Annotated in this window: 112 protein-coding genes (2 of these 112 cut by a window edge); 73 read left to right on the top strand and 39 right to left on the bottom strand. The window is 68.4% G+C overall.

Going from position 1 to position 113,022, the window contains the following annotated elements; translation table 11 throughout:
• A protein-coding gene (locus ACJJV7_RS05690; RefSeq protein ID WP_405372642.1) for a peptide deformylase crosses the window boundary here: on the top strand, window positions 1-311 show its 3' portion. Its footprint begins 178 nt before the window's first position; the window shows 311 of its 489 coding nt (coding positions 179-489); its start codon lies off the left edge, out of view; its stop codon occupies window positions 309-311.
• A gap of 55 nt (window positions 312-366) precedes the next feature.
• Here the strand turns inward: ACJJV7_RS05690 and ACJJV7_RS05685 are convergent, their stop codons facing one another.
• Window positions 367-2,202: an AMP-dependent synthetase/ligase gene (locus ACJJV7_RS05685; protein WP_405372643.1), complete on the bottom strand. Its 1,836-nt coding sequence runs from the start codon at window positions 2,200-2,202 to the stop codon at window positions 367-369.
• A 144-nt stretch (window positions 2,203-2,346) separates the two neighbouring features.
• On the opposite strand from ACJJV7_RS05685, the gene ACJJV7_RS05680 reads away from it, so the two are divergent.
• From ACJJV7_RS05680 to ACJJV7_RS05670, 3 genes are read left to right on the top strand one after another with little or no spacing between them, the layout of a single operon-like run.
• Window positions 2,347-3,282, top strand: coding sequence for an ROK family glucokinase (locus ACJJV7_RS05680; protein WP_405372644.1), 936 nt, complete (start codon window positions 2,347-2,349; stop codon window positions 3,280-3,282).
• Window position 3,283: 1 nt separating this feature from the next.
• Entirely contained in the window at window positions 3,284-3,973 is a 690-nt protein-coding gene (locus ACJJV7_RS05675; RefSeq protein ID WP_405372645.1) for a lysophospholipid acyltransferase family protein, read from the top strand.
• Between the two features lie 47 nt (window positions 3,974-4,020).
• Entirely contained in the window at window positions 4,021-5,349 is a 1,329-nt protein-coding gene (locus ACJJV7_RS05670) for a class II 3-deoxy-7-phosphoheptulonate synthase (RefSeq protein ID WP_405372646.1), read from the top strand.
• A 147-nt stretch (window positions 5,350-5,496) separates the two neighbouring features.
• Here ACJJV7_RS05670 and pknB read toward each other — a convergent pair whose 3' ends face one another.
• Together pknB and ACJJV7_RS05660 are read right to left on the bottom strand one after the other, a co-directional pair.
• A complete protein-coding gene (gene pknB, locus ACJJV7_RS05665; RefSeq protein ID WP_405372647.1) occupies window positions 5,497-7,437 on the bottom strand; it encodes a Stk1 family PASTA domain-containing Ser/Thr kinase in 1,941 nt (646 codons plus the stop codon).
• Window positions 7,438-7,507: 70 nt separating this feature from the next.
• Window positions 7,508-8,722 carry a LysM peptidoglycan-binding domain-containing protein gene (locus tag ACJJV7_RS05660; RefSeq protein WP_405372648.1) on the bottom strand — a complete coding sequence of 405 codons (1,215 nt, stop codon included), beginning with the start codon at window positions 8,720-8,722 and terminating at the stop codon, window positions 7,508-7,510.
• Between the two features lie 194 nt (window positions 8,723-8,916).
• Between ACJJV7_RS05660 and ACJJV7_RS05655 the strand changes: the two genes are divergently transcribed.
• On the top strand, window positions 8,917-9,261 hold the full coding sequence (locus ACJJV7_RS05655) for an Rv2175c family DNA-binding protein (RefSeq protein WP_405372649.1): 345 nt from the start codon (window positions 8,917-8,919) through the stop codon (window positions 9,259-9,261).
• A 28-nt stretch (window positions 9,262-9,289) separates the two neighbouring features.
• Here the strand turns inward: ACJJV7_RS05655 and ACJJV7_RS05650 are convergent, their stop codons facing one another.
• Complete coding sequence (locus ACJJV7_RS05650) at window positions 9,290-10,390, bottom strand: polyprenyl synthetase family protein (protein ID WP_405372650.1); 1,101 nt, start codon at window positions 10,388-10,390, stop codon at window positions 9,290-9,292.
• 60 nt (window positions 10,391-10,450) lie between these two features.
• Here ACJJV7_RS05650 and ACJJV7_RS05645 point away from each other — a divergent pair, with 60 nt between their 5' ends.
• The 19 genes from ACJJV7_RS05645 (at window position 10,451) to ACJJV7_RS05555 (ending at window position 28,874) form a co-directional block, all read left to right on the top strand.
• Window positions 10,451-10,828, top strand: coding sequence for a DUF3040 domain-containing protein (locus ACJJV7_RS05645; RefSeq protein ID WP_405372651.1), 378 nt, complete (start codon window positions 10,451-10,453; stop codon window positions 10,826-10,828).
• Between the two features lie 237 nt (window positions 10,829-11,065).
• Window positions 11,066-11,497, top strand: coding sequence for a division/cell wall cluster transcriptional repressor MraZ (mraZ, locus tag ACJJV7_RS05640; RefSeq protein WP_405372652.1), 432 nt, complete (start codon window positions 11,066-11,068; stop codon window positions 11,495-11,497).
• Window positions 11,498-11,597: 100 nt separating this feature from the next.
• On the top strand, window positions 11,598-12,557 hold the full coding sequence (gene rsmH, locus ACJJV7_RS05635) for a 16S rRNA (cytosine(1402)-N(4))-methyltransferase RsmH (RefSeq protein WP_405372653.1): 960 nt from the start codon (window positions 11,598-11,600) through the stop codon (window positions 12,555-12,557).
• The gene (locus ACJJV7_RS05630; RefSeq protein ID WP_405372654.1) at window positions 12,554-13,141 is read left to right on the top strand and encodes a hypothetical protein; all 588 of its coding nucleotides are present in this window, start codon (window positions 12,554-12,556) and stop codon (window positions 13,139-13,141) included. Before rsmH ends, ACJJV7_RS05630 begins: the two co-directional genes overlap by 4 nt.
• 5 nt (window positions 13,142-13,146) lie before the next feature.
• A complete protein-coding gene (locus ACJJV7_RS05625) occupies window positions 13,147-14,958 on the top strand; it encodes a peptidoglycan D,D-transpeptidase FtsI family protein (protein ID WP_405372655.1) in 1,812 nt (603 codons plus the stop codon).
• Window positions 14,959-14,988: 30 nt separating this feature from the next.
• Window positions 14,989-16,401, top strand: a complete 1,413-nt coding sequence (gene murF, locus ACJJV7_RS05620; RefSeq protein ID WP_405372656.1) for a UDP-N-acetylmuramoyl-tripeptide--D-alanyl-D-alanine ligase — start codon at window positions 14,989-14,991, stop codon at window positions 16,399-16,401.
• Window positions 16,398-17,507 (top strand): phospho-N-acetylmuramoyl-pentapeptide-transferase, encoded by a 1,110-nt coding sequence (gene mraY / locus ACJJV7_RS05615; protein ID WP_405372657.1) that lies wholly within the window; start codon window positions 16,398-16,400, stop codon window positions 17,505-17,507. Before murF ends, mraY begins: the two co-directional genes overlap by 4 nt.
• Window positions 17,504-19,045 carry a UDP-N-acetylmuramoyl-L-alanine--D-glutamate ligase gene (gene murD / locus ACJJV7_RS05610; RefSeq protein ID WP_405372658.1) on the top strand — a complete coding sequence of 514 codons (1,542 nt, stop codon included), beginning with the start codon at window positions 17,504-17,506 and terminating at the stop codon, window positions 19,043-19,045. Before mraY ends, murD begins: the two co-directional genes overlap by 4 nt.
• On the top strand, window positions 18,996-20,213 hold the full coding sequence (gene ftsW, locus ACJJV7_RS05605; RefSeq protein WP_405372659.1) for a putative lipid II flippase FtsW: 1,218 nt from the start codon (window positions 18,996-18,998) through the stop codon (window positions 20,211-20,213). The genes murD and ftsW overlap by 50 nt, the downstream gene beginning before the upstream one ends.
• A gap of 9 nt (window positions 20,214-20,222) precedes the next feature.
• Window positions 20,223-21,296 (top strand): UDP-N-acetylglucosamine--N-acetylmuramyl-(pentapeptide) pyrophosphoryl-undecaprenol N-acetylglucosamine transferase, encoded by a 1,074-nt coding sequence (locus tag ACJJV7_RS05600; RefSeq protein WP_405372660.1) that lies wholly within the window; start codon window positions 20,223-20,225, stop codon window positions 21,294-21,296.
• A gap of 62 nt (window positions 21,297-21,358) precedes the next feature.
• The gene (murC, locus tag ACJJV7_RS05595; protein ID WP_405372661.1) at window positions 21,359-22,756 is read left to right on the top strand and encodes a UDP-N-acetylmuramate--L-alanine ligase; all 1,398 of its coding nucleotides are present in this window, start codon (window positions 21,359-21,361) and stop codon (window positions 22,754-22,756) included.
• A 2-nt stretch (window positions 22,757-22,758) separates the two neighbouring features.
• Window positions 22,759-23,802, top strand: coding sequence for an FtsQ-type POTRA domain-containing protein (locus ACJJV7_RS05590; RefSeq protein WP_405372662.1), 1,044 nt, complete (start codon window positions 22,759-22,761; stop codon window positions 23,800-23,802).
• Window positions 23,803-23,958: 156 nt separating this feature from the next.
• Window positions 23,959-25,119, top strand: a complete 1,161-nt coding sequence (ftsZ, locus tag ACJJV7_RS05585; protein ID WP_405372663.1) for a cell division protein FtsZ — start codon at window positions 23,959-23,961, stop codon at window positions 25,117-25,119.
• A gap of 13 nt (window positions 25,120-25,132) precedes the next feature.
• Window positions 25,133-25,819: a YggS family pyridoxal phosphate-dependent enzyme gene (locus ACJJV7_RS05580; RefSeq protein WP_405372664.1), complete on the top strand. Its 687-nt coding sequence runs from the start codon at window positions 25,133-25,135 to the stop codon at window positions 25,817-25,819.
• A 33-nt stretch (window positions 25,820-25,852) separates the two neighbouring features.
• Window positions 25,853-26,299: a cell division protein SepF gene (locus tag ACJJV7_RS05575; protein WP_405372665.1), complete on the top strand. Its 447-nt coding sequence runs from the start codon at window positions 25,853-25,855 to the stop codon at window positions 26,297-26,299.
• A 4-nt stretch (window positions 26,300-26,303) separates the two neighbouring features.
• Window positions 26,304-26,606 carry a YggT family protein gene (locus ACJJV7_RS05570; protein ID WP_405372666.1) on the top strand — a complete coding sequence of 101 codons (303 nt, stop codon included), beginning with the start codon at window positions 26,304-26,306 and terminating at the stop codon, window positions 26,604-26,606.
• Between the two features lie 132 nt (window positions 26,607-26,738).
• Window positions 26,739-27,359, top strand: coding sequence for a DivIVA domain-containing protein (locus ACJJV7_RS05565; RefSeq protein ID WP_405372667.1), 621 nt, complete (start codon window positions 26,739-26,741; stop codon window positions 27,357-27,359).
• Between the two features lie 44 nt (window positions 27,360-27,403).
• The gene (gene lspA / locus ACJJV7_RS05560; RefSeq protein ID WP_405372668.1) at window positions 27,404-27,949 is read left to right on the top strand and encodes a signal peptidase II; all 546 of its coding nucleotides are present in this window, start codon (window positions 27,404-27,406) and stop codon (window positions 27,947-27,949) included.
• Window position 27,950: 1 nt separating this feature from the next.
• A complete protein-coding gene (locus ACJJV7_RS05555) occupies window positions 27,951-28,874 on the top strand; it encodes an RluA family pseudouridine synthase (RefSeq protein ID WP_405372669.1) in 924 nt (307 codons plus the stop codon).
• Window positions 28,875-28,880: 6 nt separating this feature from the next.
• On the opposite strand, the gene ACJJV7_RS05550 is transcribed toward ACJJV7_RS05555, so the two are convergent.
• Window positions 28,881-29,354, bottom strand: coding sequence for an NUDIX hydrolase (locus ACJJV7_RS05550; RefSeq protein WP_405372670.1), 474 nt, complete (start codon window positions 29,352-29,354; stop codon window positions 28,881-28,883).
• Between the two features lie 66 nt (window positions 29,355-29,420).
• Between ACJJV7_RS05550 and dnaE the strand changes: the two genes are divergently transcribed.
• From dnaE to ACJJV7_RS05525, 5 genes are all read left to right on the top strand, one after another.
• On the top strand, window positions 29,421-32,939 hold the full coding sequence (dnaE, locus tag ACJJV7_RS05545) for a DNA polymerase III subunit alpha (RefSeq protein ID WP_405372671.1): 3,519 nt from the start codon (window positions 29,421-29,423) through the stop codon (window positions 32,937-32,939).
• A gap of 61 nt (window positions 32,940-33,000) precedes the next feature.
• Window positions 33,001-34,161: a hypothetical protein gene (locus ACJJV7_RS05540; RefSeq protein WP_405372672.1), complete on the top strand. Its 1,161-nt coding sequence runs from the start codon at window positions 33,001-33,003 to the stop codon at window positions 34,159-34,161.
• Between the two features lie 19 nt (window positions 34,162-34,180).
• A complete protein-coding gene (gene hisD / locus ACJJV7_RS05535) occupies window positions 34,181-35,482 on the top strand; it encodes a histidinol dehydrogenase (RefSeq protein WP_405372673.1) in 1,302 nt (433 codons plus the stop codon).
• Between the two features lie 12 nt (window positions 35,483-35,494).
• On the top strand, window positions 35,495-35,968 hold the full coding sequence (gene nrdR / locus ACJJV7_RS05530; RefSeq protein ID WP_405372674.1) for a transcriptional regulator NrdR: 474 nt from the start codon (window positions 35,495-35,497) through the stop codon (window positions 35,966-35,968).
• Between the two features lie 58 nt (window positions 35,969-36,026).
• Window positions 36,027-37,061 carry a quinone-dependent dihydroorotate dehydrogenase gene (locus ACJJV7_RS05525; RefSeq protein WP_405372675.1) on the top strand — a complete coding sequence of 345 codons (1,035 nt, stop codon included), beginning with the start codon at window positions 36,027-36,029 and terminating at the stop codon, window positions 37,059-37,061.
• A 15-nt stretch (window positions 37,062-37,076) separates the two neighbouring features.
• Here the strand turns inward: ACJJV7_RS05525 and ACJJV7_RS05520 are convergent, their stop codons facing one another.
• Complete coding sequence (locus tag ACJJV7_RS05520; protein ID WP_405372676.1) at window positions 37,077-37,631, bottom strand: DUF3043 domain-containing protein; 555 nt, start codon at window positions 37,629-37,631, stop codon at window positions 37,077-37,079.
• 50 nt (window positions 37,632-37,681) lie between these two features.
• Here ACJJV7_RS05520 and ACJJV7_RS05515 point away from each other — a divergent pair, with 50 nt between their 5' ends.
• The 6 genes from ACJJV7_RS05515 (at window position 37,682) to ACJJV7_RS05490 (ending at window position 43,518) form a co-directional block, all read left to right on the top strand.
• Window positions 37,682-39,076, top strand: coding sequence for a dipeptidase (locus tag ACJJV7_RS05515; RefSeq protein WP_405372677.1), 1,395 nt, complete (start codon window positions 37,682-37,684; stop codon window positions 39,074-39,076).
• 82 nt (window positions 39,077-39,158) lie between these two features.
• Window positions 39,159-39,518 (top strand): iron-sulfur cluster insertion protein ErpA, encoded by a 360-nt coding sequence (gene erpA, locus ACJJV7_RS05510; RefSeq protein WP_405372678.1) that lies wholly within the window; start codon window positions 39,159-39,161, stop codon window positions 39,516-39,518.
• A 116-nt stretch (window positions 39,519-39,634) separates the two neighbouring features.
• Window positions 39,635-40,537 carry a cytochrome c oxidase subunit II gene (gene coxB / locus ACJJV7_RS05505; protein WP_405372679.1) on the top strand — a complete coding sequence of 301 codons (903 nt, stop codon included), beginning with the start codon at window positions 39,635-39,637 and terminating at the stop codon, window positions 40,535-40,537.
• Window positions 40,537-42,279, top strand: coding sequence for a cytochrome c oxidase subunit I (ctaD, locus tag ACJJV7_RS05500; protein ID WP_405467825.1), 1,743 nt, complete (start codon window positions 40,537-40,539; stop codon window positions 42,277-42,279). Before coxB ends, ctaD begins: the two co-directional genes overlap by 1 nt.
• Window positions 42,279-42,713, top strand: coding sequence for a cytochrome c oxidase subunit 4 (locus ACJJV7_RS05495; protein ID WP_405372681.1), 435 nt, complete (start codon window positions 42,279-42,281; stop codon window positions 42,711-42,713). The genes ctaD and ACJJV7_RS05495 overlap by 1 nt, the downstream gene beginning before the upstream one ends.
• A gap of 7 nt (window positions 42,714-42,720) precedes the next feature.
• A complete protein-coding gene (locus ACJJV7_RS05490) occupies window positions 42,721-43,518 on the top strand; it encodes a PP2C family protein-serine/threonine phosphatase (protein ID WP_405372682.1) in 798 nt (265 codons plus the stop codon).
• A gap of 62 nt (window positions 43,519-43,580) precedes the next feature.
• On the opposite strand, the gene ACJJV7_RS05485 is transcribed toward ACJJV7_RS05490, so the two are convergent.
• The 5 genes from ACJJV7_RS05485 to ACJJV7_RS05465 all read right to left on the bottom strand — a co-directional run bounded on the left by ACJJV7_RS05485 (window position 43,581) and on the right by ACJJV7_RS05465 (window position 48,493).
• Entirely contained in the window at window positions 43,581-44,006 is a 426-nt protein-coding gene (locus ACJJV7_RS05485) for a rhodanese-like domain-containing protein (protein ID WP_405372683.1), read from the bottom strand.
• 77 nt (window positions 44,007-44,083) lie between these two features.
• The gene (locus tag ACJJV7_RS05480; protein WP_405372684.1) at window positions 44,084-45,916 is read right to left on the bottom strand and encodes a cytochrome bc complex cytochrome b subunit; all 1,833 of its coding nucleotides are present in this window, start codon (window positions 45,914-45,916) and stop codon (window positions 44,084-44,086) included.
• Window positions 45,913-46,986 carry a Rieske 2Fe-2S domain-containing protein gene (locus ACJJV7_RS05475; protein ID WP_405372685.1) on the bottom strand — a complete coding sequence of 358 codons (1,074 nt, stop codon included), beginning with the start codon at window positions 46,984-46,986 and terminating at the stop codon, window positions 45,913-45,915. The genes ACJJV7_RS05480 and ACJJV7_RS05475 overlap by 4 nt, the downstream gene beginning before the upstream one ends.
• Window positions 46,987-47,025: 39 nt before the next feature.
• Window positions 47,026-47,826, bottom strand: a complete 801-nt coding sequence (locus ACJJV7_RS05470; RefSeq protein WP_405372686.1) for a c-type cytochrome — start codon at window positions 47,824-47,826, stop codon at window positions 47,026-47,028.
• A gap of 22 nt (window positions 47,827-47,848) precedes the next feature.
• Complete coding sequence (locus ACJJV7_RS05465) at window positions 47,849-48,493, bottom strand: heme-copper oxidase subunit III (RefSeq protein WP_405372687.1); 645 nt, start codon at window positions 48,491-48,493, stop codon at window positions 47,849-47,851.
• Window positions 48,494-48,616: 123 nt separating this feature from the next.
• On the opposite strand from ACJJV7_RS05465, the gene trpD reads away from it, so the two are divergent.
• On the top strand, window positions 48,617-49,669 hold the full coding sequence (gene trpD, locus ACJJV7_RS05460; protein ID WP_405372688.1) for an anthranilate phosphoribosyltransferase: 1,053 nt from the start codon (window positions 48,617-48,619) through the stop codon (window positions 49,667-49,669).
• A gap of 69 nt (window positions 49,670-49,738) precedes the next feature.
• Window positions 49,739-50,731, top strand: a complete 993-nt coding sequence (locus ACJJV7_RS05455) for a PHP domain-containing protein (RefSeq protein WP_405372689.1) — start codon at window positions 49,739-49,741, stop codon at window positions 50,729-50,731.
• Window positions 50,732-50,734: 3 nt separating this feature from the next.
• On the opposite strand, the gene ACJJV7_RS05450 is transcribed toward ACJJV7_RS05455, so the two are convergent.
• The 3 genes from ACJJV7_RS05450 to ACJJV7_RS05440 all read right to left on the bottom strand — a co-directional run bounded on the left by ACJJV7_RS05450 (window position 50,735) and on the right by ACJJV7_RS05440 (window position 53,101).
• On the bottom strand, window positions 50,735-51,652 hold the full coding sequence (locus tag ACJJV7_RS05450) for a 5'-3' exonuclease H3TH domain-containing protein (protein ID WP_405372690.1): 918 nt from the start codon (window positions 51,650-51,652) through the stop codon (window positions 50,735-50,737).
• A 16-nt stretch (window positions 51,653-51,668) separates the two neighbouring features.
• Window positions 51,669-52,154, bottom strand: a complete 486-nt coding sequence (locus ACJJV7_RS05445; RefSeq protein WP_405372691.1) for a hypothetical protein — start codon at window positions 52,152-52,154, stop codon at window positions 51,669-51,671.
• 416 nt (window positions 52,155-52,570) lie between these two features.
• Complete coding sequence (locus ACJJV7_RS05440; RefSeq protein WP_405372692.1) at window positions 52,571-53,101, bottom strand: hypothetical protein; 531 nt, start codon at window positions 53,099-53,101, stop codon at window positions 52,571-52,573.
• A 192-nt stretch (window positions 53,102-53,293) separates the two neighbouring features.
• On the opposite strand from ACJJV7_RS05440, the gene ACJJV7_RS05435 reads away from it, so the two are divergent.
• From ACJJV7_RS05435 to uvrB, 6 genes are all read left to right on the top strand, one after another.
• Entirely contained in the window at window positions 53,294-53,605 is a 312-nt protein-coding gene (locus ACJJV7_RS05435) for a YchJ family protein (protein WP_405372693.1), read from the top strand.
• A 143-nt stretch (window positions 53,606-53,748) separates the two neighbouring features.
• On the top strand, window positions 53,749-55,200 hold the full coding sequence (gene rpsA / locus ACJJV7_RS05430; protein WP_405372694.1) for a 30S ribosomal protein S1: 1,452 nt from the start codon (window positions 53,749-53,751) through the stop codon (window positions 55,198-55,200).
• 104 nt (window positions 55,201-55,304) lie between these two features.
• On the top strand, window positions 55,305-57,041 hold the full coding sequence (locus ACJJV7_RS05425; protein WP_405372695.1) for a sensor histidine kinase: 1,737 nt from the start codon (window positions 55,305-55,307) through the stop codon (window positions 57,039-57,041).
• Window positions 57,038-58,225, top strand: coding sequence for a diguanylate cyclase (locus ACJJV7_RS05420; protein ID WP_405372696.1), 1,188 nt, complete (start codon window positions 57,038-57,040; stop codon window positions 58,223-58,225). Before ACJJV7_RS05425 ends, ACJJV7_RS05420 begins: the two co-directional genes overlap by 4 nt.
• A 24-nt stretch (window positions 58,226-58,249) precedes the next feature.
• On the top strand, window positions 58,250-58,861 hold the full coding sequence (gene coaE, locus ACJJV7_RS05415; protein WP_405372697.1) for a dephospho-CoA kinase: 612 nt from the start codon (window positions 58,250-58,252) through the stop codon (window positions 58,859-58,861).
• A 57-nt stretch (window positions 58,862-58,918) separates the two neighbouring features.
• The gene (gene uvrB / locus ACJJV7_RS05410; protein ID WP_405372698.1) at window positions 58,919-61,000 is read left to right on the top strand and encodes an excinuclease ABC subunit UvrB; all 2,082 of its coding nucleotides are present in this window, start codon (window positions 58,919-58,921) and stop codon (window positions 60,998-61,000) included.
• Window positions 61,001-61,060: 60 nt separating this feature from the next.
• On the opposite strand, the gene ACJJV7_RS05405 is transcribed toward uvrB, so the two are convergent.
• Window positions 61,061-61,303: a hypothetical protein gene (locus tag ACJJV7_RS05405; RefSeq protein ID WP_405372699.1), complete on the bottom strand. Its 243-nt coding sequence runs from the start codon at window positions 61,301-61,303 to the stop codon at window positions 61,061-61,063.
• Window positions 61,304-61,337: 34 nt separating this feature from the next.
• Here ACJJV7_RS05405 and ACJJV7_RS05400 point away from each other — a divergent pair, with 34 nt between their 5' ends.
• The 11 genes from ACJJV7_RS05400 (at window position 61,338) to ACJJV7_RS05350 (ending at window position 73,151) form a co-directional block, all read left to right on the top strand.
• Entirely contained in the window at window positions 61,338-61,787 is a 450-nt protein-coding gene (locus tag ACJJV7_RS05400) for a MarR family winged helix-turn-helix transcriptional regulator (RefSeq protein WP_405372700.1), read from the top strand.
• A 53-nt stretch (window positions 61,788-61,840) separates the two neighbouring features.
• Window positions 61,841-64,726, top strand: coding sequence for an excinuclease ABC subunit UvrA (gene uvrA, locus ACJJV7_RS05395; RefSeq protein ID WP_405372701.1), 2,886 nt, complete (start codon window positions 61,841-61,843; stop codon window positions 64,724-64,726).
• Between the two features lies 1 nt (window position 64,727).
• Window positions 64,728-66,647 carry an excinuclease ABC subunit UvrC gene (gene uvrC / locus ACJJV7_RS05390; protein ID WP_405372702.1) on the top strand — a complete coding sequence of 640 codons (1,920 nt, stop codon included), beginning with the start codon at window positions 64,728-64,730 and terminating at the stop codon, window positions 66,645-66,647.
• A 33-nt stretch (window positions 66,648-66,680) separates the two neighbouring features.
• A complete protein-coding gene (gene rapZ, locus ACJJV7_RS05385; RefSeq protein ID WP_405372703.1) occupies window positions 66,681-67,556 on the top strand; it encodes an RNase adapter RapZ in 876 nt (291 codons plus the stop codon).
• Window positions 67,557-67,597: 41 nt separating this feature from the next.
• Complete coding sequence (gene whiA / locus ACJJV7_RS05380) at window positions 67,598-68,575, top strand: DNA-binding protein WhiA (RefSeq protein ID WP_405372704.1); 978 nt, start codon at window positions 67,598-67,600, stop codon at window positions 68,573-68,575.
• 111 nt (window positions 68,576-68,686) lie between these two features.
• A complete protein-coding gene (locus ACJJV7_RS05375) occupies window positions 68,687-69,304 on the top strand; it encodes a superoxide dismutase (protein ID WP_405372705.1) in 618 nt (205 codons plus the stop codon).
• A 138-nt stretch (window positions 69,305-69,442) separates the two neighbouring features.
• A complete protein-coding gene (gene gap, locus ACJJV7_RS05370) occupies window positions 69,443-70,447 on the top strand; it encodes a type I glyceraldehyde-3-phosphate dehydrogenase (RefSeq protein ID WP_405372706.1) in 1,005 nt (334 codons plus the stop codon).
• A 2-nt stretch (window positions 70,448-70,449) separates the two neighbouring features.
• The gene (locus ACJJV7_RS05365) at window positions 70,450-71,667 is read left to right on the top strand and encodes a phosphoglycerate kinase (protein WP_405372707.1); all 1,218 of its coding nucleotides are present in this window, start codon (window positions 70,450-70,452) and stop codon (window positions 71,665-71,667) included.
• The gene (gene tpiA / locus ACJJV7_RS05360; RefSeq protein ID WP_405372708.1) at window positions 71,655-72,446 is read left to right on the top strand and encodes a triose-phosphate isomerase; all 792 of its coding nucleotides are present in this window, start codon (window positions 71,655-71,657) and stop codon (window positions 72,444-72,446) included. Before ACJJV7_RS05365 ends, tpiA begins: the two co-directional genes overlap by 13 nt.
• Before the next feature lie 100 nt (window positions 72,447-72,546).
• A complete protein-coding gene (gene secG / locus ACJJV7_RS05355) occupies window positions 72,547-72,795 on the top strand; it encodes a preprotein translocase subunit SecG (protein WP_405372709.1) in 249 nt (82 codons plus the stop codon).
• Window positions 72,795-73,151, top strand: a complete 357-nt coding sequence (locus ACJJV7_RS05350; protein WP_405372710.1) for an RNA polymerase-binding protein RbpA — start codon at window positions 72,795-72,797, stop codon at window positions 73,149-73,151. The genes secG and ACJJV7_RS05350 overlap by 1 nt, the downstream gene beginning before the upstream one ends.
• A gap of 80 nt (window positions 73,152-73,231) precedes the next feature.
• Here ACJJV7_RS05350 and pgl read toward each other — a convergent pair whose 3' ends face one another.
• From pgl to tkt, 5 genes are read right to left on the bottom strand one after another with little or no spacing between them, the layout of a single operon-like run.
• Window positions 73,232-74,011: a 6-phosphogluconolactonase gene (pgl, locus tag ACJJV7_RS05345; protein WP_405372711.1), complete on the bottom strand. Its 780-nt coding sequence runs from the start codon at window positions 74,009-74,011 to the stop codon at window positions 73,232-73,234.
• Window positions 74,012-74,018: 7 nt separating this feature from the next.
• A complete protein-coding gene (locus ACJJV7_RS05340) occupies window positions 74,019-74,951 on the bottom strand; it encodes a glucose-6-phosphate dehydrogenase assembly protein OpcA (protein ID WP_405372712.1) in 933 nt (310 codons plus the stop codon).
• Complete coding sequence (gene zwf, locus ACJJV7_RS05335) at window positions 74,948-76,495, bottom strand: glucose-6-phosphate dehydrogenase (protein WP_405372713.1); 1,548 nt, start codon at window positions 76,493-76,495, stop codon at window positions 74,948-74,950. The genes ACJJV7_RS05340 and zwf overlap by 4 nt, the downstream gene beginning before the upstream one ends.
• A gap of 4 nt (window positions 76,496-76,499) precedes the next feature.
• A complete protein-coding gene (gene tal / locus ACJJV7_RS05330) occupies window positions 76,500-77,612 on the bottom strand; it encodes a transaldolase (protein ID WP_405372714.1) in 1,113 nt (370 codons plus the stop codon).
• Window positions 77,609-79,690: a transketolase gene (gene tkt / locus ACJJV7_RS05325; RefSeq protein ID WP_405372715.1), complete on the bottom strand. Its 2,082-nt coding sequence runs from the start codon at window positions 79,688-79,690 to the stop codon at window positions 77,609-77,611. The genes tal and tkt overlap by 4 nt, the downstream gene beginning before the upstream one ends.
• A 201-nt stretch (window positions 79,691-79,891) precedes the next feature.
• On the opposite strand from tkt, the gene ACJJV7_RS05320 reads away from it, so the two are divergent.
• Window positions 79,892-80,860, top strand: coding sequence for a heme o synthase (locus tag ACJJV7_RS05320; protein WP_405372716.1), 969 nt, complete (start codon window positions 79,892-79,894; stop codon window positions 80,858-80,860).
• Window positions 80,861-80,933: 73 nt separating this feature from the next.
• Here the strand turns inward: ACJJV7_RS05320 and ACJJV7_RS05315 are convergent, their stop codons facing one another.
• Window positions 80,934-81,299 carry a dinucleotide-utilizing enzyme gene (locus ACJJV7_RS05315; RefSeq protein ID WP_405372717.1) on the bottom strand — a complete coding sequence of 122 codons (366 nt, stop codon included), beginning with the start codon at window positions 81,297-81,299 and terminating at the stop codon, window positions 80,934-80,936.
• Between the two features lie 85 nt (window positions 81,300-81,384).
• A complete protein-coding gene (locus tag ACJJV7_RS05310) occupies window positions 81,385-82,302 on the bottom strand; it encodes a COX15/CtaA family protein (protein ID WP_405372718.1) in 918 nt (305 codons plus the stop codon).
• A 221-nt stretch (window positions 82,303-82,523) separates the two neighbouring features.
• On the opposite strand from ACJJV7_RS05310, the gene sufB reads away from it, so the two are divergent.
• From sufB to ACJJV7_RS05280, 6 genes are all read left to right on the top strand, one after another.
• A complete protein-coding gene (gene sufB, locus ACJJV7_RS05305; protein ID WP_405372719.1) occupies window positions 82,524-83,942 on the top strand; it encodes a Fe-S cluster assembly protein SufB in 1,419 nt (472 codons plus the stop codon).
• Complete coding sequence (gene sufD, locus ACJJV7_RS05300) at window positions 83,942-85,141, top strand: Fe-S cluster assembly protein SufD (protein WP_405372720.1); 1,200 nt, start codon at window positions 83,942-83,944, stop codon at window positions 85,139-85,141. Before sufB ends, sufD begins: the two co-directional genes overlap by 1 nt.
• On the top strand, window positions 85,138-85,467 hold the full coding sequence (locus ACJJV7_RS05295) for a non-heme iron oxygenase ferredoxin subunit (RefSeq protein WP_405372721.1): 330 nt from the start codon (window positions 85,138-85,140) through the stop codon (window positions 85,465-85,467). The genes sufD and ACJJV7_RS05295 overlap by 4 nt, the downstream gene beginning before the upstream one ends.
• Before the next feature lie 15 nt (window positions 85,468-85,482).
• Window positions 85,483-86,253 carry a Fe-S cluster assembly ATPase SufC gene (sufC, locus tag ACJJV7_RS05290; protein ID WP_405372722.1) on the top strand — a complete coding sequence of 257 codons (771 nt, stop codon included), beginning with the start codon at window positions 85,483-85,485 and terminating at the stop codon, window positions 86,251-86,253.
• Window positions 86,254-86,262: 9 nt separating this feature from the next.
• Window positions 86,263-86,592 (top strand): metal-sulfur cluster assembly factor, encoded by a 330-nt coding sequence (locus ACJJV7_RS05285; protein ID WP_405372723.1) that lies wholly within the window; start codon window positions 86,263-86,265, stop codon window positions 86,590-86,592.
• Window positions 86,593-86,655: 63 nt separating this feature from the next.
• Window positions 86,656-87,867, top strand: coding sequence for a MalY/PatB family protein (locus ACJJV7_RS05280; protein WP_405372724.1), 1,212 nt, complete (start codon window positions 86,656-86,658; stop codon window positions 87,865-87,867).
• Here the strand turns inward: ACJJV7_RS05280 and ACJJV7_RS05275 are convergent.
• The 5 genes from ACJJV7_RS05275 to ACJJV7_RS05255 are packed head-to-tail and all read right to left on the bottom strand — an operon-like array spanning window position 87,837 to window position 92,729.
• The gene (locus tag ACJJV7_RS05275; RefSeq protein WP_405372725.1) at window positions 87,837-88,742 is read right to left on the bottom strand and encodes a siderophore-interacting protein; all 906 of its coding nucleotides are present in this window, start codon (window positions 88,740-88,742) and stop codon (window positions 87,837-87,839) included. The two genes, ACJJV7_RS05280 and ACJJV7_RS05275, sit on opposite strands and share 31 nt — an antisense overlap.
• 16 nt (window positions 88,743-88,758) lie before the next feature.
• The gene (locus ACJJV7_RS05270) at window positions 88,759-89,574 is read right to left on the bottom strand and encodes an ABC transporter ATP-binding protein (RefSeq protein WP_405372726.1); all 816 of its coding nucleotides are present in this window, start codon (window positions 89,572-89,574) and stop codon (window positions 88,759-88,761) included.
• On the bottom strand, window positions 89,571-90,620 hold the full coding sequence (locus ACJJV7_RS05265) for a FecCD family ABC transporter permease (RefSeq protein WP_405372727.1): 1,050 nt from the start codon (window positions 90,618-90,620) through the stop codon (window positions 89,571-89,573). The genes ACJJV7_RS05270 and ACJJV7_RS05265 overlap by 4 nt, the downstream gene beginning before the upstream one ends.
• Window positions 90,617-91,663 carry a FecCD family ABC transporter permease gene (locus ACJJV7_RS05260; RefSeq protein ID WP_405372728.1) on the bottom strand — a complete coding sequence of 349 codons (1,047 nt, stop codon included), beginning with the start codon at window positions 91,661-91,663 and terminating at the stop codon, window positions 90,617-90,619. The genes ACJJV7_RS05265 and ACJJV7_RS05260 overlap by 4 nt, the downstream gene beginning before the upstream one ends.
• A gap of 25 nt (window positions 91,664-91,688) precedes the next feature.
• The gene (locus ACJJV7_RS05255) at window positions 91,689-92,729 is read right to left on the bottom strand and encodes an iron-siderophore ABC transporter substrate-binding protein (RefSeq protein ID WP_405372729.1); all 1,041 of its coding nucleotides are present in this window, start codon (window positions 92,727-92,729) and stop codon (window positions 91,689-91,691) included.
• A gap of 177 nt (window positions 92,730-92,906) precedes the next feature.
• On the opposite strand from ACJJV7_RS05255, the gene ACJJV7_RS05250 reads away from it, so the two are divergent.
• Window positions 92,907-94,505 carry an ABC-F family ATP-binding cassette domain-containing protein gene (locus ACJJV7_RS05250; RefSeq protein WP_405372730.1) on the top strand — a complete coding sequence of 533 codons (1,599 nt, stop codon included), beginning with the start codon at window positions 92,907-92,909 and terminating at the stop codon, window positions 94,503-94,505.
• Window positions 94,506-94,538: 33 nt separating this feature from the next.
• Here ACJJV7_RS05250 and ACJJV7_RS05245 read toward each other — a convergent pair whose 3' ends face one another.
• Genes ACJJV7_RS05245 through ACJJV7_RS05230 form a run of 4 tightly spaced genes read right to left on the bottom strand, consistent with a single transcriptional unit; the run spans window position 94,539 to window position 96,369 of the window.
• Complete coding sequence (locus ACJJV7_RS05245) at window positions 94,539-95,372, bottom strand: SURF1 family protein (RefSeq protein ID WP_405372731.1); 834 nt, start codon at window positions 95,370-95,372, stop codon at window positions 94,539-94,541.
• Window positions 95,369-95,572, bottom strand: coding sequence for a hypothetical protein (locus ACJJV7_RS05240; protein ID WP_405372732.1), 204 nt, complete (start codon window positions 95,570-95,572; stop codon window positions 95,369-95,371). The genes ACJJV7_RS05245 and ACJJV7_RS05240 overlap by 4 nt, the downstream gene beginning before the upstream one ends.
• Window positions 95,569-95,919: a DUF3099 domain-containing protein gene (locus ACJJV7_RS05235; protein ID WP_405372733.1), complete on the bottom strand. Its 351-nt coding sequence runs from the start codon at window positions 95,917-95,919 to the stop codon at window positions 95,569-95,571. The genes ACJJV7_RS05240 and ACJJV7_RS05235 overlap by 4 nt, the downstream gene beginning before the upstream one ends.
• 18 nt (window positions 95,920-95,937) lie before the next feature.
• Window positions 95,938-96,369 (bottom strand): DUF4190 domain-containing protein, encoded by a 432-nt coding sequence (locus ACJJV7_RS05230; RefSeq protein WP_405372734.1) that lies wholly within the window; start codon window positions 96,367-96,369, stop codon window positions 95,938-95,940.
• A 109-nt stretch (window positions 96,370-96,478) separates the two neighbouring features.
• Between ACJJV7_RS05230 and fabG the strand changes: the two genes are divergently transcribed.
• Window positions 96,479-97,189 carry a 3-oxoacyl-ACP reductase FabG gene (gene fabG, locus ACJJV7_RS05225; RefSeq protein WP_405372735.1) on the top strand — a complete coding sequence of 237 codons (711 nt, stop codon included), beginning with the start codon at window positions 96,479-96,481 and terminating at the stop codon, window positions 97,187-97,189.
• Window positions 97,190-97,232: 43 nt separating this feature from the next.
• Here fabG and ACJJV7_RS05220 read toward each other — a convergent pair whose 3' ends face one another.
• Complete coding sequence (locus ACJJV7_RS05220) at window positions 97,233-97,925, bottom strand: alpha/beta fold hydrolase (RefSeq protein ID WP_405372736.1); 693 nt, start codon at window positions 97,923-97,925, stop codon at window positions 97,233-97,235.
• A 43-nt stretch (window positions 97,926-97,968) separates the two neighbouring features.
• Window positions 97,969-98,604: a phosphoserine phosphatase SerB gene (gene serB / locus ACJJV7_RS05215; RefSeq protein WP_405372737.1), complete on the bottom strand. Its 636-nt coding sequence runs from the start codon at window positions 98,602-98,604 to the stop codon at window positions 97,969-97,971.
• 154 nt (window positions 98,605-98,758) lie between these two features.
• Here serB and ACJJV7_RS05210 point away from each other — a divergent pair, with 154 nt between their 5' ends.
• Entirely contained in the window at window positions 98,759-99,352 is a 594-nt protein-coding gene (locus ACJJV7_RS05210; RefSeq protein WP_405372738.1) for a fasciclin domain-containing protein, read from the top strand.
• A 54-nt stretch (window positions 99,353-99,406) separates the two neighbouring features.
• Here the strand turns inward: ACJJV7_RS05210 and ACJJV7_RS05205 are convergent, their stop codons facing one another.
• Window positions 99,407-100,651 carry a glucose-1-phosphate adenylyltransferase gene (locus tag ACJJV7_RS05205; protein ID WP_405372739.1) on the bottom strand — a complete coding sequence of 415 codons (1,245 nt, stop codon included), beginning with the start codon at window positions 100,649-100,651 and terminating at the stop codon, window positions 99,407-99,409.
• 77 nt (window positions 100,652-100,728) lie between these two features.
• On the opposite strand from ACJJV7_RS05205, the gene glgA reads away from it, so the two are divergent.
• From glgA to ACJJV7_RS05190, 3 genes are all read left to right on the top strand, one after another.
• A complete protein-coding gene (glgA, locus tag ACJJV7_RS05200; RefSeq protein ID WP_405372740.1) occupies window positions 100,729-101,922 on the top strand; it encodes a glycogen synthase in 1,194 nt (397 codons plus the stop codon).
• 10 nt (window positions 101,923-101,932) lie between these two features.
• Window positions 101,933-102,718 carry an ABC transporter ATP-binding protein gene (locus ACJJV7_RS05195; RefSeq protein WP_405372741.1) on the top strand — a complete coding sequence of 262 codons (786 nt, stop codon included), beginning with the start codon at window positions 101,933-101,935 and terminating at the stop codon, window positions 102,716-102,718.
• 80 nt (window positions 102,719-102,798) lie between these two features.
• Complete coding sequence (locus ACJJV7_RS05190; RefSeq protein WP_405372742.1) at window positions 102,799-103,050, top strand: type B 50S ribosomal protein L31; 252 nt, start codon at window positions 102,799-102,801, stop codon at window positions 103,048-103,050.
• A gap of 88 nt (window positions 103,051-103,138) precedes the next feature.
• Here the strand turns inward: ACJJV7_RS05190 and ACJJV7_RS05185 are convergent, their stop codons facing one another.
• A complete protein-coding gene (locus tag ACJJV7_RS05185) occupies window positions 103,139-103,948 on the bottom strand; it encodes an exonuclease domain-containing protein (protein ID WP_405372743.1) in 810 nt (269 codons plus the stop codon).
• 65 nt (window positions 103,949-104,013) lie between these two features.
• On the opposite strand from ACJJV7_RS05185, the gene ACJJV7_RS05180 reads away from it, so the two are divergent.
• Complete coding sequence (locus ACJJV7_RS05180) at window positions 104,014-104,913, top strand: alpha/beta fold hydrolase (protein WP_405372744.1); 900 nt, start codon at window positions 104,014-104,016, stop codon at window positions 104,911-104,913.
• Here ACJJV7_RS05180 and ACJJV7_RS05175 read toward each other — a convergent pair.
• Window positions 104,873-105,430 carry a CGNR zinc finger domain-containing protein gene (locus tag ACJJV7_RS05175; protein ID WP_405372745.1) on the bottom strand — a complete coding sequence of 186 codons (558 nt, stop codon included), beginning with the start codon at window positions 105,428-105,430 and terminating at the stop codon, window positions 104,873-104,875. The genes ACJJV7_RS05180 and ACJJV7_RS05175 overlap by 41 nt on opposite strands.
• Before the next feature lie 86 nt (window positions 105,431-105,516).
• Here ACJJV7_RS05175 and ACJJV7_RS05170 point away from each other — a divergent pair, with 86 nt between their 5' ends.
• A complete protein-coding gene (locus ACJJV7_RS05170; protein ID WP_405372746.1) occupies window positions 105,517-106,524 on the top strand; it encodes an EamA family transporter in 1,008 nt (335 codons plus the stop codon).
• Here the strand turns inward: ACJJV7_RS05170 and ACJJV7_RS05165 are convergent.
• Window positions 106,472-106,945: an Lrp/AsnC family transcriptional regulator gene (locus ACJJV7_RS05165; RefSeq protein ID WP_405372747.1), complete on the bottom strand. Its 474-nt coding sequence runs from the start codon at window positions 106,943-106,945 to the stop codon at window positions 106,472-106,474. The genes ACJJV7_RS05170 and ACJJV7_RS05165 overlap by 53 nt on opposite strands.
• Before the next feature lie 177 nt (window positions 106,946-107,122).
• Here ACJJV7_RS05165 and pdhA point away from each other — a divergent pair, with 177 nt between their 5' ends.
• The 4 genes from pdhA to ACJJV7_RS05145 are packed head-to-tail and all read left to right on the top strand — an operon-like array spanning window position 107,123 to window position 111,739.
• Window positions 107,123-108,247: a pyruvate dehydrogenase (acetyl-transferring) E1 component subunit alpha gene (gene pdhA, locus ACJJV7_RS05160; RefSeq protein ID WP_405372748.1), complete on the top strand. Its 1,125-nt coding sequence runs from the start codon at window positions 107,123-107,125 to the stop codon at window positions 108,245-108,247.
• Entirely contained in the window at window positions 108,244-109,254 is a 1,011-nt protein-coding gene (locus tag ACJJV7_RS05155) for an alpha-ketoacid dehydrogenase subunit beta (protein ID WP_405372749.1), read from the top strand. Before pdhA ends, ACJJV7_RS05155 begins: the two co-directional genes overlap by 4 nt.
• The gene (locus ACJJV7_RS05150; RefSeq protein WP_405372750.1) at window positions 109,251-110,579 is read left to right on the top strand and encodes a dihydrolipoamide acetyltransferase family protein; all 1,329 of its coding nucleotides are present in this window, start codon (window positions 109,251-109,253) and stop codon (window positions 110,577-110,579) included. Before ACJJV7_RS05155 ends, ACJJV7_RS05150 begins: the two co-directional genes overlap by 4 nt.
• A complete protein-coding gene (locus ACJJV7_RS05145; protein WP_405372751.1) occupies window positions 110,576-111,739 on the top strand; it encodes an acyl-CoA dehydrogenase family protein in 1,164 nt (387 codons plus the stop codon). Before ACJJV7_RS05150 ends, ACJJV7_RS05145 begins: the two co-directional genes overlap by 4 nt.
• Before the next feature lie 9 nt (window positions 111,740-111,748).
• Here ACJJV7_RS05145 and ACJJV7_RS05140 read toward each other — a convergent pair whose 3' ends face one another.
• On the bottom strand, window positions 111,749-112,357 hold the full coding sequence (locus ACJJV7_RS05140; RefSeq protein WP_405372752.1) for a histidine phosphatase family protein: 609 nt from the start codon (window positions 112,355-112,357) through the stop codon (window positions 111,749-111,751).
• Window positions 112,358-112,401: 44 nt separating this feature from the next.
• Window positions 112,402-113,022 carry the 3' portion of a Sir2 family NAD-dependent protein deacetylase gene (locus ACJJV7_RS05135; protein ID WP_405372753.1) on the bottom strand. The gene runs 231 nt beyond the window's last position, so only the last 621 of its 852 coding nucleotides appear in the window; its start codon lies beyond the right edge, outside the window; its stop codon occupies window positions 112,402-112,404.

The following is a 113,022-nucleotide window of genomic DNA, read 5'->3' as shown; positions in this document are numbered from 1 at the left end:
GCTACAACGTCGACGGTGAGATCGGCTACGTCCTCAACCCTGTGCTCGAGGTGGCGGGCGACCCCGTTCCCATGGGGGAGGGATGCCTGTCGGTGCCGGGTCTCTGGCACGACGCGATACGGCATCCGTGGGCGCGTGTCACCGGCATCGATCTGGACGGCGAAGAGGTGGTCCTGGAGGGGGAGGGTCTCATGGCCCAGGCACTCCAGCACGAGTGCGACCACCTCGACGGGATGCTTTATCTGCAGCGGCTGCCCGCGGACGTGCGTCGCGTGGCGATGCGCGAAGTGCGCGAGTCCGACTGGTTCTGACGGTCGCATGAAGAAAGGCCCGGTTCGCACCGGGCCTTTCTTCATGCGGAGGGTGTCACTGGCCGAGCGAGATGTTCGTCGTCGTCACGGGAGCCGTGTAGAGCTCGTCGATGTCTGCGGCGAAGTCCTCGAGGATGACGTTTCGCTTGATGCTCATCTTCGGGGTGAGGTGGCCCGACGCTTCGGTCCATTCGGTGTCGAGCAGCACGAACTTCCGGACGGATTCCGCCCGCGAGACGTTCTTGTTCGCGCGGTCGACTGCGCTCTGCACCTCGGCGAGGACCTTGGGATTCGCGATGGCGTCGGACATGGGGAGGTCTGCCGGCAGACCGTTGTTCCCGAGCCAGGTCGGGAGCATCTCTTTGTCGAGCGTGATCAGCGCCGCGATGAAGGGCTTCTGGTCGCCCACGACGAGCACCTGGCCGACGATCGGGTTCGCGCGGATCGGGTCCTCGAGTGCGGCGGGGGCGACGTTCTTCCCGCCCGCGGTCACGATGATCTCCTTCTTGCGCCCGGTGATGGTGAGGTATCCCTCGGCGTCGAACGAACCGATGTCTCCGGTGCGGAACCAGCCGTCGTCGAATGCGGCTGCGGTCGCTTCGGGGTTGCGCCAGTACTCCTTGAAGACGTTGACCCCGCGGACCTCGATCTCGCCGTCGTCGGCGAGCCGGACGCCGACGCCCGGGAGCGCCGGGCCGACCGTGCCGATCTTGGACTTCGTCGCGAGGTTCACCGTCGCGGGGGCGGTGGTCTCGGTGAGCCCGTAGCCCTCGAGGATGTGCACGCCGAGGCTGTGGAAGAAGTGGCCCAGGCGCGGCCCGAGCGGCGCGGATCCGGAGACCGCGAACGTCACCCGGCCGCCCATGGCCGTCCGGAGCTTGCTGTAGACGAGTCGGTCGAAGAGCGCGAACTTCACCTTCATGGCGAGCGGGATCTTCTCGCCGTCCTGCAGACGCCGGGAGTGCTCGATCGCGACGGCTGCCGCCGCGCGGAAGATCTTGCCTTTGCCTCCTGCCTCGGCTTTCTGCTCCGCGGAGTTGTAGACCTTCTCGAACACGCGGGGGACCGCCAGCAGGTAGGTGGGCCCGAAGGAGCCGAGACTCGCAAGGAGCTTCGTGGTGTCGGGCTCGTGGCCCGTCTTGACTCCTGCGTGCACGTTCAGCAGCGAGATGAACCGCGCGAAGACGTGCGCGGCAGGAAGGAACAGGAGCGTGGACGCCCCTTCCACCTCGACGACCTCGTGCAGCGCCTTCGCGGAGTTGCGGGAGAGTTCGACGAAATTGCTGTGCGTGAGCACGCAGCCCTTGGGCCGCCCGGTCGAGCCGGAGGTATAGATGAGCGTGGCGATGTCGTCGGCGTTCGCGAGTGTGCGCCGACGCTCGACCTCGGCGTCGGTGACCGCGACGCCGAGGGTGCGCAACGAGTCCAGGTCGCCGGACTCCATCGTCCAGACCTCGCGGAGAAGAGGGACGTCGTCCCTGATCTCGGCGATCCGCTCGGCGTGGCGCTGTGCCTCCGCGATGATCGCGATCGCGCCCGAGTCGGAGAGGATCCAGCTGATCTGCGACGCCGAACTCGTCTCGTAGACGGGGACCATGACGGCTCCCGCGAAGAACAGTGCGAAGTCGACCAGCGTCCAGTCGTAGGTGGTGCGCGCGATGAACGCGACTTTGTCACCGGGCTCGATGCCCGAGGCGATGAGGCCCTTGGCGAGGGCGACGACCTCCCGGTGGAATTCGGCCGCGGTGACGTCACGCCACGCGCCGTTGTCGGGGACCGAGAACAGGGCGCGCGACGGGCTCGCCTTCACCCGCTCGATCAGCAGGTCTGACGTGTTCGCAGTCGGGTCTGCGGGAACGATCGCGGGGACGTCGAAGAGGACGGCGCTCATGGCAACTCCTTTGGTACCGGGTGGCGTCGGGTCGGTGCGATCGAGTCTATGGCACGGGCCCTCCGATCCCATGGCCTGCAAGGGCACGCGCGGCCGCACTAGACTCTCGGATGCCGTGCGAACGCGCGGCCGGAGGGGAGTGGCGTGCTCAACGTCGGCATCGACATCGGTGGAACCAAGATCGCCGGTGGCGTCGTGGATGAGGACGGCACGATCCTCGAGCGGCGTCGTGTCCCCACCCCGACCGAGCCGCCCGCTCTGGCCGACGCCGTCGCCGAGATGGTGCGTGACCTGGTCGCATCGCACGAGGTCCACGCCGTCGGCGTGGCGGCCGCGGGGTTCATCGACGTCACGCGCTCGGTCATCCTCCACGCTCCGAACATCGACTGGGTCGACGAGCCGCTGCGCACCGAACTCGAAGGCCGCATCGGCCGGCCGGTGACGCTCGAGAACGATGCGAACGCCGCTGGATGGGGCGAGTTCCGATTCGGCGCCGGTCGCGACGTGCGCGACATGGTGATGCTGACCCTCGGCACCGGAGTGGGCGGCGCGGCGATCATCGGTGGCGAACTGCTGGTCGGCGGAAACGGCATCGCCGGTGAACTCGGACACATCCGGTTCGAGCGCGGCGGGCGGCCCTGCGGCTGCGGCCAGCGCGGATGCCTCGAGCAGTACGCCTCCGGTCGGGCGCTTCAGCGCGAGGCCGGCGACATCGCGGCATCCGGCGAGCTCGGCGCCGCTCTTGCGGCCGCGCGCTCCGAGGACGGCATCGTTCCCGCGGCGGCCATGGCAGAACTCATCGCCGCGGGCGATCCGGGTGCGCTCGAAGCCGTCCATCGTGTCGCCACCGCCCTGGGCGAAGCGTGCGGGGGATTCCAGGCGGTGCTCGATCCCGAGCTGTTCGTCATCGGCGGCGGGGTCGCAGATCTCGGCGAGCGACTCCTCCACCCGGTCCGGGAGGCCTACGCGACCGCCCTCCCCGGATACGGAGAGCGCCCCATCGCGTCGTTCGCCATCGCCACGCTCGGCAACGACGCGGGACTCATCGGCGTCGCCGACCTCGCGGGCGGGCGCGTGTGAGATGGTCTACTGGATCCTGAAGTACCTCATCATCGGGCCCGTCGCGAAGGCGATCTTCCGGCCCTGGATCGTGGGGCGCAACAACATTCCGTCCTCCGGTGCGGCGATCCTCGCCAGCAACCACCTCTCGGTCAGCGACTCCGTCTTCTTGCCGCTGATGATCGATCGGCAGATGTCGTTCCTCGCGAAGAGCGACTACTTCACCGGCAAAGGCCTGCGCGGCTGGGCCACCCGCATCTTCATGAAGGGCACCGGCCAGATCGCCATCGACCGAACGGGCGGCAAGGCGTCGGAGGCATCGCTCAACACCGGGCTGCAAGTCCTCGGCCGGGGTGATCTGCTCGGCATCTACCCCGAGGGCACCCGGAGCCCCGACGGCAAGCTCTACCGCGGCCGCACCGGTCTTGCCCGCATGGCACTCGAGGCCAAGGTTCCGGTGATCCCCGTGGTCATGATCGGCACCGACGAGGTCATGCCCATCGGGCGTTCGATCCCTCGCGTCGGACGCGTGGGCATGGTCATCGGGGAGCCGCTCGACTTCAGCCGCTTCCACGGCATGGAGTCCGACCGTTTCGTGCTGCGCTCGGTGACCGACGAGATCATGGTCGCCCTTCAGCGCATGGGGGAGCAGCAGTACGACGACGTCTACGCGACCACCGTCAAGCACCGGCAGGCCGCCGCGCAGTCCTGAGGCGTCACACGCGCGGGCCCGACCCCGAGCGCCACTAGAATCGAGGGATGCCCACCTCTCTCGACCACTGGCGCACGCTCCCGATCAAGCAGCAGCCACTGTGGACGGATCGGGATGCCGTCGCCGCGGTGTCCGCCGAGATCGCCACGCTTCCGCCCCTCGTCTTCGCCGGCGAGGTCGACAACCTCCGGGCGCGGCTCGCACACGCGGCATCCGGCAAGGCGTTCCTCCTCCAGGGAGGTGACTGCGCCGAGACGTTCGCCGGTGCCACCGCCGAGCAGATCCGCAACCGGATCAAGACGGTGCTGCAGATGGCGGTCGTCCTCACGTACGGGGCATCCATGCCGGTCGTGAAGATGGGACGCATGGCCGGGCAGTTCGCCAAGCCCCGCTCAAGCGACACCGAGACCCGTGGCGATGTCACCCTGCCCGCGTACCGCGGCGACATCGTCAACGGCTACGACTTCACGGAGGCGTCGCGGACGCCCGATCCCGCCCGTCTGCTGAAGGGCTACCACACGGCGGCATCGACGCTCAATCTGATCCGCGCCTTCACGCAGGGGGGCTTCGCCGACCTGCGCGAGGTCCACAGCTGGAACCAGGGCTTCGCGAAGAACCCCGCGAACCAGCGCTACGAGCGCCTCGCCGGCGAGATCGACCGCGCCATCAAGTTCATGGAGGCGGCGGGAGCCAACTTCGACGAGCTTCGCGGCGTCGAGTTCTACACGGGCCACGAAGGCCTCCTCATGGATTACGAGCACCCCATGACGCGCATCGACTCGCGGACGCACACGCCGTACAACACGTCGGCGCATTTCCTGTGGATCGGGGAGCGCACACGCGAGCTCGATGGTGCCCATGTGGACTACTTCTCGAAGATCCGCAACCCGATCGGCGTGAAGCTGGGCCCGACCACGTCTCCCGACACCGCGCTCGCGCTCATCGACAAACTCGATCCCGAGCGCGAGCCCGGTCGGCTGACCTTCATCACCCGCATGGGTGCGGGGAAGATCCGTGACGCCCTGCCGCCCCTGCTCGAGGCGGTGAAGGATTCGGGTGCCACGCCGCTCTGGGTGACCGACCCGATGCACGGAAACGGCATCACGACTCCGACCGGCTACAAGACCCGTCGTTTCGACGACGTGGTCGACGAGGTGCGCGGATTCTTCGAGGCACACCGCGCGGTCGGGACCTTCCCCGGCGGCATCCATGTCGAGCTCACCGGCGACGACGTCACCGAGTGCCTCGGCGGTTCCGAGATGATCGATGAGGCCTCGCTCGCGACCCGCTACGAGTCGCTGTGCGACCCGCGCCTGAACCACATGCAGAGCCTCGAGCTCGCCTTCCTCGTGGCCGAGGAGCTCGAGAAGCGCTGAATCCGGATCGTCGGGGGCGGTCGGCGGCGCCGGTCGACCCCGACGCTCCCCTGTGTCGCCGCGCGGCACAGGGGAGGCCGCGCCGGCAGAATCGGGTCAGCCGGTCACGCAGTGACTCGGGTCAGCCGGTCATCGCAGTGACTCGGGTCAGCCGGTCAGGCGGAGGGTCAGGGACACCTCGGTGCCGCGCGCACGGTTCTCTCCCGCGCCCGGGTCGGACGACTGCACCTCGGTGAGCGCGTTCGGCACGGCGTTCCAGAAGCCCTGATACGCAGGCGTGAAACCGGCGTCACGGAGCCGCTGTGCGGCATCCGACAGCGTCAGCCCGGCGATGTCGGGGATCGGGAAGAGCTGCGGTCCCTTGGAGACGACGAGCCCGACTTCGTCTCCCGGACGCCACGAGCCGCCACCGGGACGGTCGCCGATGGCGATGACCACGCCCGCGTCGACGGAGTCGGAGAACTCCTCGGTCGAGGCGACGGTGAGGTCTGCATCCTCGAGGGTGCGCGTGGCGTCCTCGAGCGTCCGATCGGTGACGTCGGGGAGGGGACCGAGCGAGACGCGAAGCTCCGCCTCGGTGCCCTCGAGAACAGTGCACCCTTCGGTGCACTCGGTGGGCTCCGCCTCCGACCCCGGCGCCGAGACGAAGACGCGCACGACATGGTCGGCGTCATAGCTCGTGAAGAACGTGTTCCGCTGCGCGACGTCGATGTTGGCTTCGCCCAGAATCCGTTCGACCTCGGCGACGGGGCGGTCCTGCAGTGTCGGCAGGTCGGTGCTCGCGGGCCCGGCGGAGATCTCGACCGTGACGCGCGAGTCCCGGTCGAGCCGTTCGCCTTCACCAGGCGTCGTGCCGAGCGCCTCGCCCTCGGGGACGTCGAGACTGTTGACCTTCGCCTCGACGGCGATGAGCGCGTTCTCTGCGAGCCGGCTCTCGGCCTCGTCGAAGGTCATTCCCGACACATCCGGCACCGGCGTGAGCGATCCGGGTCCGCTGCCGAACCACCAGCCCGCGCCCGCGGCTCCTGCGGTCAGGAGGAGGACCAGTGTCAGAAGCCAGACGCCCTTCGTCGCGTTGCGGCGCGATCTGGCGCGCAGGCGGGTCGTGTTGTCGACCTCGGTGGTGACGCTCGGAGCGGTAAACGTCCCCGGCATGACCCGCGTCATCTCGTCGGAGTCGAGGACATCGTCGACGACGACCGACGGGCCCGCAGGGGTCGATCGCACGACCTGCGGGAAGACGCCGAGTTCTTTCTCGATCTCGCGGAACCGATCCAGCATCTCGCGTGCATCGGTGGGACGGTCGTCGGGGTCGCGCTCAGTGGCCCAGAGGACCAGTTCATCGAGCTGCTCGGGGACGCCAGGGTTCTTCACACTCGGACGGGGCACGGAGTGCGTGGCGTGCTGATAGGCGATCTGCATGGGCTGCTCGCCCTTGTAGGGCTGTTCGCCGGTCAGCATCTCGTAGAGCATGATGCCGAGTGCGTAGATGTCGCTGCGCGCATCCGCCGTTCCGCGGGTGACGAGCTCGGGCGCGAGGTAGGCGATCGTCCCGAGGAGCATCTGACCGGTGGCGGTGTTGGCGCTGGTCGCCCGCGCGAGTCCGAAGTCGCCGATCTTGATTCGGCCGTCCTCGGCGAGCAGGACGTTCTCGGGCTTCACATCGCGGTGGACGATCCCGGCCCGGTGCGCGGCGGCCAGGCCGGACAGGACGGCGTCCATGACCGTGACCGTCTGCGGCAGGGTGAGCCGACGCTGCTCGCGGACGAGTTCGCGAAGGGTGATACCCGGCAGGTACTCCATGACCAGGTAGGCCATGTCGCCGTCCTGACCCTGATCGAAGACGTTGACCACGTGCGGGTCCGCGAGCCGAGCGGCCGAGCGGGCCTCCTGGATGAAACGGTTCTGGAAGACGGTGTCGTCGGAGAGGTGGCCGTGCATCACCTTGAGCGCCACACGGCGCTCCAGGCGGAGGTCGGTGGCCACGTACACCGTGGCCATGCCGCCCCGAGCGATGCGGGCGCGCACCCGGTACCGGCTGTCGACCAGACGGCCGATCAGCGGGTCGGTCTGCTGGCTCGTGCTCACGATCAGAGTCTACGGAGCCGACGCCGTGAGACTCCGGAGCGGCTCACCGCTCGAGGGGGGCAATCGCGCCTCACCCGTACTGTTCTAGCCACCGGTAGGCGTGCGTCTCCCACAGGCCGTAGCGATCGGGGTGGGCGGAGATCTGCACGGCCTGCGCGGCATCAGCGAAGGCCATCGACTCCCATCCGGAGATGTCGAGGAGTCCTCGGGTGTCGGTGCCGTTAGGGTCGCTCGCGCCGCCGAAGAACGCCGCGGCCGCGCGCCGCGGATCGCGGACCTGGTCCGGCGTTCCCCAGCCGGTGCTCGGGCGCTGCTGGAACAGTCCGAGCGAGTCGCGATCGCCCCAGTCGAGGTTGCGGATCCACGATTCGACCATCGCCGTCGACAGTGCGACCGCGATCCCCTTGTCGGAGACCCCGCGGCTGCGCCCCACGTCGATGATCGTCCGGGCATTGGCGATCTGCTCGGCGTCGAGCACGACGTCCGCGGGTGCCACCTCGCGGCCGGCGGCCGCCGCAGCGGGAGCCGCCGCAGCACCGGGGACCCGCAGGATCTGACCGGGATAGATGATGGACGACGCGTCGAGGCCGTTCGCGGCCAGCAGCCGGGTCACGCCGACGTCGTGGCGGGCGGCGATGGCCCACAGCGTGTCTCCGGCGCTCACGGTGTGCGTCGTCGCGCCCGCGGCGGGCGACGGCGCAGGGGAGGGTGTCTGCACTGCCGACCGCTCGGCGCGAAGAGCGCCGGTGACCGACAGCTTCTGCCCCGGGTGGATGACCGTGGAAGCGCCGAGGTCGTTCGCCGCCGCGAGGTCCGCAACGGTGATGTCGTGGCGAGCGGCGATCGACCAGAGGGTGTCGCCCGCGCGGACGGTGTACGCCGCCGCACGAGGCCGTTCGGCCTTCTTCGCCGCGGCGGGCTGTGACGGGGTGCTGCCGAGGCGGAGCACATCGCCCGGGTGGATCACGGAGCGCCACGAGAGGTCGTTCCAGACGAGCACGTCGGCTGTCCGAAGTCCATGGCGCGCGGCGATCGCGCTGATCGTGTCGCCGTAGGCAACCGTGTAGGTGCGGATGTGCGACGAGGCGGCGGGGATGCCGACGACGACCTCTTCGGGAGGAGTCTCCGTCCGCTCGGGAGCGTCTGCCCTGACAGGGGAGGAGTCGGAGCGTTCCGAGGCGACGGCAGGGGTGACGGGGGAGGCCAGGGAGAGGGCGATGGACCCGATGATCACGGGCGCGGTCAGGGCGCCCGTCAGGGCAGGGGTCGCGTCGTTTCGTCGCACAGGTGTTCCTTCGTGTGATCCCCAGAAGCATCCGACCCCAGTCGGCATTCCCGCCACACGCTGTCACGGATGAATACCGGTGTCAACTGATGTCGACTCCTGTGAAGGGTGTGACAGGAGAGGCCCGTGAGGTGTCGGGATATTCGGAACGAGCGGCTGACGCAGACCGAAACGCGGGGTGGAATAGTAGGTACGTGACCACAGACACGCCCTTCCCCACCGACTGGCTGAGCCTTCCCGAGATCGTCGAGCTGACAGGCGAGCCGCTCGGACGAGTGCGCCGCATGCTCGACGAGCATCAGTTGGTCGCCTCCCGTCGACTCGGTTCGCCGCGCGTGCCCTCCGTCTTCTTCATCGACGAGGCTCCGATCCCCTCCCTCCGCGGCACGGCGATCGTGCTGAAGGATGCCGGATTCTCGGACGACGAGGTGATCGACTGGCTACTGGCTTACGAGGACCAGATCGGCGTCGCCCCCATCGAAGCCCTTCGTGCGGGACGCAAGGCGGAAGTCCGTCGCGTCGCGCAGACTCTCGCCTGACGGGAACGGCGCGATCCGGCAGCGCCGCTCAGGCGCGTCGAACCGTGGCCGCCCGTGCGAGGTCGCGGAGGTCGCCGACGGCGGCGTTGCCGAGGGGTGCGCCGCGGAGCGCCCGATCGGCCTCGGCCGCCCAGGTGGAAATGTGCTCCTCCACCCGCAGCAGGGCGCCGGTGTCGGTGATCGTCTGCTGGAGCGATGCGACCTGGTCTGCGGTGAGCTCGGAGTCGCCGATCAGCTCGTCGAACACGCGGCGTGCGCCGGTCGCGAGCCGTTCGCGGGTGTAGGCGATCAGAAGAGTGCGTTTGCCCTCTCGGAGGTCGTCTCCGACCGGCTTGCCGGTTTCCGCACTGTCGCCGAAGACGCCGAGGACGTCGTCCCTGAGTTGGAAGGCGAGTCCGATCGGGTGCCCGAAATCGCTCAGCGAGCCGTATTGCTGAGCGGAGGCGTCTGCGAGGGTCGCACCGAGCAGGAGGGGGTGCTGCACGCTGTATCGCGCGGACTTCAGCGAGGCGATCCGAAGGGCTCTCTCGGCATGAGCGTCGTCGGGTACGGCGACGTGCGCCGATTCCTCGGCGACGTCGAGGAACTGCCCGATCGTCACCTCGCGACGCATGCGGGCATACTCCCGTCGAGCCGCCGCGGCGATCCTGGGCTCGATGCCCGCTTCGAGGCCTTCCTCGAGCAGGTCGTCACTCCACGCGACGAGTAGGTCTCCGAGTAGGACGGCGGCGGAACGGCCGAACGACGAGGCGTCGCCTGCCCAGGATGCCGCGCGGTGCCGGCCTTCCCATGCGCGGTGCGCCGCGGGCTGTCCACGCCGGGTGTCGGAGTTGTCGATGATGTCGTCGTGTACGAGAGCCGCGGCGTGGAAGATCTCGAGGGCGGCGGCCGCGGCGACGGCGGCGGGGGGCAGCTCGGCAGGGACTTTGCCGTCCGCGGTCGCGGTGGCGCGCCATCCTGCGAGAAGGAACCGGGCACGAAGGCGCTTGCCGCCCGTGACGGCGACACCTCCCGATTCGACGAGGGCGGACGCCTCCGCACCGAGGTCGGCGACGAGGGTTCGCTGCTCCTCCAGGAACCTCTCGACTCGCTGGGAAACGGTCGCGATCGGAGAATCAAGGGAGGACACGGGCCTAGCCTAGTGATCACGCGGACGCGTACACTTGAGAGACCGAACCGAGGGGGATGCATGCCGCTGTCAGAGCAGGAGCAGCGTCTGCTGGACGAGATGGAACGCCATCTCATGCGCAACGACGCCGATGTGGTGAGCGCCGACCGCGGAGCCAACACCCTCAGCTACCGGAACATCGTCTACGGCTCGATCATCGTCCTGCTGGGCATCGCTGGTCTCGTCGTCGGCGTCGCGTCGTCGTTGATCGTCATCGGCGTCGTGGCCTTCGTGATCATGGTCGGTGGAGTCGTGCTCGCGTTCACTCCGACCCGCGGATCGGCCGCGACCGCTCGGACGGAGTCCACCGGAAGCCGGAAGCCGGCTCCCGCCCGTTCATCGTCTTCGTTCATGGATCGCATCAACGACCGGTGGGACAAGCGCAACGACGATCGCTGAGGATTTTCCTCCACCGCCCTCCACCAGATGAGCACCGACCTCCGGGTCGGTGCTTTTTTGCGTTAACGGCCTGCTTTTCCGCGGTCGATTCGTCGACGGCCGTCTTCGCGTTCTCGCGGGCGCGACGGCGGGGGGAGGACGCGGGCGGCGTTCGCCCAGCTTGTGCTCGTAAAGTGGAGGGAAGTGGAGTAAAGTGGCGCTCACCTGAGTGGGCCGAACGAAGGGGGGCGACCAGACATGTTGCTGGGCACGCACACCCCCAAACTCGACGACAAAGGTCGCGTCATCCTCCCGGCGAAGTTCCGGGACGATCTCGGCTCCGGCGTCGTCATCACCCGAGGTCAGGAGCGGTGCCTCTACGTCTTCAGCTCCGCCGAGTTCGAGCGCGTCTACGAGCGGATCCGCGAAGCCCCGCTGACGAACAAGCAGGCCCGCGACTTCCAGCGCATGTTCCTCTCCGGAGCGAGCGCGGAGAAGCCCGATTCCCAGAGCCGGATCACGATCCCTCCCCACCTCCGCACCTACGCCGATCTCGGTCGCGAACTCATCGTCACGGGCGTCGGCGCGCACGCCGAGATCTGGAACGCGGAGGCGTGGAACGCCTACTCGGACAGTAACGAGGACGTCTACTCCGACATGGAGCAGGAGGTGATTCCGGGACTCTTCTGACCCTCGACTGTGACTCCCAGCCGCTCGCCCTGACGCACTTCCCCGGCGCCAGGTCGAAGCGGATGGGGATCAGGGTCGAGGGAACGGATCCCCGTTCATCATGGCTCTCGACGACATCCACACCCCCGTCCTGCTCGACCGCTGCGTCGAGCTGCTCGCTCCCGCGCTCCAGCGCGACGACGCCGTCGTCGTCGATGCGACCGAGGGCATGGGCGGTCACTCCGAGGCGCTCCTCGAGCGCTTTCCGAATGTCTCGCTCATCGGACTCGACCGCGACACCGACGCCCTCCGTATCGCGGGGGAGCGACTTGCGCGCTTCGGCGACCGTGTGTCCCTCGTGCACACCGTCTACGACGGGATCGGCGACGCCATCAGGTCGACCGGTCGCCGGAAGGTCGACGGCATCCTGTTCGATCTGGGGGTCTCGTCCTTCCAGCTCGACGAGGCCGAGCGAGGGTTCGCCTACTCGCAGGACGCGCCCCTCGACATGCGCATGGATCAGACCGCCGAGGTCACCGCTGCCGAGATCGTCGCCACCTACGGCGAGGGCGATCTGCGCCGCATCTTCGAGCGGTACGGCGAGGAGAAGCTCGCCGGACGCTACGCTCGCGCGATCATCGCGGCCAGGCAGCAGAAGCCGCTCCTGCGGTCGGCTCAGCTCGTCGAGGTGCTCATCGCCGCAACGCCCATGGCGGTGCAGCGCGAGCGCAGCGGTCACCCTGCGAAGCGTGTCTTCCAGGCTCTCCGCATCGAGGTCAACCGCGAACTCGCCGTGCTCGAGACGGCTCTCCCCGAGGCCCTCGCCGTCCTGCCCGTCGGCGGTCGGATCGTCGTGATGTCGTACCAGTCGCTCGAAGACCGACTGGTCAAGCGTGTTCTCGCCGACGCCACGTCGTCGACGGCTCCGGCAGGGCTCCCGATCGAACCGGTCGAGCACGCCGCCAAATTCCGACTCCTCGTGAGGGGTGCCGAAGTGGCGTCCGATGAAGAGAAACTCCGCAACCCCCGCGCCGCCTCGGTGCGTCTGCGTGCGGCCGAACGTGTGAGGGAGGCGACATGAGCGCTCCAGCCCTGGACATGCTGATCGCTGCACAGCCTGCCGAGCGACCCGGACAGGGACGCGACCGCCGGCTGCGGGCTGTGCCGGCGGGTCTTCCCCGCCGCCGTCCCAAGCTCATCTTCGGCGTGATCGCGCTGGCCGGTGCGCTGTCGATCGGCGCCGCTCAGATGGCGCTGTCGATCGCGACGACGCAGGGTGCCTACGAGGTCCAGACCCTGACCTCGCAGCAACGGCAGGCGACGTGGGACAAGCAGATCCTCCAGGAACAGGTCGACGGCCTCAGCTCGCCGCAGTTCCTCGCCGCGAACGCCTCGGCCCTCGGCCTCGTCGCCGGGGGAGACCCCAACTACCTGAAGCTCAGCGACGGCTCCACCCTCGGCGAGGGCAAGGGCGCGCCGGATCGCTCGAGCGTCCAGGCCCTGTCGCGCGCCGCCGTCGACAACGCGCTCGTCAGCGGTGTGCCGCTGGTCACGGACCCCGAGGCCAGCCTCGAATCGAGCGTGTCCGTCGATGAGAAGCTCCTGCTGGATACGCCGACACCCCCGGCGATCACCGACGGACTTCCCACCCCGACCACACACTGAAAGACATGACGACACGCGCAACCCGAAGCCCGCGACGTCGAACGGTGGTCGCTCTCGCCGTCGTCCTCGTCGTCCTCACCGCCTTCGTCATCCGGCTCGTCGACATCCAGGTCGTCAATGCCGACCAGCATGTCAGCGACGCCCGCAGCAAGGGCATGTCGAAGACCACGGAGCTCTCTGCCGTCCGTGGCGACATCGTGGATGCCGAGGGCACCCCGCTCGCGACGAGCACCATCCTCTACGACGCCGCGATCGACCCGTCGCTCGCGGTCAAGGGCCTGCCGGCTCGCGACGAGGAAGGCAAGATCATCCTCGACGCGCAGAAGAAGGTCGTCCGGATGACGTGGGACGAGCTGGCCCCTCCGATCGCGAAGATCCTCGACAGGGACGTCGATGAGGTCCGGGCCATCGTCTCCGATGCGAATGCGCTCGATCCCAAGGATCAGTTCGAGTACCTGGGGCGATACCTCTCCACCGCGCAGTTCCGGGCCCTCGCCGACCTCGCGTATCCGTTCGTGCAGTTCGAGGACCACCCGTCGCGGGCCTACCCGAACGGCGCCGTCGCGGGAAACCTGCTCGGCTTCGTGGGGAGCGACGGAAAGCCTCTCGAGGGGTTCGAAGAGGTCCAGAACTCGTGCCTGTCCGGTGCAGCCGGCAGCATCAGCTACCAGCGCGGCGCCGACGGCGTCATCATCCCCGGCACCGCCATCGAGGAGCCCGCCGTCAACGGCGGCACCCTGAAACTCACGATCGACGCCGATCTGCAGTGGTACATGCAGCAGCTCATCGCCGAAGAGACCGACCGGTACAAGGCGGACTGGGGCGGCATCATCGTGATGGAGACCGCGACCGGCAAGATCCGCGCGATGGCGGAGACCCCGACGGTGGACCCCAACGATCCGGGCGCCAGCGAGCCCGAGGATCGCGGCTCTCGTCTGCTCCGGTACTCCTACGAGCCCGGCTCCACGTTCAAGCCCGTCACCGCGGCCACCGCGATCGAGCAGGCCGGCGTCACGCCCGGCACCACCGTGACTGTGCCGGACCGCATGGTCTTCCCGAACGGCGCCGTCGTCAACGATTCCGAGAACCACGCGACCGAGAACCTGACCCTCACGGGAGGGCTCGTCACCTCTTCCAACGTCGCGATGTCGCAGTTCGGCGAGATGGTCGATCCGCAGGTGCGCCACGACTACCTGGAGAAGTTCGGGGTCGGCCAGCCCTCCGGTCTCGCCTGGCCGGGCGAGCCCGCCACCACGCTGCACCCCGCCGACCAGTGGGACAGCCAGACGCTGTACACGACGACGTTCGGTCAGGCGTTCACCGTCACGGCCGCACAGGTCGCGAACGTCTACCAGACCTTTGCGAACGACGGCGTGAAGATGCCCGCGACGCTCGTGGAGTCCTGCACCAAGGCCGACGGCACCGTGATCACGCCCGATCTCCCCGAGCCCGAACGCGTCATCGAGAAGAAGACCGCCGACGAGGTGTCGCAAATGCTCGAGAACGTCTTCGCCCAGGGGACTCTCGCGGAGGACATCGCGATCCCGGGCTACCGCATGGCCGGCAAGACCGGCACCGCGCAGGTGTCGGACGGCAAGGGCGGGTACAAGCCGAACCTCTACTTCACGTCCCTCGTCGGCTACGCCCCGGCGGATGATCCGCAGTATGTTGTCCTGACGGTCTTCGACGAGCCCAAGAAGCAGCGCATGTCCTCGGCCAACCGCTCGGTGTTCACGAAGGCGATGACGCAGGTGCTCACGCACTACCGTGTCACGCCGTCCGGATCGGAGACCCCGCTCCTGCCCGTCAACGGCTGACCCGACCGAGCGCACGAGGAGAACACCCGAATGATCCGGATGACGCTTGCCGAGGTGACCCATGCCATCGGCGGCACCCTCCACCTCCACGACTCCGACACCGTCGACACGGTCGTGGACGGTGTTGTCGACACCGACTCCCGTGAGATGACGCCCGGATCGGTCTTCGTCGCCAAGCCCGGTGACGTGACCGATGGGCACCTGTTCGTCGGCGCAGCCGTCGAGGGGGGCGCCCGGCTCGCCGTCGTCGAACGCATCGTGCCGGCAGCCGTGTCGCAGGTCGTCGTCTCCGATGTCGTCGCCGCGCTCGCGTCGCTGGCCCGAGTCGTGGTCGCCCGGGTCCGGGAAGGCGGACGACTCCGCGTCGTCGGCATCACCGGCTCCAACGGCAAGACCACGACCAAGAATCTGCTCGCCCGCGTTCTTCAGGAGGAGGGCGAGACGGTCGCTCCTCGAGCCTCGTTCAACAACGAGGTGGGCGCGCCGGTCACGATGCTCCGGGTGACCGAGGAGACCCGCTTCCTCGTGAGCGAGCTGGGCGCGTCACGTCCCGGCCGCATCGCCGAGCTCGCCGGTCTCATCGAGCCCGACGTCGGGGCTGTGCTCATGGTCGGTCTCGCCCACGCGGGTGGCTTCGGCGGAGTCGAGGCGACGCAGAAGGCCAAGCAGGAGCTCGTCGAAGCGACGCGCGCCGGTGGCGTCGCCGTGCTCAACGCCGATGATCCGCGCGTCTCGGCGATGGCGGATGCCGCTGCGGCGCGCGGCGTCGCGGTCCGCTGGTTCGGTCGTTCCGCGCAGGCCGACGTCCGCGCCGAGGACGTCGAGGTGACGGCATCCGGCACCGTGTCCACCGTCGTGATCGGGGAGCGCCGGATGCCGCTGCGGCTCCAGGTGCTGGGTGAGCACCACGTGATGAACGCCCTCGCGGCGGTCGCGATCGCCGAAGTGCTCGGTGTCGACCCCGCAGACGCCGTCGCGCGCCTCGAGACGGTCGAGATCGCCGAACGCTGGCGAATGCAGCCGCTCGGCTCCGACCGCGTCCGCATCATCAACGACGCCTACAACGCGAGTCCCGACTCGATGGCGGCCGCCCTTCGGACCGTGGCCCAGATCACGACGCCCGGCCAGCGCAAAGTCGCTGTGCTCGGCGCTATGAGCGAGCTCGGTGAGCAGGCCGGTGAGGAGCACGACCGGATCGGGCTCCAGGCCGTTCGCCTCCGGTACGAGCGCATCGTGGTCGTCGGCACCGCCGCCCGACGCCTTTACCTCGCCGCGATCAGCGAAGGGTCGTGGGACGGCGAGGCCGTCTTCTTCGAGACCGCCGACGAGGCCTTCACCTACCTTCAGACAGAGCTCAGAGACGGCGACCGCGTCCTGGTGAAGTCGTCCAACTCCGCCGGGCTCCGGTTCCTCGGCGATCGTCTGGGAGAATCGTTCTCGTGAGATCACTGCTTGTAGCTTCGACGATCTCGTTGTCGTTCACCCTGCTGCTGACCCCCCTGTTCATCCGTCTGTTCCAGAAGATCGGCTGGGGTCAGGTCATCCGCACGCCGGAAGACGCGCACAACCCGAGTCATCACGCCAAGCGCGGCACGCCCACCATGGGCGGGATCGTCTTCATCCTCGGCACGATCGTCGGCTACTTCGCCGGGACGCTGACCGGCGGCACCGCGCCCACGGTCTCGGGTCTTCTCGTGCTCTGGATGCTGGTGGGCTTCGGTGTCGTCGGGTTCATCGACGACTACATGAAGGTCCGTCAGCAGCGGAGTCTCGGCTTGTCGGGGTGGCGGAAGATCGTCGGTCAGGTGGCGGTGGCTGTGCCTTTCGGCATCATGGCGCTCAACTTCCCGAACGCCTACGGCGAGACCCCCGGGTCGCCGTACATCTCCTTCTTCCGCGACATCCCCACACTCTCCTTCATGGCGCTCGGCGCGATCGCGGGCTGGATTCTCTACCTCGCCTGGATCTCGTTCATGTCGGTCGCGTGGTCCAACGCGTCGAACCTCACCGACGGGCTCGACGGTCTCGCGACCGGCGCCGGCATCTTCACGATCTCGGCCTACAGCCTCGTGACGTTCTGGCAGCTCCAGCAGCGCTGCCACTCCACCGCTCTCGTCGCCGACTACACGGCCGCCTGCTACGACACCCGCGACCCGATGGGCCTCACGATCGTCGGCGCCTCGTTCGTCGGCGCTCTCATCGGCTTCCTCTGGTGGAACGCCCCGAAGGCGAAGATCTTCATGGGCGATGTCGGGTCGATGGCGATCGGCGGCGTCATCGTCGCGATGGCAGTGCTGAGCCGCACGCAGATCCTCGCGGTCATCATCGCCGGTGTCTTCATCATCGCTCCGGCATCCGTCATCCTGCAGCGGTATTACTTCAAGGCCACCGGCGGCAAACGGTTGTTCCTCATGAGTCCCTTCCACCATCACCTCGAGATGCGCGGGTGGCCCGAGATCACCATCGTGGTCCGCATGTGGCTGATCGCCGGCATCCTCGCGATCTTCGGCGTCAGTCTGTTCTACGTCGGATGGCTGGCCGCCGTATGAGTGCTCCGATCGACTCTCTCACCTCCTGGCATTCCGACTGGTCGGGGCTCCGCGTCGCCGTGCTCGGTCTGTCGATGACCGGGTTCTCCGTCGCCGACACCCTCGCCGAGCTCGGCGCGGAAGTGCTCGTCGTGACCGAGGAGACGTCCGATGAGTACGGCAGGCTCCTCCCCGTCATCGGCGCCGACCTCTGGCAGGGCCCTCTCGACGTCGTCCCTCCGGCCCTCGTCGCGTTCGCTCCGGACGTCGTCATCGCCTCGCCCGGCTTCGCCCCTCATCACCCGGTCGTGTCGTGGGCGCGAGAGCGAGGGGTCGCGGTTTGGGGCGACATCGAGCTCGCCTGGCGCGTCAGGGACAAGGTGCCCCGCGCCGACGGAACGCCGGCCGACTGGGTGCTCATCACCGGGACCAACGGCAAGACGACGACGACACAGCTGACCGCCACCATGCTCGTCGCGGGGGGCCTCCGCGCCGCGCCGTGCGGCAACATCGGCGTGCCCGTCCTCGATGCCGTCCGCGACCCCGCCGGTTTCGACGTGCTCGTGGTCGAGGTCTCGAGTCACCAGCTCTGGTACCTCGGGCTGCAGGCCGGCGCCGACCAGGTGTCGCCGCACGCCAGCGTGTGCCTCAACCTCGCCGAGGATCACCTCCAGTGGCACGGGTCTTTCGACGCCTACCGGGACGCCAAAGCCGTCGTCTACAACCGCACCCGCGTCGCCTGCGTCTACAACAAGAGCGACATCGCGACGCGCGAAATGGTCGAGGACGCCGAAGTCATCGAAGGCTGCCGCGCCATCGGCTTCGACCTCGGCGTGCCCGGCCCCAGCGACCTCGGCATCGTCGACGGCATCGTGGTCGACCGTGCGTTCCTCGAGGAACGCCGAACCAACGCGCTCGAGCTGACCACGATCGACGACCTGTCGGCATCCGGACTCGCAGCCCCCCACATCGTCGCGAACATCCTTGCCGCCGCCGCCATCGCGCGGTCTTTCGACGTCGCACCGGCGGCGATCCGCGATGCGCTCCGCGACTTCCGCCTGGCATCGCATCGCATCGAGGTCGTCGGAGCTGCGGGCGGGGTCACCTGGGTCGACGACTCCAAGGCCACCAACCCGCATGCCGCCGCCTCATCCCTGGCCGCCTACCCCGGCGCCGTCTGGATCGTGGGGGGACTCCTCAAAGGCGTCGACATCACCGATCTGGTGAAAGCGCGGGGCGGGTCGGTCAAGGCGGCCGTCGTCATCGGCATCGAGCGCACCGAGATCATGGCGGCGTTCGCACGACACGCGCCGACGGTGCCGGTGTTCGAGGTCGATCACACTCAGACTGAGGACGTCATGACCGAGGTCGTCGCCCTTGCAGCGAGCGTCGCCCGTGACGGAGACGTGGTCCTCCTCGCTCCGGCAGCGGCATCGTTCGATCAGTTCGACTCGTACTCCGATCGTGGCCGTCGGTTCGCCGACGCCGTGCAGGAACGAATCGGGAGGGATGCCGGTGACCTCGACGACCGACCGTCCGCTTCCGACGGACCCCGCTGACCCGGGCAGGGGATTCACCGCTCGGGTGAACCTCGGCCGGGCGTTCACGCCGGTTCCGAGCGAGTTCCTCCTCATCGCGTCGACGGCACTGATCCTCACGATCTTCGGACTCGTGATGGTGTTGTCGGCGACCATGGCGACATCGGGCGAGGGGGGTCCCTTCCAGACCGTCATGAGACAGGGAATGTTCGCCGTCCTCGGTGTTCCGCTGATGTTCGTCTTCAGCCGGCTCCCGGTGGCGTTCTGGAAGCGGATCGCTTGGATCGCGCTCGGAGCGGCGCAGGCATTCCAACTCCTCGTCTTCACGGGCCTCGGCTACGAGTTCGACGGGAACCGCAACTGGATTTCGATCGCCGGGGTCCAAGCACAGCCATCGGAGTTCCTGAAGCTGGCGTTCGCCCTGTGGCTCGGCTACGTCCTCTACCGGAAGCAGACCCTGCTCGGTCTGTGGCGCCACGTGTTCATTCCCGTGGTTCCGGTGTCGGCGATGGTCATCGGCTCCGTCGTCGCGGGCAAGGACCTGGGAACGGCCATGGTGCTGGTGCTCATCCTGCTGGGGGCCCTCTTCTTCTCCGGCGTCAAGCTGCGGCTGTTCATCATCCCCGTGATCCTCGCGGTGGTCATCGTCGCTTACCTGGCGATCTCGAGCCCCAACCGCATGGCGCGAATCGCGAGCTTCCTGAACCCGAACTGCATCGACGACTACCTCACCTCGTGCTACCAGCCCCTGCACGGCATCTGGGGGCTCGCCAGCGGTGGCGTCTTCGGCCTCGGACTCGGCAACTCGCGGGAGAAGTACGCGTGGCTGCCTGCGGCATCCCACGACTACATCTTCGCGATCGTGGGGGAGGAGCTCGGGCTCATCGGCTGCGTCGTGGTCCTCGCCCTGTTCACCCTGTTCGCGATCGGCGCCTTCCACGTGATCCGCAAGACCCACGACCCGTTCATCCGGATCGCCGCCGGTGGCATCACGGTGTGGATCGTCGGTCAGGCTCTCATCAACATCGGCGTCGTCCTCCGCGTCTTCCCGGTGCTCGGCGTGCCCCTGCCGTTCATGTCTCAGGGTGGAACGTCGCTCGTATCCGTGCTGATGGCGTGCGGTGTGCTCCTCGCCTTCGCCCGCACCCTGCCGAGCTCACAGCCCGTCGCCGTCGCGCCGCGCCGTTAGGCTTTTCCGGTGACGACGTACCTTCTGGCCGGCGGCGGGACCGCAGGCCACGTGAACCCTCTGCTCGCCGTCGCGGACGCGATCATCGCCCGCGACCCGGAGTCGACCGTCCTCGTCCTCGGCACCCGGGAAGGGCTCGAAGCCCGGCTGGTGCCGCTGCGCGGCTACGAGCTGCTCTTCGTCGACAAGGTCCCGTTCCCTCGGCGGCCTGACGCTGCGGCGCTCCGCTTTCCGAAGCGGTTCAGCCGGGCCGTGTCGCAGGTCCGCGCCCACCTCCGCGGCCGCGGAGTCGACGTCGTGGTCGGGTTCGGCGGGTACGCCTCCGCACCGGCCTATGTCGCCGCGCGCCGCGCCCGGGTGCCGTACGTGGTCCACGAGGCCAACGCGAAGCCGGGCCTGGCCAACATCCTCGGCGCACGGGGAGCGGCGGCATCCGGTGTGGCGTTCGAAGGAACCCCGCTCCGTGGTGCGGAGGTCGTCGGGATGCCGCTCCGCCCCGAGATCATGTCGCTCGATCGGGATGCGCTGCGCGCCGAGGCCGCTGAGGCGTTCGGGCTGGACGGATCTCGACCCGTTCTGCTCGTGTTCGGCGGGTCGCTCGGGGCCCGCCGCATCAATGAGGCGTTCGCCGGCGCGTGGCCCGCTGCCGTCGAGGCGGGCTGGCAGATCCTCCACGCCGTGGGCGAGCGCAACGACCTGGTCGACCCCCGTGATCCCTCGTATCGCGTGGTGCCCTACATCGACCGGATGGACCTCGCGTTCGCTCTGGCCGATGCGATCGTCTCCCGCTCGGGCGCGGCCACCGTCAGCGAGATCAGCGCGCTCGGCATCCCCGCCGTCTACGTGCCCTACGCGGTCGGCAACGGCGAACAGGCCCTCAACGCGGCGTCCGCCATCCGGGCGGGCGCGGCGGTGCTCATCGACGACGCGGCCTTCACCTCGGAGCGCGTGCGCACCGACGTCGTGCCGCTGCTGCGTGACGACGCCGCCCTCGCGCGCATGCGTTCGGCGGCGTCGCATGTCGGAACCCGTTCCGGCAGCGACAACGTGCTGCGTTTGATCGACCGCGCCCTCCAGCGCTGACGGGCGACGCGACAGCGCGCCTCGGCGACGGGGTGACCGCGCCGATCTAGACTTGGTGCGCCATGATTCGACCCGATCTCACGCTCCCGATCCCCGCGGACATCACCGCCGCCCACTTCATCGGGATCGGCGGTTCCGGGATGTCGGGACTCGCCGGAATGTTCCTCGACCGCGGCATCCGCGTGTCGGGGTCCGACCGATCCGACAGCGCGGCCATGCGCGGCCTCGCCGCCCGAGGCGCCGCCGTGCACGAGGGCCATGCGGCCGAGAACCTGCCCGACGACGTCGACGCGGTCATCTTCACCGGTGCGATCTGGCCCGAGAACCCGGAGTACCTCCTCGCGGTCGACCGCGGTGTGCCTGTCCTGCACCGGTCGCAGGCGCTGCACTGGCTGGTCGGCGGACGCCGGCTGGTGAGTGTCGCCGGCGCGCACGGCAAGACGACCTCCACGGGGATGATCGTCACGGCGCTCCGCGCGGCAGGCGCCGACCCCACCTTCGTCAACGGCGGCGTCATCGCCTCGCTCGGCGTCTCGAGCGGAACGGGCTCCGACGACCTCGTCGTGATCGAGGCCGACGAGTCCGACGGCTCATTCCTGCTCTACGACACCGCCGTCGCCCTCATCACGAACGTCGACCCCGATCACCTCGACCACTGGGGCTCCCGTGAGGCCTTCTACGACGGCTTCGTGCGGTTCGCGGATGCCGCTCGCGAGGCCGTGGTCATCTCGGCCGACGATCCGGGCGCACGCGCCGTCGCAACCTCGCTGACCCATCGACGCGTGGTCAGCTTCGGCGAGTCGGCATCGGCCGATCTCCGCGTCACCGACATCGTCACCGAAGGCCCGGTGTCGTTCACGCTTCACCACGACGGGGTGTCGGCCTCGGGCCGGCTGGCCGTGCCGGGCGCCCACAACGCGATCAACGCCGCGGGGGCCGTGGCCGTCCTCGTGACGCTCGGCTACGACCTCGAGGCCGCTCTGCGCGCCGTCGAGGAGTTCGGTGGCACCGTCCGGCGGTTCGAGCTGCACGGCATCCGCTCGGGGGTCAGCGTCTACGACGATTACGCGCATCACCCGACCGAGGTCGCCGCAGCGTTGTCCGCCGCTCGCACCGTCGTGGGTGAGGGGCGGATCATCGCGCTCCACCAGCCCCACACCTATTCGCGGACCCAGGCGATGTACCGGGAGTTCGCTGACGTGCTCGAGACGTTCGCCGACCACACGGTCGTGCTCGACGTCTACGGTGCCCGGGAGGACCCCGTCCCGGGCGTGACGGGCGAGCTCGTCAGCGGCGCGTTCGCCGACCCCGAGCACGTGCACTTCGTGGCCGACTGGCAGCAGGCGGCCGATTACACCGCATCTGTCGCACGGCCGGGCGACTACGTCATCACCCTCGGCTGCGGCGATGTGTACCGGATCATCCCGCAGGTCCTCGATTCGCTGGGCACGGAGGACTGACGATGCGACGGCCGTCTCCGCTGCCGTCGACGCCCGGTGGGGCTCCGCCGCGCGCGCCGAGACCGACGCCGGCGGCTCCACGAGAGGCGGAGAAGCCTCCCGCCTCGTCCGTCCGCTCCACCGCAGCCGACGAGACCGTCCCGCTCGATCCCCTCGAGGAGGCGAACGCGTCGCACGCCTCGTTCGCGGCCTACCTCCGAACGGATGCCGGAGCCCCGCCCGCCGAGGCCCCTCCCGCGGCCGACGAGACCGGCGATGCGAGATCGGCTGATCGGGCCGAGGAGCGCGCGATCGGCATCCGCGACGTCTGGGCCGCCGCCCGAGCCCGCCGGCGGGCCCTCCGCCGCGAGGTACGTCGCTTCACGGCGCGCCAACGCCGTCGACGCAATGCTCTCCTCATCTCCGTCGGGGCGGTCCTCGCCGTCGCGCTCGGGGCGGTGGGTCTCGCCTACAGTCCGCTGTTCGCGGTTGATCGCATCACGGTGGTCGGCACTGACCGCCTCGACCCCGATGCCGTCGCGGATGCGCTCTCGAGTCAGCGCGGGACACCGTTGGCCCTCGTCGACTCGAGCGCGGTCAAAGAGGCCCTGGTCGGCTTCCCGCTGGTCGAGACGTACTCGCTCGAGGCGCGCCCGCCCCAGGAGCTGATCGTGAGGATCGTCGAGCGCACACCGATCGGCTCGCTGTCGTCGAAAGCAGGACACACGCTCGTCGACGCGGCCGGTGTCGCTCTCTCGACCACGAAGGACGCGCCGAAGGGGTTCCCGACCCTCGAGATCGACGGCGGTGCCGGATCGCGGGCGTTCCTCGCCGCCGGCTCCGTCTACCGCTCGCTCCCGGACGATCTGCGCGCCCGGGTGACGGCGATGTCGGCCACGACGCCCAACGACGTCACGCTCTCGATCGACGGCGCCGACGTCCTCTGGGGCGGCACCGACAACCCCGTGGAGAAGGCCGCCGTGCTCCGCGCCGCGATGATCGCGAGCCCTCCCGAGGACGTCGAGATGTACGACATCTCGTCGACCGACGCAGCTGTCATCCGCTGACTTCTCATTCGATTGTCACGACACGCCCGCCGCCTTGGGGGAGTGTCGCCGACGCGCGCCTACGTTCGGAATCAGGAATTGCATACCGGGCAATTCTTTAAACCTCTGGTTGAGGTTGAAGGTTTACCCCAGGGTGCGGACGATACGGAGGCCGGCGTGAGCCAGAACCAGAACTACCTTGCAGTCATCAAGGTCGTTGGCGTGGGTGGTGGCGGTGTCAACGCCGTCAACCGCATGATCGAGCTCGGCCTGCGCGGCGTCGAGTTCATCGCCGTCAACACCGATGCCCAGGCGCTGCTCATGAGCGACGCCGACATAAAGCTCGACGTGGGCCGCGAGCTCACTCGCGGACTCGGCGCCGGCGCCGATCCCGAGGTGGGCCGTCGCGCTGCCGAGGACCACGCGGAGGAGATCGAAGAGGCTCTCGCGGGTGCCGACATGGTCTTCGTCACGGCGGGCGAGGGCGGCGGCACCGGCACCGGTGGCGCTCCCGTCGTCGCGCGCATCGCCAAGTCCATCGGCGCGCTCACCATCGGTGTGGTCACGAAGCCGTTCTCCTTCGAGGGGCGTCGCCGCCAGACCCAGGCCGAGACCGGCGTGGCGAAGCTCAAGGAAGAGGTCGACACCCTCATCGTGGTGCCGAACGACCGCCTCCTGGAGATCAGCGACCGCGGCATCTCGATGATCGAGGCCTTCGCCACGGCCGACCAGGTCCTCCTGGCCGGTGTCCAGGGCATCACCGACCTCATCACGACCCCGGGTCTCATCAACCTCGACTTCGCCGACGTCAAATCGGTCATGCAGGGCGCGGGCTCGGCGCTCATGGGCATCGGTTCCGCCCGCGGCGCGGACCGTGCGATCAAGGCCGCGGAGCTCGCGGTCGAATCCCCCCTCCTCGAGGCCTCCATCGAGGGTGCGCACGGTGTGCTGCTCTCGATCCAGGGTGGCTCGAACCTCGGCATCTTCGAGATCAACGACGCCGCTCAGCTCGTCAAGGAAGCCGCACACCCCGAGGCGAACATCATCTTCGGTACGGTCATCGACGACACCCTCGGCGACGAGGTGCGCGTGACGGTGATCGCCGCCGGCTTCGACGGCGGCGAGCCCGAGAAGAAGGTCGAGCCGATCACAGCGTCGCGTCCTGCGAGCGCCCCGGTGCTGCCGCCGCTGCCCGCAGACACCGTCGCCCGCGACCTCGCTGCGGCCGAGTCGGCCGCTCCGCGCGAATCGGTGTCCGTCTCGGCGCCGTCCTCGAACACCGAGTACGACTCGGCGTTCGGCGACGACGACCTCGACATCCCCGATTTCCTGAAGTAATCCGCGGCACCCTGTGGACCTGCGATCGCGGCTCGCCGACATCGATGCGCGCATCTCGGATGCCGCTCGGTCGGCGGGCCGTGATCCGTCTGCGCTGACGCGCATCGTCGTGACCAAGTTCCACCCCCTCGACCTCGTCGAGGAGCTGGCCTCCCTCGGTGTGCGCGACGTCGGCGAGAACCGTCAGCAGGAGCTCACCGCGAAGAAGGACGCCGGGCCCGGCATCCCGGTGAGGTGGCATTTCATCGGGCAGGCGCAGACCAACAAGGCTCGCGCCATCCGGGCAGCCGCGGACGCCGTCCATTCGGTCGATCGCATACGTCTCGCCGACGCTCTCCACGCGGCTCGGCCGGAGGGTGACGAGGATCCCCTCGACGTCTTGCTGCAGATCAACCTCACCGACGACGCCGGCCGGGGCGGAGTCGCAGAGGCGGACCTCCCCGCGTTGGCGGAGCACGTCGCGGCATCCTGCCCGTCGTTGCGGCTGCGGGGAGTGATGGGCGTGGCTCCCCTCGATGAGGCCCCGGCATCCGCGTTCGCGCGGCTTGCCCGCTTCTCGGACACCGTCACCGGCATCGTGCCGGATGCCGATTGGATTTCCGCCGGAATGACCGGCGATTTCGTCGAAGCGATCGCCGCAGGTGCGACACACCTGCGGATCGGTTCGGCAATCACGGGCCCTCGGCCCGTGCACGGATAGCCTCGTCCTAGACGAGCAAACGGAGGATGCGCGATGTCGAACCCGCTGAAGAAGACCATGGTGTACCTGGGCCTCGCCGATGAGGAAGAGGTCTACGAGGAGCCGGCTCCGCGCCGCGAGAAGCAGGTCGAGAACAAGACCGCTCCCGTGACGCCGATCCACCGCCCCGCCGTGGTCCGCCAGGTCGCACCGTCCGCGATCAGCGAGATCGTCACCGTGCACCCCAAGCAGTACCGTGACGCGCAGTCCATCGCCGAGAACTTCCGCGACGGCATCCCGATCATCATCAACCTCTCGCAGATGAGCGACGCCGACGCGCGGCGCCTCATCGACTTCGCGAGCGGCCTGTCGCTGGGCCTCTACGGGCGCATCGAGCGCGTGACGAGCAAGGTCTTCCTGCTGTCGCCGGAGAACGTCGCTGTCTCGGGCGAGGGGGCGATCGCTCAGGGCGACGCCGACTCCGCTCCGTTCACCCACTGACGTCGTGCAGATCGTCGGCTTCATCGCCGGAATCCTCAACGCGCTGCTCCTGATCTATGTGCTGTTCCTCCTGGCGCGTCTGATCCTCGAGTACATTCCGATGTTCAATCGGGAATGGCGTCCGCGAGGCTTCGGTCTCGTGCTCGCAGAGGTGGTCTTCACCGTCACCGATCCGCCGTTGCGTTTCTTCCGCCGCATTCTCCCCCCGCTCCGCTTGGGGCCCGTCGCGCTCGACCTGGGATATCCCGCCACGATGCTGACGTGCTTCGTGCTGCTGTCCATCACGCAGGTGCTCAGCCGACTGTGATCCACCGTCGGGTCTGCCCCGCTGCTCGTCGCGCCCGCAACGGCGTCGGACTATGCTGGCGGGGTACGGCTCGCGACTTGCGGGTCAGTCGATGACCGGCCCGCCTCTAGAGCCATGAAAGAGGAAAGATCCATGCCTGTGACTCCTGAAGACGTCGTCACCAAGCAGTTCGAGAAGGTTCGCTTCAAAGAGGGCTTCGACCCGGACGAGGTCGATGACTTCCTCGACGAGATCGTCGTCGAGTGGCGCAAGACCATCGCGGAGAACGAAGAGCTGAAGGCGAAGCTCGCCGCGTACGAGTCCGGTGAGACTCCCGCAGCTGCCCCCGTCTCCGAGCCTGCCGAGGACGAGGCCCCCGTTGCCGACGTCGTCGACGACGTTCCCGCTGACGCTCCCGCCCAGGTCGAGGCTCCCAGCGAGCCCGCCGTGGCTCCCGCCGCCGCCTCCGCCGGCATCATCGAGCTGGCTCAGCGCCTGCACGATGAGCACGTCGCCGAGGGCAAGGCGCAGAAGGAGAAGCTCGTCTCCGAGGCTCAGGCCGAGGCCGACGCCATCCTCAGCGAGGCCCGCAACAAGGCCCGCGACGAGATGACCCGCCTCGAGAACGAGCGCGGCACCCTCGAGGGTCGCATCAGCGAGCTCCGTCAGTTCGAGCGGGACTACCGCATCCAGCTGCGTGGGTTCATCGAGGAGAAGCTCCGCGACCTCGATGTCGCCGGCACCTCGGGCGCGACGCCGATCTCCGCGTCCTGACGCCACAGATCTTGTCGAGCCGAACGTCCGCTCCGCGGACGCCAGTGCGCGCTGCAGCGGCCGGCACCACCATCGCGATCCTCGCGGTGCTGGTGCTGGCCGCTGATCAGTTCACCAAGTACCTGGCCCTTCGCGACCTGCCGTTCCAGCAGGCCGTGCCAGTGCTGGGCGACTTCTTCCAGCTGTACCTGACGCGAAACCCCGGCGCGGCGTTCTCCCTCGGCGAAGGGGTCACGTGGGTGTTCACCCTCGTGCTCGCGGCCGCGGCGATCACGGTCGTCGTCCTCGGCGTCCTCCGGGTCAGGTCGAGAGCCTGGGCGATCGTGCTCGGGCTCCTGCTCGGGGGCATCCTCGGCAACCTGACCGACCGGCTTCTTCGGGATCCCGGTTTCCTCGTCGGCCACGTCGTCGATTTCATCCACACGCCGTGGATGTGGCTGTGGTTCCCGTCGGCCATCTACAACATCGCCGACATCTTCATCGTCACCATGATGATCTCGGTTGCGGTGCTGGTCCTCTTCGGCATCCGCTTCGACGGCACTCGCGAGCACAGCGAACCGGCGGAGGAATCCGCCGACGCGGCGGCCTGACATGCCCTCCCGCACGTTCCCCGTACCCGACGGGCTCGACGGCGTCCGCGTGGATGCGGCGTTGGCCAAGCTGCTGGGCTTCTCCCGCACCTTCGCCGCCGACGTCGCCGAGGCCGGCGGCGCCGTGCTCGACGGGCGCACCCTCGGCAAGTCGGACAAGCTCGTCGGCGGAGGCTGGCTCGAGGTCAGCTGGGAGGACAAGCGCGGCCCCGAGATCGTTCCGATCGCCGTGCCCGATCTCGGCATCGTCCACGACGACGACGAGATCGTCGTGGTCGACAAGCCGACCGGTGTCGCGGCCCACCCGTCGCTGGGGTGGGAGGGTCCGACCGTCGTCGGTGCGCTCGTGGCTGCCGGTTTCCGCGTCGCCACGTCCGGCGCCCCGGAGCGGCAGGGCGTGGTGCACCGCCTCGACGTCGGCACGAGCGGGCTCATGGTGGTCGCGAAGACCGAGCGCGCGTACACCGCGCTGAAGCGCGCGTTCAAGGAGCGCGAGGTCGACAAGGTGTATCACACGGTCGTCCAGGGGCACCCCGACCCGCTCGTCGGCACGATCGACGCGCCGATCGGACGTCACCCGAACCACTCGTGGAAGTTCGCCGTCACGCCGACCGGCAAAGATTCCGTCACGCACTACGAGACGCTGGAGGCGTTCCCGGGGGCGTCGCTCCTCGAGGTGCACCTCGAGACGGGGCGCACCCATCAGATCCGCGTGCACATGGCCGCGCACCGGCATCCCTGCGTCGGAGATCCGCTCTACGGCGCCGATCCGACGGTCGCCCAACGACTGGGGCTCACCCGGCAGTGGCTGCACGCGCACGAACTGTCGTTCGCGCACCCGGCCACGGGCGACCTCGTCACCTTCCGATCGCCGTACGCACCCGATCTCGCCGCCGCCCTGGAGATCCTCCGCGGCGACGCCTGACCGCTCTCAGCGGCCGCCGGTGAAGGAGGCGGGATCGTCCTCGGCGAGCGCCAGAGCGATCTTCCTGACGTGGGTCTGGTCGACGTCGACGAGCTCGCCCAGCCCGTACCAGCCGACCTCGGTCAGCTCACCGTCGGCCGGGTGCGGCTCGCCCGAGACCCACTCGCAGCGGAAGACGAGATCGAGGTAGTCGACCTCGTCGCCGTTCGCGTAGACGATCCGGGGCACCTGCTGAACGTGCGCAAGGCGGGTGACCTTGACTTTCACCCCCGCCTCCTCGAGGCATTCCCGAGCGGCGGCGTCCGCCGGCTCCTCGCCGGGGTCGACGATCCCCGACACCGGCTGCCACGAGCCGTTGTCGGCGCGCCGACCGATCAGGACCTTCTCGTCTTTGAAGACGATCGCCGTGACGCCGACGAGGGGCAGGGGAGCGGTGCCGATCTTCTCGCGCAGGGCGAGGACGAATTCCGGGGTGGCCATTGCGCCAGCCTATGCGGATGCCGGGGGCTCGGCCGCAGGGTCGGGCGCTGCTCGTAGACTCGTCGGGTGGCATCAGACTCCTTCGTTCATCTGCACGTGCACAGCGAGTACTCGATGCTCGACGGTGCGGCCAAGATCGGCGCGATGACGCAGGCCGCCGCCGATTACGGGATGCCGGCGATCGCCGTCACCGATCACGGCAACACCTTCGCGGCGTTCGAGTTCTACCGCGCGGCGAAGTCGGCTGGGGTCAAGCCGATCATCGGCCTCGAGGCGTACGTCACCCCCGGCACCCACCGCAGCGACAAGTCGCGCGTGACGTGGGGCTCGCCCGATCAGAAGAGTGATGACGTCTCAGGCTCGGGCGCGTACACCCACATGACGATGTGGAGCCAGAGCACCGAGGGGATGCACAACCTCTTCCGTCTCAGCTCGCGCTCGAGCATGGAGGGGTACTACTTCAAGCCGCGCATGGACCGCGAGCTGCTTCAGACGTACGGCAAGGGCCTGATCGCGACGACCGGATGCCCCTCGGGCGAGGTCCAGACGCGTCTCCGGCTCGGCCAGTACGACGCCGCCCGGGCCGCGGCGGCCGAATTCCAGGACATCTTCGGCAAGGAGAACTACTTCGCCGAAATCATGGACCACGGGCTCTCGATCGAGCGCCGAGTCATGACCGACCTCATCCGGTTGTCCAAGGATCTCTCCATTCCTCTCGTCGCCACGAACGACTCGCACTACACGCATCAGCACGAGGCAGACGCGCACGAGGCGCTGCTCTGTGTGCAGTCCGGTTCCACGCTCGATGATCCGGGCCGCTTCAAGTTCGACGGCGACGGCTACTACATCAAGACCGCGCAGGAGATGCGCCAGCTCTTCCGGGACCACCCCGAGGCGTGCGACAACACGTTGCTCATCGCGGAACGCTGCGAGGTCGAGTTCAACGAGTCGGCGAACTACATGCCGCGCTTCCCCGTGCCCGACGGCGAGACCGAGGACAGCTGGCTGATCAAAGAGGTCGAGAACGGCCTCCAGTTCCGCTACCCGGGCGGCATCCCCGATCGCGTGCGCAAGCAGGCGGAGTACGAGACCGGAATCATCCTGCAGATGGGCTTCCCGGGGTACTTCCTCGTCGTCGCCGACTTCATCAACTGGGCGAAGGACCACGGCATCCGCGTCGGGCCCGGCCGCGGCTCGGGTGCCGGCTCGATGGTCGCCTACGCGATGCGGATCACCGATCTCGACCCCCTCGAGCACGGCCTCATCTTCGAGCGCTTCCTCAACCCCGACCGCGTGTCCATGCCCGACTTCGACGTCGACTTCGACGATCGTCGCCGCGGCGAGGTCATCGACTACGTGACCGAGAAGTACGGCTCCGAGCGTGTGGCTCAGATCGTCACCTACGGCACCATCAAGTCGAAGCAGGCCCTGAAGGATGCCGGTCGCGTCCTCGGCTTCCCGTTCTCGATGGGGGAGCGGCTCACCAAGGCGATGCCGCCGCCCGTCATGGGCAAGGACATGGAGCTCGGGGGCATGTTCGACCCGAAGCACCCCCGGTACAAGGAGGCCAGCGAGTTCCGCTCGCTCGTCGACACCGACCCCGACGCGAAGACCGTCTTCGACCGCGCGATCGGGCTCGAGGGTCTGAAGCGCCAGTGGGGGGTGCACGCGGCCGGCGTGATCATGTCCTCCGAGCCGCTGCTCGACATCATCCCGATCATGCGTCGCGAGCAGGACGGTCAGATCGTCACGCAGTTCGACTACCCGTCGTGCGAGACCCTCGGCCTGATCAAGATGGACTTCCTCGGGCTGCGCAACCTGACGATCATCTCGGACGCGCTCGATAACATCCGATCCAACCGCGGCGAGGAGCTCGATCTCGACAAACTCGCCCTCGACGATCGCCCCGCGTACGACCTCCTCACCCGGGGTGACACCCTCGGCGTCTTCCAGCTCGACGGCGGACCGATGCGGTCGCTGCTGCGCCTGATGAAGCCCGACAACTTCGAAGACATCTCGGCCGTCATCGCGCTGTACCGCCCGGGTCCGATGGGTGCGAACTCGCACACGAACTACGCGCTCCGCAAGAACGGCCTGCAGCCGATCACCCCGATCCATCCCGAGCTCGAGGAGCCGCTGCGCGACATCCTCGACACGACCTACGGCCTGATCATCTATCAGGAGCAGGTCATGGCGATCGCTCAGAAGGTCGCCGGATTCTCGCTCGGACAGGCCGACATCCTCCGCCGCGCGATGGGCAAGAAGAAGAAGTCCGAGCTCGACAAGCAGTACGAGGGCTTCTCCGGGGGAATGAAGGACCGGGGTTTCGGCGAGGCGGCGATCAAGTCGCTCTGGGACATCCTGCTGCCCTTCTCCGACTACGCCTTCAACAAGGCGCACTCGGCTGCCTACGGCCTCGTGTCGTACTGGACGGCGTACTTGAAGGCGCACTATCCCGCGGAGTACATGGCCGCGCTCCTGACGAGCGTCGGCGATGCGAAGGACAAGCTCGCGGTGTACCTCAATGAGTGCCGCCGCATGGGCATCCAGGTCCTCCCTCCCGACGTCAGCGAATCCATCCGGTACTTCGCCGCCGTCGGGGAGGACATCCGCTTCGGGCTCGGAGCGGTGCGAAACGTCGGCACCAACGTCGTCGACGGCATCGTGACCGCTCGCGCCGACGGGAAGTACACGACGTTCCACGACTTCCTGTCGCGCGTCCCCGCCCACGTCGCGAACAAGCGCACGGTCGAGTCCCTCATCAAGGCGGGCGCCTTCGACTCCCTCGGGTCGACGAGGCGCGCACTGATGGAGATCCACGAGGACGCGACCGAGCAGGCCGTGCTCGACAAGCGTCGCGAGGCGAACGGCGAGGTGGGCTTCGACTTCGACAGCCTCTGGGGCGACGACGAGCCCCATCAGGTCGCCCGTGTGCCCGAGCGCCCCGAGTGGACCAAGAAGGACAAGCTCGCATTCGAGCGCGAGATGCTTGGCCTCTACGTCTCCGACCATCCGCTCGCGGGTCTCGAAATCCCCCTGGCGAAGCACGCCTCCACCTCGATCCACGACCTGCTCGTGTCCGAGGACATCAACGACGGCGACCAGGTCATCATCGCGGGACTCGTCACGAGTGTGCAGCACCGGGTGGCCAAGCAGAGCGGCAACCCCTACGGCATGATCACCGTCGAGGATTTCGACGGCGAGGTCACCGTGATGTTCATGGGGAAGACCTACACCGAGTACCAGTCGATGCTCGTGTCCGACGCGATCCTGGTGGTCCGGGGTCGGGTCTCGCAGCGCGACGACGGCCGCAACCTCCATGGTCAGGCCGCATTCACGCCCGATCTGGGCGCGGTCGACGCCGCCGGTCCTCTCGTGCTCGTCGTTCCCGAGCAGCGGGCGACCGAGACGACGATCGGGCAGCTGGCAGCGGTTCTCGACCGGCATCCGGGGTCGACCGAGGTGACCCTCAAGCTCCACCGAGGCGGTACGGCGAAGGTGTTCGAAGTTCCGGCGCAAGTGAAAGTCACCGTCGATCTCTACGGCGAGTTGAAAGGTCTGCTCGGCCCGCAGTGTCTCGGCTGACTCCGCAACCCGGCCGGGTAGGATCGCAGGCGGCGCGATCTGCGCCCGTGGAAGGAGCATCGTGACCGACGAGAAGACGACACCCCAGGACCCGCAGGACCCTGCGTTCGGGGGTGACATCGAGGACACCGTCGTGCGGATGCCCGACGCGACGTCGGATCCGGCTGCGTCGGGCGGTGCCACCGAATCGTACGATCGCGACACGTTCGCCTCGGGCTACGCGGATGCCGACGGCGCGGGCACTGTCGCAGCGGACGCGCCTGCCGACGACGCCCCGCGGGGCGATGCGCCGCGGGGCGAGGCCACCGCCATCTTCGCCACGGAGGAGCACGCCGCCGAGGAGCCGATCGCGCCTGCTGCGCACACGACCGGCGCCTCCGATGCGGCCGTCTCCGACGACGGCGTGCCGCACCAGTACGGCATCGGGCCCTTCTCGCTCCGTGAGGTCTCGCTCCTGGGCGTCTGGGCGCTCGCATTCCTTTTCTCGTTCTTCCCGCTGTGGGCAGACTCGTCGATCGGCGGAGTGATCGCCGGCGGCGCCACTGTGTGGACCACCGGCATCGACTGGGTGCTCGCCATCGGTGCGCCCACGGTCGCCGTGTTCCTCATCGTGCTCCGGCGCTTCTCTCCGGACGGCATCCGGCGTGTCGGATCCCTCGGGATCGACCAGTTCGCGTCGGTGGCCTTCTCCGTCGCGGCCGTGCTCTGGCTCAGCTGGCTGTGGGCCGGTATCGCGCGCGGCATCGCCACGGGCTACTGGCTGAGCAGCTGGGTGGTGTGGGTCGAGGTCTTCCTCTTCCTCGCCACGCTCGCGCTCACGGTCTTCGCGCCGATCATCCCCCCGTTCCACGAGGACTTCCTGCACCGCACCGAGCGCGTCGCGCACCGCGTCGCCCGAGGCGCTCGTCCCGTCGTCGCCCGCCCGCTCTCGGACGCGCGGTTCACCATGGCCGCTCCCTCGGTCGACCCGGAGCCCGCCCCCGCCGGCGACCCCATCGACGACGACGAGCCCGCTCCCATCTCCGCTCCCGCCATGCAGGCGTTCTGGGCGCTCTCCCCGGTCGACCGTGATGTGGTGGACGAGAACGGCATCCCGCTGTTCCGCGTCGGTCCGACGGCCTGGGCCCTCGTGATCGAGGATCGTGGCGACAGCTTCGTGATCCGCCACGAGGACGGCCGGATCGGGTATCTGACCGACATCTCCGGCGTGACGCGCGGCTGAGCCCCGGTAGCCTGGAGGGATGCTCCGCACCATCGACCTCCGAGGCCGCGCGACCACACCCGACGAGTTGCTGGCTGAGGTTCCGCGTGCCGGCGCCGCCCGAGACGAGGCTCTCGCGGCGGCCGCCGGCATCGTGGCAGACGTCGTCACGCGCGGCGCCGAGGCGCTGCGCGACCAGGCGACCCGCTTCGACGGGGTGTCCGGGCATGAGATCCGGGTGCCCTCCGCGCACCTCGACGAGGCGCTCGACTCGCTCGATCCCGCGATCCGGGCTGCTCTGGAGACGGCGATCGAGCGGGTCCGTCGCGCATCCGCCGCTCAGGTTCCGCCCCGCGTCGTGACCGAGATTGCGCCGGGTGCGCGCGTCGAGCAGCACTGGCGGCCCGTCCGCCGGGTGGGCGTGTACGTCCCGGGCGGCAAGGCCGTCTACCCCTCGAGCGTCGTGATGAACGTCGTGCCGGCCCAGGTCGCCGGAGTCGCGCAGGTCGCCTTGGCCTCGCCCGCGCAGCGCGAGTTCGGCGGCAGAGTGCACCCCGTCATCCTGGCCGCGGCGAAGCTCCTCGGCGTGACCGAGGTGTATGCGATGGGTGGCGCCGGCGCGATCGGCGCCTACGCCCATGGCGTCGCCGATATCGGGCTCGAGCGCGTCGATGTCATCTCCGGACCGGGCAACAACTTCGTCGCCCTCGCGAAGCGCGTCGTCGCGGGCGTCGTCGGCACCGACTCCGAGGCGGGCGCCACCGAGATCCTCATCGTCGCCGACGACTCCGCCGATCCGGTCCTGGTCGCCGCAGACCTCGTCAGCCAGGCGGAGCACGACGAGCAGGCCGCCGCCGTGCTGGTCACGCCGTCGGCACGGCTCGCGGATGCCGTTGCCGCGGCGGTCGCGGAGCGTGTGGCATCCACCCACCACCGCGACCGTGTCACCGAAGCCCTGGCCGGTCCGCAGTCCGCGATCGTCCTGGTCGACGACGTGGCAGCGGCCACCGAGTTCAGCAACGCGTACGCCCCGGAGCACCTCGAGCTGCACCTGGAGGACCCGCGGCCCGAGGACTACGTCAACGCCGGCGCCGTCTTCGTCGGGAAGTGGACGCCCGTGAGCCTCGGCGACTACCTCGCGGGGAGCAACCACGTGCTGCCCACGGGCGGTCAGGCCCGCTACGCATCGGGCCTGTCGGCCTCGACCTTCCTGCGCCCGCAGCAGGTCATCACCTACGATCGCGATGCCCTCCAGGAGGTGCACGAGGCGATCGTCACCCTCTCGACCGCCGAGGTGCTGCCCGCGCACGGCGACGCGGTGACGGCGCGTTTCGACGCGTAAACTGGACCCGCCATGCATTGCCCCTTCTGTCGTCACTCCGACTCCCGCGTCATCGATTCGCGCACGAGCGATGACGGTCTCAGCATCCGACGTCGTCGCCAGTGTCCGGAGTGCGGAGGTCGGTTCTCGACCATCGAGACGGCCAGCCTGAACGTGATCAAGCGCTCCGGTGTGATCGAGCCGTTCAGCCGCGAGAAGGTCATGTCAGGCGTCCGCAAGGCATGCCAGGGCCGGCCCGTCACGGAAGCCGATCTCGCCGTCCTGGCCCAGGCCGTCGAAGAGGCCGTGCGTCAGACCGGGGTCTCGCAGATCGACACGAACGAGATCGGCTTGGCGATTCTCGGTCCGCTCCGCGCGCTCGACGAGATCGCGTTCCTCCGTTTCGCGAGCGTCTACCAGGCGTTCGAATCGCTCGACGACTTCGATACGGCTATCGCCCAGCTTCGTGCGGATGAGGCGCAGAAGGCCCAGCGCACCGACATCTGACCAGCGCACCGATCTCGGCATCGGGCGGCGCGCCGGCGCGCCTCTAGGCTAGGGGGCGATGTATCGCCTCCTTTTCTCCCTCGTCCTGCGCCGCTTCGATCCTGAGACCGCGCACCACCTGGGCATGGTCGTTGTCCGGGTAGCCGGACTGCGGTTCGTCTCTCCGCTGGTGCGAAAAGCGACCCGTCCCGACGAGAGCCTTCGCACTTCCGCCCTCGGACTCGACTTCGAGTCACCGTTCGGGGTTGCCGCGGGATTCGACAAGAACGCCGTCGGCGCCATGGGCCTGTTCGCGCTCGGCTTCGGTCACATCGAGGTCGGCACGGTGACGGCCGTCCCGCAGGACGGGAACCCCCGGCCACGTCTGTTCCGCCTCATCGAGGATCGCGCTCTCATCAATCGCATGGGTTTCAACAACCGGGGCGCGGCTGCGGCCGCCGCACGGTTGCGCCGGATGCGGCGTCGGTCCCCGCGTCCTGTCCTGGGTGCGAACATCGGCAAATCCCGCGTCGTGGATGTGTCCGACGCGATCGCCGACTACGTCGCGAGCACGGCGCTCGTCGCCCCGGTCGCCGACTATCTCGTCGTCAATGTCTCATCGCCCAACACCCCGGGGCTCCGGGGACTGCAGGCCGTCGAAACGCTGCGCCCGCTGCTCCGAGCCGTTCGCGATGCGGCGGGAACGACTCCGCTCCTTGTGAAGATCGCCCCGGACCTGACCGACGACGAGGTCGACGGCATCGCTCGGCTCGCCGTCGACGTCGGGCTGGCCGGCATCGTCGCGACCAATACGACGATCTCCCGGGACGGCCTCATCGCCGACGCCGAGACCGTCGCCGCGATGGGAGCGGGAGGGCTGTCCGGCGCACCCCTGAAAGCGCGATCCCTGGAGGTCCTCCGCCGCGTGCGGGCGGCGGTTCCCGACGAGTTCTGCGTGATCGCAGCCGGGGGAGTGGAGACAGCCGCCGATGTGTCGGAGCGACTTGCCGCCGGCGCCGATCTCGTCCAGGGCTACAGCGCGTTCGTCTTCCGGGGGCCGCTCTGGGCGCGCGAGATCAACCGCGACCTCGCGCGCATGCGTTCGTCGGTGTGACCGTCGTCGCTCGGCTCAGACCGGATACGCGCCGCGCTTGACCTGCGGCTTCGGCAGTCGCATGAAGCGCATCTGGACCGACCGCATCGCGGCGTACCAGCCGAGACCCTTCTCGCGCCGGTCGCCCCACTTGACGGCCGCCAGCTTCTTCACCTTGCGGCTCAGCATGACCATGTCGGCGACGACGAACAGGATGTAGGCCCACAGCCCGACGTATGCGTAGAAGGCGATGGCCGGCACGAGCGATGCCAGGATGACCAGCACGAGAAGCGGCATCACGAGTTCACCGAAGTGCCAGCCGGCGTCGGTGTAATCGCGGGCGAACCGGCGCTGCGGCCCGCGGTCGCGGGGCGTGAGATAGCGCTCATCACCGTTCGCCATCCCGATGCGGGCCTTCTCGCGCTGCGCGGCGAGCTCGGTCTTGGCGCGTGCGCGTGCTTCCTTCGTGTTGGCGACGAGGGGACGTTTGCGGGCGGCCTCCTGCTCGGCGCGCGACGGCGTCGGGCGGTTCTTCCCCGCTCCGATCGGAGCGTCGGGGGTGGTGTCGGCAGGGGGCGGTGTCTTGGCCACGGGAGAGGGTCCTCGGATCGGCGAAAGGCGTTCACCATAAGATTACCCGCATGACTTCCGACACCTCCCGATCCGAATCGGTCCGCGAGGCGGGGCTCGCCGCCGTTCCCGCCGCGCTCGCGGATCTCGGCTCGCTCGTGCGCATTCCCTCCATCGCCTTTCCCGGTTTCGACCGTGCAGAAGTAGAGCGGAGCGCTGACGCCGTCCGTGCGCTTGTGGACGACCTCGCGATCTTCGATCGCGTCGAGGTGAAGAGCGCCGTCGTCCCCGAAACGGGAGAGCAGGGCATGCCCGCGGTCCTCGCGACACGAGCGGCGCGCAACGGTAAGCCGACGATCCTCCTCTACGCGCATCACGACGTGCAGCCGGTCGGCGACGAGGAGTTGTGGGAGTCGCCCCCGTTCGAGCCCACCGTTCGCGACGGCCGGATCTACGGCCGCGGTGCCGCGGACGACAAGGCGGGCATCATGGCGCACATCGGGGCCCTCCGAGCGCTGAAGGAAACGCTGGGGCAGGATTTCGATCTCGGCGTCAACCTGTTCTTCGAGGGCGAGGAGGAGGCGGGGTCCGCGTCGTTCGCCGCCTTCCTCGCCGAGAACGCCGACGCGCTCCGCGCCGACGTGATCGTGGTGGCGGACTCCGGCAACTGGGACTCCGTCACCCCCGCCCTGACCGTCTCCCTCCGGGGCAACGTCCGGTTCACCCTCGACGTCGAGACCCTCGAGCACGCCTCGCACTCCGGCATGTTCGGGGGAGCGGTGCCCGATTCGATGTTCGCGACCATCCGGCTCCTCGATTCGCTGTGGGACGAGGACGGCGCGGTCGCAGTTCCCGGTCTTCACGTTCGGGATGCCGCCACTCCCGCGTATTCGGAGGACACCCTCCGCAGCGAGGCGGGTCTGCCCGAGGGTGTCTCGCCGATCGGACGCGACGCGATCCTGAGTCGGATGTGGAACAAGCCCTCGGTGACGGTGACCGGCATCGACGCGCCGAGCGTCCGGAACGCCTCGAACACGTTGTCGCCGAAGACGACCGTCGTCCTCAGCACCCGCATCGCTCCGGGCCAGCGCGCCGCCGACGCGTATGAGGCGATCGCGTCCCACCTTCGAGCTCACGCCCCCTTCGGCGCGCAGCTCACCTTCCGCGACGTGGACTTCGGCGACCCGTTCCTGGTCGACACCTCCGGCTGGGCCGTCACTCAGGCCAAGGACGCTCTCCGCGCCGGGTACGGCGTGGAGCCGGTCGATATCGGCATCGGCGGGTCCATCCCCTTCATCGCCGACCTCGTCCGCGAGTTCCCGGCGGCGCAGATCCTGGTGACCGGAGTGGAGGATCCGCACGCCCGCGCGCACAGCCCGAACGAGTCGCTCCACATCGAGACGTTCCGCGCGGCCCTCATATCAGAGGCTCTCCTGCTCGAAAGCCTCGACGCGACCGTCCTGTGACCTCGAGGCGGCGTAGAATCACAAGAGCACGCCGCCCCCGCTTCTGAAAAAGCACTGGCGGCCCGACCACTCGGGGAGAGTCATGACCGACATCGCCACGCCGTCCACCGTCGCCCCTCACGGTGTCGCTCTCAGCGACGCCGCTGCCGAGAAGGTCAAGAGCCTTCTCCAGCAGGAGAACCGTGACGACCTTCGCCTCCGCGTCGCCGTCCAGCCCGGCGGATGCTCGGGTCTGATCTACCAGCTCTACTTCGATGAGCGCTTCCTCGACGGCGACCAGACGGTCGACTTCGACGGCGTCGAGGTCATCGTCGACGACATGTCGGTGCCGTACCTCGACGGTGCGAAGATCGATTTCAAGGACACGATCTCGGAGCAGGGCTTCACGATCGACAACCCCAATGCCGCCGGCAGCTGTGCCTGCGGCGACAGCTTCCACTGACCCACCCCCCAGGCCCCTCCTTTCGGCCGGACCATCCTGAACGGTTGGCCGGAATCGCTTGAGAGGTTGCCCTAGACTGGCATGAGTCTGACCTTCATGTCCCCGAAAGGTGCACCGTGCGCGTCAAACGCCGACTCCGATGGGCCGCCCTGCCGCTGGGTATCGCCGCTGCGATCACTCTGGCGGCGTGCAGCCCCACCACTGCGAACGGCTTCCTGCCCGGCTTCGACGAGGAGGGTGGGCAGGCCACCAATCACACCTCGATGATCGCCGGTCTGTGGACCACCTCGTGGATCGTCGTGCTGGCCGTCGGTGTCATCACGTGGGCTCTCATGGGTTTCGCCGCGATCGCCTACCGCCGTCGCCGTGGACAGTCCGGTCTGCCGGTGCAGCTGCGCTACAACATGCCGATCGAGATGTTCTTCACGATCACGCCGATCATCCTGGTGCTCGGGTTCTTCGCCTTCACTGCGCGTGACCAGGCGATCCTCGAAGACCAGTACGAGAACCCCGACGTCTGCATCACGGCCATCGGCAAGCAGTGGGCCTGGGACTTCCAGTACAACGGCACGAGCTGCGAGGCATCCGACGAGTCGGTCTGGACGATGGGCGTCCAGGCGCAGACGGATGCCGAGGGCAACGTCACGAACGAGATCCCCGAGCTCGTCCTTCCGGTGAACAAGGAAGTCAAGCTGAAGCTCGAGTCCCGTGACGTCATCCACTCCTTCTGGATCATCGACTTCCTCTACAAGAAGGACATGTACCCGGGACGCGACAACTACTGGTCGTTCACCCCCACCAAGGAGGGCGAGTTCGCCGGCAAGTGCGCCGAGCTCTGCGGCCAGTACCACTCGATGATGCTTTTCAACGTTCGTGTCGTCTCCGACGCGGAGTACCAGGAGTACCTGGCATCCCTGGAAGCAGCGGGCCAGACCGGAGACATCGACGATGTCTACGACCGCCTCCAGAACGCCCCCGGAACCGATGGGGCGAGCAACGCTGAGGGAGAGCAGAACTGATGGCGACCATCGCACCCCCGAAGCCGACCCTGCCCCCGCGGCAGGCTGCGCTGCTCACCAGCAGCCGTGTCGAGCACAAGGGAAACATCGTGGTGAAGTGGATCACGTCCACTGACCACAAGACGATCGGGTACATGTACCTCATCGCCTCGGTGCTCTTCTTCATGCTCGGTGGCGTGATGGCGCTGATCATCCGTGCGGAGCTCTTCGAGCCCGGCATGCAGGTGCTGCCCACGAAGGAGCAGTACAACCAGCTGTTCACGATGCACGGCACGATCATGCTGCTGATGTTCGCGACTCCGCTGTTCGCCGGTTTCGCCAACGCGCTCCTGCCGCTGCAGATCGGTGCTCCCGACGTCGCCTTCCCCCGTCTGAACGCGTTCGCCTTCTGGCTCTTCACGTTCGGTTCGACGATCGCCGTCGCAGGCTTCCTCACCCCTCAGGGTGCAGCGGCCTTCGGATGGTTCGCCTACCAGCCGCTCGCCGGCGAGAGCTTCTCCCCGGGCGCCGGTGGCGACCTGTGGATGCTCGGCCTCGGAATGAGCGGTTTCGGTACGATCCTCGGCGCCGTCAACTTCATCACGACGATCATGACGATGCGCGCCCCGGGCATGACGATGTGGCGGATGCCCATCTTCAGCTGGAACACCCTCGTCACCAGCATCCTGATCCTGATGGCCTTCCCGGTGCTCGCGGCGGCGATCCTCGCTGCGGCAGCGGACCGCATCCTCGGTGCGCACATCTACGATCCGGCCAACGGAGGCGTGCTCCTCTGGCAGCACCTGTTCTGGTTCTTCGGCCACCCCGAGGTCTACATCATCGCGCTCCCGTTCTTCGGGATCGTGTCGGAGATCTTCCCCGTCTTCAGCCGCAAGCCGATCTTCGGATACAAGACCCTCGTCTACGCCACCATCGCGATCGCCGCGCTCTCGGTCTCGGTGTGGGCGCACCACATGTACGTGACGGGCGCGGTGCTCCTGCCCTTCTTCGCGTTGATGACGATGCTGATCGCGGTTCCGACCGGTGTGAAGATCTTCAACTGGATCGGGACGATGTGGCGTGGGTCGATCACCTTCGAGACGCCGATGGTGTTCTCGCTCGGCTTCCTCGTGTCCTTCGTCTTCGGTGGTCTGACCGGCGTCATCCTGTCGTCGCCGCCCCTCGACTTCCACGTTCACGACTCGTACTTCGTCGTCGCGCACTTCCACTACGTGGTGTTCGGCACGGTCGTGTTCGCGATGTTCGCCGGGTTCTACTTCTGGTGGCCGAAGTGGACCGGGAAGATGCTCAACGAACGCCTCGGCCTCGTGCACTTCTGGCTCTTGTTCATCGGCTTCCACATGACCTTCCTCATCCAGCACTGGCTGGGTGCGGACGGCATGGTCCGCCGCTACGCCGACTACTCGGCCGCCGACGGATGGACGTGGCAGAACCAGGTCTCCACCGTGGGGTCCATGGTCCTCGCCGCCTCGATGGTTCCGTTCCTCCTGAACGTCTGGATCACCGCTCGCAAGGCGCCCCGCGTCACGGTCAACGACCCGTGGGGCTACGGAGGATCGCTCGAGTGGGCGACCAGCTGCCCGCCGCCGCGCCACAACTTCACGTCGATCCCGCGCATCCGCAGCGAGCGGCCCGCCTTCGACCTGAACCACCCCGAAGCCGGTATTCCGGTGGGCGTGGGCCCTGCGAAGGACGCGCCCGATGCTCCGGTCGTGGATCTGACGAACGGTGAGGTCAAGTAATGAAGGTCAATGTCAGCCTCTGGTGGGTGCTCTCTGCGTTCTTCGCGCTGGTCGCCGTCGTCTACACCGGATGGAGCATCCTCGCCCACCCCGACCTGGCATGGTTCAACGGCATTGAGTGGGTCGGCTCCGTCGCCCTCGTGTTCGTGACCGCCATGGCTGCGATGATCGGCTTCTACACGTCGCGGGTCGAGAAGGCTCAGGGCGGCGTGCTGCCCGAGGACTCGCTCACCGCCGACATCGACGATGGTGATCCCGAGATCGGTGAGTTCTCCCCGTGGTCGTGGTGGCCCATCGTGCTCGCCGGTTCCGCCGCACTGGCCTTCATCGGCCTCGCGGTAGGCGAGTGGATGGTGCCTGTGGGCATCGCCGTCTTCGTCGTCGCGATCGTCGGCTGGGTCTTCGAGTACTACCGCGGGTACTTCGCTCGCTGATCTGCCCATGCGCGTGAGAGCGGGGGCGGCGTCCGACGTCGGTGCGTACCGAGACGTCAATCAGGATGCCGCCTTCGCTGCGGCGTGGGGAGCAGCGGTCGCCGACGGCGTCGGCGGAGGGCCGTCCGGTGATCTGGCGTCCGCATCGCTCATCCACCGCCTCATCACCGCCCCGGGCCCCGTAGACAGCGCGGAGGTCCTCATCTCGCGCCTTCGCGGGGCGAACTGGGATCTCGGCGCGCACGTCCGCCGTGATCCTGCTCTATCGGGCATGGCAACGACGTTGACGGGTGTCTGGCTCACGACGGGCGGCGACCTTCTGCTGGCCCACACGGGCGACTCCCGCGGGTATCTGCTGCGAGACGGCATCCTGTCACGGCAGACACGCGACGATTCCTTCGTTCAAGAGCTCGTCGATCGGGGGTTGGTGCCGCCGGAAGACGCGTCCACGCATCCGCGCCGCAACATCATCACCGCATCGCTGGGCGGGCACGAGAACGACGTCGTGCGTGTTGAGACCCGCGACGCCCGCGTGGGCGATCGGTGGCTCCTGTGTAGCGACGGCCTGACGGACTACGTGCCAGAGGATGCCGTGGCGGAGATCCTCCGCGGTATGTCCGACCCCCAGGCAGCAGCTGCCCGCCTGGTCGAGTTCGGGCTCGGCGCCGCCTCCCGAGACAACATCACGGCTGTCGTGTGCGACGTGACGGCCGACACGGTTCCGCCCGGTGCCGTTCCGCTGCTGACGGGGTCAGCGGCATCCCGGTTTCCCGAGGTGATCGAAGCCGGGTGGGCGACCGCGTGATGCTCGATCCGTTCGATCCGTTCGATCCCTTCGATCCGTCGCGCTGAGGGCCTGAGGACGCGTCAGCGCGCCGAGGGCCGTACGACCATCACCAAAGGGTCGAACGTGCGGGGGAGCGGGCCTGAGGCGCCTTCGGTGGGGTATCCCTCGCGCACCCAGTATTCGTAGCCCCCGATCATCTCGCGGACGTCGTAGCCGAGTCGAGCGAACTCGAGGGCGGCCTTCGCGCCGGCGTTGCAGCCCGGGCTCCAGCAGTAGACCACAAGCGGCGTCGTCAGCGGCAGCATCTCGGACGCGCGTGCGGAGATCTCCCGATAGGGGAGGTGAACGGCGCCGGCAGCGTGTCCCTGGTCCCATGCCTCCGCGCTGCGGACATCGATGAGGGCGACGTCTTCGCCAGACTGGCGCGAGGCGTAGACGTCGCTCGGGTCGGTCTCACAGCGGAGTTTGGCTTCGAAGTAGGCGAGGACGGATGCGTTGGCGGTCACCCTGTCGACAGTACGGACGAACGAAAGCGGCGAGGGTGACCATTCGGTCAGCCCTCGCCGCTTTTCTGCCAGTGACCTCAGTCGTCGGTCGGCGAGCCCTTCGGCTTACCGGTCTGACCGTCGGTCTCGTCGGGGACGATGATGTTCGACGGGCGCACGGCGGTCTCGCTGTTGTGGCCGTCGTCGATGGGGCGAAGCGGGGCATCGGGGACACCGGCGCGCTCGTGAGCACCCTGGATCTCCGCGTTCTCCTCTTCCTGGATGTGGTCGAGCGTGTGGTGCTGGTGCGCCTCGGCCGCTTCGATCTCAGTCTGCGTGACCGGAGAGAGGCGGTCCTCGAAGAACCAGCGCGACAGTGCGGCACGCGCGTTTTGGTGCCACGCGATCCGACCCTTGTTGTTCGGTCGTACCACGAGCGGCTCGTTGATCTCGAAGTCGATCAGCTTCACACGCTCGTACGCGTCGACGGGCTGGTGCACCTCGATGAACTCGCCGCCGGGAAGCCGGACGATGCGGCCCGACTCGTAGCCGTGGAGCGCGATCTCGCGGTCCTTCTTCTGGAGAGCGAGAGCCATGCGCTTGGCCACGAAGTATCCGACCACCGGCCCCACGATGAGGAGCGCCTGGAGGGTGTGGATGACCCCTTCCATCGTCAGCGAGAAGTGCGTCGCGATGATGTCGGAGGAGGCTGCAGCCCAGAGGACCGCGTAGAAGATGACTCCGGCGACGCCGATCGCGGTGCGCGTCGGTGCGTGACGGGGACGCTGAGCGATGTGGTGCTCGCGCTTGTCGCCGGTGATCCACGCCTCGATGAAGGGGTAGATCGCGACGACGACGATGAACAGTGCCAGTCCCACGAGGGGGAACAGGATGCCGAACGACCAGGTGCGGTCGAACAGGACGATGTCGAGGTTCGACGGTGCCAGACGGAGAGCGCCGTCGGCGAAGCCGATGTACCAGTCAGGCTGCGTTCCCGCGGACACCGGGGAGGGGTCGTAGGGGCCGTAGTTCCAGATCGGGTTGATCGTGAACATCGAGGCGATGAGGACGATCACGCCGAACGTGATGAACAGGAAGCCGCCCATCTTCGACATGTAGATCGGGACCATCGGGTACCCGACGACGTTGTCGTTCGTGCGGCCCGGGCCTGCGTACTGCGTGTGCTTGTTGATGATCATCAGCATCAGGTGCACGACCAGCAGCCCGATGAGGATCAGCGGGATCAGCAGGATGTGCAGCGTGTACAGACGCCCGACGATCGCGGTGCCGGGGAACTCTCCGCCGAAGAGGAGGTACGAGGTCCACGTTCCGATCAGGGGGATGCCCTTGATCATGCCGTCGATGATGCGGAGGCCGTTACCCGAGAGCAGGTCGTCGGGAAGCGAATACCCGGTGAAGCCCTCGGCCATGGCGAGGATGAAGAGGATGAAGCCGACCACCCAGTTGAGCTCGCGCGGCTTGCGGAAGGCGCCCGTGAAGTAGATGCGCAGCATGTGCACACCGATCGACGCGACGAACAGCAGGGCCGCCCAGTGGTGGATCTGGCGCACCAGAAGTCCACCGCGGAGGTCGAACGAGATGTTCAGAGTGGACTCGAGAGCGGCCGACATCTCGATGCCCCGCATCGGCAGGTAAGCGCCGTTGTAGTGCGTCGGAGCCATCGAGGCCTCGAAGAAGAACGTGAGGAAGGTTCCCGAGAGGAACACGACCACGAAGCTCCACAGGGCGATTTCGCCCAGCATGAAGGACCAGTGGTCGGGGAAGATCTTCCGGCCGAGCTCCTTCACCAGGCCCGAGACGCTCGTGCGCTCGTCGATGTAATTGGCGGTGGCGCCGATGAAGCGACCGCCGAGGGCCTTGTCGGCCGCCTTCGCCTCGGGGGCGGGGGCGGTCTCAGTCGAGGTGCTCAATGACGCTCCCAGAAGCTCGGCCCGACGGGCTCTTCGAAGTCGCTCATGGCGACGAGATATCCGTCTGCATCCACTTCGATCGGAAGCTGCGGCAGCGGGCGTGCAGCGGGGCCGAAGATGACCTCCGCACCACGCGACACGTCGAACTGCGACTGGTGGCAGGGGCAGAGGAGGTGGTGGGTCTGCTGCTCGTACAGCGCCACCGGGCAGCCGACGTGGGTGCAGACCTTGGAGTAGGCGACGATGCCGTCGTACGACCATTCGAGGCGGTTGAACTCGGCGGGCAGCTGCTCCGGCAGCAGGCGCATCAGCAGGACGATCGCCTTGGCCTTCTCCTCGAGGTAGCCCTCGTCGTGCCCGAGGTCCTTGAGGGACTCCGGGATCACGTGGACGGCGGAGCCGAGCGCGACGTCGGCAGCACGGATGGGGAGGCCGGACGGGTCATGGGTGAGCCGCTCGCCCTTCTTCCACATCGTGTGCTTCAGGAGTGCGACGGGGTCGCCCACGAGGGGGTTCTCGGTGGAACCGTGCGGAGCGAGACCGCGGAACAGCGTGACACCGGGGATGATCGACGCGACGAGAGCGGCGATGAGCGAACCGCGGATCGCCGTGCGGCGTCCGAAGCCGGACTCCTCGTTCGCCAGGCGGAAGACGTCGACAGCAGACTCGCGGGTCGACTCCTGGCCGCGAGTGGCGTGACGAGCCTCGACGTGCTCGTGGTCGGGCATGATCGCCTTCGACCAGTGGATCGCTCCGATACCGAGCGCCAGCAGGGCGAAGCCGATGCCGAGGCCGATGTAGAGGTTGTTGCTGCGGATGTCGCCGAACTCGCCGCTCTCGATGGGGAAGAGCATGTAGGCGGCGACCGCCCACAGGCTGGCAGCCAGCGAGATGTAGAACAGCGTGTAGACCGTGCGGACCGCGCGCGTCATCGCCGCCGGGTCCTTGTCGGTCATGCGCTCACGGTGGGGCGGCAGGCCCGGGTTCTGCACGGGGTCGGCTACCGCGACAGCGAGCCCGGACGAGGGCGTGGCCCTCTCGAGCTCGAGCGGCTCTTCCTCGTGTGACATGGTGCTCCTCGAGTTGTAAATCTGAACGTCAGGGGGTGATCAGTTGGACTTCGCCGTGATCCACACGGTGATGCCGATCAGCGTTCCGATGCCGAAGATCCAGATGAAGAGACCTTCTGAGACGGGGCCGAGCGATCCGAGGGTGAAGCCACCGACCGGTTCGCTTTCCTGCAGGTACATGAGGGCCGAGATGATGTCGCGCTTCTCGTCCGTCGTGAGCGTCATGTCATTGAAGACCGGCATGTTCTGCGGTCCGGTGACCATGGCGGCGTAGATGTGGAGAGGGCTCGTCTCCGTCAGGGCGGGTGCGTATTTGCCCTCGGTCAGTGCACCGCCGGCTGCAGCGACGTTGTGGCACATCGCGCAGTTGATGCGGAACAGCTCCGCGCCCTCGGTCAGGTCGCCTTCGCCGTCGAGGACTTCCTCGTCGGGGTAGCTCGGGCCGGGGGAGACGGACTGCACCCAGGAGGCGATCGCTTCGATCTGCTCCTGCGTGAACTGAGGCGACTTCTGAGGCGCCTGCGGTCCCTGTGCCTGCAGCGGCATACGGCCGGTGGCCATCTGGAACTCGACCGACAGCTCGCCCACGCCGTAGAGCGAAGGGCCATCGGCGCTTCCCTCCATGTTGAGGCCGTGGCACGTTGCGCAGTTCGCCTGGAAGAGCTTCTTGCCGTCATCGACGGTGAGCTGCGTCTCCGTCTCAGACGGTGCAGTGGATGCCATCGCCGCGGATGCGCCCGCGTAGATGCCACCGGTCAGCAGGAGGCCGACGCCGATAAGCGCGGCTGCGGCCCACTTGCTGCGACGGCCGGTTTGCCGACGCGGGGTCTTCGATGCCATGAGGGAACAGCTCCGCTCTGAGTTACTTGACGAAGTAGATGACGGCGAACAGGACGAGCCAGACCACATCGACGAAGTGCCAGTAGTACGACACGACGATCGCGGAAGTCATCTCTTTCCGTCCGAAGTTCTTGACCGCGAAGGCGCGGCCGATGACCAGCAGGAAGGCGATGAGCCCGCCCGCCACGTGCAGGGCGTGGAATCCGGTCGTGATGTAGAACGCCGAGGCGTACGAGTCGGCGCTGATCGGCATCCCCTCGGTCACGAGAGTGGCGTACTCCCACACCTGACCGGAGACGAAGATCGCGCCCATGATGAACGACAGGAAGAACCACTCGACCATGCCCCATTGGCGGAAGTTCCAGATGGAGCCGCGCCGGTAGGGCTGGAAGCGCTCGGCCGCGAAGACGCCGGCCTGCGCGGTGAACGACGAGAGCACCAGGATGAGGGTGTTGACCGCGGCGAACGCGACGTTCAGGAGCTCGGTACGCTCGGCCCAGAGGCCCGGCGACGTGTTGCGGATGGTGAAGTAGATCGCGAACAGACCCGCGAAGAACATCACCTCGCTGCCCAGCCAGACGATCGTGCCAACGGCTACCGGGTCGGGTCGCTTCACCGAACGCAGTGCCTGGTTGTAGGTCGCAGGAGTGGTCGTCACACTCCCCATTATGAACGATATTCGGGGTGAGGTTTCGCATCCCTGAAGGTAGTTTGATCTTTCCGCGACGTAGGGGCCGCCTCAGGGCCCGCCGCGAGTGGCCTGACAGTCTCCTGAGTAGGATCGACACCCATGGCGCACATGTACTCCTGGCCCGAGATCCTCACGAGCGTGCTCGACCGGAATGATCTCAGCGTGTCGGAATCGACCTGGGCGATGCGTCAGGTGATGTCGGGGTCGGCGACGCCCTCCCAGCTCGCGGCTTTCCTGGTGGCGCTGCGGGCGAAGGGGGAGACGGTCGACGAGATCGTCGGCTTCCGGGACGCGATCCTCGAGGCGGCTGTCCCGCTTCCCGTGCCGGCCGAGGTGCTCGACATCGTCGGAACCGGCGGGGACCGCTTCGGAACGGTCAACGTGTCGACCACGGCGTCCATCGTGGTCGCCGCCGCAGGGATCCCGGTCGTCAAACACGGCAACCGCGCGTCGAGCTCGAAGTCCGGCTCGTCGGACGTCCTCGCCGCCCTGGGGATCGATCTGTCGCAGAGCCCTGAGCGCGTGGCATCCGTGTTGAGCGACGTCGGGATCACGTTCGCGTTCGCCTCGGCGTTCCACCCGGGTTTCCGGCACGCGGGCCCGACCCGCGCCGAGCTGGGCATCCCCACGGTCTTCAACTTCCTCGGCCCGCTCTGCAACCCGGCGCGCGCCGAAGCGAACGCCGTGGGAGTGGCTCAGCTCGACCGAGTCCCGCTCATCACGGGCGTCTTCCGTACGCGCGGCGCGACGGCGCTCGTCTTCCGCGGCGACGACGGGATGGATGAGCTCACCACGACGGGGCACAGCAGGGTGTGGGAGGTGAGTCGCGGCGATGTCCGCGAGCACGACCTCGACCCGCGGGATCTGGGCATCGCCCGAGCGGAGATCAGCGACCTGCTCGGCGGGGACGCGGCGCACAACGCCGCCGTCATCCATCGCGTGCTGCAGGGCGAGAAGGGCGCGGTGCGCGACATCGTGCTGCTCAACGCGGCGGCGGGCGTGGTGTCGTACCGGCTGTTCCAGGATGCCTCGCAGTTGCAGACCCCGTTCGTCGAGCGTCTCGCCGGCGCTCTGGCGGAGGTGTCGGCCGCGGTCGACACGGGTGCTGCGGCCGCGAAGCTGGAGCAGTGGATCGGCGCGTCGCAGGGCTGAGCGCCGTCGTCGCGTCTGCGCCTCAGGCGAGGGTGGTGGTGTGACGGGCCGCTCTGATCTGATGGGCTCATGGACCCCGTCGATGCGCTGACCGAGATCGCAGAGCTCCTCGAACGGGATCGCGCGTCCCGCTACCGGGCGAAGGCCTTCCGCGTCGCGGCTCGGACCGTCGCCGAGCTCTCGCCGGCCGAGCTCGCAGACACCTCGCGTCTTCGCGCACGGAAGGGCATCGGGGACTCCACCTTCGCCGTCATCACCGACGCCCTGTCGGGTGACGTGCCGCGGTACCTCGCGGAGTTGCGCGAGAAGGTTGCGCCACCGGTCGAGTCACGCCTTCGGGGCTCGCTGCGCGGCGACCTGCACTCGCACTCCGAGTGGTCCGACGGCACGACCCCGATCGGGGAGATGGCCGACGCCGCACGCGCACTCGGGCACGACTACCTCGCGTTGACGGATCATTCGCCGCGTCTTCGGGTCGCGCGGGGCCTTTCGTCGGAACGGCTCCGCGAGCAGATCGCATTGATTCCCGGGTTCTCGTCGGACGGCTTCCGGCTTCTCAGCGGCATCGAGGTGGACATCCTCGACGACGGTTCGCTCGACCAGGAGGATGGTCTTCTCGACGAGCTCGACATCGTCGTGGCATCCGCTCATTCGAAACTCCGCATGGAGCGGGGCCCGATGACGAGGCGACTGGTCGCGGCGGCCTCGAATCCGCGGGTCGACGTCCTCGGTCACGTGACGGGCCGACTCGTGAGCGGCTCGCGCGGGACGAGGCCGCCCTCGACCTTCGATGCCCGCGCGGTGTTCGAGGCCTGTCAGGCGCACGGCGTCGCGGTGGAGATCAACTCGCGTCCGGAACGCGAGGATCCGCCCGATGAGATGCTCGCGCTGGCCCTCGAGATCGGATGCCTGTTCTCGATCGACTCGGACGCCCACGCGCCGGGGCAGCTTTCGCTCCTCGATTACGGGGCTGAGCGGGCGGAGCGGGCCGGCGTGCCCGCCGACCGGATCGTGACCACGTGGCCGCTCGACCGCCTCATGGAGTGGACGCGCAGCCGCTGAGTGTCAGGTGCGGGAGGCGATGGCCTGCGCGGCACGCGTTGCCGATGAGCCGAGACCCCACACATCTGCGAACGCGGTGACCGCGTCGTCGTCGGGGGCGCGGAGCCTGGAGTCGGGTTCGGCGAGGTCGAGATCGCGCACGACGTTGACGACCGTCGGAGCAACGGCGAGGTAGTCGGCGGCGGCGAGGATCTTGCGCTGCACGCCCGCGCTCATTCCGGCGCCGTCCGCTGCCGCCGCGATGATGCTGTCGAGCGTTCCGTGGGTGGCCAGGAGCGTGGCGGCGGTCTTCTCGCCGACGCCGGCGACACCGGGGAGACCGTCGGACGCGTCTCCGCGCATGACGGCGAAGTCGACGTATTGGACCGGGAGGATGGCGTACTTCGAGGCGATGACCTCCTCGGTGAGGACTTCGAGGTTGCTCATTCCGCGTCCGGTGTAGATCACCCGCACGCCCGAGGCGTCGTCGACGAGTTGAAAGAGGTCGCGATCGCCGGTGATCACGTCGACCGGCATCTCGCTGCGCGTGGCGAGTGTGCCGATCACGTCGTCGGCCTCGTGATCGGAGGCGCCGACGACAGGGATGCCGAGCAGGTCGAGTGCTTCTCGGATGATCGGGATCTGAGCCTCGAGCGGATCGGGGACGACCTCGACGTCCGGCCCGGATGTCACGACCTCGGCGACGCGGTGCGTCTTGTAGCTCGGGATGAGGTCGACTCGCCACTGGGGTCGCCAGTCGTCGTCCCAGCAGGCGACCACGTGCGTCGGTTCATAGGTCGACACGAGCTTCGCGATCATGTCGAGGAGCCCACGGACGGCGTTGACCGGCCGGCCGTCGGGTGCTTTCACCGAATCGGGAACGCCGTAGAAGGCTCGGAAGTACAGGCTCGCGGTGTCGAGGAGCATGAGGCGGTCGGTCACGACCCCATCCTGGCACTCAGCAGCCCGGGCCGCCGGGGTCCTCGCGGCAGGTGCGTTCGACGAGCGCCGTCTCCACCTCGACCACCCGGATGCCGGTGGTCGCGCTCGGCACCGTGAGCAGCCCGTCGATCGGGAACCAGCCGAAGCCGGCGTCGCCCGCGGCGGCATAGCGCACGTCGACACGCGCGGTGTAGGTGCCGACGTCGTCGTAACTGTGGCTCGTCTCGGTCGCCGTGAACTGCGGCACTCCGAGCTCGGACCATTCTCGACCCGCGGTCGTCGACTCCCGCGTGGTGCCGTCGCCGTAGACGAAGAGGTACGAGACCGGAGTGAACCGCACCTGAACCGGCACGTCGAAGATCTCCGCGGACACCGTGTGCGTCTCCGCGTCGACGACGAAGTTGGTGGGCATGCCGACGACGCCGAGCCCCTCGGGCTCGCCAACCAGCGGGGGAGAGGCCGGGGCGAAGTCTGCGACGTCCGAGACGGTGGCGGTGGTCACGTCAGGCCGTTCCGGTTCCGGGGCGGGCACGGGGTCAGGTGTGTCAGCGCGCTCATTCCCCGGAATGGGGTTCGCGCCCGGCAGCGTGACGACGGTGCCGCACTCATCAGAGAACACGCACTGGCGATACCACTCGTCGCTGGTGAGCCCGCCCGGATAGAACGCGTCGGGATCCGGTGGCGGCGGGGGCGCGCTTCCGCCGCCACGGATGCCGCCATCTCCGCTGCCGCCTCGTCGACGGTCGGGTGACGGGCTCTCCCGCTCGGTGGAGTTCTGAGACGCTCCGATGGAGACGGATGAGCCGTTGTTCGAGGTCTGACAGTAGGTCCAGGCGGCGGAGCCCGCGCATCTGTTGTTGGTCGGAACAGCGGACGCTTGATGGGTGGCAGCCAGCGCAAGAGAGACAGCTGCAACGATTACGGCACGCACCTGTCGTCCTCGATTGCTTCGCTGTCGGTTATCAGGGCTCGCACCGTCGTCTTATTGGTAGCTGAGATACCTATCCGGAGCGCATACAAGTCAGGACGGACATCGCTGACTTGTGATTCACCTTCGCTATCGAGAACCTCGACCTCGGAGACATCCAGGCAGACGATGACTTCGTTGCGTGTGTCGCCGGCGTAGATGGCATCGATCCTTGTAACGCCTTCAACCGACCATCCGTCGGCGTGCATTTGGGTGAGTCCGCGCTTCTCCTGGTCTCTTGCGTCACCAGTTGTCAGGGCGTAGACGGGCTCGAACGTCGCCGGATCCGACAAGTCGACTGCGTTCAAGGCGGCGACATAGGCGCGATAGGTCTCCTCGGCGGCGGCGAAGGCCTCCTCCTCTGACGCGAAACCGGTGGGTGTCGGGGACGGAGCCGGAGCTGCAGGGGCGCACCCGCTCAGCAAAGCCGTCGCCATGGCCGCCGCGATCGCCCAGCTCCCGGTTACGCGCCCTCGTGTCATGCGACCACCGTAATCAGCTGGCCGCAACGGTGAGCCTGTTCTCCACAGGCCGTATGCTCGGGTGGCTCACGAGAAGGACGGGGGAGAGCGATGTCGTTCGGCTCAGCAGCATCCGTGTCTCGGGGACGTCGACCCGAAGCATCCGACCCCTGCCCGTGCGGTGCCCGCCTCTTCGGCGATTGCTGTGGGCCGGTGCTGGACGGCCACCCGGCTGGCGGCGCCGAGCAGCTCATGCGGTCTCGGTTCACGGCCTTCGCCCTCGGCGACACGCAGCACCTGACGGACAGTTGGTTTCCGCGCACGAGGCCCGACCGTGTGGACGTCGATGCCGCGATTCGGTGGGAGCGACTCGACATCGTCGAGGTCGACGAGGGCGCGCGGGAGGCATCCGTTCTCTTCCATGCGCAGTGGTGCGACGTCGCGTCGGGGGAGCGCGGCGTCATGGTCGAGCGGAGCCGCTTCGTGCACCGAGTCGGACGCTGGTTCTACGTCGACGCTGTCTGATAACCTAGAGCGTCACGCATGTGGTGCTTCTGGCATGCCTGTGCGACATCGCAACATCTTCCACCACGCCTTCGTCACTGCGCCGCGTCCGCGGTCATGTCGACGAGGCCCGACGACAACATCATCCAAGGACAACCCCCTACATGACTAACGCAACGACCGCCCCGGCCACCAAGCAGGTCGCCATCAATGACATCGGATCTGCTGAGGACTTCCTGGCCGCGGTCGAAAAGACCCTGAAGTTCTTCAACGACGGAGACCTCATCGAAGGCACCGTCGTGAAGATCGACCGCGACGAGGTGCTCCTCGACGTCGGCTACAAGACCGAGGGTGTCATCCCCTCCCGCGAGCTTTCGATCAAGCACGACGTCGACCCCAACGAGGTCGTTCACGTCGGCGACCAGGTCGAAGCCCTCGTTCTCCAGAAGGAGGACAAGGAAGGCCGCCTCATCCTGTCCAAGAAGCGCGCGCAGTACGAGCGTGCCTGGGGCGATGTGGAGAAGATCAAGGAGAACGACGGTGTTGTCACCGGTTCCGTGATCGAGGTCGTCAAGGGTGGACTCATCGTCGACATCGGCCTGCGAGGCTTCCTGCCCGCGTCGCTCATCGAGCTCCGCCGTGTCCGCGACCTCACCCCGTACCTCGGCCAGGAACTCGAAGCGAAGATCCTCGAGCTCGACAAGAACCGCAACAACGTCGTTCTGTCGCGCCGTGCTCTGCTCGAGCAGACCCAGTCGGAGTCGCGCTCCAACTTCCTCAACAACCTCCACAAGGGCCAGGTCCGCAAGGGCACGGTCTCGTCGATCGTCAACTTCGGTGCGTTCGTCGACCTCGGTGGCGTCGACGGTCTCGTCCACGTCTCGGAGCTCTCGTGGAAGCACATTGAGCACGCGTCCGAGGTCGTCGAGGTCGGCCAGGAGGTCACCGTCGAGATCCTCGAAGTCGACCTCGACCGCGAGCGCGTCTCGCTGTCGCTGAAGGCGACGCAGGAGGACCCGTGGCAGGTCTTCGCCCGCACCCACGCCATCGGCCAGGTTGCACCGGGCAAGGTCACCAAGCTGGTTCCGTTCGGCGCATTCGTTCGCGTCGCCGACGGCATCGAGGGCCTCGTGCACATCTCGGAGCTCTCCGGCAAGCACGTCGAGCTCGCTGAGCAGGTCGTCTCGGTCGGCGAAGAGGTCTTCGTCAAGATCATCGACATCGACCTCGAGCGTCGCCGCATCTCGCTGTCGCTCAAGCAGGCCAACGAGTCTGTCGACCCCAACGGAACCGAGTTCGACCCGGCTCTGTACGGAATGGTCACCGAGTACGACGAGAACGGCGAGTACAAGTACCCCGAGGGCTTCGACTCCGAGACCAACCAGTGGAAGGAGGGCTTCGACGAGGCCCGCCTTGCCTGGGAGGCCGAGTACGCTGCCGCGCAGGGTCGCTGGGAAGCTCACAAGGCTGCCGTCGCCAAGGCCCTCGAGGCCGAGGCTGCTGCTCCCGCCGAGACCGGCGGATCGACCTTCTCGTCCGACGTCGCCGGCGGCGCCGGCACGCTGGCCGATGATGAGGCGCTCGCTGCTCTTCGCGAGAAGCTGTCGGGTCGCTGATCCACGCATGATCATCTGAGGGGTCGGAGCCATGGGCTCCGGCCCCTCAGTCGTTTTCCCGCCAAACGTGCGGACGCCTGCGGCGCAAACGGTAACGTGCAGATGTGCACATCCCGGACGCGGACTCGACGGCTGCGGCGTCGCCTGACATCGTGGCTCCTCGGCGGGCGGCGCGCTTCCGACTGGCGGATGCGACCGGCATGCCGTTGACCGAGCTCCGCGACCGGGTCGTGGCGAACAACCAGATGCTCCTGACGGCCATCGTCGCCGGGATCTTCCTGTCGGGGCTGTGGTCGGGCTGGCTCGCGGACGTTCCTCAGTTCGCTGCCGGGGTGGCGACGATCGTGGTTGCGGCGCTGGCGTCGCTCGCAGTGCCGTGGTCGCGCGTGAACCCCGCATGGGTCGCCGTGATCCCCATCGTCGACATTGCCGCGATCGCTCTGCTGCGTGCCTCCGACGTGCCGGGCGTCGCCCTGCTGTGGGCGTTCCCGACCATGTGGCTGTCCGCCCTGGGGCGCATCTGGTTCATCGTCGCGTGCGTGAGCGTCATCGGCGCCTACTGGGGGACTCTGCTTCTGCTCCCCGGCTTCGAATGGACCTGGGCGCTGATCGTGCTCCCGGCCGTGATCATCGCAATCGGGGCGTCCTCCTACAATGCGGCGCGTCGATCTCACGCGCAGCGCTCACTGCTCGACAAGCAGACCGCGAGACTCACCGCCGCGCTCCGCCATGCCAGCGGCCAGGAGCAGCTCCTGACAGAGGTGCTCGACACGGTGGATTTCGGTGTCCTCCGGATCGCCGCGAACGGCGAGATCACGTTCGTCAACGACGCGCTCGGACGGTTCCAGCAGCGCATCCCCGGCTTCGGCAAGCTCGACACCGTCGGGCAGATGTTCGCCGCCGACGGGCAGACACCTCTCGAGCCGCGCGAACGCCCGCTCGCCCGGATCGCGCGAGGCGAGTCGTTCAGTGACTTCGTGGTGTGGTTCCCGATCTCCGAATCACGCCGCGCGGCTCTGAGCCTCACGGCCCGGCGTCTGACGGATGCCGAGGGCGCACCCTCCGGCGTCGTGCTCGTCGCCCGAGACGTCACCGACGAGCGCACGGCTCTGCGCGCACGCGACAGCCTGGTCGCGTCCGTGTCGCACGAGCTTCGAACGCCCCTCACCTCCATCCTCGGATACCTGGAACTCGTCCTCGACAACGATGAGGTGCCCGAGAACGTGCACCGCCAGGTCGACGTCGCGTACCGCAACAGCGAACGCCTGCTCGGGATCGTGTCCGGCATCCTGGCAGCGTCGACGGCCTCGAGGATGTCCGCCGAGGTGACCATCTCCCCGGAGAACCACGACGTCGCTGCGCTCCTCCGCGCGTCGGCCTCCGACCTCGGCCCGATCGCGCGGGAGCGGGCGATCCGCATCGACACGTCCGACGTCGTGCCCGCGCCCGCGTTCATCGACCCTGCTCGCATGCGGCAGGTGGTCGACAACCTGGTCAGCAACGCGCTCAAGTTCAACCGCGACGGAGGCAGCGTGGCGCTCGGGAGTTCGTCGGACGGCATCCACACCTGGTTCCTGGTGCGGGACAGCGGCATCGGCTTGAGCGCGGAAGATCAGGATCGCGTCTTCGAGCGGTTCTTCCGCGCGGAAAGCGGGGTGCCCGGAACCGGCCTGGGCCTTGCAATCAGTCGGGAGATCGTTCTCGCGCACGGCGGTGACATCTCGGTGACGTCCACGCAGGGACTGGGGACGACCTTCACCGTGCGACTGCCCGCCAATGCCGAGCTCGCCGCGACGACCCTGTCCGCCGGAGCTGCGCGCGCGGAAGCGGAGGATGCATGACCCTCGACCTGTTCTCGGTGACGGTGATGACCGCGCTGGTCGCCCTGACAGCGGGTGGCATGTTCATCATCGAGACCCTGCGTCGTCGCGACACCGGGGCGGGAAAGCTCTGGGCCGTCGGCTACCTCGCGGGCGTCGCGACGACGTTCGCCTACATCTCCTGGGCTGCGGGCGTCGGTGGGGCGGTCGCCATCGCCATCGGCAACGCGACGTTCGCGCTCACCCCCGGGTTCATCTGGCTGGGCAACCGCCGGTTCAACGACCGCTCGCTCGCGTGGCCCTCCGTCACGGTGAGCGTCCTCGCCGCCCTGACGTTCATCGCCGCCATTGTGGGCGTGCCCTCAGCGGGGAGCTGGGGAGGCTGGGAGGTCATGGCGGCATCCATCATCGTCTTCTTCGGTTTCGGGGGAGTGGAGGCGACGAGGCGCCCGATGCGACGCATCGGCGCGGCGCGGATGTTCGCCGTCGTCCTCCTCGCCGGCGGTGCGTACTACGTCGGGCGGCTCGCCGCTTTCGTGGCGGACGGCCCCACCGGCGGCTTCTTCTCCGTGTGGTTCGGGACGATCTCAGCGAACATCGTGACCGTCATCCTGACGATCGTGGCCGTCGTCGTGACCTCCCTCCTCCGTGCCACGAAGAGCGCGACACAGCGGTACGAGTGGCTCAGCGAGAATGGCGTCGCCGCAGACGGCATCATGCTCGCGCGCACGTACCGCAGCGCGCTGGACGACATGATCGAGCGTGCGAGCTGGCGGCGGGAACTCGTCGGTGTGGTGGTCGTGCACGTGGACGGACTCGAAGAGATGACGGCCGCGTTCGGATCGGATGCGGTCGACGAGGTCGCGACCGCATGGCGCGCCGCCGTGCGGCGATATGCCCCCGCGTCGGCGTTGGTGGGGGAGGACAGCGACGACACCCTGTCGGTCTGCGGCCTGTCGAGCACCGCGGCGGACGCCCGTCGTCAGGCGGCCGCGATCTACCGTGGCTGCATCGACGATCTCTCCGTCAACGCGACGGGTCTGCTCCCCGTGGTGGGGGTCGGGGTGGCGCTCACCGAGACGGTCGGGTACGACGGTCCGTCCCTCCTCGATTCTGCGCGGGCGGCCGCAGAGCGCGCGTCTCGCAGCCTTGAGGCGTCGGTCCTGTTCGGCGGCGTGGATGAGGCGCGCTCCAACCTCGCCTGACCCGCCGCGTGGCATCCTCGGAGTGTGACTCTTCTCGCTCTCACCGGAGGCATCGCCTCGGGAAAGTCGACCATCGGACGCCGGCTGGCCGAACACGGTGCCATCATCGTCGACGCCGACCAGATCGTCCGCGAGGTCCAGCGTGCCGGTTCGCCGGTCCTTCGAGACATCGCGGCCGCGTTCGGCGACGACGTGGTGACGGATGCCGGCGAGCTCGACCGCCGTCGTCTGGCCGGTCGCGTCTTCGGTGACCCGGATGCGGTGGCGCGTCTGAACGCGATCGTCCACCCGGCCGTGCGTGAGGAGTCGGCACGTCGGTTCTCCGACGCGTTCGCGGCGGACCCGGCAGCGGTCGTCGTGTACGACGTCCCGCTGCTGGTGGAGGCGCGGCTCGAGGACCCGTGGGAGCTGGTCGTCGTCGCCCACGCGCCAGCCGCCGTGCGCCGCCGACGGCTCATCGACCTCCGTGGGATGACGACCGACGAGGCAGACGCCCGGCTCGGAGCTCAGGTGTCGGACGAGCAGCGGGTTGCGATCGCCGACGTCGTCATCGACACCGCGGGCACTCTCGAGGACACACTGCTCCAGACGGATCGGCTGTGGGAACGCCTCGTCGCCGGGGCCCCGCCCCGCTGACTCTCGCCCAGGGCGAACGACCGTCCCGGTGTCGGGCGTCGCGCCTACGCTGGAGAGATGCAGACCACCCGTTCCGTCCGGCCGTTCGAGGTCATCAGCGAGTACGTTCCGAGCGGCGATCAGCCGGCGGCGATCGCCGATCTCGCCGCGCGCATCAACGCCGGTGAGACCGACGTCGTCCTCCTCGGTGCGACGGGTACCGGAAAGTCGGCGACGACCGCCTGGCTCGTGGAGCAGGTGCAGCGTCCGACGCTCGTCCTGGCCCACAACAAGACCCTCGCGGCCCAGCTTGCGAACGAGTTCCGCGATCTGCTGCCGAACAACGCGGTCGAGTACTTCGTGAGCTACTACGACTACTACCAGCCCGAGGCGTACGTCCCGCAGACGGACACCTTCATCGAGAAGGACTCCTCGATCAACGCGGAGGTCGAGCGCCTCCGCCACTCGACGACCAACTCCCTGCTGAGCAGGCGAGACGTCGTGGTGGTCTCGACCGTCTCGTGCATCTACGGCCTGGGCGCTCCCGAGGAGTACCTCCGGGCCATGGTCGCCCTCCAGGTCGGGGAGCGTTACGACCGGGACGCGCTGATCCGCAAGTTCATCGCGATGCAGTACAACCGCAACGACGTCGACTTCTCGCGCGGCAACTTCCGCGTGCGTGGCGACACGATCGAGATCATCCCGGTGTACGAGGAGTACGCCGTGAGGATCGAGCTCTTCGGTGACGAGATCGAGGCGCTGTACATGCTGCATCCGCTCACCGGCGACGTCGTCCAGACGCTCGAGAGCGTCCCGATCTTCCCCGCATCGCATTACGTCGCCGGCACCGAGACCGTGCAGCGCGCGATCGGCACGATCGAGCACGAGCTCGAACAGCGGCTCAAGGAGTTCGAGTCACAGGGCAAGCTGCTCGAGGCGCAGCGGCTGCGCATGCGGACCACCTTCGATCTCGAGATGCTGCAGCAGCTGGGCTTCTGCTCGGGCATCGAGAACTATTCGCGGCACCTCGACGGCCGGATGCCGGGCGAGGCGCCCCACACGCTGCTCGACTTCTTCCCCGATGACTTCCTCATGGTGATCGACGAATCCCACGTCAGCGTGCCCCAGATCGGCGCGATGTACGAGGGCGACGCATCCCGAAAGCGCACGCTCGTCGACCACGGCTTCCGTCTTCCGAGCGCGATGGACAACCGGCCGCTCCGGTTCGACGAGTTCAAGCAGCGCGTCGGTCAGACGGTCTACCTTTCGGCGACCCCCGGGCGCTACGAGATGGGCATCGCCGACGGCATCGTGGAGCAGATCATCCGCCCGACCGGGCTCATCGACCCGGAGATCATCGTCAAGCCCTCGAAGGGGCAGATCGACGACCTGCTCGAGGAGATCCGGGTGCGCGTCCAGCGCGACGAGCGCGTACTCGTGACGACGCTGACGAAGAAGATGGCGGAGGAGCTCACCGACTTCCTCGGGGAGCACGGCGTTCGCGTGCGCTACCTGCACTCGGATGTCGACACGCTCCGCCGAGTGGAACTCCTCACCGAGCTCCGCCAGGGCGTGTACGACGTCCTGGTCGGCATCAACCTGCTGCGAGAGGGGCTCGACCTGCCCGAGGTGTCGCTCGTGGCGATCCTCGACGCCGACAAGGAAGGGTTCCTCCGCTCGGGCACCTCCCTCATCCAGACGATCGGCCGCGCGGCCCGAAACGTGTCGGGTCAGGTGCACATGTACGCCGACCGGATGACCGACTCGATGGCCGCAGCCATCGAGGAGACCGAGCGGCGCCGGGAGAAGCAGATCGCCTACAACCTCGAGCACGGCATCGACCCCCAGCCGCTGCGCAAGAAGATCGCCGACATCACCGACGCGCTCAACCGCGAGGCATCGGACACCCGCGACATGCTGGACAGTCGCAAGGCGGGCAAGAACAAGTCCGGCAAGGGCAAGAGCCCGACCCCGCAGCTCCGACGAGAGGGAATCGCGGCCGAGGGTGCGAACCAGCTCGAGGCGACGATCGAGGATCTGTCGAGCCAGATGCTCGCCGCGGCGGCCGAGCTCAAGTTCGAGCTCGCTGGACGCCTGCGTGACGAGGTCCAGGACCTCAAGAAGGAACTGCGGGCGATGGAGCGTGCCGGGCACGCCTGACCACCGGCCTGCGGGCGATGCCGGCACCGCAGGGTGTCGCCGTCGCCGTCGCCGTCCGTGTCAGGGGCAGTGCATGAGCGGCCGAGGGCCTGACCGGTCGAACGTGTGCGCCGACATCGGATGACCGCACACCGGGCAGGCGCGCTCGGCGCGCTCCGGCTCGGGCTCTTTCTCGTACGGTCCGACCGACGCCGGGCCCGCATAGCGGATGAGTCGTCCGTTCAAGTACGCGTACCAGCCTCCCGCGGCACGGGCACGTGCGCGAAGGCGGGGTCGATCGGGATCGCGGGGAGCCATGTTCATTAGTGTACTAACGATTAGCCCATAGAATGCCTTCATGAACGATGACGACGCCCTGCTCCTCGAGAGCCAGCTCTGCTTCGCCGTCGTGACGGCCGCGCGCAACATCGTGTCGATCTATCGACCGGTGCTCGATCCGCTGGGACTCACGCACCCGCAGTACCTGGTCATGCTCGCGCTCTGGGAGCGCGCTCCGCGATCGCTGTCGGAGATCGCGGACGCCCTCGCCGTCGAATCCGCGACCGTGTCACCGATCATCAAGCGCCTCGAGGCGCAGGGGAGGGTCACGCGCCGGCGTCGTGCTGATGACGAGCGCGTTCTCGAGATCACGCTGACCGAAGACGGTGCCGCGCTGCGCGACCGAGCGCTCACCGTTCCGGGTCAGGTCCTCGCGCGGGTCGGGATGAGTCAGGACGACGCCGCCCGACTTCGAGACGGGTTGGCGCCGTTCGCAGGTTCCCAGGGCCGGGAATCACCCGAGAGCTGATCGCTCGGAGCGAAGTCGGAGCCCATGTCGGTGGCCCAACCTAGGATTGACCGGTGCCCATCGTCCCTGTTCCCCACGCGTCCAAGCTCAGTGTCCGCGGTGCCCGCGTCCACAACCTGAAGAACGTCGACCTCGAGATCCCGCGCGATTCGCTCGTCGTGTTCACCGGCTTGTCGGGCTCCGGCAAGTCGAGCCTCGCGTTCGACACGATCTTCGCCGAAGGCCAGCGCCGGTACATCGAGTCCCTGAGCTCCTACGCACGCCAGTTCCTCGGCCAGGTGGATCGTCCCGACGTGGATTTCATCGAGGGCCTGAGCCCGGCCGTCTCGATCGACCAGAAGTCGACGAACCGCAACCCCCGCTCCACGGTGGGCACGATCACCGAGATCAACGACTACATGCGTCTGCTGTGGGCGCGCATCGGGGTCCCGCATTGTCCCGAGTGCGGCGAGCAGATCCAGCGTCAGACCGTCCAGCAGATCGCCGATCAGCTCATGGAGCTGCCCGAGCGGACCCGCTATCAGATCGTCGCGCCGGTCGTCTCCCAGAAGAAGGGCGAGTTCGTCGACCTCTTCAAGGAGCTGTCGGCGAAGGGCTATGCACGCGCGATCGTCGACGGCGAGGTCGCGCAGCTCGCCGAGCCGCCGGTGCTGAAGAAGAGCTTCAAGCACGACATCGCGGTCGTCGTCGATCGCCTCGTCGCCGGCCCCGACATCCTCAGCCGCGTGACCGACTCCGTCGAGACCGCACTCGGTCTCGCGGGCGGCATCCTGCAGGTCAACTTCGTCGACGAAGAGGGCGACGACGCGTGGCAGAACTACAGCGAGAAGCTCGCCTGCCCCAACGGGCACGCGCTCCAGCTGACCGAGATCGAGCCGCGGACGTTCTCCTTCAACGCACCGTTCGGCGCCTGCCCGGCGTGCTCCGGACTCGGCACGCGGATGTCCGTCGACACCGAGCTCCTGCTCGGCGACGAGGAGCTCTCGATCGCCGAGGGCGTCATCGTCCCGTGGACCACCCAGGGCAAGGGGCTCTTCCAGTACTACGAGCGTCTGCTCCTCGGTCTGGCCGACGACCTCGGCTTCTCGCTCGACACACCCTGGAAAGATCTCGATCCCGACATCCAGGATGCCGTGCTGAGTGGCGAGAACTACAAGGTCACCGTCAAGTGGAAGAACCGCTACGGCCGCGAGATGCGGTACGCGTCCGGGTTCGAGGGCGTCATTCCCTACATCGAGCGGCAGTTCACGCAGGCTGAGAGCGACACGCAGCGGCAGCGCTGGTCGGAGTTCCTCCGTGAGGTGCCCTGCCCCGTCTGCAACGGCGACCGACTGAAGCCCGAGGTGCTGTCCGTCCTGGTCCACGGGCACTCCATCGCGGACGCCTCGCGCCTGAGCCTGGGGGAGGCCCAGGCCTATTTCGCCGACCTGCACCTCACCGATCGTGAGGCGACGATCGCGGCTGCCGTCCTCCGAGAGATTCGTGCGCGGCTCGACTTCCTCATCCAGGTCGGTCTGAACTATCTCAGTCTCAGCCGCGCCGCCGGTTCCCTCTCGGGCGGCGAAGCGCAGCGCATCCGTCTCGCGACGCAGATCGGATCCGGGCTGACCGGTGTCCTCTACGTCTTGGACGAGCCGTCGATCGGTCTCCACCAGCGGGACAATCGTCGCCTCATCGAGACCCTCGTGCGGTTGAAGGGCCTCGGCAACACGCTCGTGGTGGTCGAGCACGACGAGGAGACCATCCACGCCGCGGACTGGGTCGTCGACATCGGACCCCGCGCCGGCGTCGAGGGCGGCAACGTCGTCCACTCCGGTCCCGTCGAGCAGCTGCTCACCGAGGAAGCGTCGATCACCGGCGCCTACCTCAGCGGTCGGCGGTCGATCTCGATGCCCAAGAAGCGGCGCAAGATCGACAAGGGCAGGCAGCTGCGCGTCGTCGGCGCCCGCGAGAACAACCTGCAGAACGTCACGGTCGACTTCCCCCTGGGTGTCCTGACCGCGGTGACAGGGGTCAGTGGCTCGGGCAAGTCGACCCTCGTCAACGGCATCCTCTACGAGGTGCTCGCGACGAAGCTCAACGGCGCCCGTCGAGTGGCGGGCAAGCACACCCGCATCACGGGTCTCGAGCACCTCGACAAGGTCGTGCACGTCGACCAGGCACCCATCGGCCGCACCCCCAGGTCGAACCCGGCCACGTACACCGGCGTCTTCGACAGGATCCGCTCGCTGTTCGCGGAGACGACCGAGGCGAAGACGCGGGGCTACCAGCCCGGCCGCTTCAGCTTCAACATCAAGGGCGGTCGGTGCGAGGCATGCTCCGGCGACGGCACGATCAAGATCGAGATGAACTTCCTGCCCGACGTGTACGTCGCGTGCGAGGTCTGCCACGGTCAGCGCTACAACCGCGACACCCTCCTGGTTCACTACAAGGGCAAGAACATCGCCGAGGTGCTCGATATGCCGATCTCCGAGGCGGCCGACTTCTTCGAGCCGATCCAAGCGATCCACCGGTACCTCAAGACCCTGGTCGACGTCGGCCTCGGATACGTGCGTCTCGGCCAGTCTGCGACGACGCTCTCGGGCGGCGAGGCCCAGCGCGTGAAGCTCGCGACCGAGCTTCAGCGGCGGTCGAACGGCCGGTCGATCTACGTCCTCGACGAACCCACGACCGGCCTGCACTTCGAAGACGTCCAGCGCCTCCTCGACGTGTTGAACAGCCTGGTCGACAAGGGCAACTCCGTCCTGGTCATCGAGCACAACCTCGACGTCATCAAGTCGTCGGACTGGGTGATCGACCTCGGTCCCGAAGGCGGTGCGGGCGGCGGCACGGTTCTCGCCACCGGAACGCCCGAACAGATCGCGTCGGTTCCGGAGAGTCACACCGGCCAGTTCCTCGCCGAGATCCTGGGAGTGGCCCCCGCCCGCAAGGCGGGATGACGTGGCATCCGCACTGCCGTACAAGCCGAAGCCGGGAGAGATCCCCACCAATCCGGGGGTCTACCGATTCCGGGATGCCGACGGGCGCATCCTCTACGTCGGCAAGGCGAAGAACCTGCGCGCGCGGTTGTCGAACTATTTCGCTCCGCTCCACACGCTCCATGAGCGCACGCGGCGGATGGTGACGACGGCGGCGAGCGTCGAGTGGACGGTCGTGAAGACCGATGTCGACTCCCTCCAGCTCGAGTACACCTGGATCCAGGAGTACTCGCCGCCCTTCAACGTCCGCTACAAGGACGACAAGTCGTACCCCTACATGGCGGTCACGCTCGGTGACGAGGCGCCCCGCGTCATCGTGACGCGCAACCGGAAGATCCGGGGGGCGAAGTACTTCGGGCCGTTCCCGAAGGTATGGGCCGTGCATGACACGATCGATCAGCTCATCAAGGTGTTCCCGATCCGCACGTGCAGCGACTCGTCGTACAAGAAGGCGATGGCGACCGGTCGGCCGTGCTTCCCCGGCCAGATCGGCCGCTGCGGGGGACCGTGTTCGATGAAGGTCAGTATCGAGGAGCACCGGGCGATCGTCGGGGATTTCATCGCCTTCATGAGCGGCGGCGACCAGCGATACACGAAACAGCTCACCGCGCGGATGCGGGAGGCGTCGGCGGCGATGGACTACGAGTCTGCAGCGTCGTACCGGGACAAGCTCCAGGCGCTCGACGCCGTCCTCAACCGCAGCGCGCTCGTGCTGACCGAGGACACCGACGCCGATCTGTTCGGCATCGCCGAGGATGAGCTCTTCGCAGCCGTCCAGCACTTCGTCGTTCGCGGAGGACGAGTACGCGGCGTGCGCGCGGCCACGATTGACAAAGAGCTCGACATCACCGGTGCCGAGCTCATCGATCAGCTGCTGCAGCGGGCCTACGGCGACGCCGGCGCGGAGGATATCCCGCGCCAGGTCCTCGTCCCGACGCTTCCCGACGATGCCGCCGAACTCGAGGAATGGCTTCGCGCGAAGCGGGGCAAGCGGGTGAGTCTGCAGGTCGCCCAGCGCGGACAGAAGGCCGACCTGATGCGCACCGCGACGCTCAACGCGCAGCAGGCCCTGATGCTCCACAAGACGCGTCGTACGAGCGACTACACCGCGCGTACGAAGGCCCTCACCGATCTGCAGGAGGCGCTCGACCTCACCGAGGCTCCGCTGCGCATCGAGTGCTACGACATCTCCCACCTCGGCGGAACGAACGTGGTCGGATCGATGGTCGTCTTCGAGGACGGGCTGCCACGCAAGGACCAGTACCGGTCGTTCTCGATCTCCGAGACGACGGACGACACCGACTCGATGTACCAGGTGCTCACGCGGCGGATCTCGCACATCGACCGCGACGACGCCGAGGAGGTCGTGGCCGACGTCATGAGCGAGGGCGAGGTCGCGACCTCCAAGAAGCGTCCCCGGTTCGCCTACCGCCCCCAGCTGCTCCTGGTCGACGGCGGCAAGCCCCAGGTCGAAGCGGCGGCCCGCGCGCTCCGCGACGCCGGTCATCCGGAGATCGCCCTCTGCGGCATCGCGAAGCGACTCGAGGAGGTGTGGCTGCCGGGGGAGGAGTTCCCCGTCATCCTGCCGCGTGCGTCGGAGGCGCTCTACCTGCTGCAGCGACTCCGCGACGAGGCGCACCGCTTCGCCATCACCCACCAGCGGAAGAAGCGGCGCGGTGGCATCACGTCGGTGCTGGCCGAGATCCCCGGGCTCGGTGAAGCCCGCATCAAGGCGCTGCTGCGTCACTTCGGCTCCGTGAGCGCCCTCAAGAAAGCGGATGCCGATGAGATCCAGGCTCTCCCCGGCATCGGGCCGCGCCTGGCTGAGAGCATCGTCTCACGGCTGGCATCCGATGCCACCGCGATCGAGGATGATCGCTAGGCTGAGAAGCGACGCGGAACAGAGGTGAGCAGGGTGACAGACGCTCAGAGGACAGGCGAGGTCCTGATCGTGACGGGCATGTCCGGTGCCGGTCGCACCACCGCTGCCAACGCCCTCGAGGATCTCGACTGGTATGTCGTCGACAATCTGCCGCCGCAGATGCTGAAGCCGCTGCTCGACCTCACCGCGATCGCCGCGGACGCACTCCCGAAGGTGGCCGCTGTCGTCGACGTCCGGGGGCGTCAGCTCTTCGGTGAACTGCCGGCGGTCACACGCGCCCTTCGTGGCGGACGGCATGTCCGTGTGCTGTTCCTCGATGCCGCCGACGACGTCCTCGTGCGCCGATTCGAGGCCGTGCGCCGGCCGCACCCGCTGCAGGGGGAGGGCACGATCCTCGACGGGATCCGCCGGGAGCGCGAGCGGGTCGCCTCGATCCGGGAGTCCGCCGACCTCATCGTCGACACGAGCGCGCTGAACATCCACCAGCTCGCGAACCGCATCGTCGACCTCTTCAGCGAGGAGGGCGACGCGCGTCACACCGTCACGGTGATGAGCTTCGGGTTCAAATACGGGCTGCCGCCCGACGTCGACCTCGTCGCCGATATGCGGTTCCTGCCGAACCCGTACTGGGAGTCCGATCTGAGGGCCCTGACAGGCGAGGACGAGAACGTCCGCGAGTTCGTGCTGGGTCAGGTCGGCGCGCGGGAGTTCATCACGGCCTACGCGACCGCTCTGCGCCCCGTCCTGCAGGGTTATCAGCGCGAGAACAAGCGGCATTCGGTGGTGGCCATCGGCTGCACCGGCGGAAAGCACCGTTCGGTGGTGACCGCTCTCGAGCTCGCCGATCGGTTGGCGGAGGAAGAGGGCGTCGCCGTCCGCGTCACGCATCGCGACCTCGGTCGCGAGTAAGCTGATCCTTTGTCCCCGACTGCCTCACCCGAAGGATCGCCGTGCCCCTGACTGCTGATGTGAAGACGGAGTTGACCTCGGTCAGGGACCCTCGCCCCACCGCGCGGATCGCCGAGTTGACGACGATCCTCCGCTTCTCCGGCGGTCTGCACTCGATCGCCGGTCGCGTCGCGGTCGAAGCCGAGCTCGACACCGACGTCCTCGCGCGCCGAGTCGCCCGCGATCTCGTCGAGATCTATGGGGTGCGGCCCGAGCTCGCCCACGTCCAGGCCTCCGGGGGTCGGACGGGCAACCACTTCGCCGTCCGCGTCATCGACGGCGGTGAGACCCTTGCGCGTCAGACCGGCCTGCTGGATGCGCGTCGTCGCCCGGTCCGCGGGCTCCCCAACAAGCTGACCACCGGGGCCCGCCCCGACCTCGCGGCGCTCTGGCGCGGAGCGTTCCTCGCCTCGGGCTCGCTCTCCGACCCGGGCCGGTCCGCGGCGCTCGAAGTCGCCTGCCCCTCGGGCGAAGCGGCCATGGCGCTCGTCGGCGCGGCGCACCGCCTCGGCATCGCCGCGAAAGCGCGGGAGGTGCGCGGCATCCCGCGTGTCGTCGTGCGCGACGGCGAGGCGATCCGCGCGACCCTCCTCGTCATGGGGGCGCAGAAGACCGCTGCCGCCTGGGAGGAGATGCGCCAGCGACGTGAGGTGCGTGCCGGGGTGAACCGTCTCGTGAACTTCGACGACGCGAACCTCCGCCGGTCGGCGCAGGCCGCCGTCGCCGCCTGCGCCCGCGTGGAGCGCGCGCTCGAGATCCTCGGCGACACCGTGCCGGCGCACCTGCAGCAGGCCGGAGATCTCCGCCTCGCGCATCGCGACGCGAGCCTCGACGAGCTCGGCCACCACGCCGACCCGCCGCTGACGAAGGACGCCGTCGCCGGCCGTATCCGACGCCTCCTCGCGATGGCCGACAAGAAGGCCGCTCAGGAGGGCATCCCCGACACCGAGTCTGCGGTACCCGCCGGCCTCGAAGACTGAGCGATACATTCCTTCTTCTCGGGAAGCAACCGGGTGCCTCGTCCGTTGGCCCTCAATAGGATGAATCCGACCCGCCGTGCTCCGGCACGGCACGAAAAGGAAGAAGAGGACATGGCGAAGTACACGTTGCCCGAACTCGCATACGACTACTCGGCACTCGAGCCGCACATCAGCGGCAAGATCATGGAGCTTCACCACTCGAAGCACCACCAGGCCTACGTCACGGGAGCGAACACCGCCCTCGAACAGCTCGCTGAGGCCCGTGAGACCGGCAACCTCGCGAACGTCAACAAGCTCGAGAAGGACCTCGCCTTCAACTTGGGCGGTCACGTCAACCACTCCATCTTCTGGACCAACCTGTCGCCCGAGGGCGGCGGCGAGCCCGAAGGCGAACTGCGCGCAGCGATCGATGAGTTCTTCGGTGGCTTCGACAAGTTCCAGGCGCACTTCACCGCGGCCGCGACCGGCATCCAGGGCTCCGGTTGGGCCGTGCTCAGCTGGGACGCGATCGGCGAGCAGCTGATCGTCCAGCAGATGTTCGACCAGCAGTCGAACGTCGCCCAGGGCACCGTTCCGATCTTCCAGCTCGACATGTGGGAGCACGCGTTCTACCTCGACTACCTCAACGTGAAGGCCGACTACGTCAAGGCGGCCTGGAACATCGCGAACTGGCAGAACGTCGCACAGCGACTCGACGCGGCACGCGAGAAGACGGCCGGCCTGCTCTAGTAGTAGGGTCGTAAACAGGTGAGGATGCCGGGCTCCTCCCGGCAACGGGGGCCGAGTTCCGGCATCCTCTCTCTTTTTCAGCAGCTCGCGTCTTCGGCGCCCTCCGGGTGTCGCGCGCGACGAGAAACGGGAGACATCGTGTCTGTCAAGATCGGCATCAACGGCTTCGGCCGCATCGGACGCAACTACCTCCGCGCAGCGCTCGCGCAGGGTGCGGACCTCGAAATCGTGGCGGTGAACGACCTCACCGACAACAAGACCCTGGCGCACCTCCTCAAGTACGACTCGATCCTCGGGCGCCTCGACGCCGAGGTGTCGTACACGGGTGACTCCATCACCGTGGGCGACAAGACCATCAAGGTCTTCGAAGAGCGCGACCCCGCGAACCTCCCCTGGGGAGAGCTGGGCGTCGACATCGTCATCGAGTCGACCGGCCGCTTCACCAAGGCCGAGGACGCGGGCAAGCACATCGCCGGCGGTGCGAAGAAGGTCCTCATCTCGGCTCCCGCCTCGGGCGAGGACGCCACGTTCGTGATCGGCGCGAACGAGGAGCTCTACGACCCCGAGACGCATCACATCATCTCGAACGCGTCCTGCACCACCAACTGCCTCGCGCCGCTGGCCAAGGTGCTCAACGACAACTTCGGCATCAACAAGGGTCTGATGACGACGGTCCACGCCTACACGGCCGACCAGAACCTCCAGGACGGCCCCCACAGCGACCTCCGTCGCTCGCGCGCCGCCGCACTGAACATCGTCCCCACCTCGACCGGTGCGGCCAAGGCCATCGGCCTCGTCCTGCCCGAGCTCAAGGGCAAGCTCGACGGCTTCGCGCTCCGCGTTCCCGTGCCCACCGGTTCGGCCACCGACCTGACCGTCGAGCTCGACCGCGAGGTCACCGTCGAGGAGATCAAGGCGGCGTACAAGGCTGCCGCCGAGGGCCCGCTCAAGGGGATCCTCAAGTACACCGAGGACGAGATCGTCTCGAGCGACATCGTCACCGACGACCACTCCTGCATCTTCGACGCCGGTCTGACCCGCGTCATCGGCAACCAGGTCAAGGTCGTCGGCTGGTACGACAACGAGTGGGGCTACTCGAACCGCCTCGTCGACCTCACCGAGCTCGTCGCCAGCAAGCTCTGAGTATGGCGCTGCGCACCCTCGATTCGCTGGGTTCGCTCGCAGGCAAGCGTGTCATCGTCCGTGTCGATTTCAACGTCCCTCTGAAGGACGGCGTCATCACGGACGATGGCCGCGTGCGTGCTGCGATCCCCACGCTCACTGCTCTCCTCGACCAGGGAGCTCGCGTCATCGCGGTCTCCCACCTCGGTCGTCCCGACGGCGCACCGGACGCGAAGTACAGCCTCGCACCCGTCGCCGAACGGCTTTCGGAGCTCCTCGGGAAGCCCGTCGCCTTCGCGACGGACACCGTCGGCACGTCCGCACACGAGACCGTCGCCGGACTCGGTGACGGTGAGGTCGCGGTCCTCGAGAACCTCCGGTTCAACGCGGGAGAGACGGCGAAGGACGAGGGTGCGCGTCGCGCATTCGCGACCGAGCTCGCCGACCTCGGCGATGTGCTCGTCTCCGACGGGTTCGGCGTCGTGCACCGGAAGCAGGCGTCGGTCTACGACCTCGCCGAGCTCCTGCCGTCGGCGGCCGGTCTTCTCATCGAGAAGGAGGTCGACGTGCTCGACCGCCTGACCGAGCGTCCGGAACGTCCGTACGCGGTCGTCCTCGGCGGGTCGAAGGTCAGCGACAAGCTGGGTGTCATCGAGCACCTGCTTCCGCGGGTGGACAAGATCCTCGTCGGCGGAGGGATGCTGTTCACCTTCCTCGCGGCGCAGGGCCACAAGGTCGGCAAGAGCCTCCTCGAAGAGGACCAGCTCGACACCGTCCGCGGCTACATCGCCGACGCGCACGAGCGCGGCGTCGAGATCGTGCTCCCCGTGGATGCCGTGATGGCCTCGGCCTTCGCCGCCGACGCAGAGCACGTCGTCGCTCCTGCTGACGCCCTGGAGGACACCGCCTTCGCGGAGTCCGGCATGGGGCTGGACATCGGACCGCAGACGGCGGAGAACTTCGCCGAGGCGATCCGCGGAGCGAAGACGGTCTTCTGGAACGGCCCGATGGGCGTGTTCGAGATGGCGCCGTTCGCAGCGGGGACGAAGACAGTCGCCCAGGCTCTCACCGAGGTCGACGGCCTGTCGGTCGTGGGCGGCGGAGATTCGGCTGCCGCCGTGCGTCAGCTCGGCTTCGCCGATGAGCAGTTCGGTCACATCTCGACCGGCGGAGGGGCCAGCCTCGAGTTCCTCGAAGGCAAGAAGCTGCCCGGATTGGAGATCCTCGGATGGGAAGCATGACGCGCAAGCCGCTTATCGCCGGCAACTGGAAGATGAACCTCGACCACCTGCAGGCGGTCGCGTTCGTTCAGAAGCTGCATTGGACGCTGAAGGATGCCGGTCACGAGACGGACACGGTGGAGGTCGCGGTCTTCCCGCCCTTCACCGACATCCGCACCGTCCAGACGCTCGTCGACGCCGACAAGATCCCGTTCGCCCTCGGCGCGCAGGACCTGTCGACGAAGGACAACGGCGCCTACACCGGTGAGATCTCGGGAGCCTTCCTGAAGAAGCTCGACGTCGGATACGTGATCATCGGTCACTCCGAACGGCGCGAGTATCACCACGAGTCCGATGCGCTCGTCGCGGACAAGGTCAAGGCCGCACTGCGCCACAGCCTCGTCCCGGTGATCTGCGTGGGCGAGACCCTGGAGCAGCGGGAGGAGTCGGGCCCGACCGCCGTCTCCGTCGCGCAGCTGCGGGCCGCTCTCGAGGGCGTCGCCGCCGACACCGACGTGGTCGTCGCCTACGAGCCCGTCTGGGCCATCGGCACGGGCCAGGTCGCGTCCCCGGAGCAGGCGCAGGAAGTCTGCGCCGCTCTCCGTGAGATCGTCGCGGAGGCTCTCGGTGAGACCGCGTCCGCCCGCACCCGCATCCTCTACGGCGGATCGGTGAAGTCGGGCAACGTCGCGAGCTTCATGCGCGAGCCCGACGTCGATGGAGCTCTCGTCGGAGGTGCGAGCCTGCTCGCCGACGAGTTCGCCGCGATCGTCCGATACCAGAAGCACGTCGGCGTCTGATCTGTTCCGGCGCGGCCCCTCCCGGGGCCGCGCCGTTCAGGCGGTATACTCGACCACTGTGCGCTGAGCGACTCGGCGTCCCGAAAGGCTTTCAACGACTGTGGACATCCTCCAGCTTGTGCTGCAGGTGTTGCTGGGTATCACCAGCCTCCTGCTCACGCTCCTGATCCTCCTTCACAAAGGTCGCGGCGGCGGTCTCTCCGACATGTTCGGCGGAGGGATGAGCTCGGCCATGGGTTCGTCCGGCCTCGCGGAGCGGAACCTCAACCGGTTCACCGTCGTGCTCGCCCTCGTGTGGTTCGTGGCAATCGTGGCTCTCGGCCTCATCACAAAGTTCCAGGGTCTCTGATGGCTTCGGGGGGAAGCGCGATCCGGGGAACGCGCGTCGGCGCAGGGCCCATGGGTGAACAGGACCACGGCCACCACGCTGAACGCATCACTGTCTCGTACTGGGACGCTCTCGGCAACGAGACCGTCCGCCACTTCGCCGCGGGCATCTCCGAAGAGGAGATCCCGGACACGATCGACTCGCCGCACTCCGGCCTCCCGGCCGGTCGCGACCGCGAGAACCCGCCGGCGATGTCGAAGGCGGAGCCTTACAAGACCCACCTCGCGTACGTGAAAGAGCGTCGCACCGAAGAAGAGGCCGACTCGATCCTCACGGACGCGCTCTCGCAGCTGCGCGAACGGCGCGGCCAGAGCTGACCCTCCGCGCGTCTCGGCCCTCCGGGGTCGATGATCGGCGTGCGCGCGGCATCCGCGCGTGACCCTCGAGCAGCGTCGGCTCAGAACTCGGGATCGATGAGCTCTTCGGGGACGCCGGCTGCGGCATCCTGATCGACGAAGAACACCGTCTGCCGACGGCCCTTCGCACCGGCTGCGGGCACGGAGTGATAGCTCGCGCCGGCGAGGGCGAGCCCGAGCGCGGATGCCTTGTCGACACCGGGCAGGACGAGCCAGACCCGGCGTGAGGAATTGATGACCGGCCGCGTCAGAGTGATGCGTTCCGACGGCGGCACGGGGGAGTGTCGGACGGGGAGGACGGCGTGCTCGGTGTCGCCGATCTCGGCTCGGTCGGGGAAGAGCGAGGCGATGTGTCCGTCGGCGCCGACACCGAGGAAGCAGATCGAGAACGTCGGCCACGCGTGTTCGCCCGTGCCGAATCGTGCGAGCTCGGCGGCGTAGGCCGCGCTCGCGCCGTCGTGGTCGAGCCCGGCATCCGAGGCGGCGATGGCGTGGATGTTCTCGTCGGGAACGCGGATGCGCGACAGGAATTTGTCGCGCGCAACCGCTTCGTTCCGGTCCGCTGCGTCGGAGGGCAGGAAGCGCTCGTCGCCCCACCAGAAGTGGACGACCGACCAGTCGACATCGGAGCGGCGGTCAGCGCGCCCCAGGGCGTCGAGGACGGCGGCGAACGCCGACCCGCCGCTGAGCAGCACGTGCGTCTGCTTTCCGGCCGCCGCGCGCTTCTGAATGCGGTGCAGGAACCGGTCGGCTACTCCCGCCGCCAATGCGTGCGCATCTGCAGCGACCACGACGCGCTTCTCCGCGCGGAACTCGGACATGCCTCTCCTACCTCGTGGGAGGGTTGAGGCGCTCCCACCCTTCACTGATCACTCGACCATACAAGAGGTCGGGATCGAGCCGGCGCAGCTCCTCGGCGAGGCACTCGCGCAGTGAGCGGCGTGGCAGCACGATGTCGTGGGTGGGCTGGCCGGGCTGGGTCAGCGTCGCATCGGCCTCGGTGGACCGTTCCAGGACGATGTCGCCGGACTCGCGGGTGAGGCGGACGGAGCGGATGCCGTGCGCCCACTCCTCGGCGTCGGCGTAGTGCCATTCGACCTCGACGTCGAGCTTGAGGCCGAGCCATGCGGCGAGGAGGCCGGTCGACGGCGAGCTGCCCGCTCCGACGACGGTGACCGCGGTGACCGTCTCGTACGGCGGCTGGTCGAGGACCGCGGCGAGCTGCTCGCGCCAGTGCGTGAGCCGCGTCCAGGCGAGGTCGGTGTCACCGGGCTGGTAGACACCACCGAGTTCGGAGAGGCGATCGCGGACGAACGGCTTCGTCGAGGCATCCGTGATGCGACGCTGGGCCATCCGACCGATGGGGGAGTTGGCGGGGTCGGCGGGCGGGTCATCTGGCCACCAGGCGACGACGGGCGCGTCGGGCAGCAGGAGTCCGTTCACCAGGCTCTCCAGGTTGCTCCCGGTGTCTCCGTGAGCGCGCAGGACGACGACCTCGCTCGCGCCGGCGTCGCCGCCGACACGGATCTGCGCGTCGAGTGACGCCTCGCCGTCGGGCTCGATCACGAGGACGATGACGCGCATCGGGTGTTCACGCGACGCGGCGTTGGCGGCGTCGATCGCTTCTTCGTCGAAACCGCCGGTGGAGACGATCACGAGGGTGAGGACGCGGCCGAGGGTGGCTGCGCCACCCTCCTCGCGCACGTTCACCAGGGCACGGGCGATCTTCGACACCGTGGTGTCGGGCAGATCGACGATCATGGACGTCTCCAGACGCGGCCGTCGCGGGCCAGCAGTTCATCGGCGGCGGAGGGACCCCACGAGCCGGGCGAGTACTGTTCGAGCGGCTCGTGCTGCTCCGCCCAAAATTCCTCGACCGGGTCGAGGATCCGCCAGGACAACTCGACCTCTTCGTGGCGGGGGAACAGCGGCGGGTCACCGAGGAGGACGTCGAGGATCAGACGCTCGTAGGCTTCGGGGCTCGACTCCGTGAAGGCGTGACCGTAACCGAAGTCCATCGTGACGTCGCGCACCTCGTTGCCCGCTCCGGGCACCTTCGAGCCGAAACGGAGCGTGACACCCTCGTCGGGCTGGATCCGCAGCACGAGGGCGTTCTGACCGAGCTGCACGGCCTTGCTCCGGAGGAACAGCAGGGGTGGGGTCTGCTTGAACACGACCGCGATCTCCGTGACGCGGCGGCCGAGGCGCTTGCCGGCACGCAGGTAGAACGGCACACCGTTCCACCGTCGTGTCGCGATCTCCAGCTTGAGAGCCGCGTAGGTCTCCGTCGTCGACTCCGGGTTCATCCCGTCCTCGTCGAGGAATCCGGTCACCTTCTCGCCGCCCTGCCACCCGCCGGCGTACTGACCGCGGGCGGTCGCCGTCGACAGGTCGTCGGGAAGCTTGACGGCGGCGAGCACTTTCTCCTTCTCGGCGCGAAGGTGTTCCGCATCGAGCGAGATGGGCTCCTCCATGGCGGTCAACGCCAGAAGCTGCAGCAGGTGGTTCTGGATGACGTCGCGTGCGGCGCCGATCCCGTCGTAGTAGCCGGCACGACCGCCCACGCCGATGTCCTCCGCCATGGTGATCTGCACGTGGTCGACATAGTTGGCATTCCACAGCGGCTCGTAGAGCTCGTTGGCGAAGCGGAGCGCCAGGATGTTCTGGACGGTCTCCTTGCCGAGGTAGTGGTCGATACGGAAGATCGCGTCGGCGGGGAACGCGACTTCGAGCGCCTCGTTCAGCTCCCGTGCGGTCTGCAGATCACTGCCGAACGGCTTCTCGATGACGACGCGTCGCCAGCGATCCGTGTCGGCCTTGTCGTCGACGAGACCGGAATCACGCAGCTGACGCGCGACGATCGGGAAGTCCTTCGGCGGGATCGACAGGTAGAACGCGTGGTTGCCCATCGTTCCGCGTTCGGAGTCGAGGCGGTCGACGGTCTCCCGCAGGCGGGCGAACGACGCCGCGTCGTCGAACTCGCCCTGGACGAAGCGGATGCCCTGCAGGAGCTGCTTCCAGGTCTCCTCGCGGAACGGCGTGCGTGCGTTCTCGCGCACCGCGTCGTAGACGACCTGCGCGAAGTCCTGGTCCTCCCAGTCGCGACGTGCGAACCCCACGAGCGCGAAGCCCGGCGGGAGCAGACCGCGGTTGGCGAGGTCGTAGACCGCCGGCATGAGCTTCTTGCGCGACAGGTCACCCGTCACGCCGAAGATCACGAGCGCACTCGGCCCGGCGATGCGGTTGAGTCGGCGATCGTCAGGGTCGCGGAGCGGATTGGATCCGCGGGAGATCGGAATCGTCATCGGATCAGTGCGCGGCGTTCAGTGCCTCGCGGACAGTGCCCTGAAGGTCCTGCCATGACGCGATGAACTTCTCGACGCCCTCGTCCTCGAGCAACTGGGTCACCTCGACGAGATCGATGCCGACTGCGGCGAGCTGGTCGAACACCTCGTGTGCGTCGGCATACGCGCCGGTGATGGTGTCACCGGTGATCTCGCCGTGGTCGAAGGTCGCCTCGAGCGTCTTCTCCGGCATCGTGTTGACGGTGCCGGGTGCGACGAGCTCGGTGACGTACAGCGTGTCCGGCAGGGCCGGGTCCTTCACGCCGGTCGAGGCCCAGAGCGGACGCTGGACGTTCGCGCCGGACGAGAGCAGCTCGGTCGCGCGGGGCTCGGCGAAGGTCTTCTCGAAGAGTTCGTACGCCAGACGCGCATTCGCGAGCCCCGCCTTGCCCTTGAGCTCGGCGGCCTCATCGGATCCGATGGCGGCGAGACGCTTGTCGATCTCGGTGTCGACACGGCTGACGAAGAACGACGCGACCGAATGGATCTGCGACGCGTCGTGTCCGTTCGCCACTGCCCGACGGATGCCGGTCAGGTAGGCGTCGATCACGGCGGCGTAGCGCTCGAGGCTGAAGATGAGGGTTACGTTGACCGAGATCCCATCGGCGATGACGGCGCTGATGGCCGGGAGGCCGGCAAGGGTCGCCGGGATCTTGATGAGCGCGTTCGGGCGGTCGACCTTGGCCCACAGCTCCTTGGCCTGCGCGACGGTGGCGTCGGTGTCGTTGGCGAGGTCGGGCGAGACCTCGATCGACACCCGGCCGTCGACGCCGTTCGTGGCGTCGAACACCGGGCGGAACAGGTCCGCGGCGTCGCGCACGTCGGTGGTGGTGAGCTCGAAGATCGCCGTGTCGACGTCGGCGCCGTTCGCCGCGAGTGCGGCCAGGGGGGCGTCGTACGAGTTGTCGTGCTCGTTGCCGATGGCGGCCTGGAAGATCGACGGGTTGGTCGTCACGCCGACGACGTTCCGGGTCTCGATGAGCCCGGCGAGGTTGCCGGTGTCGATCCGCGATCGCGAGAGGTCGTCGAGCCAGATGCTGACGCCGGCGGCGGACAGGTCCTCAGTGGGGGTGCTCATGCGTTCTCCTTGACAGTTGCGCGGGCCGCTTCCACGACCGCCTCGGCGGTGACGCCGAACTTCTCGAACAGGGTCTTGTAGTCGGCGGACGCGCCGAAGTGGTCGATTCCGACGGTGCGGCCGGTGTCGCCGACGAGTCCTCGCCAGAGGCTGGTCGAACCCGCCTCGATCGAGACGCGGGCCTTGACCGCGGCGGGGATGACGGATTCGCGGTACGCGGCATCCTGCTCGGCGAACCATTCGAGGCTCGGAGCCGAGACGACGCGCGCGCCGATTCCCTCCTCTGCCAGAGCGGCCCGTGCGGCGACAGCGAGCTGGACCTCGGAGCCGGTGGCGATGAGGACGACGTCGGGCGTTCCCTCGGGAGCGTCGATGAGCACGTAGGCGCCCTTCGCGACGCCCGCCGTGGTGGCGAAGCCGTTCTCTCCGCGCGGGAACACCGAGATGTTCTGGCGCGTGAGGGCGATGCCCGACGGGCCGCCCTGACGGCGCAGGATCTCGAGCCACGCGGCAGCGGTCTCGTTCGCGTCCGCCGGCCGCACGACCGAGAAGTTCGGGATGAGGCGGAGCGTGGCGAGCTGCTCGATCGGCTGGTGCGTGGGACCGTCCTCGCCGAGGGCGACGGAGTCGTGCGTCCAGACGAACACCGACGGGATGTCCATCAGGGCGGCGAGACGGACGGCGGGACGCATGTAGTCGCTGAAGATCAGGAACGTGCCGCCGAACGGGCGGGTGGGCCCGTGCAGCTTGATGCCGTTGACGATCGCGCCCATCGCATGCTCACGGATGCCGAAGTGGAGCACGCGACCGTGCGGGTCGCCCGACCACTCGTGGGTCGACCACTCCGAGGGGAGGAAGCTCTTGGCGTCCTTGATCGTGGTCAGGTTCGACTCGGCCAGGTCGGCGGAGCCGCCCCACAGCTCGGGCAGTTCTGCAGCCAGCGCGTTGATGACGAGGCCCGACGCTGCTCGCGTGGAGACGTCCTTGCCTGCCTCGAACGTCGGGAGCGCGTCCTCGATGCCCTCGGGCAGCGCGGCGGACTCGAGGCGGTCGAGCAGCGCCTTCCGCTCGGGGTTCGCGGCGGCCCAGGCGTCGAATGCGGTCTGCCACTCGGCGCGGTCTGCCGCGGCGCGCTCGGCGAGGCCTCGCGTGTGGGCGATGACGTCGTCGGCGACGTCGAAGCTCTTGTCGGGATCGAACCCGAGCACGCTCTTCGTCGCGGCGAGCTCATCGGCCCCGAGTGCGGATCCGTGGATCTTGCCCGTGTTCTGCTTTCCGGGTGCCGGCCAGCCGATGATGGTCTTGACGACGATCAGCGAGGGACGGGTGGTCTCCGCCTTCGCGGCCTCGACCGCGCCGTGCAGAGCGGCGACGTCCTCGACGTACTCACCCGTCTTCTTCCAGTCGACCGTCTGGACGTGCCAGCCGTACGCCTCGTACCGGGCCTGCACGTCTTCGGTGAAGGCGACGTTGGTGTCGTCCTCGATCGAGATCTGGTTGGAGTCGTAGATCGCGATCAGGTTGCCGAGCTGCTGGTGTCCGGCGAGCGAGCTCGCCTCGGAGGTGACGCCCTCCTGGAGGTCGCCGTCGCCCGCGATCACGTAGACGTGGTGGTCGAACGGCGAGGTTCCGGCTGCGGCATCCGGGTCGAAGAGGCCGCGCTCGTAGCGGGCCGCGTAAGCGAAGCCGACCGCGGAGGCGAGGCCCTGGCCGAGCGGGCCGGTCGTGATCTCGACGCCCTTGGTGTGGCCGTACTCCGGGTGTCCGGGAGTGAGCGAGCCCCAGGTGCGGAGCGCCTTCAGGTCGTCGAGCTCGAGCCCGAACCCGCCGAGGTACAGCTGCACGTACTGGGTCAGTGACGAGTGGCCGACCGAGAGGATGAACCGGTCGCGACCGAGCCAGTCGGTGTCCGTCGGGTCATGGCGCAGCACGCGCTGGTAGAGCAGGTAGGCGACGGGCGCCAGGCTCATCGCTGTGCCGGGGTGGCCGTTGCCGACCTTCTCCACGGCATCCGCTGCCAATACTCGTGCGGTGTCAACCGCGCGCCGGTCGATCTCGTCCCATGCCAGTTCTGACACCTGGTGGCCTTTCGTCGGGGGATCGACGCGCACGGGGCCACGAGGGTCTCCTCGCCGCGTCGGAGATTTTCAGCATATCGATCCGGCCGATCGCGCGGGGCCGCAGGACCTTGTGTGACGTCGATGAGCCCTACGCCCACCGCGAACCCTTCGAATCGCGATGGCGTAGACTCGAAACGACGATCAACAGCGGTAGGGGCGATGGCAATCACGGAATCCGGCGGGCGCGCGAACGGGCAGACGACCTCCATCCGGGGCTCCGAGGGGGCCCCCGTCGAGTCGCCCCGATCCTCGGTCGGCCGTAAGATCCGTGCCTACGTGCAGCTGACCAAGCCCCGTGTTCTCGAGCTCCTCCTGGTCACGACCGTTCCCGTCATGTTCCTCGCCCAGCAGGGGCTGCCCGATCTCTGGCTCATCTTCGCCACCGTGGTCGGCGGAGCGATGAGCGCCGGATCCGCGGCGTCGTTCAACATGTACCTCGATCGCGACATCGACGCGCACATGAAGCGCACGAAGAACCGTCCGCTCGTCACGGGCGAGGTTTCCCCCCGAGGTGCGCTCGTCTTCTCATGGACGCTGGCGATCGCGTCCACCGTCTGGCTGTGGTTGCTGACGAACTGGGTCGCCGCGACGCTCAGCGCCGTCGCGATCTTCTTCTACGTCGTCATCTACACGATCCTGTTGAAGCGCCGGACCGAGCAGAACATCGTGTGGGGCGGGATCGCGGGATGCTTCCCCGTCGTCATCGGGTGGTCTGCCGTGACGGAATCGCTGACGTGGACGCCGCTCGTTCTCTTCCTGCTCGTCTTCCTCTGGACGCCGCCTCACTACTGGCCGCTGTCGATGAAGTACAAGGGCGACTACGCCGAGGTCGACGTCCCCATGCTGGGTGCGACCCGCAACGGTGCCCAGGTCGGTCTGCAGGTCATCCTCTACGCGTGGGCGACGTTCGCCAGTTCGCTCCTGCTGATCCCGGTCGCCCCGATGGGGCTCGTGTACACGGTGTCGGCGTTCGTCTTCGGCGGATGGTTCCTGTACGAGTCTCACGTCCTCTACTCCCGCGCGGTGCGCGGTGAGAAGGTTCAGCCCATGCGGGTCTTCCACGCCTCCATCACGTACCTGACACTGCTCTTCGTCGCCATCGCGGTCGACCCGCTGCTGCCGTTCTGAGCGTCCTCCGGGGGAGGGATGCCGCCACGCGGCGTCCGGCCCCGCCGGTCATCGGGGCCGGACGACCGCGAGGTCAGACGCTCGCGCGCTCGGGTGCGGAAGGCACCTCGATGTCAGGGTCCTCCAGCGACTCGATGGGGTCGATCTCCTCGGCCACGACAGCCGCAGCGGGCGATGCGGCCGCGAGCGACCGCAGTGCGCCCAGCGTCGCGGCGAGTGCCAGGCCGGTCGCGCCGACTCCGATCAGGATCGCGCCGAGCACGGCCCAGATCTGGCCGACGTAGACCTCGACGCCCGTTGCCGTCCCGGCGGTCAAGGCCGTCTCCATGACGCCGAGTCGGTCGACGAGCACGAATGCTCCGCCGCCGATCGATGCGAGGGAGCCGGCGATCAGCAGCCAGAACGGGATGCTGCGCGTGAGGCGGGGGCGGGTTGTCATCGGATCTCCTCCGTGTCGAGGTCGTCCCGTGATGAACGACCCGGGCCACTGTTCCGGGTCGACCCGGACGAGTCCGATGCTGGGCCTATGAGATCTCTATGCGCGCCGGGGTCTTCAGTCGCAGGATGACGACCGTCATCGCAGCTGCGGTCAGCGCTGCGAGGACCATGTGGATGCCGACGGCGAGTTCGGGAAGGCCGTTGCGGGCCTGATAGAGGCCGACGGCGATCTGCACGACCTCGACGGCGAGGAGCGCGGCGAACCACTGACGCGGTCGCAGCGAACGCGTCCAGGCGATGACGGTGAGGGCGACGGTGAGGGCGAGGAGGATGTAGCCCGGCCACGCGTGCACGTGCTCGAGGAACTCGGCGTCGAAGCCGTTGCGGCCCGATGCGGCGTCTCCCGAGTGGGGTCCGGCGCCGGTGGTGAGGACGCCGAAGGCGATCGTGACGGCGAGGACGGCCGTTGTGAGGTGGGTGAGACCGGCGAACCAGGCGGGCACGACGCGCGTGCGCGGACCGCCGGGTTCGTCCATGCGCACCAGGAATGCGGCGCAGACGCACACGAGGATGAGCGAGGCGACGTAGTGGAATCCGACGATGAAGGGGTTCAGGCCGGTGAGCACCGTGACGCCGCCCACGAGCGCCTGCGCGACGACGCCGCCGAGGACCACGAGGCTGAGGACGAAGAGGTCGCGCCGGGTGCGGCGCAGGCGCCAGACGAGCACCACGACCGCCAGCGCGAGAATGCCGACGAGCCCCGTGAGGGTGCGATTGCCGAACTCGATGATCCCGTGGATCCCCATCTCGGGCGTCGCGACGAGGGACTCCGGAGTACATGTGGGCCAGGTCGGGCATCCGAGCCCCGATCCGGTGAGCCGGACTGCCCCGCCGGTCGCGATGATGAGGGTCTCCGCCACGAAAGACATCCATGCGAGGACTCGGAGCAGGCGCGACGCGCGCACGGCGGTCGGTGAGTCGACGGGGGACTCGGTGATGAGCATGGGGGTCGCCTCCGGGCGGGGTCGGCACGCCGCAAGGGGTGGCTGTGCCTGTAGAATGGCGGGGTAGGCGAGAGCGACGCAGGTCGCGGCTCGCATCACAATTCTAGGCGCGGTCACGTGCCGGAAGCGGCCCAGCCAGCGACAACCCCCTCACGCACTCCTCGTGAGATCGGAATTGTCGGAGCGGATGACACCGCCCGGGCCTATGAGGAGGAAATGTCATGTCGGATGTGCTGATCGACCGTCCCGAGCTCGAAGGCCTGGGGGTGTACGAATTCGGATGGCACGATGCCGATGCCGCCGGCGCTGTCGCGCAGCGAGGCATCAACGAAGACGTCGTCCGCGGGATCTCCGCCCTCAAGAACGAACCCGAGTGGATGCTCAAGACCCGCTTGAAGGGCTACCAGCTCTTCGGCCGCAAGCCGATGCCGACGTGGGGCGCTGACCTTTCCGGCATCGACTTCGACAACATCAAGTACTTCGTCCGTTCCACGGAGAAGCAGGCCCAGACGTGGGAGGACCTCCCCGAGGAGATCCGCAACACCTACGAGAAGCTCGGCATCCCCGAGGCTGAGCGCCAGCGCCTCGTCGCGGGAGTCGCGGCCCAGTACGAGTCCGAGGTCGTCTACCACCAGATCCGCGAGGACCTGGAGCAGCAGGGCGTCATCTTCATGGACACCGACACGGCCCTCCGTGAGCACCCGGAGTTCTTCGACGAGTACTTCGGCACGGTGATCCCGGCCGGCGACAACAAGTTCGCCGCGCTGAACACCGCGGTGTGGTCGGGTGGATCGTTCGTCTACGTCCCCAAGGGCGTGCACGTCGAGATCCCGCTGCAGGCGTACTTCCGGATCAATACCGAGAACATGGGCCAGTTCGAGCGGACCCTGATCATCGCCGACGAGGACAGCTACGTCCACTACATCGAGGGCTGCACGGCGCCGATCTACAAGAGCGATTCGCTCCACTCGGCCGTTGTCGAGATCATCGTGAAGAAGAACGCCCGCGTTCGGTACACAACGATCCAGAACTGGTCGAACAACGTCTACAACCTCGTCACCAAGCGTGCGGTCGCTCACGAGGGCGCCACGATGGAATGGGTCGACGGAAACATCGGATCAAAGGTCACGATGAAGTACCCGTCGATCTACCTCATGGGTGAGCACGCCAAGGGCGAGACGCTCTCGGTCGCCTTCGCCGGTCCCGGTCAGCACCAGGACGCCGGCGCGAAGATGATCCACATGGCGCCGTACACGCAGTCGTCGATCGTCTCGAAGTCGATCGCTCGCGGCGGCGGAAGGGCGGGCTACCGCGGTGAAGTGCGCGTCGATGCGAACGCTCACCACTCCGCCAACACGGTTCGCTGCGACGCGCTCCTCGTCGACACGATCTCGCGCTCCGACACCTACCCGGCGATCGACATCCGTGTCGACGACGTGCAGCTCGGGCATGAGGCGACGGTCTCCAAGGTGAGCGAGGAGCAGCTCTTCTACCTGATGAGCCGTGGCCTGCCCGAAGACGAGGCCATGGCGATGATCGTCCGTGGCTTCATCGAGCCGATCGCCCGCGAACTGCCCATGGAGTACGCCCTCGAGCTCAACAAGCTCATCGAGATGGGCATGGAAGGATCCGTCGGCTGATGACGACTGCGACACAGGCCCCCGTCGACGACGAGAAGGGCCACATCGACCCTGCATCCGCTCTCGTCGGGCGCGCACCGGTGCCGATTCAGACGCGATCCGGACGGCCGTGGTCGTTCGACCCCGCCGACTTCGCGACCCCCACCGGACGCGAGGTCAACTGGAAGCACACCCCCGTTGACCGCGTGAAGTCGCTGCTGGTCAACGAGGAAGCTCCTCACGACGTCATCGGCGTCGAGGTCATCGCTCCCGACGTGGTCGTGCAGCGCCGCCTGGCGAAGGGCGAAGCGCCGCGCGGTGAGGTCTTCCGGCCCGAGGATCTGCCGAGCGCGATCGCCTGGGAGCAGGAGTCCGACTCGCCGCTGGTCAGCATCCCGGCAGGAGTCGAGCTCGACGAGCCGGTCTACATCCGGCTCACCGGTCGCGGCGGCGTCGCGCACGCGCACGTCGTCCTCGAGGCGCAGCCGAACTCGCGCGGCACGGTCGTCCTCCGTCACGAGGGAACCGCGGAGCAGTCGCAGAACGTCGAGATCATCGTCCGCGACGGCGCGTCCCTGACTGTCATCTCGGTGCAGCGCTGGGACGACGACGCCGTGCACCTCTCGGCGCACCAGGCGCGTGTCGATCGTGACGCGACCCTGACGCACATCGTGGCGAGCCTCGGCGGCGGCGTCGTCCGGGTGAACCCGTCGGTCGAGCTCTCCGGATCGGGGGCGCAGGGCAAGCTCTACGGCCTCGCTTTCGCCGATGCCGGACAGCACCTCGAGAGCCAGGTGTACCTGCATCACAAGGGTCCCCACACGAAGGGTGACGTCCTTTACAAGGGCGCCCTGCAGGGCGAGAGTGCCCGTAGCGTCTGGATCGGCGACGTGCTGATCGGACCGGATGCCGTCGGCACCGACTCCTACGAGGCCAACCGCAACCTCGTCCTCACCGACGGGGCACGCGCGGATTCGATCCCGAACCTCGAGATCGAGACCGGCGACATCGCCGGCGCCGGTCACGCGAGTGCGACGGGTCGCTTCGACGACGAGCAGCTCTTCTACCTGCAGGCGCGCGGCATCCCCGAGGATGAGGCACGGCGTCTCGTCGTGATCGGGTTCCTCGCCGAGATCGTCCAGAAGATCGGCATCCCCTCCCTCAAGGAGGAGTTCACCGCCGCCATCGAGGCCGAGCTCGCCAGCGGGGCGGCTTCGTGAGCGCGCAGAAAGTGCTCCAGATGAGCGACCTCACGCAGGATGCCGCTGTGCGCGTCGAGATCGGCGGCGTGGCGATGGCCGTCGTCCTCGATGCCCAGGGCGAGGTGCACGCGATCGGAGACACCTGCACCCACGGCGACATCTCGCTCGCCGACGGATTCGTCGAGGGTGACTCGCTGGAGTGCTGGGCCCACGGCTCCGCGTTCTCGCTCCGCACCGGACGCCCCCTGAACCTCCCGGCCTACGAGCCGGTGCCCGTTTATGAGGTCACGATCGACGGCGATGACATTCTCATCGACCCGTCGGTGACCAAAGCAGTGAACTGAAGAAAGAAGACTGACATGTCTGTCCTCGAGATCCGCGACCTGCACGTGACGGTCGAGACCGAAGCCGGTGAGACGCCGATCCTCAACGGTGTGACGCTCACCATCCGCACCGGCGAGACGCACGCCATCATGGGCCCCAACGGCTCCGGCAAGTCGACGCTGGCCTACACGATCGCCGGCCACCCCAAGTACACCGTCACGAGCGGCTCGATCACCCTCGACGGTGACGACGTCCTCGCGATGACCGTCGACGAGCGGGCGCGTGCGGGCCTGTTCCTCGCGATGCAGTACCCGGTCGAGATCCCCGGCATCACGGTCACCAACTTCCTCCGCACCGCGAAGACGGCCGTCGACGGTCAGGCGCCGTCGATCCGCGCCTGGACGAAGGACGTCAAGTCCGCGATGCAGAACCTCCGCATGGACCCGAAGTTCGCGGCACGCAATGTGAACGAGGGCTTCTCCGGCGGCGAGAAGAAGCGGCACGAGATCCTTCAGCTCGAGCTTCTCCAGCCGAAGATCGCCGTGCTCGACGAGACCGATTCGGGACTCGACGTCGACGCACTGAAGATCGTGTCCGAGGGGGTCAACCGCGCGAAGGAGCAGTCCGATATGGGCGTGCTGCTGATCACGCACTACACGCGCATCCTCCGCTACATCACTCCCGACTTCGTCCACGTTCTCGTGAACGGCCGCGTCGCGGAAGAGGGCGGTCCCGAACTGGCCGCCCGCCTCGAGGATGAGGGATACGACCGTTTCCTCGCCCCCGCAGGCACGGACCAGGCCTAGGATCGTCGCATGCCCGAGACGCTTGCACCGGAGAAGTACGACGAGGTCACCGAAGCGCTGAAGGACGTCATGGATCCCGAGCTCGGGATCAATGTCGTCGATCTCGGCCTGATCTACGACCTCGGCTGGGATGACGAGAACGACGCCCTGGTGATCCACATGACGCTCACGTCTGCCGGGTGCCCGCTGACCGATGTGCTCGAAGAGCAGACCGGTCAGGCACTGGACAACGTCGTCGACCGGTTCCGCATCAACTGGGTGTGGATGCCGCCGTGGGGTCCCGAGAAGATCACCGATGACGGACGCGACATGATGCGCGCGCTCGGCTTCGCCATCTGACGCCGTACGTCACGGAAGGTCACGCAGGCGGCATCCGTCGGCGCGATCCATAGTGTGGGTCGGGTGACCGCAGCTCCGCTCGACGCCCTCCCGTGGGAGATCCTCCGGCAACGCTCCAGCACGAAGTGGCGTTCGTATCCGGACGATGTCATTCCGATGTTCGTCGCGGAGACGGACTTCCCGCTCGCCCCGCCGATCACCGCCGCACTCCGCCACGCGGTTGAGATCGGCGACACCGGTTACACGCCGCCGCAACCGGGAGTCGGGGAAGCATTCGTCGGCTTCGCCGCTCGGCGCTGGCGATGGGACATCGATCCCGAACGCCTGCGGTGGACGGGCGACGTCATGATGGGCGTCGTGGAGCTCCTCCGTGCGACGGTCGCGGCGGGGGAGCGGGTCATCGTGACGCCGCCGGTCTACCCGCCGTTCTTCGACACCGTCCGTGAAGCCGGGGCCGTGGTCGAGGAGGTGCCGCTCCTCGACACGGGGACGGCCTGGAGACTCGACCTCGATGGGATCGACGCCGCCTTCGCATCGGGGGCGCGCGCGCTTCTGCTCTGCAACCCGCACAATCCGACCGGCACCTCCCACACCAGGGGAGAGCTCGAACGCCTCGCGGACATCGCGGCGCATCACGGCGCGGTCGTGATCAGCGACGAGATCCACGGGCCGCTGTCGGCAGCCGCGACGCCGTTCGTGCCGTTCCTCAGCGTCTCCCGTCACGCCGCGCAGGTCGGACTCGCCGTGACGAGCGCGTCGAAGGCGTACAACCTCGCGGGGCTCAAGTGCGCCATCATGGTGGCGGCGACCGAGGACAACGCCGCCGTCCTCCGCGGGCTCCCGTGGGAGGTCGAGTGGCGTACCGGACTGTTCGGCGCCCTCACGAGCATCGCGGCGTTCTCGCCGGAATCCGATGAGTGGCTGGACGGGCTGATCGCGAGGCTCGACGTCAACCGGCGGCTGCTCGCCGAGCTGCTCGGGCAGCATCTGCCGCACGCGCGCTATCGGATACCGGATGCCGGCTTCCTCGCGTGGATCGACGTCTCCGCCTACGACTGGGGAATCGACCCGGCCGACGCGATCCGCGAAGGCGCCGGCGTCGCGCTCCATCATGGCCCGTTCTTCGGCACCGAAGGCGCGGGCCACGTGCGCCTCAATTTCGGCTGCAGTCCCGACATCCTGCGAGAGGCGGTCGAGCGGATCGGGCGGTTCGCGAGGGGAGACGCCTCACGGGCGTCAACGGATCAGTTCTCCGCGCGTCCCAGTCGCCAGTAGCCCATGAAGGCGACGGCCCGGCGGTCGACCCCGACCTCGCCGACCAGGTGACGGCGGAGCGCCTTGATGGCGGATGCCTCGCCGGCCAGCCATGCGTACAGCGGAGCGCGCTTGAGCGCGGCGCCGCCCTTCGCCGTCCGCGGGACCTCCCACAGAATGTCGGTGTCGACGTCGATCTCCTCGACCTCGGCGCCGATCCCCTCGGGCGCGAGAAGGTGCGCAGCGGCCTCCACTGCGGAGATCAGGTGCGCATGCCGGTCGTGCTCACCTCCACGGGCAGCTGTGACGAGGTCGAATCCGGGATGCGTCGGCAGGTAGGCGACATCGCCCGGATGCGGCACCTCGAGCACGACGGTGCCGCGAGCATCGGGCGGGAGCTGCTCGAGGATGCGGGCGATCGCGGGAGCGGCCGTCTCGTCACCGGCGAGGAGGATGGCGTCGGTGTGCGCGGGAGGAACGAAATCGATGCCGTAGTTCACCCCGGTGTGGGCGGTGGTCGGAGCGAGGATCAGCACTTCGTCACCGACGCGGGCCTCCGCGATCCACGCGGATGCCGGTCCGCTGACGTCGTGAGCGACCATGTCGATGTCCACTTCGCGGGCGTCACTGCGCACTGCACGTGTCGTGTACGTGCGCATGACGGGACGGGTCTCATCGGGCATCTCGCGCCACCGGTCGTACCAGTCCTCCCCGGTCGGCATGGCGTCGAGGGAGGCGGTCGCGGTCGGGAAGAGGACCTTGACCCGCTGGTCGAATCCCGGATCGCCGTAGCTGCCGAGCATGTCGTCGCGGAAGGTGAAGCGACGGAAGCTCGGGGTCACGTCGGTGACGGCGGCGACAGGGGCGCGGAAGAAGCTCATCGTTGCGGCAGACATGGGTGTGGCTCCGGATTCAGAGGGTCGGCGCAGCGGGCACGTGGTGGCGCCCGATGGGAAGGACGAGGGGACGCCCGGTGAGGGGATCCGCGATCACGCGGTTCTCCATACCGAAGACGTCCCGGACGGTGTCGGCGGTGAGGACCTCGCTCGGGTCCCCGGCAGCGTACAGGCGGCCGTTCGCCATCGCGACGAGGTGGTCGGCGTAGCGTGCCGCGAGGTTGAGGTCGTGGAGGACCATGACGATCGTCGTGCCCCGGGTCTTGTTCAGATCGGTGAGCAGGTCGAGGACGTCGATCTGGTGGCTGACGTCGAGGAAGGTCGTCGGCTCATCGAGCAGCAGCACGTCGGTCTGCTGAGCGAGCGCCATTGCGATCCAGACGCGCTGACGCTGACCCCCCGAGAGCTCATCGACGGCGCGGTCGGCGATCCCGACGGTGTCGGTCGCCTCGAGGGCGGCGGCGATGGCGGCGTCGTCTGCGGCCGTCCATCGCGCGAGGGGGCCGTGGTGCGGTGTGCGTCCCCGGCTGACCAGGTCGGAGACCACGATGCCCTCGGGGGCGATCGGCGACTGGGGGAGGAGACCGAGGTCTCTCGCCACCTGCTTCGTCGGGAGACGGTGGATGTCCTTGCCGTCGAGCAGCACCTGCCCGGCTTTCGGCGACTGCAGGCGCGCCATCGACTTCAGCAGCGTGGATTTGCCGCAGGCGTTGGCGCCCACGATCGCGGTGATGCGCCCGGCGGGGACCTCCAGGTCGAGGTCGTCGACGATGATGCGGTCGCCGTATCCGAGGCGGACCCCGACGGCGTTCAGCGTGCGGTTCGCGGTCATAGCGAGCCTCCCGAGCGGTTGCTGCGGATGAGCAGGAAGATGAGATATGGAGCGCCCAGGACACCGGTCACGACGCCCACGGGCAAGCGGATGCCGAGCAGGTACTGCCCGGTGATGTCCGCAGCCAGGACGAGGAGGCCGCCGAACAGGCCCGCCGCGAGGACGGGCGATCCGACGGGACCCAGCATCCGTGCGGCGATGGGGCCGGCGAGGAACGCCACGAAGGAGATCGGCCCTGCGGCGGCGGTCGCGAAGGCGAGGAGGACGACGGCGGCGATGATGAGCAGGACCCGTCGCCGCTCGACCGGGACGCCGAGCCCGGCGGCAGCGTCGTCTCCCAGCCGCATCAGCTCGAGGTCGCGTGTGAGCCACAGGAGAGCGGGCACGGCGATGAGCATCACCAGGGCGAGCGGGGCTGCCTGATCCCACGAGCTGCCGTTGAGGTTGCCGGTGATCCACCGCATCGCCGCCTGGAGGTCCCACTCGGCCGCGCGCGAGAGGACGTAGGCCACGACGCTGTTGAAGATCGCTGCGACGCCGATTCCGATCAGGATGAACCGCGCACCCGCGCCGCCGTCCTTGTACGCCAGCAGGTAGATGGTGAGTGCGGTCACCAGCGCCGCCAGGGTGGCGACGAGGGACACGGCGGTCTCCCCGAGGGACAGGAAGACGATTCCGATCACCGCGGCAGCACTTGCGCCGGCGTTGATGCCGATGATGTCGGGGCTCGCGAGGGGGTTGCGGAGCATGGTCTGGAAGACGGCACCGCCCATCCCGAAGCACACGCCGGTGAGCAGGGCCACGGTCGACCGGGGGAGGCGGAGCTCGCCCACGGTGAACGACGCCCCGGGAACGGTCTGTCCCACGATGACGCCCCAGACCTCGGCCGGCGTGTAGAAGGTCTGGCCCACCATCAGCGACACCGCGTAGAGCACGAGCAGGCCCAGGGAGAGGCCGCCGACCACGGCGACGCGCCGACGGGTGCGACGACGACGGCCGGCGACGACGGCGGCGACGGTGCGCTCGGACGGGATCAGGGCGGTCACAGCGCTCGCATCCTCTGACGCCTGACGATCGCGATGAAGAAGGGGGCGCCGATCAGTGCGGTCACGACGCCGACCTCGACCTCTTGGGGACGGGCGATGACCCGGCCGACGACATCGGCGACCGTCAGGAGCCCGGCGCCGACGAGGGCCGTGACCGGGAGGAGCCAACGGTGGTCCGGGCCCACGATGAGACGGCAGACGTGGGGGACGATGAGGCCGACGAATCCGATCGGTCCCGCGACGGCGGTCGCTGCTCCGCACAGGATGACGGCGCCGAGGGCCGAGGTCAGCCGGGCGACCATGATGCGTTCGCCGAGTCCTGCGGCGAGCTCGTCGCCCAGGGCGAGCGAGTTGAGCGCCGTGCTCGAGGCCAGGCAGATGAGGGCGCCGATGACCAGGAAGGGGAGGACGAGCATGATCTTGTCGATCGTCGCGCCGCCCACGCCACCGATCTGCCAGAACCGGAAGACGCTCATGACGTCGATGCGGGGGAGCAGGATCGCGCTGATCAGAGACGTGAAGGCGACCGCGGTCGCAGCTCCGGCGAGGGCCAGCTTCAACGGGCTGGCGCCGCCCCGGCCGAGCGAGCCGATCGTGTAGACGAACACCGCGGCGACGGCAGCGCCGAGCATGGCCAGCCAGATGTAGCCGAAGGCGCTCGTCACGCCGAAGAAGGCGAGGCCGATGACCACCGCGAGCGACGCGCCGCCGTTGATGCCGAGGATCTGCGGGTCGGCGAGCGGATTGCGGGTCACCCCCTGCATGACGGTGCCCGCCATCGCGAGAGCGGCCCCGACGAGGAGCGCGAGGATCGTGCGGGGAACTCTGCGAGCGACCGCAGCCGCTGACGTCGAGTCGATGTCGCCCGTCAGGCCGGCGATGATGTCGGCCGGTGCGACCGATCGCGTTCCGAAGGTCACCGAGACGACGGCCGCGATGATCACGAGCACCACGAGGACGCCGAGCGCCACGACGCGCCGCCGCGAGTCGCGTCGGGGAGACGCGGTCGCGGCGGCGGGCTCGGTGGAGAGTGCGGTTGTCACGGCATCCGGTTCGGGAGAGGCCTGATCACTCGGCGATCTTGGCGGCAGCAGCGCCGAGCTCGTCGATGTACTCCGCGGTGAGCGGGTCGGTGATCGAGAGCGGGCTCGGGTTCGCGGCGGCGGCGAGCGGTGCGTTCGAGGCCGGAAGGACGACGACGGCGCCGGACTGGACGGCCGGGATGCGGGAGAGGAGCGGGTCGGCCTTCATCGCGTCGACGGTCGTGTCGTCGCCGTAGGTGACGAGCAGCTGGAGGTCGTCGAACTGCTCGATCTCCTCGGTGCTGTTCGTGATCCAGAACTCCGATGACGTCTCGGACTGATCCACGACGGCCTTCGGAGCGGTCAGGCCCAGGTCTTCGAGGAAGAGTGCGCGGGGGTCCTCGAGCGAGTAGAACCCGATCTGGCTGAGGTCGGTCGCGTCGAACGAGCTGAACATCGACGTCTTGCCGTCGAGGGCGGGGTACTCGGACGTCATCTCGCCGAGGGTTCCCGTCAGGTCTTCGACGAGCGCCTCGGCTTCGTCCTTCAGCCCCAGGGCGGTGCCGTTGATGATGGTGAGGTCCTGCCAGGTGGTTCCCCAGGCGACGTCGGGGTACGCGACGACGGGGGCGATCTTGCTGAGGGTTTTGTAGTCGTCCTCGTTCATGCCCGAGTACGCCGCGAGGATGACATCGGGGTTCGAGTCGGCGACGGCTTCGAAGTCGATGCCCTCGGCCTCGTCGAAGAGGGTGGGCGTCTCGGCGCCCATCTCGGCGAGCTTCGCCTCGACCCACGGGAGCACGCCGTCGCCGTCATCGTCGCCCCACGTGACGGCGGGCATGCCGACCGGCACGACGCCGAGAGCGAGGGCGGCCTCCTGGTTGCCCCACGACACGGTCGCGACGCGCTCCGGCTTTGCCGGGATCTCGGTCGTACCGAAGGCGTGCGTGATCGTGACGGGGAAGGCGCCGGAATCACCGGTTCCACCGGCGGGCGTCGAGCCCTCGGGGGCGGTGCTCGTGGCGCAACCGGTGAGGACGAGGAGGGATGCCGCCGCGAGAGCGGCGACAGCGCGAATGCGAGGCACAGGGGCTCCAAAATCGAAGTTTAGGGTCGCCTAACCTTACATCGACCGCAGGGGTTCGCGAAAACCGCGACGCCCGCTGCGCGGGGATTGCGGGGATCCGCCTCCCAGGGAGCGCGTTCTATACTGGGGGTTTGGCCGCTCGGCCGATCCCCCCCCCACGAAGAACGGACGTCTGCTGTGCTCGCCGTGCACGATCTCGAGATCCGCGTTGGCGCTCGCACGCTCATGTCCGACGTCTCCTTCCGGGTGTCGCCCGGCGACAAGATCGGCCTGGTCGGCCGTAACGGCGCGGGCAAGACCACCCTCACGAAGGTCCTGGCGGGAGATCTGATGCCGGCGGACGGCAAGGTCGACAAGTCGGGTGAGCTCGGGTACCTCCCGCAGGATCCCCGCACCGGCGACCCGGAGATGCTCGCGCGCACCCGCATCCTCGACGCACGAGGGCTCGGGTCCCTCGTCATCGGCATGCGCGAGACGGCGGACGACATGGCGTCGGAGGACGCCGCCGTCGCCGAGCGCGCCATGCGGAAGTACGGCAACCTCACCGAGCGGTTCGAAGCTCTCGGCGGGTACGCGGCTGAAGCCGAGGCGGCATCCATCGCCCACAACCTGTCGCTGCCGGACCGCATCCTCGATCAGCCCCTGAAGACCCTGTCGGGTGGTCAGCGTCGACGCATCGAGCTCGCCCGCATCCTCTTCTCCGACGCCCAGACGATGATCCTCGACGAGCCGACGAACCACCTCGACGCCGACAGCGTCGTGTGGCTCCGCGAGTTCCTCAAGGGATACAAGGGCGGCCTCATCGTCATCAGCCACGACATCGAGCTCGTCGGCGAGACGGTGAACCGCGTCTTCTACCTCGACGCGATGCGCCAGGCGATCGACGTCTACAACATGAACTGGAAGAACTATCTGCGCCAGCGCGCGGCCGACGAGGAACGCCGCCGCAAGGAGCGGGCGAACGCCGAGAAGAAGGCCACCGCCCTCCAGCAGCAGGCCGCCCGATTCGGCGCGAAGGCGAGCAAGGCCGCCGCGGCCCACCAGATGGTCGCCCGTGCCGAGAAGCTCCTCGCCGGTCTCGACGACGTGCGTCAGGAAGACCGGGTCGCGAAACTCCGGTTCCCGAAGCCGGCACCCTGCGGCAAGACGCCGCTCATGGGCAAGAACCTTTCGAAGTCGTACGGGTCGCTCGAGATCTTCGCCGGAGTCGACCTCGCGATCGACCGCGGCTCCAAGGTCGTCGTCCTCGGCCTCAACGGCGCGGGCAAGACGACCCTCCTACGGATCCTGGCCGGAGTGGACAAGGCGGACACCGGTGTCATCGAGCCGGGGCACGGGCTGAAGATCGGTTATTACGCCCAGGAGCACGAGAACCTCGACGTCAGCCGGTCGGTGCTCGACAACATGATGTCCGCGGCGCCCGACATCACGGCGACCGAAGCACGGAAGGTGCTCGGCTCATTCCTGTTCACGGGTGATGACGTGCTCAAGCCGGCGGGGGTGCTCTCCGGCGGCGAGAAGACGCGCCTGTCGCTGGCCACCCTCGTGGTGTCGTCGGCCAACATGCTGCTGCTCGACGAGCCCACGAACAACCTCGACCCGGCGTCGCGCCTCGAGATCCTCGATGCACTCGCGCACTATGAGGGAGCGGTCGTGCTCGTCTCGCACGACGAGGGAGCAGTCCAGTCGCTCAACCCGGAGCGGGTCCTCATCCTCCCCGACGGCGTCGAGGACATCTGGGGTCGCGACTACATCGACCTCATCACCCTCGCCTGAGCCCGTCGTGCGCGCGGCGTTCCCCGGCTGACGTCAATGCGTGTCGAGCAGTTCGTCCTCGGCCTGCATGTCGCGGTCGCGGCGGGCCACCTTCGGCGCGCGCTCCCGGAGGCCGGCTTCGACTTCGGCATCCTCGCGGCGGTGCTTGCGCTCGGTGGCGATCATGTACCAGATGAAGGCGAACCCCATCACGGCGAACAGGATCCACTGGATCGCGTAGGACAGGTGCGGACCGGGGTCCTCGGACGGGGCCTCGAGGGCATTGGGGCGCTCTGCGGCGGCCGGGTCCTCCTCGCTCATCAGCACGTAGGCATCGGTGACCGTGGCCCCGCCCCCGCCGATCGTGTCGGAGATGAGCGGCAGATCGATCGTCGCCACCTGGCCGTCCGGGGCCGAGCGTCCGTTGCGCGCCCGCATCTCACCCGGCTGCAGGCGTCCTGTCACCGTGACCTCGCCCGAGGGCGGCGCGGGAACGACGTCGGGTTCGGGTCGGTCCTTGCCCGGCGGCACCCAGCCGCGGTCGACGATGACGATGCGGCCGTCGTCGGTGCGGAACGGCACGAGAACCTCGAAAGCGCTCGTCCCGCCGCGGGGGCGGTTGCGGACCAGGAGGGTGTCCTCCGCGACGTACTCACCCGTCATCGCGACCGGGCGCCATTCGTCATCGGCGTCGAAGGCGGAGCCGACCGGGATCAGGGCGTCGAGGGCGACGGCATCCTGCTCATAGTTCGCCGCGACGATCGCCAGTTCGGCGTCTCGTTCGGCCCCTCGGGCGAACTGCCAGTTCGAGAGCATCACGCAGGCGATCGCGAAGATCACCGCGACGGCCACGTATCCGCTCCATCGGAGCGCGGTCCTGCCTCTCATACCGCGTCTGCTCCGTCGAATCGGGCCACCCGTACGGGGAACGAACGGGTGGCGAGGTAGTCGCGCAGGAACTCCACGTGGGCATCGCATGCCGCCCACACCTTCTGGCGGTCGGCGGCATGGATGCGGGGATTGCGCCAGATCACCTGCCAGGCGGCAAGGTCACGGCATCCGGCACGGGAGCACTGCGCGTCGGTCACGGCGCCTCGCGCGGGGGAGTCTCCTGGATGCGGAAGACGCCGTCGCCCACCACAGGGGCGGCGGCGGGTTCCGTGGAGGGGGCGTCGATCTCCCGCATCGGCTTCTCGGCGACCGCGGCGGCAGGGGCAGAGCTCACGTTGCCCGCGACCATCGCGAGGTAGGGGAGCACGGCCGCGCCGGCTGCGAAGACCCATGTGTACCAGCCGTAGGGCGTGACCGTCACCATGAGCACGAAGCAGACGACGCGGATGGTCATCATGATGAAGTACTTGCGGGTGCGCGCCCGGGCGTCGTCTTCCGGCGCGGTGGCGATCGATGTCGCGGACTGCGGCGGAGGGGTCTTCATGCGACGAGACGTGGGGTATCAGCTCCCGATGGTGGTGGTGGACGCGACGGTCCCGGCGATGAAGAGGAACCAGGCGATGACGGCGACAGTCCCGAGCACGTAGAAAGCGAGGCTGATCCAGCCGATGATCGTGCCTGCGAGGGCCATTCCCCGGCCTCCCTCCTGGGAGGTCTGGATCGCCCGGAGCGACATGTGACCGGTGATCACGGCCACGATCGACCCGAGGAAGGGGAGAAGCGACAGTCCGGCGATACCGGCGACGAGCGAGATGATCGCCAGCGCGTTCGTCGGGCGTGCGGGGGCGTAGCCGTAGCCGCCGCCATAGCCCTGAGTCGCGTAGCCCGGCGCGGGATACGCGGGTCCGGAGTACTGCGGCGGCGCCGCGGGCGGCATGATCGGGGAGGCGGGCTGAGCCTGCTGCCCCCCGGTGGTGTTCGTCGCGTCGCTCACTGACGTCTCCTTCTCGCGGGTGTGCTTCCAGAGTACCCGCCTGCGCCCGCCGCCCGGCGGTTGCGGAGATAGGCTGAGGCGGTTCCGTGCACCCCGATGAAGGAGCTTCATGTCCACCGAACGCGTCGTGCTCGTCACCGGAGGAAACCGGGGAATCGGGCGAGCCATCGCCGAGAGATTCGTCGCCGACGGCTACCGTGTCGCCGTGACGGCGCGATCGGGCGAAGGGCCCGAGGGGACCCTCACGGTGCGGGCGGATGTCACCGATGCTGCTGCGCTCGACGCGGCCTACAGCGAGGTCGAGCAGAAGCTCGGGCCGGTCGCGATCGTCGTCGCCAACGCGGGCGTCACCAAGGACACGCTGCTCCTGCGCATGACCGAAGACGACTTCGACTCCGTCGTCGCGACCAACCTCGGCGGCGCGTTCCGCGTCGTCAAGCGCGCGGCGAAAGGGATGCTGCGCGCGAAGTGGGGTCGGGTCATCCTCATCTCCTCCGTGGTGGGTCTGTACGGCTCCGCCGGACAGATCAACTACTCCTCGTCGAAAAGCGCGCTCGTGGGTTTCGCGCGCTCCCTGACCCGAGAGCTCGGATCGCGCGCGATCACCGCCAACGTCGTCGCCCCCGGCTTCATCGAGACCGACATGACCGCCGCGCTGCCGGCCGACACCCAGGTGGAGTACAAGAAGAACATCCCCGCCGGTCGTTTCGGCTCGGCCGAGGAGGTGGCCGCGGTCGTGGCCTGGCTCGCTTCGGACGACGCCGCCTACATCTCGGGCGCCGTGGTGCCCGTCGACGGCGGTCTCGGGATGGGGCACTGACCGCGCGATCCGCGGACGCCCCCGCTGCCGTCCGCGCCCGGGGTCAGGGCAGGGCGGCCACGATCGCGTCCGCGAGGCGCCCGGGCTGGGAGAACTGCGGCCAGTGACCGGTTCCGAGCTTCACGATGCGCGCCGACGCGATCGCTGAGAACTCCGCGGCGAAGTCGCCCCAGGCCGACACCATCCCGCGGAACCCCGGGTCGTCGACGCCTCCCATGAGGAGCGTCACCGGGACGGCGTGACGCCGGACGCCCGCGAGCGGGAGCGGGCTACTCGGCACGCGTGCGGGCACCGACCGGGCGAGCGACGCCGTGCGCGCCCGCGTGGCGGCGTCGAGATCGGCGGTGTCGTCGGCGTCGAAGAAGTCCCACCCCGGGAAAGGCACGACCCCGTCGACCACCGGGAACTCCGAGATGTCAGCGCCGGGCGGCGGCGGAGTCGTGTCGACGAAGATGACGTGCGCGACCCGATCTGCCCGGGCTTCGGCCGCGCCCCAGGCGACATTGCCGCCGCCGCTGTGCCCGACGAGCACGACGGGGCCTTCATGCGCATCGACCTCTGCGACCACCGCGTCGACCCAGTCGGAGATTCCGATGTCGCCCGACGCGGATGCCGCCTCGCCGACGCCCGGAAGCGTCAGGGCGCGGACGCGATGGCCCGCCGACTGCAGGGCCGGCACGACGTCGTCCCACGAGCGTGCATCGAGCCAGAGCCCGGGGATGAGGATGATGTCCATGGCGCGAGCGTACGCGCGGGCGGCGACACCGGCTACCGCGTGGTCAGGGGAGCAGCGGGATGATCTCGGCGAGATCGACCGGTCCCACGACGAGGTCGGCACGCCGCCGGACGGCGGGCTTCGCGTTGAACGCGATCCCGAGTCCGGCCGCGGCCATCATCCGCAGGTCATTGGCTCCGTCGCCGATGGCGATGGTCCGAGGGAGGGGGATGCCGTGCGCGCCGGCCCACTCAACCAGCGAGGCCGCTTTCGCCTCGGCATCCACAATGTCACCGTCCACGAACCCGGTCAGGGATCCGCCGGAGGACGCGAGCCGGTTGGCGCGCCACAGGTCGACGCCGAGGCCCGGTGCGATCGTGTCGAGAATCTCGTGGAAGCCCCCGGAGACGACGGCGGCGATCCCGCCGCGGCGGTGGATCGCCGCGATGAGCTCGCTCGCCCCCGGCGTCGGCTCCACGCGCGAGCGCACCCGGTCGAAGGCGTCCACCGGGACACCGGCGAGCTCGGCGACGCGCGAGCGCAGACTGGCGGCGAAGTCGACCTCTCCCCGCATGGCAGCCTCGGTCGCCGCGGCCACCTCGGCTCCTCGGCCCGCCTCATCGGCGATCAGTTCGATGACCTCATTGCGGAGGAGGGTGGAATCGGCGTCGAAGACGACGAGGAAGCGGGCGTCAGGCACGTCCTCCACGCTAGCGGCTGACACCCGGGGGCCACGCTCACCGGCTGCACGGATCGGCCGGAGCTGCATCCACCGGGGCCCGTCGACCGGAAGACATCTTCAGCGCCCGTCACATCCGCCGGGCGCAGCCGTTCTCATCCAAGGAGCGAACACCATGAACAAGAAGCTCGGAATCGCTGTCGCCGCCGTCGTCACGGGGGCCCTGGCCTTCACCGCGTCACCGGCATCAGCGCACCAGGCGCCGAAGCCTGTCGGAACGATCGTCGACGTCGCCGTCGCCGCGTCCGGCGGGGGCACGCCCGACGCCAATGGAGCGGACTACGACCTGCTCGTCCAGGCGGTCATCGCGACCGGGCTGGACGACACCCTCGGTGACCCGGAGGGGACCTTCACGGTCTTCGCGCCGAACGACCGCGCGTTCATCCGCCTCGTGACCGACCTGACCGGCACCGCGCCGGCCTCGGAGAGTGCGGCTCTCACCGCCATCACCTCGACGTTCACGACCGATGAGATCAGCGACATCCTGCTCTACCACGTCGTCGCGGGCAAGAAGCTCTCACCCATCAAGGTGGTGCTGTCGAGGTCGCTGGAGATGGCGAACGGGGGAGTGGTCAAGCCCCGGGGCGTCGTCTTGAAGGATGAGACCTCGTCGCTGAAGAACCCGAAGCTGGTGCTTCGCGGCCTCAACATCCCGGCGTCGAACGGCGTGATCCACACCATCGACCGGGTTCTCGTCCCGAGCTCCTGATCGGACCCCCTGTCCACCGTCGGTGCGGTGGGCAGGGGACCCGCCCAGTGCGTGTCAGGCCCGGATGCGGACGTTCTTCCCGACCACGGTCAGCCCGCTGTCGGTCACGGTGAATCCCCGGGACAGGTCGAGTTCGCGGTCGACGCCGACCGTCGCGCCGGGCTCGAGGACGACGTTCTTGTCGAGGATCGCCCGGTGCACCCGCGCCCCAGCGCCCACGCTGACGTAGTCGAAGAGCACCGAGTCGGTGATGGTCGATCCGCCTCCGGACAGCGTCCACGGGCCGAGGACGCTCCGCTCGAGGTGCGTGCCCGACAGGACACATCCGAGCGAGACGATCGAGTCGATGGCGTTGCCGATGCGTCCGACCCCGTCGCGCACGAACTTGGCCGGCGGCGAGTTCACCGACTGCGAGCGGATCGGCCAGTCGGTGTTGTACAGGTTGAAGATCGGCAGCGCCGAGATCAGGTCCATGTGGGCGTCGAAGAACGAGTCGATCGTTCCGACGTCGCGCCAGTAGTCCCGGTCGCGATCGGTCGAGCCGGGCACGTCGTTGCGCTTGAAGTCGTAGACGGCGGCCTCGCCGCGGTTCACGAAGTAGGGGATGATGTCGCCGCCCATGTCGTGGTTCGACGTCGGCAGCTCACCGTCGGCTTCGACGGCCTCGATGAGCGCGTCGGTGTCGAAGACGTAGTTACCCATCGACGCGAGGACCTCGCCCGGGCTGTCGACCAGACCGGTCGGGTTCTGCGGCTTCTCGAGGAAGTCCCGGATCGTGATCCCGTCGGTGGGATCGACATCGATCACGCCGAACTGGTCGGCCAGCCCGATGGGCTGACGGATGCCGGCGACCGACGCACGCGCCCCGGAGGCGATGTGCGCGTCGATCATCTGCTGGAAGTCCATGCGGTAGACGTGATCGGCACCGATCACGGCGACGATGTCGGGCTTCTCGTCGTGGATGAGGTTCAGCGACTGCAGGATCGCGTCGGCCGAGCCCGAGAACCACCGCTTGCCGAGCCGCTGCTGTGCGGGGACGGACGTCACGTAGGCCCCGAGCAGTGCCGACATGCGCCAGGTCTGGGAGACATGGCGGTCGAGGCTGTGGGATTTGTACTGGGTGAGGACGACGATCTGACGCAGTTCCGAATTGATGAGGTTCGAGATGGCGAAGTCGATGAGTCGGTACTGACCCCCGAACGGCACTGCGGGCTTGGCTCGATCCTGCGTGAGGGGCATGAGGCGCTTGCCCTCGCCACCGGCGAGAACGATCCCGAGGACCTTGGGCGATGCTGGCATGTGCCCACACTATGCGGCCGGAGGACGACGGGGCCAGGACTATGGCTCGGTGTTGCGCGTGTACTAGCGTTCGTGCCATGCGTGTCGACATCGTCTCCAAGGAGTATCCGCCCGAGGTCTACGGCGGTGCGGGGGTCCATGTCACCGAACTGGTCCGGGCGCTCCGCACCCGTCTCGAGGTGCAGGTCAGAGCCTTCGGCGAGGGCCGTGACGAGCCGGGGACCACCTCGTACCGCGTTCCCGCCGAGCTCGGAGCTGCCAACGCCGCGCTCCAGACACTCGGCACCGACCTCGAGATCGTCGGAGACATCGCCGGCGCCGATGTCGTGCACAGTCACACCTGGTACGCGAACTTCGCCGGCTTCCTCGCGTCGCTGCTGCACGGCATCCCGCACATCGTGACGGCCCACTCGCTGGAGCCCCTCCGGCCGTGGAAGGCCGAGCAGCTCGGCGGCGGCTATGCCGTGTCGAGCTATGTCGAGAAGACGGCGTACGAGAACGCCGCCGCGATCGTGGCGGTGAGTGACGGCATGCGGCGCGACATCCTCCGCAGCTACCCCGCGCTCGACCCAGAGAAGGTGCGGGTCATCTACAACGGGATCGACGTCGACGCGTGGGCTCCGCGCGAGGACCCTGCGGTGCTCGAGCGGTTCGGCATCGACCCCGCGAAGCCCTCGGTGGTGTTCGTCGGCCGCATCACCCGCCAGAAGGGGCTCCCGTACTTCCTGCGGGCCGCCGAACGACTCCCCGCCGACGTGCAGGTCGTCCTCTGCGCGGGCGCGCCGGACACCCCCGAGATCATGGCCGAGGTGCAGGAGCTCGTCCGGGAGCTCCAGAAGACGCGACAGGGAGTCGTCTGGATCGAGGACTTCCTTCCGCGGCCCGACCTGTGCGCCATCCTCACCTCGGCGACCACTTTCGTCTGCCCCTCCGTCTACGAGCCCCTCGGCATCGTCAATCTCGAGGCGATGGCCTGCGGCGCGGCGGTCGTGGGCACGGCGACCGGTGGCATCCCGGAGGTCGTCGTCGACGGCGTGACGGGGCGACTCGTCCCGATCGAGCAGTCCGACGACGGCACCGGCACGCCGGTGGACCCCGAGCGCTTCGTGGCCGACCTCGCCGCGACCCTCACCGAGGTCACCTCCGACCCGGAGCGTGCGCGCGCCTATGGCGCAGCCGGGCGCGAACGGGCGGCGACCGCGTTCAGCTGGGAGGCGATCGCCGACGCCACGGCGGCGCTGTACCGCGAGGTGGCCGCCACCGGCCGATAGGCTGGGGGCCATGCCTCAGGTCCTCGAACTCGCCGACGTCGTCGTCCGCCGCAACGCCCGAAACATCGTCGACGGGATCGACTGGACGGTCGACGCCGACCAGCGGTGGGCCGTCCTCGGGCCCAACGGCGCCGGCAAGACGACGATCCTGCAGCTCGCTGCCACGCTCATCCACCCGACCTCGGGCGCGGTGACCGTCCTGGATGAGCGGCTCGGCCGGACGGACGTGTTCGACCTGCGTCCCCGGATCGGCTTCGCGTCGTCCGCGATGGCCAAACGGGTGCCCCAGGACGAGGCCGTCATCGACGTCGTCCTGACGGCCGCCTACTCCGTGACCGGCCGCTGGCGCGAGGACTACGAGCCCATCGACGAGCGCCGTGCGCGTCGCGTGCTGGGGGAGTGGGGTCTCGCCGATCTCGCCGATCGCACGTTCGGCACCCTGTCCGACGGTGAGCAGAAGCGGGTGCAGATCGCCCGCGCGGTCATGACCGACCCCGAGCTGCTGCTCCTCGACGAGCCGACGGCGAGCCTCGACCTGGGCGCCCGCGAGGAGCTGCTCACTCTGCTGGGCGGCTATGCGCGCGAGGAGACCACTCCGGCGATGATCATGGTCACGCATCACGTCGAGGAGATCCCGGTCGGGTTCACCCACGTGCTCCTGCTCCGCGAGGGCGGCGTCGTCGCGCAGGGGCCGCTCGCGGACACTCTCACCGAGGAGAACCTGACGGCCGCCTTCGGCCTGCCCATCGCACTGACGTCGGTGGACGGCCGGTTCGCCGCACGCGCGGCATCCTGATAGAATCTCTCGTTGGTGCGATCGCGCCGCAGACTTTCACCCGCCCCTGGCAAAATCCAGGGCATTTCGTGAGGAACCCAATGAAGACTGACATCCACCCCGAGTACAAGGCCGTTGTTTTCCGCGACCTGGGCTCCGGCGAGACCTTCCTGACCCGTTCGACGGTCTCGAGCGACAAGACGATCGAGCTGGACGGCGAGACCTACCCGGTCATCGACGTCGAAATCTCGTCCGCTTCGCACCCGTTCTACACGGGCAAGCAGCGCATCATGGACTCGGCCGGCCGCGTCGAGAAGTTCAACCAGCGCTTCAAGAACTTCGGCAGCAAGTAAGCCGCTCCTCGAAAGCCCCGCTTCGGCGGGGCTTTCGTCGTTCCAGGACGGCGGATGCCTCGCGGCCCAATGACCGGTCCGCCCGCGGTCATCTGATCGGCCAGCTGCTGTCGAGCGCATCCTCGGGGTCGAGGCGGCCGATCTTCACGAAGTATTCCGTGAGGCTCTCGGCTTGCGCGCGCGCCCAGGAGATCTGCTGGTCGTGCAGGTCGCTCGGCGTGACCTGCAGGCCGAACCGCGCCGCGATCGCCTGCGCGACGCGGCCGGCGGCGACGGCGTCGGCGGCGGCGTCGTGCGCACCCTCCAGCGTCACGGCATAATGCGCTGCGACGACCTCGAGCGTGCGTTTGCCGCGACGGTACCGGTCGTAGGTCTTGTCGATGACCAGGGGGTCGATCACCGGCGACGGGGAGGCGATGTGCGCGACGCCGTGCCGGAGGCCCTCGTACTTGAGCATGGAGAAGTCGAAGGGGGCGTTGTAGGCGACGACGGGGATGCCGCGGTCGAGCAGCTCGCGCAGGGCCCCGGTCACCTCGGCGATGACCTCGCCCGCGGGCCTGCCGTGCATACGGGCGTGCTCCGTGGTGATCCCGTGCACGGACGTCGCGCCCTGGGGGATGTCGACGCCGGGGTCGGCGATCCAGCTGCGAGCCGACAGAACGAGGCCCGCCGGGTCGAGAAGACCCACGTGCGCCGTGACGATCCGGTCCTGCCGCACATCGATCCCCGTCGTCTCGAGGTCGAAGACGCCGATCGGCCCGGTTCCCACCGGAACGTGGGGGTCGTGCGGGAAAGAGGATGCCGGCTCCGGCGAGCTGATCACCGCTGGCGTCACGTCGGCCGCGTCGTCATCCCACGCTCCGTCGTCCCAGAGCGGGGTCGGCTGCCAGGTCACCACGTCTCGACGGTAGCGGCGACCGCAGACATCCGGTCGAGGACGCGCCGCGCTCGTAGACTCGTCGGGTGAGCGCACCGCATCCCTACGCCGACCGTCTCGCCGCGATCCCGGTCGGGCGGCACGAGATCGAGGTCGCGGGCACGCGGACGGCCTACTGGGTCTACGGCCGAGCTGACGCCGACATCACGATCATCGCCGTGCACGGGTTCCGCGGTGAGCACCACGGGCTCGAGCCCATCGTCGCCTTCCTCGACGGCATCCGCGTCGTGTCGCCTGATCTCCCCGGGTTCGGGGAGACGTCGCCGTTCGCCGATCGGGCGCACGACCTCGACGGGTACGCCTCGTGGCTCACCGCGTTCGCGGAGCAGGTCGCCCCGGGCGCGGTCATCCTCGGTCACTCCTTCGGATCGATCGTGGCCTCCGCCGCGGTGGCGCGGGGGCTCGAGACGCCGAAGCTCATCCTGATCAACCCGATCGGCGCGCCCGCTCTCGAGGGGCCCCGCGGCATCCTGACGCGCCTCGCGATCTTCTACTACTGGGCCGGGGCGACCCTCCCGGGCTTCCTCGGAGCGGCGATCCTCCGCAATCGGCTCATCGTCCGGGCGACGAGCATCGCGATGGCGAAGACGAAGGATCGTGCGCTCCGGGCGTTCATCCACGACCAGCACGACACCTACTTCTCGCGGTTCGCCGACCGCGACACGTTGCACGAGGCGTTCGTGACGTCGGTGTCCAACGATGTCCGCGCCGCCGCCCGAACGATCTCGCAGCCGACCCTGCTGATCGCCGCGGAGCGCGACGACATCACGCCGCTGGCCGCCCAGGACGAGCTGCAGCGCATGTTCGACGATGCCGACTTGGTCGTCATCCCCGATGTCGGTCACCTGATCCACTACGAGACGCCGCGCGAGGCGGCATCCGCGGTCACTCGCTTTCTTCGGCCTTCCGGCGCCGGTACGCGTTGACGTTCATGCGATTGCCGCAGTTGCCGGTGTCGCAATAGCGCTTCGAGCCGTTCTTGGAGTAGTCGATGTAGACCGCCGTGCAGTCGTCGGCAGCGCACACCCGGACCCGGTCGAAGCTGTCCGATCGGATGACGTCGACGAAGGCCATCGCGACCTCCACCACGATGCGGGTGGCAAGGGGCGCGCTGTCGTCTGTCGCGTGGATGTGCCAGTCGTAGTCGTCGTGGATGACCAGCTGCGGAAGGGCGCCGCCTTCGCGGAGCATCGCGTTGACGATGGGGACGGCGGCGACGCGGTCGCCGGTCCAGAGCTCGCGGAGACGGGCGCGTACTCCTCGGAGCTCCGACAGCTCCACCTCGTCGCCGCGGACGACGCCGGTGTAGGGGAACTCGGCGAGGAACGCCGCCAGATCATCCAGGGAGGCGAGGGCATCGACCCCTTCGGGAGCCGTCTCGGGCAGCGAGTTGACCAGTGCCGTGGCGGCACGGAGGGACAGCTCGGTGTCACGAATGAACATGTAGTTGACTCCTGACTGAGGGACGGGCTACTGTCACGAGTGTAAACGCCATTGGCTCCTGACACTCACTCTGGCAAGGACTTCCCATGACCCGCTCGGTCGTCACCCCCCGCCCGCCGGCTCCGGCAGAGCACACGCAACCGCCGTTCCGGGTGCGGGGACTCGTCCTCGCGGTCGTCAGTGCGCTGACCTTCTCCGTCAGCGGACCGATCGCCAAGCCGCTGTTCGACACCGGCTGGTCGCTCGCCGCCGTGCTGATCCTGCGCATGTCGATCGCCGGCCTCGTGCTGTCGCCCGCTCTCGTGACGACCCTCCGGCGTCACCCCGGGTTCGTGCGGCGGCACTGGCTCTCGATCGTCGCCTTCGGGCTCATCCCGGTCGCGGGATGCCAGCTGTTCTACTTCTCCGCGATGCAGCGGATGCCGGTCGCGGTCGCCCTGCTGATCCAGTACCTGGCACCGGTCCTGCTCGTCGGCTTCGTCTGGCTGCGGACCCGCGTGGCGCCGTCGCGGGCGGTGCTCGCCGGATCGGTGGTCGCCATCGTCGGACTCGTGCTGGTGGTCGACATCGCGGGCGCCCGCTTCGACGCGCTCGGCACGGCGTTCGCCCTCGCTGCGGCGATCTGCGTCTGCGTCTACTTCGTGATGAGCGAGCGCACCGGGCCCGACCTGCCGCCCCTCGCCCTGGCCGCGGGCGGACTGCTCGTCGGGGCCGCGGCGATCGGCGTCATGTCTCTCATCGGCTTCCTGCCGTTCGAGGCGCCTCTCGTCACCGGCGCGGGAGCAATAGCGATCGACGGGCTGCTGCCGCTCCTCGTGATCGGCGTCTGCACGGCGGCGGGCTATTCGCTCGGCGTGATCGCCGTGCCGATGATCGGCTCGCGGCTCGCCTCGTTCGTGGGCCTGTCGGAAGTCCTCTTCGCCCTCATGTTCGCCTGGATCCTCCTCGCCGAGGCGCCGGCGCCGATCCAGTTCGCGGGCGGCGCGCTCATTCTCGCCGGTGTCGTCCTGGTTCGGCTCGACGGCAGGGCGGCGCCGGTGGTCAGCGGGCCCGCCGAGCCTCTGCCAAGAGAGGTCGGACCCGGTATCCGATGACCTCGCCCATGGCGAGGGACGTCTCGGTGCGCTCGACCCCGTCGATCGCGAGGATGCGGGCGTCGACGTCGAAGAGGTGCTGCGTGTCGAGCGCGGCGACGCGCACGAGCAGGTCGATCGGTCCGCTCAGCCCGTGACATTGCACGACCTCGGGGATCAGCTCGAGCTCGGTCGTGATGCGGGGCAGGTCGGCCTGACGAACCTGCACCTGGAGGATCGCGTCGATCGTGTACCCGAGGGCGGCGGGCGACATGGCGCGCTCGAAGGACAAGAAGACGCCCGACCGGTCGAGCTTGGCCATCCGGGCCTGGACGGTGTTCCGCGACAGGCCGAGGCGATCGGCGAGCGCGACGACCGTGGCGCGGTGATCCTCCGCCAGGGCGTTGAGGAGCTCGAGATCGACGTGGTCCAGGGCGCTCATAGTGCGAAACCCTAGCAGGACACACCCGGGGCACTTGGGCATCCTGCTCACTTGGTGTCTGAATGCTTGAGCGAGGTGCGATGTCGGCATAGTGTCGGCCGCATCCGGCGACGATGCCGGTGTTCTGCGCCGGTCGCCTGTCCACAAGACGTGCGGCCGTGACCAGAGAGGACGATGATGACCGACACCCTCACCTCCGCCGCCTCGCGGTCGACCGATACGGACGATGTCGCCCGGCTGCTCGATCACGACGGGAACCGGGTCGCCGACGAGCGGCTCGACCCCTGGGTCGCCGACGTCGATGCGGCGATGCTCCGCCAGCTCTACCGCGACATGGCGCTCACGCGGCGACTCGACGCCGAGGGCGTCGCCCTGCAGCGCCAGGGGCATCTCGGCCTCTGGGCGCCCGCACAGGGGCAGGAAGCCGTTCAGATCGGTACCGCCTGGGCCTGCCACGACGACGACTTCCTCTTCCCGAGCTATCGCGAGATCGGCATCGAGCTCGTGCGCGGCGTGACGCCGGCCGACTTCGTCATGGTGTGGCACGGCGCCCAGCACTCGACGTACGACCCGTATGCCGTGCACGTCGCCAACCCGCAGATCATCATCGGCGCCCAGAGCCTCCACGCCGTCGGTTACGCGATGGGCATCCAGCGCGACGGCGGCGACCAGATCGCGGCGGCCTACTTCGGCGACGGCGCGAGCAGCCAGGGCGATGTGAACGAGGCCATGATCTTCGCCTCTTCGTACTCGAGCCCGGTGGTGTTCGTCTGCTCGAACAACCAGTGGGCGATCTCGGAGCCCGTCACGGTGCAGTCGCGGTACCCGATCGCGGGTCGGGCGCCCGGGTTCGGCATCCCCAGCATGCGGGTCGACGGCAACGACGTCCTCGCCTGCGTCGCGGCGATGCGCTGGGCCGCCGATCACGCTCGGAGCGGTCGGGGGCCGGCCTTCCTCGAAGCGGTGACCTACCGGGTCGGCCCCCACACGACGTCGGATGACCCGACACGGTACCGGGATGCCGCCGAGGTCGAGTACTGGCGGGCGCGAGACCCGCTCACCCGCGTGGAGACCTATCTGCGGCGCGGCGGCGCGTTCGATGACGCGTTCCTCGACGGCGTGCGCGCGGATGCCGACAGGTTCACCGCCGCGATGCGCGCGGCCGTCGTGGACGCCGCCCCGCCCGCACCCCTCTCGATGTTCGACCACGTCTACGCGGAACCGCACATCGGCGTCGAGGAGGAGCGCGCGGCGACGGCGGCCTACCTCAGCGGCTTCGCACCGGCGGAGGACCGCTCATGACGACGCTCACCCTCGGCAAGGCGCTGACCGCCGGCATCCGTCGTGCGATGACCGACGACGAGCGCGTCCTCATCATGGGCGAGGACATCGGCGCCCTCGGCGGCGTGTTCCGCATCACCGATGGTCTTCTCGACGAGTTCGGTCCGCGCCGGGTCATCGACACGCCGCTCGCCGAGTCCGGCATCGTCGGCACCGCGGTGGGGCTGGCATTCCGCGGTTTCCGGCCGGTCGTCGAGATCCAGTTCGACGGGTTCGTCTACCCGGCCTTCGACCAGATCGTCAGCCAGGTCGCAAAGCTGCACTACCGCACCCGGGGCCGCGTGAAGATGCCGCTGACCATCCGGATCCCGTGGGCGGGCGGCGTCGGAGCCGCCGAGCACCACTCGGAGTCTCCGGAGGCGTACTTCGTGCACACCGCAGGGCTCCGGGTCGTCGCGGTGTCGAACCCCCAAGACGCCTACACGATGCTCAGGCAGGCGATCGCGTCGGACGATCCGGTGATCTTCCTCGAGCCGAAACGGCTCTACCACGCCAAGGGCGAGGTGGACCTCGACGGTGATGTGGCCGACGCCGCACCGCTCGGCCTCGCCCGCGTCGTCCGGGCGGGCACCGACGTCACGGTGGTCACCTACGGCGCGCAGGTCACCGCCGCGCTCGATGCGGCCCTCGCCGCCGAGGACGAAGGCGTCTCCCTCGAGGTGATCGACCTCCGATCGATCTCCCCGATCGACTACGCCACCGTGGCGGCATCGGTCCGCCGCACAGGGCGCGTCGTCGTCACCCACGAGGCGTCCCGCGAGGCGGGGGTGGCGGCAGAGATCGTCGCCAGCATCACCGAGAGGTGCTTCACCTATCTCGAAGCCCCGCCTGTCCGCGTGACCGGGCACGACATCCCGTACCCGCCCGCGAAGCTCGAGCAGTACCACCTGCCTGATCTCGACCGGATCCTCGACGCCGTCGACCGGGTCCTCGGGCGTCCGCACAGCCTGTCGGAGGTGACCGCATGAGCACCGACTTCCGGCTCCCCGACCTGGGGGAGGGCCTCCGCGAGGCGGAGATCGTGCAGTGGCACGTCGGCGCAGGCGACGTCGTCGCCCTGAACCAGCCGATCGCCGACGTCGAGACGGCCAAGGCGATCGTCGAGCTGCCGTCGCCCTTCGCGGGAACCGTGCACGCCCTGCGCCATGAGGCGGGCGATGTCGTCGCGGTCGGCGAGGTGCTCATCTCCTTCGACGTTGCCGGTGAGCCGGTCGCCGCCGAACCGGTGACCGAGCACGCCGCCCCCGAGAAGCGCGAGCCGAATCTCGTCGGCTACGGCGCGATGCCGCGATCGGCCGGGAGGCCGCAGCGCCGCGCCCGCAGCGGCGGCACGGGGCCCGTCGCCGACACGGCGGTGCGGGAGGCCGCGCCTCATGACGCCATCGCCGAGCAGGCCCCCGAGCGCGAGCCGAGCGAGCGGCCGCGCTCGACTCCGCCCGTCCGCGCGCTGGCCGCCCGCCTCGGCGTCGATCTCGACCTCGTCGCCGCCGGAGGGGTGGGCGGCGTCATCACCCGGGCCGACGTCGAGGCCTACGCCTCGCGCACCGCCGCGCCCCCGTCCCCGTCGCACGCCGCGCCGGGGCCGAGCCGTGAGCGCGAGGAGCGGATCCCGATCCGCGGGGTGCGCAAGCACACGGCCGAGGCGATGGTGCGTTCGGCCTTCACCGCGCCGCACGCCTCGACCTTCCTCACCGTCGACGTCACGGCATCCGTGGAACTCGTCGAGAGCCTTCGAGCCGATCGGCGCCTGGCCTCGCACCGCATCGGGATCATGGTGCTCGCCGCCAAGGCCGTATGCCTCGCGCTAGGACGCGCGTCCGACCTCAACTCCCACTGGGACGAGGCCGCCGGGGAGATCGTGCGGTACCGCTACGTCAACCTCGGGATCGCCGCGGCCACCGATCGCGGCCTCGTCGTGCCCTCGGTGAAGGATGCCGAGCGGCTCACGCTCCCGGAGCTCGCGGACGCGATCCGCACCCTCGCCGACACAGCCCGCGAAGCGAAGGCCACCCCGGAGGACCTCGCCGGCGGGACCTTCTCGATCACGAACTTCGGCGTCTTCGGCGTCGACGCGGGAACCCCGATCCTCGTTCCCGGGCAGGCGGCCATCCTCGGGCTCGGGGCATTGCGGAGGCAGCCCTGGGAGCACCGGGGCGACATCGCGCTCCGCGACGTCCTGACCCTCAGCCTCTCGTTCGACCACCGCCTGGTCGACGGCGCCGAAGCGGCGCGATTCCTCACCGACGTGGCCGACGTGCTGCGCGAACCCGGAAGGGCCATGGTGCTCGCATGAATGTGCAGCTCTCTTCGTACGATCTGACCGACGAGCAGCAGGAGCTGGCCGCCATGGTGCGCGGGTTCGCCGACGAGGTGATCGCCCCCGTGTCCTACGAGGCCGACCGCACGAAGACCCTGCCGCTCGACGTCGTCGCCCAGATGGGCGACATGGGGCTGTTCGGGCTGCCCTTCCCGGAGGACGTGGGCGGTCAGGGCGGCGACTATGTCGCTCTGGGTCTCGCCATCGAGGCGATCGCGCGCGTCGACCAGTCGCTGGCGATCACGCTCGAAGCGGGCGTCAGCCTGGGCGCCATGCCCGTCTTCCGCTTCGGGACGGCCGAGCAGCGCGCCGAGTACCTGCCCGACCTCCTCGCCGGCCGCGCGCTCGCCGGATTCGGACTCACCGAGCCCGAGGCGGGCTCCGATGCCGGCGCCACCCGGACCACGGCCAGGCTCGAGGGTGAGGAGTGGGTGATCGACGGGGCGAAGCAGTTCATCACCAACTCGGGAACCGACATCACGCGCTTCGTCACGGTGACCGCGGTGACGGGGGAGACGAGCGGCAAGCGCGAGGTGTCGACGATCATCGTGCCGTCGGGAACCCCCGGGTTCACGGTCGGGCCGGCGTACGACAAGGTGGGCTGGCACGCCAGCGACACCCACCCGCTCACCTTCCAGGGCGTCCGGGTGCCGGCATCCGCTCTGCTCGGCGAGCGCGGCCGGGGCTTCGCCAACTTCCTCCACATCCTCGACGAGGGGCGCGTGGCGATCGCCGCGCTCGCGACCGGCGCGGCCGAGGGATGTCTCGAGGCGGCCGTCGACTACGCGCAGAGCCGCATCGTGTTCGGGGAGCGACTCGGCACGCGGCAGAGCATCCAGTTCATGCTCGCCCGGATGCAGCAGCGCGTCCATGTGGCACGGCTCGCCTGGCTGCATGCGGCACGTCTGCGCGATGCCGGCCGACCGTTCAAGACGGAGGCGGCGATCGCGAAGCTGACCGCCAGCGACGCCGCGATGGACAACGCCCGCGATGCGACGCAGATCTTCGGCGGGAACGGGTTCATCAACGAATACCCCGTGGCTCGTCACTTCCGCGACTCGAAGATCCTCGAGGTGGGTGAGGGCACCACCGAGGTGCAGCTGCTCGTGATCGCGCGGGCGCTCGGGGTGGCCTGAGCGGAGGAGTCAGACGGGCACGACGGCAGAGGCGATCACCCGGAGGCGGTCGCGCTCGACGAGGAGGGTGTGCCGGGAGCCGTTGCGGAGCTTGACGCCGTCCTCGGGGAAGGCGCCGGCGGTGGCGTGGCGGAGCACCGCGCGGATGAGTCCGCCGTGCGCGACGACGATGATCTCCGGAGCACGTGGAGCCGTCGCACGGCGCGCATCGGCGACCAGGCGCCGGATGCCGTCGATCGCCCGCACGGTCACGGCATCCCACTCCTCGGCATTCGGGATCACGGCGGTGTTCCATGGACCCCACCGGTCCAGGAACTCGGTGTCCGTGACGCCCTCGGCGTCGCCGTAGGCCCGTTCGCGAAGTGCGGGATAGGTGCGCGGCCCCTCGATGCCCAGGACCTCGCCGATGATCTCCGCCGTCTCGCGCGCGCGCGACAGATCGCTCGAGGCGAGGAAGACGGGCACGTCGTGGTCTCGGGGGAGTTCGGCGATCTCGAGCGCCGCCGCGCGAGCCTGAGCGCGACCGGTGTCGTTGAGGGGGATGTCGGTGGAGCCCTGGATCCTGCGGTGCAGGTTCCAGTCGGTCTCGCCGTGGCGCACGAGGGTGAGAGTGGTCACCCATCGAGCCTAAGCGGGTGCCGCCCGGTCGAGCGCCGCCCGGATCATCCGGCAGGTGTGAGGGCGCGGGTGAGCGCGGCGAGCACCTCGGATGTGCCCGCGTCGACTTTGACGGTCGCCCGGCCATCGCCCCGCGTCGCACCGCGATTGACGATCACGACGGGCAGCCGGCGGCGACGTGCACGCTCGAGGAGGCGGATGCCGGAGTTCACGACCAGCGAGGATCCGGCGATCAGCAGAGCGGAGCTCGACTGGACGAGCTGCTCGGCTTCGCGGAATTTGTCGGTCGGGATGTACTCGCCGAAGAAGACGACCTCGGGCTTCAGCGTGCCGTCGCAGACCGAGCACGTGGGGACGACGAAGGCGTCGCCCGCCGACGGAGCGACGTCGCCGTCGGGGCCGAGCTCGACGTTCTCGGGCACGGTGATCCACGGGTTGTCCGCCTCGATGCGGAAGGCCAGGTCGCGCCGGTCGAAGACCTGGCCGCAGTGAAGGCACGACACGCGCCGCATGGTGCCGTGGAGCTCGACAACGCGCCGGCTGCCGGCGCGGAGGTGGAGTCCGTCGACGTTCTGCGTGATGACGCCTGAGGCCACGCCCGAGCGCTCGAGCTCGGCGAGCGCATAGTGCCCCGCGTTCGGGTTCGCCGCCGAGAACGCCCGCCA

The sequence above is a fragment of the Microbacterium sp. Ld4 genome (assembly GCF_045066555.1).
Lineage (GTDB): Bacteria > Actinomycetota > Actinomycetes > Actinomycetales > Microbacteriaceae > Microbacterium.
Note: the sequence above shows the minus strand (reverse complement) of the source record. Positions and strands in the feature narration are given on the sequence as shown.

Coding starts and splice junctions, on each gene's coding strand:
- ACJJV7_RS05685 (WP_405372643.1), bottom strand. CDS start 2,202: ATGAGCGCCGTCCTCTTCGACGTCCCCGCGATCGTTCCCGCAGACCCG.
- ACJJV7_RS05675 (WP_405372645.1), top strand. CDS start 3,284: ATGGTCTACTGGATCCTGAAGTACCTCATCATCGGGCCCGTCGCGAAG.
- ACJJV7_RS05670 (WP_405372646.1), top strand. CDS start 4,021: ATGCCCACCTCTCTCGACCACTGGCGCACGCTCCCGATCAAGCAGCAG.
- ACJJV7_RS05645 (WP_405372651.1), top strand. CDS start 10,451: ATGCCGCTGTCAGAGCAGGAGCAGCGTCTGCTGGACGAGATGGAACGC.
- mraZ (WP_405372652.1), top strand. CDS start 11,066: ATGTTGCTGGGCACGCACACCCCCAAACTCGACGACAAAGGTCGCGTC.
- rsmH (WP_405372653.1), top strand. CDS start 11,598: ATGGCTCTCGACGACATCCACACCCCCGTCCTGCTCGACCGCTGCGTC.
- ACJJV7_RS05630 (WP_405372654.1), top strand. CDS start 12,554: ATGAGCGCTCCAGCCCTGGACATGCTGATCGCTGCACAGCCTGCCGAG.
- ACJJV7_RS05625 (WP_405372655.1), top strand. CDS start 13,147: ATGACGACACGCGCAACCCGAAGCCCGCGACGTCGAACGGTGGTCGCT.
- murF (WP_405372656.1), top strand. CDS start 14,989: ATGATCCGGATGACGCTTGCCGAGGTGACCCATGCCATCGGCGGCACC.
- murD (WP_405372658.1), top strand. CDS start 17,504: ATGAGTGCTCCGATCGACTCTCTCACCTCCTGGCATTCCGACTGGTCG.
- ftsW (WP_405372659.1), top strand. CDS start 18,996: ATGCCGGTGACCTCGACGACCGACCGTCCGCTTCCGACGGACCCCGCT.
- murC (WP_405372661.1), top strand. CDS start 21,359: ATGATTCGACCCGATCTCACGCTCCCGATCCCCGCGGACATCACCGCC.
- ACJJV7_RS05590 (WP_405372662.1), top strand. CDS start 22,759: ATGCGACGGCCGTCTCCGCTGCCGTCGACGCCCGGTGGGGCTCCGCCG.
- ACJJV7_RS05575 (WP_405372665.1), top strand. CDS start 25,853: ATGTCGAACCCGCTGAAGAAGACCATGGTGTACCTGGGCCTCGCCGAT.
- ACJJV7_RS05565 (WP_405372667.1), top strand. CDS start 26,739: ATGCCTGTGACTCCTGAAGACGTCGTCACCAAGCAGTTCGAGAAGGTT.
- ACJJV7_RS05555 (WP_405372669.1), top strand. CDS start 27,951: ATGCCCTCCCGCACGTTCCCCGTACCCGACGGGCTCGACGGCGTCCGC.
- ACJJV7_RS05550 (WP_405372670.1), bottom strand. CDS start 29,354: ATGGCCACCCCGGAATTCGTCCTCGCCCTGCGCGAGAAGATCGGCACC.
- hisD (WP_405372673.1), top strand. CDS start 34,181: ATGCTCCGCACCATCGACCTCCGAGGCCGCGCGACCACACCCGACGAG.
- nrdR (WP_405372674.1), top strand. CDS start 35,495: ATGCATTGCCCCTTCTGTCGTCACTCCGACTCCCGCGTCATCGATTCG.
- ACJJV7_RS05525 (WP_405372675.1), top strand. CDS start 36,027: ATGTATCGCCTCCTTTTCTCCCTCGTCCTGCGCCGCTTCGATCCTGAG.
- ACJJV7_RS05515 (WP_405372677.1), top strand. CDS start 37,682: ATGACTTCCGACACCTCCCGATCCGAATCGGTCCGCGAGGCGGGGCTC.
- erpA (WP_405372678.1), top strand. CDS start 39,159: ATGACCGACATCGCCACGCCGTCCACCGTCGCCCCTCACGGTGTCGCT.
- ctaD (WP_405467825.1), top strand. CDS start 40,537: ATGGCGACCATCGCACCCCCGAAGCCGACCCTGCCCCCGCGGCAGGCT.
- ACJJV7_RS05495 (WP_405372681.1), top strand. CDS start 42,279: ATGAAGGTCAATGTCAGCCTCTGGTGGGTGCTCTCTGCGTTCTTCGCG.
- ACJJV7_RS05490 (WP_405372682.1), top strand. CDS start 42,721: ATGCGCGTGAGAGCGGGGGCGGCGTCCGACGTCGGTGCGTACCGAGAC.
- ACJJV7_RS05475 (WP_405372685.1), bottom strand. CDS start 46,986: ATGTCACACGAGGAAGAGCCGCTCGAGCTCGAGAGGGCCACGCCCTCG.
- ACJJV7_RS05470 (WP_405372686.1), bottom strand. CDS start 47,826: ATGGCATCGAAGACCCCGCGTCGGCAAACCGGCCGTCGCAGCAAGTGG.
- ACJJV7_RS05465 (WP_405372687.1), bottom strand. CDS start 48,493: ATGGGGAGTGTGACGACCACTCCTGCGACCTACAACCAGGCACTGCGT.
- trpD (WP_405372688.1), top strand. CDS start 48,617: ATGGCGCACATGTACTCCTGGCCCGAGATCCTCACGAGCGTGCTCGAC.
- ACJJV7_RS05455 (WP_405372689.1), top strand. CDS start 49,739: ATGGACCCCGTCGATGCGCTGACCGAGATCGCAGAGCTCCTCGAACGG.
- ACJJV7_RS05440 (WP_405372692.1), bottom strand. CDS start 53,101: ATGACACGAGGGCGCGTAACCGGGAGCTGGGCGATCGCGGCGGCCATG.
- rpsA (WP_405372694.1), top strand. CDS start 53,749: ATGACTAACGCAACGACCGCCCCGGCCACCAAGCAGGTCGCCATCAAT.
- ACJJV7_RS05420 (WP_405372696.1), top strand. CDS start 57,038: ATGACCCTCGACCTGTTCTCGGTGACGGTGATGACCGCGCTGGTCGCC.
- uvrB (WP_405372698.1), top strand. CDS start 58,919: ATGCAGACCACCCGTTCCGTCCGGCCGTTCGAGGTCATCAGCGAGTAC.
- ACJJV7_RS05405 (WP_405372699.1), bottom strand. CDS start 61,303: ATGAACATGGCTCCCCGCGATCCCGATCGACCCCGCCTTCGCGCACGT.
- ACJJV7_RS05400 (WP_405372700.1), top strand. CDS start 61,338: ATGAACGATGACGACGCCCTGCTCCTCGAGAGCCAGCTCTGCTTCGCC.
- ACJJV7_RS05375 (WP_405372705.1), top strand. CDS start 68,687: ATGGCGAAGTACACGTTGCCCGAACTCGCATACGACTACTCGGCACTC.
- ACJJV7_RS05365 (WP_405372707.1), top strand. CDS start 70,450: ATGGCGCTGCGCACCCTCGATTCGCTGGGTTCGCTCGCAGGCAAGCGT.
- tpiA (WP_405372708.1), top strand. CDS start 71,655: ATGGGAAGCATGACGCGCAAGCCGCTTATCGCCGGCAACTGGAAGATG.
- ACJJV7_RS05350 (WP_405372710.1), top strand. CDS start 72,795: ATGGCTTCGGGGGGAAGCGCGATCCGGGGAACGCGCGTCGGCGCAGGG.
- pgl (WP_405372711.1), bottom strand. CDS start 74,011: ATGTCCGAGTTCCGCGCGGAGAAGCGCGTCGTGGTCGCTGCAGATGCG.
- ACJJV7_RS05340 (WP_405372712.1), bottom strand. CDS start 74,951: ATGATCGTCGATCTGCCCGACACCACGGTGTCGAAGATCGCCCGTGCC.
- zwf (WP_405372713.1), bottom strand. CDS start 76,495: ATGACGATTCCGATCTCCCGCGGATCCAATCCGCTCCGCGACCCTGAC.
- tal (WP_405372714.1), bottom strand. CDS start 77,612: ATGAGCACCCCCACTGAGGACCTGTCCGCCGCCGGCGTCAGCATCTGG.
- ACJJV7_RS05320 (WP_405372716.1), top strand. CDS start 79,892: ATGGCAATCACGGAATCCGGCGGGCGCGCGAACGGGCAGACGACCTCC.
- ACJJV7_RS05315 (WP_405372717.1), bottom strand. CDS start 81,299: ATGACAACCCGCCCCCGCCTCACGCGCAGCATCCCGTTCTGGCTGCTG.
- ACJJV7_RS05310 (WP_405372718.1), bottom strand. CDS start 82,302: ATGCTCATCACCGAGTCCCCCGTCGACTCACCGACCGCCGTGCGCGCG.
- sufB (WP_405372719.1), top strand. CDS start 82,524: ATGTCGGATGTGCTGATCGACCGTCCCGAGCTCGAAGGCCTGGGGGTG.
- sufD (WP_405372720.1), top strand. CDS start 83,942: ATGACGACTGCGACACAGGCCCCCGTCGACGACGAGAAGGGCCACATC.
- sufC (WP_405372722.1), top strand. CDS start 85,483: ATGTCTGTCCTCGAGATCCGCGACCTGCACGTGACGGTCGAGACCGAA.
- ACJJV7_RS05285 (WP_405372723.1), top strand. CDS start 86,263: ATGCCCGAGACGCTTGCACCGGAGAAGTACGACGAGGTCACCGAAGCG.
- ACJJV7_RS05275 (WP_405372725.1), bottom strand. CDS start 88,742: ATGTCTGCCGCAACGATGAGCTTCTTCCGCGCCCCTGTCGCCGCCGTC.
- ACJJV7_RS05270 (WP_405372726.1), bottom strand. CDS start 89,574: ATGACCGCGAACCGCACGCTGAACGCCGTCGGGGTCCGCCTCGGATAC.
- ACJJV7_RS05245 (WP_405372731.1), bottom strand. CDS start 95,372: ATGAGAGGCAGGACCGCGCTCCGATGGAGCGGATACGTGGCCGTCGCG.
- ACJJV7_RS05235 (WP_405372733.1), bottom strand. CDS start 95,919: ATGAAGACCCCTCCGCCGCAGTCCGCGACATCGATCGCCACCGCGCCG.
- fabG (WP_405372735.1), top strand. CDS start 96,479: ATGTCCACCGAACGCGTCGTGCTCGTCACCGGAGGAAACCGGGGAATC.
- ACJJV7_RS05220 (WP_405372736.1), bottom strand. CDS start 97,925: ATGGACATCATCCTCATCCCCGGGCTCTGGCTCGATGCACGCTCGTGG.
- ACJJV7_RS05210 (WP_405372738.1), top strand. CDS start 98,759: ATGAACAAGAAGCTCGGAATCGCTGTCGCCGCCGTCGTCACGGGGGCC.
- ACJJV7_RS05205 (WP_405372739.1), bottom strand. CDS start 100,651: ATGCCAGCATCGCCCAAGGTCCTCGGGATCGTTCTCGCCGGTGGCGAG.
- glgA (WP_405372740.1), top strand. CDS start 100,729: ATGCGTGTCGACATCGTCTCCAAGGAGTATCCGCCCGAGGTCTACGGC.
- ACJJV7_RS05195 (WP_405372741.1), top strand. CDS start 101,933: ATGCCTCAGGTCCTCGAACTCGCCGACGTCGTCGTCCGCCGCAACGCC.
- ACJJV7_RS05190 (WP_405372742.1), top strand. CDS start 102,799: ATGAAGACTGACATCCACCCCGAGTACAAGGCCGTTGTTTTCCGCGAC.
- ACJJV7_RS05175 (WP_405372745.1), bottom strand. CDS start 105,430: ATGTTCATTCGTGACACCGAGCTGTCCCTCCGTGCCGCCACGGCACTG.
- ACJJV7_RS05170 (WP_405372746.1), top strand. CDS start 105,517: ATGACCCGCTCGGTCGTCACCCCCCGCCCGCCGGCTCCGGCAGAGCAC.
- ACJJV7_RS05165 (WP_405372747.1), bottom strand. CDS start 106,945: ATGAGCGCCCTGGACCACGTCGATCTCGAGCTCCTCAACGCCCTGGCG.
- pdhA (WP_405372748.1), top strand. CDS start 107,123: ATGACCGACACCCTCACCTCCGCCGCCTCGCGGTCGACCGATACGGAC.
- ACJJV7_RS05155 (WP_405372749.1), top strand. CDS start 108,244: ATGACGACGCTCACCCTCGGCAAGGCGCTGACCGCCGGCATCCGTCGT.
- ACJJV7_RS05150 (WP_405372750.1), top strand. CDS start 109,251: ATGAGCACCGACTTCCGGCTCCCCGACCTGGGGGAGGGCCTCCGCGAG.
- ACJJV7_RS05145 (WP_405372751.1), top strand. CDS start 110,576: ATGAATGTGCAGCTCTCTTCGTACGATCTGACCGACGAGCAGCAGGAG.